Source organism: Microbacterium sp. NRRL B-14842 (assembly GCF_050470785.1).
In genome coordinates this window covers 499699-613417 of record NZ_JBFLUM010000001.1, presented here as the reverse complement: position 1 = coordinate 613417, position 113719 = coordinate 499699, and the positions used below count along the sequence as shown (strand labels likewise).

The 113719-nt window shown below is 70.7% G+C and carries 107 protein-coding genes, 5 tRNA genes, 1 other RNA gene and 1 pseudogene (2 of these 114 running past the window's edge); 24 read left to right on the top strand and 90 right to left on the bottom strand.

Annotated features, from left to right (window positions below; genetic code table 11):
• Positions 1-271, bottom strand: partial view of an ECF RNA polymerase sigma factor SigK gene (gene sigK / locus AB1285_RS03105; RefSeq protein ID WP_187662098.1) — the beginning only. It extends 332 nt beyond the left edge of the window; the window shows 271 of its 603 coding nt (coding positions 1-271); its start codon is at positions 269-271; its stop codon lies beyond the left edge, outside the window.
• A 31-nt stretch (positions 272-302) separates the two neighbouring features.
• Positions 303-2015 carry a cytochrome c biogenesis protein DipZ gene (locus AB1285_RS03100; protein WP_370429107.1) on the bottom strand — a complete coding sequence of 571 codons (1713 nt, stop codon included), beginning with the start codon at positions 2013-2015 and terminating at the stop codon, positions 303-305.
• 167 nt (positions 2016-2182) lie between these two features.
• Between AB1285_RS03100 and AB1285_RS03095 the strand changes: the two genes are divergently transcribed.
• Together AB1285_RS03095 and AB1285_RS03090 are read left to right on the top strand one after the other, a co-directional pair.
• Positions 2183-2842: a fasciclin domain-containing protein gene (locus AB1285_RS03095; RefSeq protein ID WP_187662100.1), complete on the top strand. Its 660-nt coding sequence runs from the start codon at positions 2183-2185 to the stop codon at positions 2840-2842.
• Between the two features lie 135 nt (positions 2843-2977).
• A tRNA-Lys gene (locus AB1285_RS03090) sits at positions 2978-3050 on the top strand.
• Between the two features lie 8 nt (positions 3051-3058).
• On the opposite strand, the gene AB1285_RS03085 is transcribed toward AB1285_RS03090, so the two are convergent.
• A complete protein-coding gene (locus AB1285_RS03085; RefSeq protein WP_268776736.1) occupies positions 3059-3523 on the bottom strand; it encodes a hypothetical protein in 465 nt (154 codons plus the stop codon).
• Positions 3524-3680: 157 nt separating this feature from the next.
• On the opposite strand from AB1285_RS03085, the gene AB1285_RS03080 reads away from it, so the two are divergent.
• The gene (locus AB1285_RS03080; RefSeq protein WP_025104283.1) at positions 3681-4226 is read left to right on the top strand and encodes a type 1 glutamine amidotransferase domain-containing protein; all 546 of its coding nucleotides are present in this window, start codon (positions 3681-3683) and stop codon (positions 4224-4226) included.
• Positions 4227-4229: 3 nt separating this feature from the next.
• Here the strand turns inward: AB1285_RS03080 and AB1285_RS03075 are convergent, their stop codons facing one another.
• Positions 4230-4748, bottom strand: coding sequence for a CGNR zinc finger domain-containing protein (locus AB1285_RS03075; RefSeq protein ID WP_292794911.1), 519 nt, complete (start codon positions 4746-4748; stop codon positions 4230-4232).
• Between the two features lie 25 nt (positions 4749-4773).
• On the opposite strand from AB1285_RS03075, the gene AB1285_RS03070 reads away from it, so the two are divergent.
• On the top strand, positions 4774-4992 hold the full coding sequence (locus AB1285_RS03070; RefSeq protein WP_268776733.1) for a hypothetical protein: 219 nt from the start codon (positions 4774-4776) through the stop codon (positions 4990-4992).
• Here AB1285_RS03070 and AB1285_RS03065 read toward each other — a convergent pair.
• The 12 genes from AB1285_RS03065 to AB1285_RS03010 all read right to left on the bottom strand — a co-directional run bounded on the left by AB1285_RS03065 (position 4973) and on the right by AB1285_RS03010 (position 15504).
• Entirely contained in the window at positions 4973-5506 is a 534-nt protein-coding gene (locus AB1285_RS03065) for a DUF1697 domain-containing protein (RefSeq protein WP_259951396.1), read from the bottom strand. The two genes, AB1285_RS03070 and AB1285_RS03065, sit on opposite strands and share 20 nt — an antisense overlap.
• Positions 5503-6084 carry an isochorismatase family protein gene (locus tag AB1285_RS03060; protein WP_187662105.1) on the bottom strand — a complete coding sequence of 194 codons (582 nt, stop codon included), beginning with the start codon at positions 6082-6084 and terminating at the stop codon, positions 5503-5505. Before AB1285_RS03060 ends, AB1285_RS03065 begins: the two co-directional genes overlap by 4 nt.
• 78 nt (positions 6085-6162) lie before the next feature.
• Positions 6163-6235: transfer RNA gene (locus AB1285_RS03055), tRNA-Thr, on the bottom strand.
• A gap of 69 nt (positions 6236-6304) precedes the next feature.
• Complete coding sequence (locus AB1285_RS03050; RefSeq protein WP_292794914.1) at positions 6305-7858, bottom strand: alpha/beta hydrolase; 1554 nt, start codon at positions 7856-7858, stop codon at positions 6305-6307.
• Positions 7855-9012 carry a DNA polymerase III subunit delta' gene (locus tag AB1285_RS03045; protein WP_187662107.1) on the bottom strand — a complete coding sequence of 386 codons (1158 nt, stop codon included), beginning with the start codon at positions 9010-9012 and terminating at the stop codon, positions 7855-7857. Before AB1285_RS03045 ends, AB1285_RS03050 begins: the two co-directional genes overlap by 4 nt.
• 86 nt (positions 9013-9098) lie before the next feature.
• Positions 9099-9728 (bottom strand): dTMP kinase, encoded by a 630-nt coding sequence (gene tmk / locus AB1285_RS03040; protein WP_292794916.1) that lies wholly within the window; start codon positions 9726-9728, stop codon positions 9099-9101.
• A complete protein-coding gene (topA, locus tag AB1285_RS03035) occupies positions 9725-12604 on the bottom strand; it encodes a type I DNA topoisomerase (RefSeq protein WP_363447206.1) in 2880 nt (959 codons plus the stop codon). Before topA ends, tmk begins: the two co-directional genes overlap by 4 nt.
• 78 nt (positions 12605-12682) lie before the next feature.
• On the bottom strand, positions 12683-13012 hold the full coding sequence (locus tag AB1285_RS03030) for a helicase (RefSeq protein ID WP_268776728.1): 330 nt from the start codon (positions 13010-13012) through the stop codon (positions 12683-12685).
• Complete coding sequence (locus AB1285_RS03025) at positions 13012-13305, bottom strand: TadE family type IV pilus minor pilin (protein WP_268776727.1); 294 nt, start codon at positions 13303-13305, stop codon at positions 13012-13014. The genes AB1285_RS03030 and AB1285_RS03025 overlap by 1 nt, the downstream gene beginning before the upstream one ends.
• A gap of 62 nt (positions 13306-13367) precedes the next feature.
• Positions 13368-13568, bottom strand: coding sequence for a DUF4244 domain-containing protein (locus AB1285_RS03020; protein ID WP_259951391.1), 201 nt, complete (start codon positions 13566-13568; stop codon positions 13368-13370).
• A 38-nt stretch (positions 13569-13606) separates the two neighbouring features.
• Positions 13607-14506 (bottom strand): type II secretion system F family protein, encoded by a 900-nt coding sequence (locus tag AB1285_RS03015; protein WP_292798099.1) that lies wholly within the window; start codon positions 14504-14506, stop codon positions 13607-13609.
• Positions 14500-15504, bottom strand: a complete 1005-nt coding sequence (locus AB1285_RS03010; protein ID WP_280568348.1) for a TadA family conjugal transfer-associated ATPase — start codon at positions 15502-15504, stop codon at positions 14500-14502. Before AB1285_RS03010 ends, AB1285_RS03015 begins: the two co-directional genes overlap by 7 nt.
• A gap of 398 nt (positions 15505-15902) precedes the next feature.
• Between AB1285_RS03010 and acs the strand changes: the two genes are divergently transcribed.
• Positions 15903-17870 carry an acetate--CoA ligase gene (gene acs, locus AB1285_RS03005; protein WP_187662152.1) on the top strand — a complete coding sequence of 656 codons (1968 nt, stop codon included), beginning with the start codon at positions 15903-15905 and terminating at the stop codon, positions 17868-17870.
• 98 nt (positions 17871-17968) lie between these two features.
• Here acs and AB1285_RS03000 read toward each other — a convergent pair whose 3' ends face one another.
• Both AB1285_RS03000 and AB1285_RS02995 read right to left on the bottom strand, forming a co-directional pair.
• A complete protein-coding gene (locus AB1285_RS03000) occupies positions 17969-18427 on the bottom strand; it encodes a RidA family protein (protein WP_187662153.1) in 459 nt (152 codons plus the stop codon).
• Positions 18424-18648, bottom strand: a complete 225-nt coding sequence (locus AB1285_RS02995) for a hypothetical protein (RefSeq protein ID WP_060921874.1) — start codon at positions 18646-18648, stop codon at positions 18424-18426. Before AB1285_RS02995 ends, AB1285_RS03000 begins: the two co-directional genes overlap by 4 nt.
• A gap of 89 nt (positions 18649-18737) precedes the next feature.
• On the opposite strand from AB1285_RS02995, the gene AB1285_RS02990 reads away from it, so the two are divergent.
• The 5 genes from AB1285_RS02990 (at position 18738) to AB1285_RS02970 (ending at position 23701) form a co-directional block, all read left to right on the top strand.
• Complete coding sequence (locus AB1285_RS02990; RefSeq protein WP_370429106.1) at positions 18738-21299, top strand: transglycosylase domain-containing protein; 2562 nt, start codon at positions 18738-18740, stop codon at positions 21297-21299.
• On the top strand, positions 21290-22231 hold the full coding sequence (locus AB1285_RS02985; RefSeq protein ID WP_370429105.1) for a metallophosphoesterase: 942 nt from the start codon (positions 21290-21292) through the stop codon (positions 22229-22231). The genes AB1285_RS02990 and AB1285_RS02985 overlap by 10 nt, the downstream gene beginning before the upstream one ends.
• 84 nt (positions 22232-22315) lie before the next feature.
• Positions 22316-22392 (top strand) — tRNA-Pro (locus tag AB1285_RS02980).
• A gap of 68 nt (positions 22393-22460) precedes the next feature.
• The gene (locus tag AB1285_RS02975; RefSeq protein ID WP_370429104.1) at positions 22461-22937 is read left to right on the top strand and encodes a VanZ family protein; all 477 of its coding nucleotides are present in this window, start codon (positions 22461-22463) and stop codon (positions 22935-22937) included.
• Positions 22934-23701, top strand: coding sequence for an HAD-IIB family hydrolase (locus AB1285_RS02970; protein ID WP_370429103.1), 768 nt, complete (start codon positions 22934-22936; stop codon positions 23699-23701). Before AB1285_RS02975 ends, AB1285_RS02970 begins: the two co-directional genes overlap by 4 nt.
• 85 nt (positions 23702-23786) lie before the next feature.
• On the opposite strand, the gene AB1285_RS02965 is transcribed toward AB1285_RS02970, so the two are convergent.
• From AB1285_RS02965 to ffs, 16 genes are all read right to left on the bottom strand, one after another.
• Complete coding sequence (locus tag AB1285_RS02965; protein ID WP_268776719.1) at positions 23787-25064, bottom strand: alpha-hydroxy acid oxidase; 1278 nt, start codon at positions 25062-25064, stop codon at positions 23787-23789.
• Positions 25065-25074: 10 nt separating this feature from the next.
• Entirely contained in the window at positions 25075-25797 is a 723-nt protein-coding gene (locus AB1285_RS02960) for a FadR/GntR family transcriptional regulator (protein WP_268776718.1), read from the bottom strand.
• A 158-nt stretch (positions 25798-25955) separates the two neighbouring features.
• Entirely contained in the window at positions 25956-26609 is a 654-nt protein-coding gene (locus AB1285_RS02955; RefSeq protein ID WP_366237562.1) for a thymidine kinase, read from the bottom strand.
• 9 nt (positions 26610-26618) lie between these two features.
• Entirely contained in the window at positions 26619-28091 is a 1473-nt protein-coding gene (locus AB1285_RS02950; protein ID WP_187662160.1) for a malate:quinone oxidoreductase, read from the bottom strand.
• A gap of 46 nt (positions 28092-28137) precedes the next feature.
• Positions 28138-29208: an aspartate-semialdehyde dehydrogenase gene (locus AB1285_RS02945; RefSeq protein WP_370429102.1), complete on the bottom strand. Its 1071-nt coding sequence runs from the start codon at positions 29206-29208 to the stop codon at positions 28138-28140.
• Between the two features lie 346 nt (positions 29209-29554).
• Complete coding sequence (locus tag AB1285_RS02940) at positions 29555-30835, bottom strand: aspartate kinase (protein ID WP_025104257.1); 1281 nt, start codon at positions 30833-30835, stop codon at positions 29555-29557.
• A gap of 81 nt (positions 30836-30916) precedes the next feature.
• Entirely contained in the window at positions 30917-31831 is a 915-nt protein-coding gene (locus AB1285_RS02935; RefSeq protein WP_187662162.1) for a DMT family transporter, read from the bottom strand.
• Positions 31828-32421 (bottom strand): recombination mediator RecR, encoded by a 594-nt coding sequence (gene recR, locus AB1285_RS02930; protein WP_025104255.1) that lies wholly within the window; start codon positions 32419-32421, stop codon positions 31828-31830. Before recR ends, AB1285_RS02935 begins: the two co-directional genes overlap by 4 nt.
• Positions 32421-34703 carry a DNA polymerase III subunit gamma and tau gene (locus AB1285_RS02925; RefSeq protein WP_370429101.1) on the bottom strand — a complete coding sequence of 761 codons (2283 nt, stop codon included), beginning with the start codon at positions 34701-34703 and terminating at the stop codon, positions 32421-32423. Before AB1285_RS02925 ends, recR begins: the two co-directional genes overlap by 1 nt.
• Positions 34704-34829: 126 nt before the next feature.
• Positions 34830-37337, bottom strand: coding sequence for a glycoside hydrolase family 65 protein (locus AB1285_RS02920; protein ID WP_187662164.1), 2508 nt, complete (start codon positions 37335-37337; stop codon positions 34830-34832).
• Positions 37334-38092: a beta-phosphoglucomutase family hydrolase gene (locus tag AB1285_RS02915; RefSeq protein ID WP_187662165.1), complete on the bottom strand. Its 759-nt coding sequence runs from the start codon at positions 38090-38092 to the stop codon at positions 37334-37336. Before AB1285_RS02915 ends, AB1285_RS02920 begins: the two co-directional genes overlap by 4 nt.
• 99 nt (positions 38093-38191) lie before the next feature.
• Positions 38192-39412, bottom strand: a complete 1221-nt coding sequence (locus AB1285_RS02910; protein WP_187662166.1) for an acetate/propionate family kinase — start codon at positions 39410-39412, stop codon at positions 38192-38194.
• The gene (gene pta, locus AB1285_RS02905) at positions 39409-41538 is read right to left on the bottom strand and encodes a phosphate acetyltransferase (RefSeq protein ID WP_370429100.1); all 2130 of its coding nucleotides are present in this window, start codon (positions 41536-41538) and stop codon (positions 39409-39411) included. The genes AB1285_RS02910 and pta overlap by 4 nt, the downstream gene beginning before the upstream one ends.
• A 62-nt stretch (positions 41539-41600) precedes the next feature.
• Positions 41601-42299, bottom strand: a complete 699-nt coding sequence (locus AB1285_RS02900) for a hypothetical protein (RefSeq protein ID WP_370429099.1) — start codon at positions 42297-42299, stop codon at positions 41601-41603.
• Entirely contained in the window at positions 42296-42904 is a 609-nt protein-coding gene (locus tag AB1285_RS02895; RefSeq protein WP_280568572.1) for a rhomboid family intramembrane serine protease, read from the bottom strand. The genes AB1285_RS02900 and AB1285_RS02895 overlap by 4 nt, the downstream gene beginning before the upstream one ends.
• A gap of 48 nt (positions 42905-42952) precedes the next feature.
• Positions 42953-43049, bottom strand: an RNA gene (gene ffs / locus AB1285_RS02890) — signal recognition particle sRNA small type.
• Positions 43050-43114: 65 nt separating this feature from the next.
• Between ffs and AB1285_RS02885 the strand changes: the two genes are divergently transcribed.
• Positions 43115-46048: a DEAD/DEAH box helicase family protein gene (locus AB1285_RS02885; protein WP_370429098.1), complete on the top strand. Its 2934-nt coding sequence runs from the start codon at positions 43115-43117 to the stop codon at positions 46046-46048.
• 109 nt (positions 46049-46157) lie between these two features.
• Positions 46158-47147 (top strand): AAA family ATPase, encoded by a 990-nt coding sequence (locus AB1285_RS02880; RefSeq protein ID WP_187662170.1) that lies wholly within the window; start codon positions 46158-46160, stop codon positions 47145-47147.
• A 29-nt stretch (positions 47148-47176) separates the two neighbouring features.
• On the opposite strand, the gene AB1285_RS02875 is transcribed toward AB1285_RS02880, so the two are convergent.
• Complete coding sequence (locus tag AB1285_RS02875) at positions 47177-47698, bottom strand: hypothetical protein (RefSeq protein WP_429977500.1); 522 nt, start codon at positions 47696-47698, stop codon at positions 47177-47179.
• Between the two features lie 56 nt (positions 47699-47754).
• On the opposite strand from AB1285_RS02875, the pseudogene AB1285_RS02870 reads away from it, so the two are divergent.
• Together AB1285_RS02870 and AB1285_RS02865 are read left to right on the top strand one after the other, a co-directional pair.
• Positions 47755-48348 (top strand): annotated as a pseudogene (locus AB1285_RS02870) (DUF58 domain-containing protein); the annotation flags it as partial.
• Positions 48335-50602: a transglutaminaseTgpA domain-containing protein gene (locus AB1285_RS02865; protein ID WP_370429097.1), complete on the top strand. Its 2268-nt coding sequence runs from the start codon at positions 48335-48337 to the stop codon at positions 50600-50602. The pseudogene AB1285_RS02870 and the gene AB1285_RS02865, both read left to right, overlap by 14 nt.
• A 15-nt stretch (positions 50603-50617) precedes the next feature.
• On the opposite strand, the gene AB1285_RS02860 is transcribed toward AB1285_RS02865, so the two are convergent.
• From AB1285_RS02860 to mpaB, 12 genes are all read right to left on the bottom strand, one after another.
• Positions 50618-51526 (bottom strand): rhodanese-related sulfurtransferase, encoded by a 909-nt coding sequence (locus tag AB1285_RS02860; protein WP_370429096.1) that lies wholly within the window; start codon positions 51524-51526, stop codon positions 50618-50620.
• Positions 51527-51555: 29 nt separating this feature from the next.
• Complete coding sequence (locus AB1285_RS02855; protein ID WP_187662174.1) at positions 51556-52287, bottom strand: hypothetical protein; 732 nt, start codon at positions 52285-52287, stop codon at positions 51556-51558.
• Positions 52284-53012: an ABC transporter permease gene (locus AB1285_RS02850; RefSeq protein WP_187662175.1), complete on the bottom strand. Its 729-nt coding sequence runs from the start codon at positions 53010-53012 to the stop codon at positions 52284-52286. The genes AB1285_RS02855 and AB1285_RS02850 overlap by 4 nt, the downstream gene beginning before the upstream one ends.
• Positions 53009-53725 carry an ATP-binding cassette domain-containing protein gene (locus AB1285_RS02845; protein WP_187664210.1) on the bottom strand — a complete coding sequence of 239 codons (717 nt, stop codon included), beginning with the start codon at positions 53723-53725 and terminating at the stop codon, positions 53009-53011. Before AB1285_RS02845 ends, AB1285_RS02850 begins: the two co-directional genes overlap by 4 nt.
• Positions 53726-53727: 2 nt before the next feature.
• Positions 53728-55413: a daptide biosynthesis intramembrane metalloprotease gene (mpaP, locus tag AB1285_RS02840; RefSeq protein WP_370429095.1), complete on the bottom strand. Its 1686-nt coding sequence runs from the start codon at positions 55411-55413 to the stop codon at positions 53728-53730.
• Positions 55410-56222, bottom strand: a complete 813-nt coding sequence (gene mpaM, locus AB1285_RS02835; protein WP_370429094.1) for a daptide-type RiPP biosynthesis methyltransferase — start codon at positions 56220-56222, stop codon at positions 55410-55412. The genes mpaP and mpaM overlap by 4 nt, the downstream gene beginning before the upstream one ends.
• Positions 56223-56290: 68 nt before the next feature.
• Entirely contained in the window at positions 56291-56410 is a 120-nt protein-coding gene (mpaA3, locus tag AB1285_RS02830) for an MpaA3 family daptide-type RiPP (protein WP_292788270.1), read from the bottom strand.
• Between the two features lie 10 nt (positions 56411-56420).
• Positions 56421-56546: an MpaA2 family daptide-type RiPP gene (gene mpaA2 / locus AB1285_RS02825; RefSeq protein WP_257721411.1), complete on the bottom strand. Its 126-nt coding sequence runs from the start codon at positions 56544-56546 to the stop codon at positions 56421-56423.
• A 44-nt stretch (positions 56547-56590) separates the two neighbouring features.
• The gene (gene mpaA1, locus AB1285_RS02820; protein ID WP_259951368.1) at positions 56591-56725 is read right to left on the bottom strand and encodes an MpaA1 family daptide-type RiPP; all 135 of its coding nucleotides are present in this window, start codon (positions 56723-56725) and stop codon (positions 56591-56593) included.
• A 5-nt stretch (positions 56726-56730) separates the two neighbouring features.
• Positions 56731-57903, bottom strand: a complete 1173-nt coding sequence (mpaC, locus tag AB1285_RS02815) for a daptide-type RiPP biosynthesis dehydogenase (protein ID WP_370429093.1) — start codon at positions 57901-57903, stop codon at positions 56731-56733.
• Complete coding sequence (gene mpaD, locus AB1285_RS02810) at positions 57900-59159, bottom strand: daptide-type RiPP biosynthesis aminotransferase (protein ID WP_370429092.1); 1260 nt, start codon at positions 59157-59159, stop codon at positions 57900-57902. The genes mpaC and mpaD overlap by 4 nt, the downstream gene beginning before the upstream one ends.
• Positions 59156-60223, bottom strand: a complete 1068-nt coding sequence (gene mpaB, locus AB1285_RS02805; protein ID WP_370429091.1) for a daptide biosynthesis RiPP recognition protein — start codon at positions 60221-60223, stop codon at positions 59156-59158. Before mpaB ends, mpaD begins: the two co-directional genes overlap by 4 nt.
• Before the next feature lie 165 nt (positions 60224-60388).
• Between mpaB and AB1285_RS02800 the strand changes: the two genes are divergently transcribed.
• Positions 60389-60476, top strand: a tRNA-Ser gene (locus AB1285_RS02800).
• 52 nt (positions 60477-60528) lie between these two features.
• Here the strand turns inward: AB1285_RS02800 and AB1285_RS02795 are convergent.
• From AB1285_RS02795 to AB1285_RS02765, 7 genes are all read right to left on the bottom strand, one after another.
• Positions 60529-61131 carry a GNAT family N-acetyltransferase gene (locus AB1285_RS02795; RefSeq protein ID WP_370429090.1) on the bottom strand — a complete coding sequence of 201 codons (603 nt, stop codon included), beginning with the start codon at positions 61129-61131 and terminating at the stop codon, positions 60529-60531.
• Between the two features lie 18 nt (positions 61132-61149).
• Complete coding sequence (locus tag AB1285_RS02790) at positions 61150-61791, bottom strand: phosphatase PAP2 family protein (protein WP_370429089.1); 642 nt, start codon at positions 61789-61791, stop codon at positions 61150-61152.
• 47 nt (positions 61792-61838) lie between these two features.
• Complete coding sequence (locus AB1285_RS02785; RefSeq protein ID WP_370429088.1) at positions 61839-62999, bottom strand: cystathionine gamma-synthase; 1161 nt, start codon at positions 62997-62999, stop codon at positions 61839-61841.
• 54 nt (positions 63000-63053) lie between these two features.
• Positions 63054-64424 (bottom strand): cystathionine beta-synthase, encoded by a 1371-nt coding sequence (locus tag AB1285_RS02780; RefSeq protein WP_187662182.1) that lies wholly within the window; start codon positions 64422-64424, stop codon positions 63054-63056.
• 191 nt (positions 64425-64615) lie between these two features.
• On the bottom strand, positions 64616-65584 hold the full coding sequence (locus tag AB1285_RS02775; protein ID WP_187662183.1) for a carbohydrate ABC transporter permease: 969 nt from the start codon (positions 65582-65584) through the stop codon (positions 64616-64618).
• Positions 65584-66921 carry a carbohydrate ABC transporter permease gene (locus tag AB1285_RS02770; protein ID WP_187662184.1) on the bottom strand — a complete coding sequence of 446 codons (1338 nt, stop codon included), beginning with the start codon at positions 66919-66921 and terminating at the stop codon, positions 65584-65586. Before AB1285_RS02770 ends, AB1285_RS02775 begins: the two co-directional genes overlap by 1 nt.
• 110 nt (positions 66922-67031) lie before the next feature.
• Positions 67032-68354 carry an ABC transporter substrate-binding protein gene (locus AB1285_RS02765; protein WP_187662185.1) on the bottom strand — a complete coding sequence of 441 codons (1323 nt, stop codon included), beginning with the start codon at positions 68352-68354 and terminating at the stop codon, positions 67032-67034.
• 283 nt (positions 68355-68637) lie between these two features.
• Between AB1285_RS02765 and AB1285_RS02760 the strand changes: the two genes are divergently transcribed.
• On the top strand, positions 68638-69642 hold the full coding sequence (locus tag AB1285_RS02760) for a LacI family DNA-binding transcriptional regulator (protein ID WP_259951361.1): 1005 nt from the start codon (positions 68638-68640) through the stop codon (positions 69640-69642).
• Positions 69643-69709: 67 nt separating this feature from the next.
• Here the strand turns inward: AB1285_RS02760 and rplL are convergent, their stop codons facing one another.
• From rplL to AB1285_RS02745, 3 genes are all read right to left on the bottom strand, one after another.
• A complete protein-coding gene (rplL, locus tag AB1285_RS02755; RefSeq protein ID WP_025104227.1) occupies positions 69710-70093 on the bottom strand; it encodes a 50S ribosomal protein L7/L12 in 384 nt (127 codons plus the stop codon).
• A 48-nt stretch (positions 70094-70141) separates the two neighbouring features.
• Entirely contained in the window at positions 70142-70630 is a 489-nt protein-coding gene (gene rplJ, locus AB1285_RS02750; protein WP_025104226.1) for a 50S ribosomal protein L10, read from the bottom strand.
• A gap of 324 nt (positions 70631-70954) precedes the next feature.
• Complete coding sequence (locus AB1285_RS02745; RefSeq protein ID WP_370429087.1) at positions 70955-71929, bottom strand: hypothetical protein; 975 nt, start codon at positions 71927-71929, stop codon at positions 70955-70957.
• 248 nt (positions 71930-72177) lie between these two features.
• On the opposite strand from AB1285_RS02745, the gene AB1285_RS02740 reads away from it, so the two are divergent.
• Positions 72178-72858 (top strand): YqaJ viral recombinase family protein, encoded by a 681-nt coding sequence (locus AB1285_RS02740; RefSeq protein ID WP_187662188.1) that lies wholly within the window; start codon positions 72178-72180, stop codon positions 72856-72858.
• A gap of 34 nt (positions 72859-72892) precedes the next feature.
• On the opposite strand, the gene AB1285_RS02735 is transcribed toward AB1285_RS02740, so the two are convergent.
• Positions 72893-73777 (bottom strand): LysR family transcriptional regulator ArgP, encoded by an 885-nt coding sequence (locus AB1285_RS02735; RefSeq protein ID WP_187664212.1) that lies wholly within the window; start codon positions 73775-73777, stop codon positions 72893-72895.
• A gap of 69 nt (positions 73778-73846) precedes the next feature.
• On the opposite strand from AB1285_RS02735, the gene lysE reads away from it, so the two are divergent.
• Entirely contained in the window at positions 73847-74500 is a 654-nt protein-coding gene (gene lysE / locus AB1285_RS02730; RefSeq protein ID WP_268776694.1) for an L-lysine exporter, read from the top strand.
• Between the two features lie 4 nt (positions 74501-74504).
• Here the strand turns inward: lysE and AB1285_RS02725 are convergent, their stop codons facing one another.
• The 9 genes from AB1285_RS02725 to AB1285_RS02685 all read right to left on the bottom strand — a co-directional run bounded on the left by AB1285_RS02725 (position 74505) and on the right by AB1285_RS02685 (position 80266).
• Positions 74505-74870 carry an iron chaperone gene (locus tag AB1285_RS02725; RefSeq protein ID WP_327036718.1) on the bottom strand — a complete coding sequence of 122 codons (366 nt, stop codon included), beginning with the start codon at positions 74868-74870 and terminating at the stop codon, positions 74505-74507.
• A 31-nt stretch (positions 74871-74901) separates the two neighbouring features.
• Positions 74902-75705 carry an amino acid ABC transporter ATP-binding protein gene (locus AB1285_RS02720; RefSeq protein ID WP_311198674.1) on the bottom strand — a complete coding sequence of 268 codons (804 nt, stop codon included), beginning with the start codon at positions 75703-75705 and terminating at the stop codon, positions 74902-74904.
• A complete protein-coding gene (locus tag AB1285_RS02715; RefSeq protein ID WP_187662191.1) occupies positions 75692-76357 on the bottom strand; it encodes an amino acid ABC transporter permease in 666 nt (221 codons plus the stop codon). Before AB1285_RS02715 ends, AB1285_RS02720 begins: the two co-directional genes overlap by 14 nt.
• Before the next feature lie 3 nt (positions 76358-76360).
• Entirely contained in the window at positions 76361-77176 is an 816-nt protein-coding gene (locus AB1285_RS02710) for an amino acid ABC transporter substrate-binding protein (RefSeq protein ID WP_187662192.1), read from the bottom strand.
• Positions 77177-77366: 190 nt separating this feature from the next.
• Positions 77367-78056 carry a 50S ribosomal protein L1 gene (gene rplA / locus AB1285_RS02705; protein ID WP_025102336.1) on the bottom strand — a complete coding sequence of 230 codons (690 nt, stop codon included), beginning with the start codon at positions 78054-78056 and terminating at the stop codon, positions 77367-77369.
• Between the two features lie 11 nt (positions 78057-78067).
• On the bottom strand, positions 78068-78499 hold the full coding sequence (gene rplK / locus AB1285_RS02700) for a 50S ribosomal protein L11 (protein ID WP_025102337.1): 432 nt from the start codon (positions 78497-78499) through the stop codon (positions 78068-78070).
• Positions 78500-78804: 305 nt separating this feature from the next.
• Complete coding sequence (gene nusG, locus AB1285_RS02695) at positions 78805-79839, bottom strand: transcription termination/antitermination protein NusG (protein WP_025102338.1); 1035 nt, start codon at positions 79837-79839, stop codon at positions 78805-78807.
• 42 nt (positions 79840-79881) lie between these two features.
• Positions 79882-80154: a preprotein translocase subunit SecE gene (gene secE / locus AB1285_RS02690; protein ID WP_025102339.1), complete on the bottom strand. Its 273-nt coding sequence runs from the start codon at positions 80152-80154 to the stop codon at positions 79882-79884.
• 39 nt (positions 80155-80193) lie between these two features.
• Positions 80194-80266, bottom strand: a tRNA-Trp gene (locus AB1285_RS02685).
• Between the two features lie 192 nt (positions 80267-80458).
• Here AB1285_RS02685 and AB1285_RS02680 point away from each other — a divergent pair.
• Both AB1285_RS02680 and AB1285_RS02675 read left to right on the top strand, forming a co-directional pair.
• Positions 80459-82279, top strand: a complete 1821-nt coding sequence (locus AB1285_RS02680; protein WP_268776692.1) for an HSP90 family protein — start codon at positions 80459-80461, stop codon at positions 82277-82279.
• Between the two features lie 27 nt (positions 82280-82306).
• Positions 82307-85099, top strand: coding sequence for a hypothetical protein (locus AB1285_RS02675; protein WP_370429040.1), 2793 nt, complete (start codon positions 82307-82309; stop codon positions 85097-85099).
• A gap of 61 nt (positions 85100-85160) precedes the next feature.
• Here the strand turns inward: AB1285_RS02675 and poxB are convergent, their stop codons facing one another.
• From poxB to gabT, 8 genes are all read right to left on the bottom strand, one after another.
• Entirely contained in the window at positions 85161-86885 is a 1725-nt protein-coding gene (gene poxB, locus AB1285_RS02670) for a ubiquinone-dependent pyruvate dehydrogenase (RefSeq protein ID WP_370429041.1), read from the bottom strand.
• 40 nt (positions 86886-86925) lie between these two features.
• Entirely contained in the window at positions 86926-87363 is a 438-nt protein-coding gene (locus tag AB1285_RS02665) for a pyridoxamine 5'-phosphate oxidase family protein (protein ID WP_315637815.1), read from the bottom strand.
• Positions 87364-87486: 123 nt separating this feature from the next.
• Entirely contained in the window at positions 87487-88851 is a 1365-nt protein-coding gene (locus AB1285_RS02660; RefSeq protein WP_280564703.1) for an NAD-dependent succinate-semialdehyde dehydrogenase, read from the bottom strand.
• A 25-nt stretch (positions 88852-88876) separates the two neighbouring features.
• Complete coding sequence (locus AB1285_RS02655; RefSeq protein WP_187662198.1) at positions 88877-90343, bottom strand: NAD-dependent succinate-semialdehyde dehydrogenase; 1467 nt, start codon at positions 90341-90343, stop codon at positions 88877-88879.
• A gap of 14 nt (positions 90344-90357) precedes the next feature.
• Positions 90358-91914, bottom strand: a complete 1557-nt coding sequence (locus tag AB1285_RS02650) for an APC family permease (protein ID WP_370429042.1) — start codon at positions 91912-91914, stop codon at positions 90358-90360.
• The gene (locus tag AB1285_RS02645) at positions 91914-92798 is read right to left on the bottom strand and encodes a universal stress protein (protein WP_315637813.1); all 885 of its coding nucleotides are present in this window, start codon (positions 92796-92798) and stop codon (positions 91914-91916) included. Before AB1285_RS02645 ends, AB1285_RS02650 begins: the two co-directional genes overlap by 1 nt.
• On the bottom strand, positions 92798-94180 hold the full coding sequence (locus AB1285_RS02640) for a flavin monoamine oxidase family protein (RefSeq protein WP_101848465.1): 1383 nt from the start codon (positions 94178-94180) through the stop codon (positions 92798-92800). Before AB1285_RS02640 ends, AB1285_RS02645 begins: the two co-directional genes overlap by 1 nt.
• A 91-nt stretch (positions 94181-94271) precedes the next feature.
• Positions 94272-95633 (bottom strand): 4-aminobutyrate--2-oxoglutarate transaminase, encoded by a 1362-nt coding sequence (gene gabT / locus AB1285_RS02635; RefSeq protein ID WP_268776686.1) that lies wholly within the window; start codon positions 95631-95633, stop codon positions 94272-94274.
• A 93-nt stretch (positions 95634-95726) separates the two neighbouring features.
• Between gabT and AB1285_RS02630 the strand changes: the two genes are divergently transcribed.
• The gene (locus tag AB1285_RS02630) at positions 95727-97235 is read left to right on the top strand and encodes a PucR family transcriptional regulator (RefSeq protein ID WP_268776685.1); all 1509 of its coding nucleotides are present in this window, start codon (positions 95727-95729) and stop codon (positions 97233-97235) included.
• Between the two features lie 123 nt (positions 97236-97358).
• Here the strand turns inward: AB1285_RS02630 and AB1285_RS02625 are convergent, their stop codons facing one another.
• Genes AB1285_RS02625 through AB1285_RS02600 form a run of 6 tightly spaced genes read right to left on the bottom strand, consistent with a single transcriptional unit; the run spans position 97359 to position 102343 of the window.
• A complete protein-coding gene (locus AB1285_RS02625) occupies positions 97359-98213 on the bottom strand; it encodes a MurR/RpiR family transcriptional regulator (RefSeq protein WP_363446779.1) in 855 nt (284 codons plus the stop codon).
• Positions 98200-99015: a phosphonate ABC transporter, permease protein PhnE gene (phnE, locus tag AB1285_RS02620; RefSeq protein ID WP_268776683.1), complete on the bottom strand. Its 816-nt coding sequence runs from the start codon at positions 99013-99015 to the stop codon at positions 98200-98202. Before phnE (AB1285_RS02620) ends, AB1285_RS02625 begins: the two co-directional genes overlap by 14 nt.
• The gene (phnE, locus tag AB1285_RS02615; protein WP_363590150.1) at positions 99012-99806 is read right to left on the bottom strand and encodes a phosphonate ABC transporter, permease protein PhnE; all 795 of its coding nucleotides are present in this window, start codon (positions 99804-99806) and stop codon (positions 99012-99014) included. The genes phnE (AB1285_RS02620) and phnE (AB1285_RS02615) overlap by 4 nt, the downstream gene beginning before the upstream one ends.
• Before the next feature lie 26 nt (positions 99807-99832).
• Entirely contained in the window at positions 99833-100636 is an 804-nt protein-coding gene (gene phnC, locus AB1285_RS02610) for a phosphonate ABC transporter ATP-binding protein (RefSeq protein ID WP_370429043.1), read from the bottom strand.
• Positions 100637-100658: 22 nt separating this feature from the next.
• A complete protein-coding gene (gene phnD / locus AB1285_RS02605) occupies positions 100659-101648 on the bottom strand; it encodes a phosphate/phosphite/phosphonate ABC transporter substrate-binding protein (protein WP_280564663.1) in 990 nt (329 codons plus the stop codon).
• Positions 101649-101650: 2 nt separating this feature from the next.
• A complete protein-coding gene (locus AB1285_RS02600) occupies positions 101651-102343 on the bottom strand; it encodes an HAD family hydrolase (RefSeq protein WP_187662206.1) in 693 nt (230 codons plus the stop codon).
• Between the two features lie 118 nt (positions 102344-102461).
• Here AB1285_RS02600 and AB1285_RS02595 point away from each other — a divergent pair, with 118 nt between their 5' ends.
• A complete protein-coding gene (locus tag AB1285_RS02595; protein ID WP_370429044.1) occupies positions 102462-103112 on the top strand; it encodes an amino acid deaminase in 651 nt (216 codons plus the stop codon).
• On the opposite strand, the gene AB1285_RS02590 is transcribed toward AB1285_RS02595, so the two are convergent.
• Both AB1285_RS02590 and AB1285_RS02585 read right to left on the bottom strand, forming a co-directional pair.
• Entirely contained in the window at positions 103113-103526 is a 414-nt protein-coding gene (locus tag AB1285_RS02590) for a riboflavin kinase (protein WP_370429045.1), read from the bottom strand.
• The gene (locus AB1285_RS02585) at positions 103523-104032 is read right to left on the bottom strand and encodes a flavin reductase family protein (RefSeq protein WP_187662209.1); all 510 of its coding nucleotides are present in this window, start codon (positions 104030-104032) and stop codon (positions 103523-103525) included. The genes AB1285_RS02590 and AB1285_RS02585 overlap by 4 nt, the downstream gene beginning before the upstream one ends.
• A 103-nt stretch (positions 104033-104135) precedes the next feature.
• Here AB1285_RS02585 and AB1285_RS02580 point away from each other — a divergent pair, with 103 nt between their 5' ends.
• Entirely contained in the window at positions 104136-104723 is a 588-nt protein-coding gene (locus AB1285_RS02580; RefSeq protein WP_187662210.1) for a PadR family transcriptional regulator, read from the top strand.
• 22 nt (positions 104724-104745) lie between these two features.
• Here AB1285_RS02580 and AB1285_RS02575 read toward each other — a convergent pair whose 3' ends face one another.
• The 7 genes from AB1285_RS02575 to AB1285_RS02545 form a co-directional block, all read right to left on the bottom strand.
• On the bottom strand, positions 104746-105630 hold the full coding sequence (locus tag AB1285_RS02575) for a ribokinase (RefSeq protein ID WP_187662211.1): 885 nt from the start codon (positions 105628-105630) through the stop codon (positions 104746-104748).
• Entirely contained in the window at positions 105623-107002 is a 1380-nt protein-coding gene (locus AB1285_RS02570; protein ID WP_370429046.1) for an NtaA/DmoA family FMN-dependent monooxygenase, read from the bottom strand. The genes AB1285_RS02575 and AB1285_RS02570 overlap by 8 nt, the downstream gene beginning before the upstream one ends.
• A gap of 107 nt (positions 107003-107109) precedes the next feature.
• Complete coding sequence (locus tag AB1285_RS02565; protein ID WP_280564651.1) at positions 107110-107958, bottom strand: ABC transporter permease; 849 nt, start codon at positions 107956-107958, stop codon at positions 107110-107112.
• Positions 107951-108748, bottom strand: a complete 798-nt coding sequence (locus AB1285_RS02560) for an ABC transporter ATP-binding protein (RefSeq protein WP_187662214.1) — start codon at positions 108746-108748, stop codon at positions 107951-107953. The genes AB1285_RS02565 and AB1285_RS02560 overlap by 8 nt, the downstream gene beginning before the upstream one ends.
• Positions 108748-109851 (bottom strand): ABC transporter substrate-binding protein, encoded by a 1104-nt coding sequence (locus AB1285_RS02555; protein WP_370429047.1) that lies wholly within the window; start codon positions 109849-109851, stop codon positions 108748-108750. The genes AB1285_RS02560 and AB1285_RS02555 overlap by 1 nt, the downstream gene beginning before the upstream one ends.
• A 218-nt stretch (positions 109852-110069) precedes the next feature.
• The gene (locus tag AB1285_RS02550) at positions 110070-111197 is read right to left on the bottom strand and encodes a DUF6226 family protein (protein WP_370429048.1); all 1128 of its coding nucleotides are present in this window, start codon (positions 111195-111197) and stop codon (positions 110070-110072) included.
• A gap of 22 nt (positions 111198-111219) precedes the next feature.
• Positions 111220-112665, bottom strand: coding sequence for a helix-turn-helix transcriptional regulator (locus AB1285_RS02545; RefSeq protein WP_259954416.1), 1446 nt, complete (start codon positions 112663-112665; stop codon positions 111220-111222).
• A 245-nt stretch (positions 112666-112910) separates the two neighbouring features.
• Here AB1285_RS02545 and aceA point away from each other — a divergent pair, with 245 nt between their 5' ends.
• Positions 112911-113719: the 5' portion of an isocitrate lyase gene (aceA, locus tag AB1285_RS02540; protein ID WP_268776671.1), read on the top strand. Its footprint extends 517 nt past the window's final position; the window shows 809 of its 1326 coding nt (coding positions 1-809); the start codon lies at positions 112911-112913; its stop codon lies beyond the right edge, outside the window.

Genomic DNA, 113719 nt, shown 5'->3' with positions numbered 1-113719 from the left:
AGGTTCGTCCCTGTCCCTTGTTCGGAGCGAACCGGGAAGCGGATTGCCAGATCTCGAGGAACACCTCCTGCAGCACCTCCTCGCTCTGCGCGCGGTTCACGAGCACGCGGAGGATGAGGCCGAACACACGGGAGGAGAGGGAGTCGTACAGCGCGGCGAAGGCAGCCTGATCACCGGAGGCGACGCGGACGAGGAGGTCGGCGACAGCATCCTGCGGCGCCGCCCCGTCCTCGGGGACGTCCATCCCATCGATGACCATCTCCATAAGCATGCCGTATCTCCTCCCTCTTCCCGTGCAGACGTCACCCGAATGTGAACGAATACACCTCGACGCCGGTGGGGACCTCGAGCGTGAACGTGCCCTTCTCGATGTCGCCCTCCTCGAGCAGGCCGTACGAACGCGGCGTTCCGTCGATCCGGATCGCCTGCTCGTTCCCGTCGGAGTCCGTGACCACGACCTCACCCGACCCCGCGACGACCATGCGCACCTCGGCCGCGCGGTACTGCAGCCGGATCCGGCCGTCGTCTCCGGTCGGCGTCACGTACTGGGTGTCCACGGTCCAGTCCCCGTCCAGCGCGAAGCTGTCGTCGGGCTGGTCATCGGGGAAGGTGAAGCTGCCGTCGCCGCGGCGGTACTCGTCGCCACCGCCGTAGTTGACGTCCTTCGAGGAGCCGAGGAAGGTCTCCCGGGTCGTGGCCCCCACCTCGGGGGTCTCGTCCTTCACGTCCGTGGCGGCGGGAAGCTCGACGTCGGGGTCGGCGTCCTGCAGCAGCTCCCTGATCATCTTCTCGGTCGCGGCGTAGTTGCCCTCACCGAAGGAGATGTGGCGCACGGTGCCCTCCGCGTCGATGAGGTAGTGCGCGGGCCAGTACCGATTGCGGTAGTTGGTCCAGGTGGAGAGCGTGTTGTCGAGCGCGACGGGGTACTCGATGCCGAAGTCGCGTGCGCCGGCGGCGACGTTCCCCGGATCCTTCTCGAACGCGTACTCGGGCGAGTGGACGCCGATCACCTGCAGCCCGGCGTCCCGGTAGGTCTCATCCCAGGCCACGACGTGCGGGATGGAGCGCTGGCAGTTGATGCAGGAGTACGCCCAGAAGTCGATGAGGACGACCTGCCCGCGCAGATCCTTCAGATCGATGGCCTCTCCGTCCGGGGTGTTGAGCCACTGCTGGATCCCCTTGATGGACGGCGCCGTGCCGCAGGACTCCAGCTCCGTCGCGCCGTTCGTGCACTCGTCGAGGTCCTTGTTCTCCTCGTTGACGAGGCCGCCGAGGTCGAGGGCGTCCTGCACCTGCTCGGAGTCGGCGATCTGCTCCTGCAGCGGTGCGGTGTAGTCCGGGAGCAGCCGCTGCAGCGCCTGCGGCACGTTGAAGACGAGACCCACGGCGAGGGCGATCATCGCCACCCCGGCGGCGATCCGGAGCACCCGTTCCTTCGTGCGGAAGGCCCGGATGCGCTCGATGACGCTGCGACCGGCGAGCGCGAAGACCAACAGGGGCACGGCGACGCCGATCGCGAAGGAGACGGTGAGCAGCACGGTGCCGACGCCGATCTGCCCGGTGGAGCCCGCGACGATGATGGCCGCGAGGACAGGGCCCGCGCACGGGACGAAGACCGCCCCGAGGGCGAGACCGACGCCGAACCCGTTACCGCGGTTCTTCACCTCTCGCTGCCCGAAGCGCTGGAACGGCCGCTCGAGGATGTGCTGGAACCGCGGCACGATGAGTCCCACCCCGATGATGACCAGCACCGCGATGCCGACCCAGCGGATGATGTCCTGCGGCAGGTTCAGCAGGCCGAGGAGAAGCGATCCGGCGAGCGTCACGAGCGTGAAGCTGAGCACGAGCCCCGCGATGACCAAGTAGGGGCGGCTGCGTTTCGCCGGCACCGCCTCCCCCTCGTACGACGCCGACTGGGCGCCGCCGGTGAGGAAGATCACCGGGAGCACGGGCAGGATGCACGGCGAGATGCCGGTGATGAGCCCGCCGAGCAGGCCGATGATGATCAGGTCCATGAGGTCCTCGTCTCTGTCGGGTGCTGTTCGCGCCGACCCCCCGCAACGGATTGGATCGGATCCGATTTCGGAGAATCTCGAAATTCCTCCCATCCGATCCGCGGAGGCTTCCGAACAGCCCTCGACGCCACGGAGAGGCCGTGGCCGGAGTTTCGAAGGAGCTCGACATGTTCAGCACCAAGAAGAAGGTCACCGCAGCAGTCACCCTGGGTCTGGCGAGCGCATTCCTGCTCTCGGCATGTTCCATGGGCAGCGGGACGAGCACGGAGGAGTCGTCGGAGCCGACGACGCCGGAGTCGTCGGAGTCGACGCCGATGGAGATGGACCCCGCCGCGAACCTCGTCGGTCCCGGCTGCGCGGCGTACGCCGAAGAGGTCCCGGACGGCGCCGGTTCGATCCAGGGCATGTCCCAGGACCCGGTGGCGGTCGCCGCCTCGAACAACCCGATGCTGACGACGCTCGTCTCGGCCGTCAGCGGTGAGCTGAACCCCGACGTGAACCTCGTCGACACGCTCAACGGCGACGAGTTCACCGTGTTCGCACCGGTCGACGACGCCTTCGCGAAGATCGACGCCGCGACGATCGAGACCCTGAAGACCGACAGCGACCTGCTGACCTCGATCCTCACGTACCACGTGGTCCCCGGCCAGATCGAGCCGTCCGACATCGAGGGCATGCACACCACCGTCCAGGGCGCCGACCTCGAGGTGACCGGCAGCGGTGACGAGTGGATGGTCAACGACGCCAACGTCATCTGCGGCGGCGTGCAGACCGCGAACGCGACCGTGTACCTCATCGACTCGGTCCTGATGCCCCCGGCTGAGTAAGCCAGGGACGGTGCCGGTGACCCGACCGGCACACGGCCTCCCCGGTTGTCAGGAGGGACACGGGGCAGGTGAAGGGGCCGTCGGCGGCTGTGGCGCCGACGGCCCCTCGTCGTGCGCCCCCTAGACTGGGAACACGGGCCTCTAGCTCAGTTGGCAGAGCATCGGACTTTTAATCCGCGGGTCGTGGGTTCGAGCCCCACGGGGCCCACCGCATCCTCAGTCGTCGCCGCCGGCGTTCCCGGCGAGCAGGTCGTCGCGGATCCCGGCGACGCCGTCCGGCAGCGTCTCGCCGTGCATCACGAAGTCGGGAGCGTCGGGGCTCCCCCCGATGCCGCAGACGGCGACGTTGTCCTGACCGCCGATCGTCTCCGGGACGGCCACGAACCACACCGCCGACTGTTCCAGCCACTCGGTGGTCGCCATGTCGGCGAAGAACGTGGCGTTCGGCGAGATCGTGCGGATCTTGTCGGTGCAGAGGGAGACGAGCTGCACCTTCGTGAAGGCACCGGCGGCCGGCGGCGACGACGTCTCCGCGGGCGTCGGGGTCGGCGTGGGGGCGGGCGAGGACGACGGCGTCGCCGTGTCGCTGGAGGTCGCGGTCGGCGTCGGTTCCGGGGCCGGCGTGCAGCCGGCGAGGACGACCAGCACCGGCAGGAGGAGGAGAGCGGGACGGAGGCGCATGTCTGGATCGTATCGAGTCGCCGATGCCCTTCCCTCCAGCGCGGCCGCTCTGTATCACCGTCGTCTCCGGCTGGCCACCCCCTGGCGACGCCCGGAGCCCTGCGAGAGGGTCGAGGAGTCCCCGGAACAGGGCGACTTCCCACCGAAAGGACGGACCATGACTCTCACCGGAAACCGCGTGGCATTCCTGGCGACGGACGGCTTCGAGGACAGCGAGCTCACGAGCCCCTGGGAGGCGGTGACGACGGAGGGCGCGAGCGCCACTCTCATCGCGCCGGACGGTGCCGCGATCACCGGCAAGAACGGACACGAACAGGCTGTCGACCTGAAGGCCGCCGACGCCTCCGCCGACCAGTTCGACGCGCTCGTGCTGCCGGGCGGCGTGGTGAACGCCGACCACCTCCGCATGGATCAGGCCTCCATCGACCTGGCCCGTGCGTTCTTTGAGCAGCACAAGCCCGTCGGCGTGATCTGCCACGGCGCCTGGATCCTCATCGAGGCCGGTGTCGTCGACGGTCGGACGATCACGAGCTACCCCAGCCTGAAGACCGACCTCCGCAACGCCGGCGCGAGCTGGGTGGACGAGGAGGTCGTGGTCGACGAGGGTCTCGTGTCGAGTCGCACGCCCGATGACCTCCCGGCGTTCAACGCCAAGCTCGTCGAGGAGATCGGCGAGGGCAAGCACGCGGGGCAGACCGCCTGACGCTCAGCTGACGCGCGCCCGATGGCGCCGCACGGCCGCCCGGTTCGCGCACCTCACGGAGCAGAACCGCTGGCGGCCGTTGCGCGTCACATCCGCGACGACGTTCGTGCACGGCGGAGCATCGCAGCGTCCGAGACGGTTCATCCCTCTCGTCACGAGGTGCAGCGCGGTGCCGAGGTTGATGATCGCGCGCAGCACGAAGGGCAGCGAGCGCACGTCGTCGCGATAGTGCAGATGCCACCCCTCGTCATCGTGGTTGGTGAGCCGCGGATAGGCCCCAGCGGAGGCGAGCTGATCGTTGAGCAGAGCGGCCCGCGCATCGGCGTCCGGTTCGTCGACGATGGCCAGCCAGTCGTCGATCACGGCGCGCACCTCAGCGTGGTCGTCCGAGGCCGGCGGAAACGTCTGCGTCATCCCCAACGCGAGCGTGCGCTCCTCGATCCCCGCGCGGTCCTCCGGCCAGTCGTTCGCGAGGGAGGCGGCGAGGAGCACTGCATACTCGCCGTAAGGGTTGAGATGCATAAGACCATTACATCACGCTGGTCCCATGACCTCCTCCGACACCCTCCCGATCCCCCGGCTCGCCTCCCCCGCCGACGCCCACGAGCACGCCTGGCTCGTGGAGTCGCGCCATCCCACGAGCGAGGGCGTCGTGATGTACGTCCGTTGCGTCGGCTGCGATTCCCGCCGGGTCGACCTGGCCGCGCACGCTCAGGTGCCACCGGCCGCGCTGAGCCGCGCGGTGGTCATGCCGTCAGGGCGATGAGCTTCCGCACGGTGCGCAGGTTACGGGCCGTCCCGGCAGTCCCGAGCGCACGGTCGAGCACCGCCTTCGTGAGTCTGGTCGTGTGCACTCCCCCGGCGGCGTAGTCGATCCACAGATCGTGCCCGACTAGGGCGAGACGCTCTCCCGGCACGAGACGTCCCTGCAGGGCGTCGAGGGCGCCGGCCGCCGGAGCACCCTCGAGGAACATCGCGTGCACCAGCTTCAGATCCCCCTCCGGGAAGGGTTGGGCCGCCTCGGAGTCGGCGAGCTCGGCGTGCGTGCGGTGGATGACCGGGGTGTCGACACCGAACTCGGCTGCGATCAGCGCGCGCACCGTCGCGCAGGACGCCGCCGGGTCTCGCGGGGTCGCGCAGACGATGTTGCCGCTGGCGATGTAGGTGGAGACGTCCTGCAGGTCGGTCTCGGCGTCGAGGACTTCCCGCAGCCGGGCCATGGGTACGCTGCTGCGTCCGCTGACGTTGACCGCGCGGAGGAGGAGGACGCTGCGACTCACGCCTCCGCGCTCTCGAGGAGTTCGGCACCGGCATGCGCGAGTTCGGCGAGGGCCGCGGCGCTCGATTCGGGGGCGACTCCGGCGATCAGGTCCGTGAGGATGCGGACGTGGACGCCGTGGGCGATCGCGTCGAGTCCCGAGGCGCGGACACAGTGGTCTGTGGCGATGCCGACGACGTCCGCCGTGACGACCCCCGCGGCGCTGAGGACCGCGGCGACCGTCGCGCCGTCGTCGGACACGCCCTCGAACATCGAGTACGCCGGGCGCCCCTGACCCTTGCGCACGTGGTGGGTGACGCCGTCCGTCACCAGCAGCGGATCGTAGTCCGCCCCCGCGGTGCCGGCGACGCAGTGCACGGGCCAGGAGTCGGTGTAGTCGGGGGTGGAGGAGAAGTGCCCGCCGTTGTCGCCGTCCGCGTCGTGCCAGTCCCGGGAGGCCACGATGACCTCATAGTCGGCGGCGTGCGACGCGAGGTGGGCGGATATCGCGGCGGCCACCGCGTCACCACCCTGGACGGCCAGGGCGCCGCCCTCGGTGAAGTCGTTCTGCACGTCGACGATGAGAAGCGCTCTGCTCATGCTCCGAGCGTACGCCCCACGGCCGGGCCCGGAGACGAGGAAACCCCCGGGACCACGAGGGTTCCGGGGGTTTTCCTGAGCCGCTTGTCAGAATCGAACTGACGACCTTTTCATTACGAGTGAAATGCTCTGCCGACTGAGCTAAAGCGGCGTGCGACGCGTGAGCGGCGCGATCACCGATATTACCCTGTCTCGCGCTCGCTCGCGAATCGAGGCGCGCTCACTCGCAGCGCAGGCCGTCCTCCGGCACCACGTCTTCGAGCAGGAAGGCCTCCACCGCGTCATCCACGCAGACGTTGCCCTTGTTGTAGCCGGTGTGCCCCTCGCCCACACGGGTGATGAGGACGCCCTCGGAGAGCTGGTCGGCGAGCGACTCCGACCACTCGTACGGGGTCGCGGGATCGTTGGTGGTGCCGACGACGACGATGGGACCCGCGCCTTCCGCGGTGATCTTCTCGCGGGTGCCGGTGGGCGGATACGGCCACACCTCGCACGGGTCGGGTCCCGACCAGTACGGAGCGATGGTCGGCGCCCCCTCCGCGATCTTCTTCTCGGTGGCCGCCTCGGCCGCAGGGTCGTCCTCGACCGGGTAGTCCATGCAGTTGTACGCACGGAAGGCCTCGGTCGAGTTGTCGATGTAGGTGCCGTTCTCCCGACCGTTGTAGAAGTCGGCGAGGCGGAAGGCCGTCGACGGGTCGCCCTGCAGCGCCTCGTCCAGGGCCTGGGTCAGGATCTCCCAGCTGTCCTCCGAGTACAGCGCCGCGATGATCGCCGTCATCAGGGCGTCGGCGCCCATGAGCCGGCCGTCGCCGTTCTTCAACGGCGTGCGGTCCGCGCTCGCGAGCAGGGCGCCGAGATCGGCCATCGCCTCGTCGACCGTCCCGCTGAAGGGGCACGAGCCGGAGTCGAGGCAGTTCTGCATGTAGGCCCGCAGTGCCGACTCGAAGCCGAGTGCCTGCGTGGCGCCGACCTCGAGACCGGGCACGGAGGGGTCGATCGCCCCGTCGAGCACGAGCCGTCCGGCCTTCTCCGGGTAGAGCTTGGCGTAGGTCGCGCCGAGGAACGTGCCGTACGAGTACCCGAGGTAGTTGAGCTCCTTGTCGCCGAGGACGGCGCGGAGGAGGTCCATGTCGCGGGCGGCGTTGACCGTGGTGATGTACGGCAGGATCCCCTGGCTGTTCGCGTCGCACGCCTCTCCGAAGGCGCGGGCGGAGTCGAGCAGCTCGGACTCCCACTCCGGGGTGCCCCGCGGCGCGGCGGGGATGCCGTAGAGGTAGTCGTCCATCTCCTTCGCGTCGTAGCAGGTGACGGCGGTGGAGGCCCCGACACCGCGGGGGTCGAAGCCGATCACGTCGTAGTTCTCGATGAGCGCCGGGCCGACCGCGTAGTCCAAGCTGCCCTGGATGAGGTCGACGCCGCTGGAACCGGGTCCTCCGGGGTTCGTGAGCAGCGAGCCGATCGCCTCGCCCTCGGCGCGATGCCGCACGACGGCGAGCTCGATCTCTCCCGCTCCGGGGTCTTCCCAGTCGAGCGGCGCGGTGACGGTGGTGCAATCGAAGCCCTGACCGCACTCGGTCCAGTCCAGCCCCTGGGAGTAGAAGGGAAGCAGATCCTCCGCGACGCCCTCGGTGTCCGGGGTCTTCTCCACGGCCGGCTTCGAGGACTGCTCCGGGATCATGGCGTAGAGGCACCCGGAGAGCGCGACCGAGGCGGCGGCAAGACCGGCGATGAGCGCCGCGGAGCGACGGAGGCGGGGCAGGGATCGAGTCTTCACGGTTTCCTCCCGCTCGTGACGGTCACGAGCAAACTCTCGAGCGCGAGCAGCGGGGCGACGTTGCGCTCCAGCGCCTCACGGGTCTCGGCCAGGTGGTCGAGCACGACGAGCGTGCGCTCCACGCTCCATGCGGACGCGAGCCCGGCAAGTTCGGCATGCAGCTCGCGGTTGATGAGGTCGTCTCCGCGACCGTACTGCAGCATCACGACGTCGCGGAAGAGTGACTGCAGGTCGGTGAGGACGCGATCGATGCCGTCCCGCAGACTCCGCGTGGCCCGCTTCTTCTGATCGTCCTCCAGCGCCGACACCTGGGCGCGCAACGCCGGAGGCACCGCCTGCCCCTCGGCGACCCCCACGGTGCGCAGCAGGGCGGCGCGTTCCGCCGCGTCCCGCTCGGCGGTGAGGGCCTTGGCGTCTTCCGTCGCCGCTTGGATGATGCGTCCGGCGACCTCGACGGCGTCGTTGACCCCGCGCACCCCCATCACGGCACGGAGCGTCTCGTCGCGGCGCCGCCGCGCGGCATCGTCGGTGGCCAGACGCTGAGCCATGCCGATGTGCCGCTGCGCGTGTCGGGCGGCCTGCTCGGCGACCGCCTCGTCCACACCCGTGCGGAGGCTGATGAGGCGGGACACGTCCGCCACGTCTGGTTCGCGGAGACGGAGCGACCGCACGCGCGACCGGATCGTGGGGAGGAGATCGGCCTCACTCGGCGCGCACAGGATCCAGACGGTCTGCTCCGGCGGCTCCTCCAGCGCCTTGAGCAGCACGTTGGAGGTGCGCTCCACCATCCGATCGGCGTCTTCCACCACGATGACCCGGTAGCGACCGGCGGACGGGGCGAAGTAGGAGCGTTCGACGAGGGCGCGCGCCTCGGCGATGGTGATGATCACCTTGTCGGTGCGCAATGCGGTCACATCGGGGTGCGTCCCGGCGAGGACCTGCCGCATCGTGGCCTCGTCGTCGGGCCCCTCGGCGATGAGCGCGGCCGCGAAGGCATAGGCGAGGGTCGACCGTCCGGACCCCGGAGGGCCGGTGATCAGCCAGGCGTGCGAGAGTGCGGCCGGATCGGATGAGGCGGAGCGCAGCGTCTCGACGGCGGCTTCCTGCCCCCAGACGTCTGCCCATGGAAAAGGCGGGGCGAGGGTCGAGGGCATGCACTCAGCCTAATCGGCACCGCCGACGCTCCCACCACCCGGCGGCGACTCTGCGTGCGTCCGGATGAGGATGTCTCCGGGGAGGATCAGTCGAAGAGTGCGGAGACCCGGGCGCGGATGCGGTCGGCGATGCGCTCGGGTGCGTCCGCGGCATCGATCACGAGGAACCGCCCAGGCTCCGCGCGGGCCAGGTCGAGATAGGCCTCGCGCACGCGGGAGTGGAAGGCCTCCTTCTCGGCCTCCAGCCGGTCGAACGGCTTGTCGGCCGAATCGAGGCGCATGCGCGCGGTGGCCGGATCGAGGTCCAGCAGGACGGTGAGATCCGGAAGAGCCCCTTCGGCGGCCCAGAGCGACAGGTCGCGGATCTCCGTGGCGTTCAGAACACGTCCGGCGCCCTGGTAGGCCACCGAGGAGTCGAGGTAGCGGTCCTGCAGCACGATCTCACCGCGAGCGAGCGCGGGTCGGACGACCGTGGCGACGTGGTGTGCGCGGTCGGCGGCGTAGAGCAGCGCCTCCGCACGCGGGGCGATGTCGCCGCGGTGGTGGAGCACGATGTCGCGGATGAGCTGCCCGACCTCGGAACCTCCCGGCTCCCGGGTGCGCACGACCGTCTGACCGCTCTGCTCCAGCCAGGTGGCCAGGAGGTTCGACTGGGTCGTCTTCCCGGAGCCGTCCCCGCCCTCCAGCGTGATCCAGAGGCCGGAGCCTGCGGTCACGAGTCCGCCTTCTCTGCCGCCTTCGCCGCCGCGTTCGCCGCCCGGGTCGCCGCCGCCTTCTTCGCCGCCGCCGAGCGGGCCGCGGAGGTGGTCGACGTCTTCGCCGTGGACTTCTTCGCGGTGGAGGCGGCCGTCTTCGCCGGAGCCTTCTTGGCTGGAGCCTTCTTCGCGGGGGCCTTCTTGGCCGGTGCCTTCTTGGCCGCTCCACGCTTGGGCGCCGGACCCTTGGCGCGCTTGTCCGCGAGCATCTGCACGGCGATCTCGAACGTGATGTCGTCCGGGGTCTGTCCGCGCGGGATCGTGACGTTCGTCTCACCATCGGTGACGTACGGCCCGAACCGGCCGTCGCGCACGCGGATGGGCTTGCCGCTCACCGGGTCGGCGTCGAACTCGGCCAGCGCGCTCGACGCCCGGCGGGCGCCGTACTTGGGCTGCTGGTAGATCTCCAGTGCCTGCTCCAGAGTCACGTCGAAGATCTGCGACTCGCTCTCCAGTGACCGGGAATCGGTGCCCTTCTTCAGATACGGACCGAAGCGCCCGTTCTGCGCGGTGATCTCGTCACCCGTCTCCGGGTCGACGCCGACGACGCGGGGCAGGCTCAGCAACTGCAGTGCGGTGTCGAGGTCGATCGTGTCCACCGACATCGAGCGGAACAGCGAGGCGGTGCGGGGCTTGGGCGCTGCTTCCTTCTTCGCGCCGCGCTTCCCCTTCGCGCTGGGTGCCTGAGCCTGTCGAAGGTCGACGACCTCACCGGTGGCCTCGTCGACGGCGGCATCGTCGGAGACCGGATCGTTCTCCTGCACGTAGGGACCGAAGCGGCCGTCCTTGACGACGACGACCTTGCCGTTCTCCGGGTTCACGCCGAGGACGCGGTCACCGGCGACCGGCGCATCGATGAGCTCCTGGGCCTTCTCCGGCGTGAGCTCGTCGGGCGCGAGGTCTTCGGGGACGTTGACGATCCGCGGCTTGGCCTCCGGATCCTTCGGGTCCGCCACCTCGAGATAGGGACCGTACTTGCCGAAGCGGAGAGTCGCGGTGTCGGTGATCCGCGTCGAGTTCAGCGCCCGGGCGTCGATCTCCCCGAGGTTGTCGACGACCTGTCGGAGCCCCACGTGCGAGTCGGAGCCGAAGTAGAACGACTTGAGCCACTCCACGCGGTTCTGCTCGCCGCGTGCGATGGTGTCGAGATCGTCCTCCAGCGCGGCGGTGAAGTCGTAGTCGACGAGCTCGGCGAAGTGCTCCTCGAGCAGACGCACCACGCTGAACGCGAGCCATGTCGGCACGAGGGCCTGACCGCGCTTGACCGCATACCCGCGATCGAGGATGGTCTCCGGGATCGTGGCGAAGGTCGACGGACGGCCGATGCCCTTCTCCTCGAGCACCTTCACCAGCGAGGCCTCGGTGTAGCGCGGCTTCGGCGTGGTGCGGTGCCCCTTCGCCTCCGCGGCGGACACGGCCAGCTCATCCCCGACGGAGACCGCGGGCAGGGACTGGTTCTCGGCGGCGTCCGCGTCGCTGCGCTTCTCGTCACGCCCCTCTTCGTACGCCTCCAGGAAGCCCTTGAAGGTGTAGACGGTGCCCGAGGCAGTGAACTCGGCGGTCTGGCCGTCCGCCTCGACCGCGATGGTGACGGTCGTCGTCTCGTACTTCGCGTCCGACATCTGGCTGGCGACGGTGCGCTTCCAGATGAGGTCGTAGAGCCGCTGCTCCTCGCGGTCGAGCTCGCCCGACAGCGAGGACGGCGTGCGGAAGTTCTCCCCCGAGGGACGGATCGCCTCGTGCGCCTCCTGGGCGTTCTTGCTCTTCGACTTGTACACGCGCGGCTTCAGGGGCACCGCGCTGTCGCCGTAGAGAGCCACGGCCTGGCTCCGCGCCGCCTGCACCGCCTGGGTGCTCAGCGCCGTGGAGTCGGTACGCATATAGGTGATGTACCCCTTCTCGTAGAGGCGCTGGGCGACGCTCATCGCCTGCTTCGCACTCATCGAGAGCTTGCGGCCCGCCTCCTGCTGCATGGTGGAGGTCGTGAACGGTGCATACGGGCTGCGGGTGCCGGGCTTGGCCTCGACCTTGGTGACGGTTCCCGCCCCCGCGGCGTCGACGGCTCGCGCCAGGGCAGCCGCCTTGGCCTCGTCGAGGACGACGACCGCCTTCTTGAGCTTCCCGGTGTCGTCGAAGTCGGACCCCCGGGCGAGCTGTCCGCCGTCCACGCGCACGAGGCGGATGCGGAAGGAGGTGCCGGTCGCCGCGGCGTCGGCATCCACGTCCCAGTACTCCGCGGACACGAAGGCCATGCGCTCGCGCTCACGGTCGACGATGAGGCGCGTCGCGGCGGACTGCACCCGGCCGGCGGAGATCCCCGTCTTGACCTTGTACCAGAGCACGGGCGAGACGTCCCACCCGTAGAGGCGGTCGAGGATGCGCCGGGTCTCCTGCGCGTCGACGAGGGCATGGTCGAGCTCGCGGGTGTTGCCGACCGCGGCCTGGATCGCGTCCTTGGTGATCTCGTGGAACACCATGCGCTTGACCGGCACCTTCGGCTTCAGCGTCTCCAGCAGGTGCCAGGCGATCGCCTCGCCCTCGCGATCCTCATCAGTCGCGAGCAGGACCTCGTCGGCGTGCTTGAGCGCGCGCTTGAGTTCGGCGACCGTCTTGGTCTTGCGGTCCGACACCACGTAGTAGGGGTCGAAGCCGTTGTCGATGTCGATGGAGTACTTGCCGTACGCCTTCTTGTCCTCGGCCGGGATGTCCTTCTTGTCGGCGAGATCGCGGATGTGGCCGACGGAGCTGAGCACCTCGTAACCGTCGCCGAGGTATCCCTGAATAGACCGCATCTTCGTCGGGGACTCGACGATGACGAGCTTCTTGCCTTCAGCCAAGGGGCGTCCTTTCTTCGAAGCACACCATACACACCGCTATTCGGGGTCGTTCACAGCGGGCGAGGGGTAAGGCCGCCGTCATGATTCCTCGGGTGGCCCGGCGCGGGCTCGGGAGACGGCGGCGAGTCCAGCGTACGCCGCCTCCACAGACACGGTCGCCACATACCCTTCCAGCGAACAGCTCGTCAACGCCGCCCCGCCTGCCGCGGCGACCCTCGCCGCGAGCGCGCACGGCTCATCCACCGTCGCCACGGCACCGCTGGCGGCATCGGCCGCGGCGAGTGCCGCGGCGTCGGCAGCACCCGCCGCGCGCTGTGCCGTGACCGCCGCACCGCCCACCGCCGCGAGCCCGACGGACAAGGTCGCGCTCACGACGAGGAGGGCGGCCGCGAGCGCCGAGCCCGCCATCACCGGCCCCCATCGAGAGCGCAGCTCGAGGCGCGCAAGGGGAAGCTGATGACGGCGCCGACCGAGACCCGGAGCGTCGCCGTGGCGCACACCAGGTCCCCGGTGGAGGCGAACGAGGCCCCGGCGCCGGGGACCGCCGCATGCACGATGCGCGCAGCCGTCGCCGTGTCCTCGCCCCGTCCGAGCAGGCGGGCTGCGTCCGCTGCCGCATCCTGGAGCGCCACCTGCCGGGACGCGGCCGCGAGAGCCCCGGCCCCGAGCAGCAGCACCAGCACGACGGCGGGCAGCGCCATGGCGAGCTCCGCCGCGACGGCGCCTCGTTCGCTCCCGCCCCGCGGTCGCTCGCGAGGGGCCGTCACGACACGGTCAGGGCGCGGCGGACAAGCCCCGTGAGGATGCCCCGCACCTCATCCGAGCGCATGATGGCCACCAGCAGTCCCGCGAACGCGACAGCGGCCATCGTGGTGATGGCGTACTCGGCGGTCGCCGCGCCGGTGTCGTCCCCGAAGAGAGCGAGGGCGCGGCGTCGGTTCAGGGTGGGAAGGGTGTCATTCATCTTCGGTACCTCTTTCTTCATCGGTGTGGAGGGGGTCGTCAGGTCGGCAGCGGCGTGGCGGCGAACACGCTGAGCAGCAGCGGTGCCACGCCGAGCAGGAGGAATGCCGGCAGTGTGCAGACGCCGAGCGGAAGCAGCAGGCGCGTGGAGAGCCGAGCAGCGCGAAGACGACCGTGGACCCGTGCCCGGTGCCGGTCCTGCGCCGCGGTCGCGCGGAGGAGCTCGACGGCGGGGACGCCGGCCGCGCGGGAGAGATCGAGCACCTCTTGCACACGGTCGCGTCCGGCCGCATCGACCACCCTCGTCTCTGCCACCAGTTCGACAGCGCGGTCGATCGGTGCGCCTCCCGCCAACGCCACCCCCACGAGCTCCGCAGCCATCCCCGGGGTCCCCGGCTGCGGCCACGCGCGGCGCAGCAGAGCCTGCGTCCAGAGCCGGGCGAGGACGACGAACAGCAGACCGGTGACGACGCAGGCGGCCCCCAGAGGGTTCCCGACGATGACGCCCCAGGCGTCGAATCCCAGCGCGACGCCGAGCAGCAGACCGGCCAACGGCATCCAGAGCAGCAGGCGCGCCGTGCCCGCAGGCTCGGCGAGCGCGACCCGCACGTCGTCAGCCGCGGATGCGGCGTCGCGCAGAGCCTCGGCGATCGAGCGCAGCACATCGGCCAGTGGGGCCCCGACGGTGGTGGCGATCTCCCACGCCGCCGCCAACTCCGTCCACATCCCGCCCTGCTCCTCGATCGCGGAGACCAACGGCACACCCTTTTCCGTTCGTGCCAGCACCGCCACGGCCACCGGGTCTCCGGTGCTCGCCAGGTGACGCCAGGCGACGAGCGGGACCGCGCCGGCCTGGAGCAGCACCGCGAGCGTCTGCACGGAATCGGCGACGTCGGATCCCTGCTCCGCCGACGGTGCGTGCGCGACGAGCCTCACCACGGCTGCACCTCCTCGATCGCGAGACGATCCGCCGCCATCACGAGCCGGCCGGCCTTCGCGAGTCGCCGCGTCCCGCCCGGCGCCCGCTCGAGATGGAGCACCATGGTGAACGCGCTCACCGCCTGACGCCCGAGGGCCACCGCGTCCATACCGGCGAGCGCTCCCAGCGCCTCCAGCCGCGCCGGCACGTCGGCCAGGCCGCTCGCGTGCAGTGTGCCGGCCCCGCCGTCGTGTCCGGTGTTGAGAGCAGTGAGGAGTTCTCGTACCTCCTCGCCCCGGCACTCCCCCACCACGAGCCGATCCGGTCGCATCCGCAGGGACTCCCGCACCAGCCGCGCGAGATCGATCCCACCCGCTCCTTCCAGGTTGGCCTGACGCGCCTCCAGCGCCACGTGGTGCGGATGCCGGGGTCTGAGCTCCGCCACGTCTTCGATGGTGACGATCCGCTCACCGGGTGGGGCGGCGGAAAGGAGCGCCGACAGCAGCGTCGTCTTTCCGGTTCCGGTCCCCCCGGTGAGGAGGAGGTTCGCCCGGTCGCGCACGAGTCCGCCGAGCCATCGCTGCTGCCGGGCGTCGAAGGCACCGCGTTCCGCCAGGGCGTCGAGGTCAGCCACGTGTACGCGAGGAACCCGGATAGAGATGGCGGTGCCCTGCGCCGCGATAGGGGCCAATGCGGTATGCACGCGCACCCCGGAACCGAGCCGCACATCGACGCACGGCGTCTGGTCATCGAGATGGCGGCCGCCGAGGGCCACGAGGGCGACGGCGAGGTCACGGACTTCGCGCTCAGTGGCGCGCCAGGACGGCACGCGCTCCGCGCCGCTTCCCCGGTCCACGAACAGCGTGTCCGCGCCGTTCACGAACAGGTCCGTGACGTCCTCGTCGAGGAAGGCGGCGAGCGGAGCGAACGCCGGCTCGTTCCGGAGCGCCTCCTGCGGGGCGCGCACCGGATCCGTGGGCCCTGAGGGCCGCGGGTGGATGACGAATCGATCGGGCATACGGCGACGCTAGGCGGCCTGCGGACCTCAGCCAGCGGACGTGCGTGGGCGCTCACAGAGGATGTGCACAACCCCACGGACCGATCCGCAGTGGAGGAGCGGGCGGAGGGCATCGAACCGGAGAGAGCGCTCCCATGAGAAAGGGCGGCACCTCACGGGGGGAATGAGATGCCGCCCACGGCGGCTCTCGATCGGGGGAATCGGGCGCGCCAGGGCCGGAATGAGATTTCGGCTGTCGTCGAGTGTACGCAAGGCGACCGTCCTGACAAAACCCATCCGAGTACCGACTTTCGGCAGTATTCGGCGGTCAGGGGCGGGGATAGATTCGCCCTGACCTGGTCGCACTCCCCCTGCGGCCATGCCTGCATGACCCGAACGCCGCAAAGGAGCGCCTGCCGATGAGCAGTCAGATCGATCACCTTCTCGACGAGACCCGGCGCTTCGCGCCGTCGGAGGAGTTCGCCGCCCAATCCGTCGCCTCGCAGGAGCTCTACGAGCGCGCAGCCGCGGACCGCGAGGGCTTCTGGGCCGACCAGTCACGCGAGCTCGTGCACTGGCACAAGCCCTTCACGCAGGTCCTCGACTGGAGCAACCCGCCCTTCGCCAAGTGGTTCGACGACGGCGAGCTCAACGTCGCGTACAACTGCCTCGACCGTCACGTCGAGGCCGGCAACGGCGACCGCGTCGCGCTGTACTGGGAGGGCGAGCCCGGGGACAGCCGTCGCATCACCTACGCCGAGCTGACCGATGAGGTCAAGCGCGTCGCGAACGTGCTCGAGGGGCTCGGCATCGGTCAGGGCGACCGGGTCGCGATCTACCTGCCGATGATCCCGGAGGCGATCGCCGCGATGCTCGCCGTGGCCCGCGTCGGCGCGATCCACTCGGTCGTCTTCGGCGGCTTCAGCGCGGACAGCCTGCGCTCCCGGATCGACGACGCCGGCGCCAAGCTCGTCATCACCGCGGACGGCGGCTACCGCAAGGGCCGCGTCTCGGCGCTGAAGCCTGCGGTCGACCAGGCCCTGGCCGACCGCGGCGAGGGCGAGCAGCAGACCGTCGAGCACGTGCTCGTGGTCAAGCGCGGCGAGAACGACGTGGAGTGGACGGACGGTCGCGACCTGTGGTGGCACGACGTCGTTCCCGCGGCCTCGGCCGACCACACCGCCCAGGCCTTCCCGTCCGAGAACCCGCTCTTCATCCTCTACACCTCGGGCACGACGGGGAAGCCGAAGGGCATTCTGCACACCTCCGGCGGCTACCTCACCCAGGCGGCGTACTCGCACAAGAACGTCTTCGACCTGAAGCCGGAGACCGACGTCTACTGGTGCACCGCCGACATCGGCTGGATCACCGGACACAGCTACGTCACCTACGGACCCCTCGCCAACGGCGCGACCCAGGTGCTGTACGAAGGCACCCCGGACACCCCGCACCCGGGCCGCTGGTGGGAGCTCATCGAGAAGTACAAGGTCTCGATCTTCTACACGGCCCCGACCGCGATCCGCTCCTTCATGAAGATCGGCCGGAGCGTCCCGCAGAAGTTCGACCTGTCGTCGCTGCGTCTGCTCGGCTCGGTCGGAGAGCCCATCAACCCCGAGGCGTGGATGTGGTACCGCGAGGTCATCGGCGCCGGCACTGCCCCCATCGTCGACACCTGGTGGCAGACCGAGACCGGCGCGATCATGGTGTCCGCCCTCCCCGGCGTGACCGCCACGAAGCCGGGCTCCGCGCAGGTGCCGCTGCCGGGCATCTCGATCGACGTGGTGGACGAGCAGGGCGTCGAGGTCGGTAACGGCAACGGCGGTCTCCTCGTGGTCACGGAGCCCTGGCCGAGCATGCTGCGCGGCATCTGGGGCGACCCCGAGCGCTTCCGCGAGACGTACTGGGAGAAGTTCGAGGACAAGGGCTACTACTTCGCCGGCGACGGCGCCCGCCTCGACGAGGACGGCGACCTCTGGCTGCTCGGCCGGGTCGACGACGTGATGAACGTCTCCGGCCACCGGTTGTCGACCGCGGAGATCGAGTCCTCCCTCGTGGCACACGAGGCCACCGCCGAGGCGGCCGTCGTCGGCGCATCGGACGAGACCACCGGTCAGGCGGTCGTGGCGTTCGTCATCATCAAGGAGAGCTACCTCTCCGCCCACGACCCGGCCGGACTCGCGCAGCAGCTGCGGCTCTGGGTGGGCGAGCAGATCGGCGCGATCGCGCGTCCCCGCGACGTGTACATCGTGGGCGAGCTGCCGAAGACCCGCTCCGGGAAGATCATGCGACGCCTGCTGCGCGACGTCGCCGAGGGCCGCGAGGTCGGTGACACCACGACGCTCGCCGACACCGCCGTGATGAGCATCATCTCCGCCCAGGTCAAGTAACGCGAGACCCCGGGTTCACGTCGAGACCCCCTGCTGCAGATGTCTGCAGCAGGGGGTCTCGACGTTTGCGCGGGGTCTCGGCGGGCCGGGCGCGGGGACTACGCGAGGCGGAACGTGACCTCGACCTCGACGGGGCTGCCGAGCGGAAGCTCCGCGACACCGACAGCAGCGCGAGCGTGCCGTCCCTCCTCGCCGAAGATCTCGCCGAGCACCTCGCTCGCGCCGTTGATGACGGCGGGCTGTCCGGTGAAGCCCTCCGCAGAGCCGACGAAGCCGCCGACGCGGACCACACCGGCGATCCGATCCACACCGCCCGCGACATCGGCGGCCGCGGCGAGCGCGTTCAGGGCGCACGTCCTGGCGTACGCCTTCGCGTCCTCTGCGGAGACCTCCGCGCCGACCTTGCCGGTCGCGGGGAGGGCGCCGTCGACGAACGGGAGCTGGCCCGACGTGTAGACGAGTCCGCCGTGCACGACCGCCGGCACGTAGGCGGCGACCGGAGCGGCGACGGCGGGCAGCTCGATGCCGAGCTCGGAGAGACGGGCGGCGACGCTCATGCCTGGCCTCCCTCGAACTGGCGCGAGGCCTCGGCGGCAGCGGCGAGACCGGCGTTGGCCGAGCCGTCCGTCGTCACGGGGCGCTTGAAGTAGGCGACCAGACCGCCTTCGGGGCCCTGCACCACCTGGACGAGCTCCCAGCCCTGCTTGCCCCAGTTGTTGAGGATGGCCGCGGTGTTGTGGATCAGCAGCGGCGTGGTGAGGTACTCCCAGGTGGTCATGGCACTCCTGTCGATCAGGGCGCGTCCAGGGCAGACCGGGCCGCGCTCATCAAAGCCGGTATTCAGGGAACTCCCCTACGATCAAGCGTATGCCCCAAAAGAACCGCACGGTGAAGGGCGTGCTCGGCGGTCTCGTCGGGCTCGTCGGACTGAGCGCCATCGCCGGTCTGCTGGTCACCGCCAGCGTCACCCCCGTCCTCGCGATGACCGGCGTCGCCGGCTCCACGGCACTGACGATCTTCGATGAGCTGCCCGAGGTGCTCAAGGTCGACACCCCGATGGAGCAGTCGACGATCTACGCGACCAACCCCGAGGGCAAGCCGGTCGTGCTGGCGTCGTTCTACGAGCAGAACCGCGTGCCGGTCACCCACGAGCAGGTCGCACCGGTCCTCTACGACGCGATCCTCTCCAGTGAGGACAAGAACTTCTACACCCACGGCGGCGTCAACCTCGGCGCGACCGTGAAGGCCCTCGTCGACAACGTGCGGGGCACCTCCAGCCGCGGCGCCTCGACGATCAGCCAGCAGTTCGTGAAGAACGTCCGCATCCAGCAGTGCGAGCAGAACGTCAACACGGCTTCCGAGACGTATGCGGACGAGCTGCAGCAGTGCTGGCAGGACGCCACCAACGCCTCCGGTGTGGACGGCATCGAGCGCAAGCTCCAGGAGATGCGCTACGCCATCCAGATCGAGAAGGACTACTCGAAGAACGACATCCTCCTCGGGTACCTCAACATCGCGAACTTCGGCGGCACGGTCTACGGGATCGAGGCCGCCGCGCGCTACTACTTCTCGACGTCGGCGGCGAAGCTCACCGTCGGCCAGGCGGCGACGCTCGCCGGCATCGTGCAGAACCCGAACACGTACCGCATCGACAAGCCCGGCGGAACGTACACGACCGACGACGGCGTCGCGCACAACTCCGCTGAGGACGGCTATAAGGACGCCAAGGATCGCCGCGACTACGTGCTCGGCCGCATGCTCACCGACGGCAAGATCACCCAGGCCCAGCATGACGAGGCGAAGGCCGCGGCGATCGAGCCCGCCATCAAGGTCCCCACCCAGGGGTGCGCGGCCGCCGGCCGCAACGCGTACTTCTGCCAGTACGTGAAGTCGATCGTCGAGAACGACGAGGCGTTCGGTGCGGACATCCAGGAGCGCCGTGACCTCCTGCGCCGCGGTGGCCTGAAGATCTACACCACGCTGGACTTCCGCGTGCAGGACCCGGCGGCCGAGGAGATGGCCAACGTCGTCCCCGCGAACTTCGACAACAAGTACTTCGGCGCTGCCGGCGTCTCGATCGAGGTCGGCACGGGCCGCATCCTCTCCATCACGCAGAACACGAAGTTCTCGGAGACCCCGACCACCGACCAGCAGTACTCGTCGCTCGTCTTCGCCGGTGACCAGAAGTACGGCAAATCCGGCGGCTTCCAGGTCGGGTCGACCTACAAGCTCTTCACGCTCATCGACTGGCTCGAGAAGGGCCACTCCGTGCGGGAGAACCTGAACGGAACCGTGCAGACCAATCTGCAGATCCCGGTCTGCGGCAGCCCGCAGTCGACGGACACCGCGAAGATCGGCAACTTCGGCCGCAGCCGCGGCTATCCGGGGACGCCGATGACGTTCACCGCGCAGTCGCTCAACAGCGGGTACTTCGCGATGGCCTCCAAGCTCGACGTCTGCGACATCAACAAGGTCGCCGACAAGATGGGCGTCACCCTGGCCAGCGGCGAGAAGGTCACGGAGGAGAACGTCCCCTACGACGTCCTCGGCCCGAAGAACATCTCCCCCATCGCGATGGCCAACGCCTACGCGACGGTCGCCAGCGGCGGCACGTACTGCACGCCCCGCGCCATCGACAAGGTGATCGACGCCGAGGGCAAGGAGCGTCCGCTTCCCAAGGCGTCCTGCACCGAGGGCGTGCTCTCGAAGGAGGTCGCGGCGACCGCGGCCTATGCACTGCAGGGCGTCATGGCCGGCGGCGGCACCGGCGCGCGAGCCAACCCGTTCGACGGCACCCCGCTGATCGGCAAGACCGGGACACACGACCTGTGGTCGACCATGATGATCGAGTCCAGCACCAAGGTCGCGACCGCGGTCTGGGCCGGCCGCTCGAACGGCAACCACGACAACGTGTTCAACGTCTGGACCGGCAGTCACCTGCTCAACGAGGTGCGGTACCCCCTCGCGAGGGCCGCGCAGCATGCCGCGAACCAGGCGTACGGCGGCGACCGGTTCCCGGAGCCGGACGGCAACCTCATCCGACAGATCCGGGTCGACGTGCCGGATGTCGTCGGGCAGACCGTGGAGGAGGCGACCGCGACCCTCGAACGTGCCGGTTTCGATGTCTCCGTGGGCGCCCCCGTGGACAGCGACAAGGCGACGAACATCGTCGTCGAGCAGAACCCGTCCGGTCAGGCGGCTGCCGGAGCCACGATCACGATCTCGCCCAGCAACGGCAAGGGCGCGACCGTCCCCGACGTGACGGGGCAGAGTCCGACCGAGGCGAACGCCGCCCTCGTCGCCGCCGGCTTCACGACGGTCGAGCGAGAAGGATCCTGCAACGCGGAAGGGGCGACCGTGACGGCGACGACCCCCGCTGCGAACTCCGCGGCCACGAAGGCCACGCCGATCCGAGTGTCGTGCAAGTAGGCGCGTCCCGCGCGGCGCACCCGGCCCTCATCGCGCTCGGCGCGGTGGGGGCCGTCGGTGCGGCCGCGGCGATCTGGGGTATCGGCATCGAGCGGTATCTGTTCACGGTGCGGGAGGTCTCGGCAGAGGCGCTTCCGACGGGCGCGGCGCCGCTGCGCATCCTGCATCTCTCCGATGCGCACATGGCGCCCTGGCAGCACCGGAAGCAGGACTGGCTCGCGTCCCTGGCCGACCTGAAGCCCGACCTCATCGTCAACACGGGCGACAACCTCGGGCACGAAGAGGGCTTGCAGGGCATCCGCCGGGCGTTCGCTCCCTTCGCCGGTATTCCCGGGGTGTTCGTGCACGGCTCCAACGACGTCAACGGCCCCTCCCCCCGGAATCCGCTGCGGTACTTCGCCGGGCCGTCGCAGAAGCACCGCGAGCCGACGCTGCTCGACACGGCAGCGATGGACCACTACTTCACGGACGAGCTCGGCTGGGCCGACCTGAACAACACGGCGACGCGCCTCACGGTGCGGGGCGCCGCCGTCGACCTGTTCGGCGTCGACGACGCCCACCGCGACTGGGAGCGGCTGGACGTGCTGCCTGCGGCCCTCGAGGCGCTGGGCCCCCGAACGGATGCGACGCCGGTGCTCGGAGTCACGCACGCGCCGTATCAGCGCGTGCTCAACGGTTTCGTCGACCTCGGCGCGGACGCCATCCTCGGCGGGCACACGCACGGCGGGCAGGTCTGCCTCCCCGGCTTCGGGGCCATCGTGGCCAACTGCGACGTCCCACTGAAGCAGGCCAAGGGGCTCAGCACCTGGACGCACGGCGACCGTTCCGTACCCCTGAACGTCAGCGCCGGCTGCGGACACTCGATCTACGCTCCGGTCCGCTTCGCGTGCCGTCCCGAGGCGACACTGCTCACCCTGACCCCGCGCGCCTGACCCGCGAGACGGATCCGCCACGCGGGTGGGAGCGCTCGATTCGGTGCTGGAGGCATTTCACTGTAGACTCGGAGGGTTGCAAAACGGGGTGTGGCGCAGCTTGGTAGCGCGCTTCGTTCGGGACGAAGAGGTCGCAGGTTCAAATCCTGTCACCCCGACCAGTGACACGAGAAGGCCGCCCGCAGGGGCGGCCTTCTCTGTATCGGGATGTCGTGCGAGAGGGGAACGCATGGGGAGGCTCCTGCCACCGCCGCGACGTTCGACGCGCCTGTGGGCCGTCGCCCTCGGACTCCCCTTCCTCGTCGGGGTGGCCCTCCTCACCCTCACGCCTGCCCGCGTGGAGCAGACGATGCCCAATCTGCTCGATCTCCTCCTTCGCGCTGTCCAGCGGCTCGGCTGGACGAGCCTGGACTTCACGCGCCTCGAGGTGCTGGCGAACATCGGCGTCTTCATCCCCGTCGGCGTCCTCGCCTTCCTGCTCGTCCCCCGTCGTGCGTGGCCGCTGACGCTGCTCGTCGGCCCCGCGCTCTCCCTCGCCATCGAGACCGCGCAGTATGTCGCCCTCCCCCATCGCGCCGCGACCGTGAGCGACGTCGTGGCCAACTCCACCGGCGCGACCATCGGCGTCGTCCTCGCGATATTCTGCACGCTGCTCGCCGCCACACCGTCCTCCCGGCCGCGAACACCTACAGTGGAGGCATCATGACATCGCCCTCTCTCGTCGCCTTCGACCTCGATGACACGCTCGCGCCGTCCAAGGGCACGATCGACCCGCAGATCGCCGCGCTTCTGGGTGAGCTGCTGCGGTCGGTGGAGGTCGCGATCATCTCCGGCGGCAACGAGGCGCAGTTCCGCTCGCAGGTCGTCGCTCAGCTCGCGGATGCCGATCCGGAGGCGCTCGCCCGCCTGCACCTGCTGCCGACCTGCGGCACGCGCTACCTGCGGCATGACGGCACCGACTTCGTCGCGGTGTACGCGCATGACCTGAGCGACGACGAGAAGACCGCCGCCCTCACCGCCCTGCGCGAGGAGGCGGAGCGCCTCGGACTGTGGGAGGCGGAGCCCTGGGGGGAGATCCTGGAAGACCGCGGCTCGCAGATCACGTTCTCCGCGCTCGGTCAGCAGGCGCCGCGCGACGCGAAGCACGAGTGGGATCCGACGGGCTCGAAGCGCGGAGCCCTCCGCGATGCCGTGGCCGCACGGCTCCCGAGCCTCGAGGTGCGTTCGGGCGGCTCGACCTCGATCGACATCACCCGCGCCGGGATCGACAAGGCGTTCGGCATGCGGCAGCTCGCCACCCACACCGGCATCGATCTGACCGCGATGCTCTTCTACGGCGACCGCCTCGACGAGGGTGGCAACGACTACCCCGTCCTCGCGCTCGGAGTGCCGTCGGTGGCCGTCGAGGGCTGGGAGGACACGGCCGCCCGTCTGCAGGAGCTGCTGCCGACCCTCTCCACCCGGGTCTGACACGCTCGCCCGCACGACTTCGGCACGCCTGCACGACGGGAGGGCGGAGTCCGTCGTGCAGGCGTGACCTGGCCGTGCAGGTGGGTCAGTGCACCTCGACGCCGGCGGCGCGGGAGACGGGCACCAGGCGCGTGAGCTGGGTCACGTGGGCCGGCTCGAGCTCCGCGAGCGACGCGACGCCGAGCAGCCGCATCGTGCGCTCGATCTCGCTGCGCAGGATGGCGATCGTGCGGTCGACGCCCTGGCGTCCGCCCGCCATCAGGCCGTAGAGGTACGCGCGGCCGATCAGCGTGAAGTCGGCGCCCAGCGCGACGGACGCCACGATGTCGGCGCCGTTCATGATCCCGGTGTCGATCATGACCGTGAAGTCGTCGCCGACCGCACGACGGACCTCGGGCAGGAGGTGGAACGGGATGGGCGCGCGGTCGAGCTGACGGCCGCCGTGGTTCGACAGGACGATGCCGTCCACGCCCGCATCCCGCAGGCGCACGGAGTCCTCGACGTTCTGCACGCCCTTGATGACGATCTTGCCGGGCCAGATGTCGCGGATGACGGCGAGGTCGTCGTAGCTGATGGTCGGATCCATCGCCGCGTCGAGGAGCTCGCCCACGGTGCCGCCGGTCGTGCTCAGCGACGCGAACTCCAGCTTCGGGGTGGTCAGGAAGTCGAACCACCACCACGGCCGCGGGATCGCGTTGATGATCGTGCCGAGCGTGAGCTGCGGCGGGATGCTGAAGCCGTTGCGCTTGTCACGGAGACGGGCACCGGCGACCGGGGTGTCGACGGTGAACTGCAGGGTGTCGAAGCCGGCGGCCGCGGCACGACGGGCGAGCTCGTAGGAGATCTCGCGGTCACGCATCACGTAGAGCTGGAACCAGTTCCGACCGGGCACGGGCCCCTGCGGCTCCCGGATCGTCGCTGCCTTGACGTCCTCGATCGACGTCGTCCCGAGGGTGGACAGTGTGAACGGGATGCCCGCGGCGGCCGCGGCTCCGGCGCCCGCGACCTCGCCCTCCGTCTGCATGAGACGGGTGAAGCCGGTCGGCGCGATGCCGAACGGGAGCGCGGAGGGACCGCCGAGGATGTCGACGGCCGTGTCGACGTCCGGGGCCGGCTTGAGGATCCCGGGGTGGAACTCGACGTCCTGGAACGCCTGGCGGGCCCTGCTCAGCGACAGCTCGCCCTCGGCGGCACCGTCGGTGTAGTCGAAGGCGGCCTTCGGCGTGCGGCGCTTGGCGATCTTCCGCAGGTCGTCGATGGTGAGCGCGGCGTCGAGGCGCCGCTTGCGCCCGTCGAGCTCCGGCTTCTTGAACTTCATGAGCTCCAACAGCTCGGCGGGGTTGGGGAGCTGGCGCTGGACCATGTTCTGCCTCTCAGTTCTGCGGTGTGATGGCACGGGTGAGACCCGCGGCGGTGTAGTAGCCGGTGATATGGGTGCGGACGAGACGGCGGGCGGTGTCGGCGTCGCCGTCGTCGATCGCCGCGACCAGAGCGCGGTGCTCGGAGCGCAGGCGGGCGGCCATCCGATCCCAGTCGTCGACGGTCGCGGCCCCGGCGAGCACGTAGGACTCGATGGAGGAACGGAGCCCCGCCATCATCGCCGCGATGACCGTGTTGCCGCTGCCCTCGGCGAGGGAGAGATGCAGCTGCGCATCGAGGGCCAGGAACTCGGCCGGCGTGAGGGCACCGTCATCCATCGCGGTGAGCAGGTCGTGCGCCCGGGAGGTGTCGCGGTTTGAGGCGGCGGCCATGGCCTCGACGACCGCGTCCTCCAGCACGAGACGCGTGCGGACCACGTCGTCGAGCGGGAAGCCCTGCGCGGCCACCTGGAGGCGCAGGAGCGCGGACATGCCGCCGGTGGGGGTGGCGATGACGATGGCGCCCGACTGGGGGCCGGAGCCGGTCGCGGTGCGGATGAGCCCGAGCACCTCGAGCACCCGGAAGGCCTCCCGCACGCTCGATCGCCCGACGCCGAGGTCGCTGGCGAGGTCGCGCTCGGACGGCAGCCGGTCGCCCGGGCCGAGGCGACCGTCGAGCAGATCACGCTCGATGTGCTCGAGCACGAGTCGCCATGCACGCGCCGGCTGCTCGGTCATCCCGCCTCCTGTGGTCAGACCACAGGTTAGCGCGTGTGGTCAGACCACGCAATGCGGGACCGCTGCACCGCCGACCCACCCCTTTTCGTGCGTCCCGGCCGCTTGCGTACGCGCGCAGAGGGGTGGGTCGACCGGAAGGGGGTGGGTCGGAGGTGGGATCAGCCGAGACGGCCGCCGGACTCCTCCAGGTAGCAGGTGCCGCACAGCGACTCGTAGGTCGTGAGTTCGGGCGAGGAAGAGCCGTCGGCGCCCTCGTCGATCGCGACCTGGTCGCCGTCGAACACGAACCGGCCGCCGACCACCCGCCCGTTGAACACCGCCTTGCGCCCGCAGCGACAGATCGTCTTCAGTTCCTCGAGCGAGTGCGCGATGGCGAGGAGCCGGGCCGATCCGGGGAAGGCGTGCGTGCGGAAGTCGTTGCGGATCCCGTAGGCCATCACCGGGATGCCGTCCTCCACCGCGATCCGGAAGAGGTCGTCGACCTGGGGCGGCGTCAGGAACTGCGCCTCGTCGACGAGCAGGCAGGCCACGTCGACGGGCCCCGTCGGGATGAGCTCCTCCTCCGTCGACCGACGCATGCGCTCCCGATGGATCGCGAAGAGCGCGCGGGCGTCGTCTTCCGGTCCGATGAGGACGTCGACCGGACGCGTGACCCCGAGGCGGCTCTCGATCTCCCCCGCACCCTTGGTGTCGATCGCGGGCTTGGCGAGCAGCACGTGCTGGCCGCGCTCCTCATAGTTGTAGGCAGCCTGCAGGAGGGCGGTCGACTTGCCCGAGTTCATCGCGCCGTAGCGGAAGTAGAGCTTCGCCACGGTCCCGGGTCAGGCGTTGATGCCGAGGACGGCGGCAGTGGCGGTGGTGGACTCCTCCGCGAGCTCCGCGTCACCGTTGAGCTTCCGGCCGAAGGTGGGGATGAGTTCGCGCAGCTGCGACTCCCAGCCCGGGTACTCGCCGGGGAAGCACTTCTTCAGCAGGTCGAGCATGATCGGCACGGCCGTGGAGGCGCCGGGCGACGCACCGAGGAGGCCCGCGATCGACCCGTCACCGGCGGCGACGACCTCGGTTCCGAACTGGAGCACGCCGCCCTTCTTCGGGTCCTTCTTCATGACCTGGGCGCGCTGACCGGCGTCGATGAGCGTCCAGTCCTCGTCCTTCGCGGTGGGCATGAAGGTGCGGAGGCTGTCGACCTTCTTGCGGTGATTCTTCATCAGCTCGCTGATGAGGTACGTGATGAGGTCGGGGTTCGCGAAAGCCACCCGCAGCATCGGCCAGAGGTTGTGCGGACGGACCTGCGTGACGATGTCGAGCATCGACCCGTTCTTGAGGAACTTGGGGCTGAACGTCGCGAACGGGCCGAACATGAGCGAGGCCTCGCCGTCGACGACACGCGTGTCGAGGTGCGGGACCGACATCGGCGGGGCGCCGACCGAGGCCTGCGAGTAGACCTTGGCCTTGTGCTGCGCGACGATCTTCGGGTTGGTCGTCTTGAGGAACTGTCCACCGATCGGGAAGACGCCGTAGCCCTTGATCTCGGGGATGCCGGAATTTTGCAGGAGCTTGAGCGCCCACCCGCCCGCGCCGACGAACACGAACTTCGCCTTGATCTCGTTCGGAGTGCGGCCGATCGTCGTGCGGTACTTGATGAGCCAGGTGCCGTCCTTCTGACGCGTGAGGGACTTGACCTCGTGGTTCGTGCGGACCGAGACGCCCGAGTCGCGGAGGTGGCCGAAGAGCTGGTGCGTGAGCGCACCGAAGTCGACGTCCGTGCCGGCGGGCACCCGGGTGGCCGCGAACGGCTCACCCTTGCGGCGCTTCTGCATGAGCAGCGGCGCCCACTGGTTGATGACGCGGGAGTCCTCGCTGTACTCGATACCCGCGAACAGCGGCTGCTCCTTGAGCACCTCGTAACGCTTCTTGAGGTACGCCACGTCCTTCTCGCCGCGCACGAACGTCATGTGCGGTGTCGCGTTGATGAAGGTCGACGGCTCGTCCAGCACACCCTTCTCGACGAGGGAGGACCAGAACTGGCGGCTCTGCTGGAACTGCTCGTTGATCGAGATCGCCTTGGCGGGGTCGAGCGGAGCATCGCCCTGCTGCGGCATGTAGTTCAGCTCGCACAGCGCGGCGTGCCCGGTCCCGGCGTTGTTCCAGGGATTCGAGCTCTCCTGCGCCACGTCCGACAGCCGCTCGAAGGCGACGATCTTCCAGTCCGGCTGCAGCTCGTGCAGCAGGGTACCCAGGGTGGCGCTCATGATGCCACCGCCGATCAGGACGACATCGACGTTTTCAGTCACTCGAACAGTCTAGTTCGCGGGCAGGACACCGCAGACCATGCGGCCGTCAGGAGACCGGGGCGAGACGCTCCGCGAGCACCTCGGCGATCTGCACCGCGTTCAGCGCCGCCCCCTTGCGGAGGTTGTCGTTGCTGATGAAGAGCACGAGGCCCTTGCCCTCCGGAGCCGACTGGTCGGCGCGGATGCGGCCCACGAAGCTCGGGTCCTTGCCCGCGGCCTGCAGCGGGGTCGGCACCTCGTCGAGCACGACACCGGGCGCCGCGCTCAGCACTTCCCTGGCGCGGTCGGGCGTCAGATCGCGGGAGAACTCGGCATGGATCGAGAGCGAGTGGCCCGTGAACACCGGCACCCGGACGCACGTGCCGGCGACGCGGAGGTCGGGCAGCTCGAGGATCTTCCGGCTCTCGTTGCGGAGCTTCTTCTCCTCGTCGGTCTCGTTGTCCCCGTCGTCCACGAGGTTGCCGGCGAGCGGGATCACGTCGAAGGCGATCGGGGCGACGTACTTCTCGGGCTCGGGGAAGTCGACTGCGGAGCCGTCGTGGACCAGGCGGAGGGTGTCACCCTGCGCGAGCACGCCCTCGACCTGACCGAGCAGCTCCTGCGCGCCGGCGAGTCCGGAGCCGGACACCGCCTGGTAGGTCGACACGATCAGGCGCTCGAGGCCGGCCTCGGCGTCGAGGACCTTCAGCACCGGCATCGCGGCCATCGTGGTGCAGTTCGGGTTGGCGATGATGCCCTTGGGGCGGTCGTCGATCGCGTGCGGGTTGACCTCGCTGACGACGAGCGGGACCTCGGGGTCCATGCGCCAGGCGCTGGAGTTGTCGACGACCACGGCGCCGGCCTCGGCGAAGCGCGGCGCGTATGCCCGGCTGGCGGTGGCACCGGCGGAGAACAGGGCGATGTCGATGCCCGACGGGTCGGCCGCCTCGACGTCTTCCACGAGCACCGTCTGCCCGCCGAACTCGATCGCCGTGCCGGCGGAACGCGCCGACGAGAACAGCCGCAGCTCGCGGATCGGGAACGAACGCTCCGCGAGAATCTCGCGCATCACGGTGCCCACCTGGCCGGTGGCGCCGACGATGGCGACGGAGAGTCCTGATTCGGAGATGCGGGTCATGATGTTCCTTGGCTTCGTGCGGTACGGCGTACGAGGCTTCGGGCGCGGCGTCGGGATGCTGAGGCTGCGCCTGGCGCCGGTGTCAGGGTTTCCGCGAGTCTATCGCGCCACGCTCCCCTCGGCTCTCCTCCGTACGCCGCTCGCGAGAGCACGCTGACACGCGGGCGCAGGCGAGCGTGGGCGACAGAGCCTGCGTCGGCGCGAAAGCCTGCGGTGGCGCGAGCGCGCGAGAACAGGCAGACCCGCGGAAACAGGAGAGCCCGCGGGCGCAGGCGAGCGTGGGCAGCACGGCCTGAACAGGCGCGGAAGCCTGCGGTGGCGGGAGAAGAGGGAGCTCGTGAGGGGGTCAGCGACCGGTGCCGGCGTGGACCGTGGCCTCCGCGTCGCCGTCGAGGCCGTAGGCGGTGTGCACCGTGCGGGCGGCCTCGGTGAGGTCGGTGTCGCGGAGCACGACCGAGATGCGGATCTCCGAGGTGGAGATCATCTCGATGTTGATGCCGCCGGCGGACAGGGCCTCGAACAGGGTCGCCGAGACGCCGGAGTGCGTGCGCATCCCCGCGCCGACCACGGACAGCTTGCCGATCTGGTCGTCGTGGATGAGGTTCTGGAAGCCGACCTCGGTCTGCTCGCCGGCGAGGGCCTTGAGCGCCGCAGCGGCGTCGGCCTTGGGAACCGTGAAGGAGATGTCGGTGCGTCCCGTCGCCGACACGTTCTGGACGATCATGTCGACGTTGGCGCCGGACTTCGCGACGATCTTGAAGATCTCGGCGGCCTTGCCCGGGACGTCCGGCACCCCGGCGACGGTGATCTTGGCCTGGCTGAAGTCGGTGGCGACGCCGGCGACGATCGGTTCTTCCATGACTGCTCCCTCGGCTTCGCGAGGGTTCTTCATGCCCTCGCCCAGAACGTATGTGCCCTCGGCCGACGAGAACGTCGACCGGGCGTGGATGAGGACGCCGTGCCGGCGGGCGTACTCCACGGCACGGATGTAGAGGACCTTGGCACCGTTGGCGGCGAGCTCCAGCATCTCCTCGCTGGAGACGTGGTCGAGCTTCTGCGCCTTCGGGATCACGCGCGGGTCGGCCGTGAAGATGCCGTCGACGTCGCTGTAGATCTCGCAGACATCGGCGGACAGCGCGGCCGCCAGCGCGACGGCCGTCGTGTCGGAGCCACCGCGGCCGAGCGTGGTGATGTCGCGGGTATCGCGGTTGAAGCCCTGGAAGCCCGCGACGATGACGATCGCGCCCTCGTCGAGCGCCTCGCGGAGCCGGACGGGCGTGACGTCGACGATGCGCGCCGCGCCGTGCTGCGAGTCGGTGATCATGCCGGCCTGGCTGCCGGTGAACGACCGCGCCTCGAAGCCCATGGAGTGGATCGCCATCGCCAGCAGCGCCATCGAGATCCGCTCGCCGCTGGACAGGAGCATGTCGAGCTCGCGCGGAGCCGGGATCGGCGCGACCTCGTTCGCGAGGTCCAGCAGCTCATCGGTCGTGTCGCCCATCGCGCTCACGGCGACGACGACGTCGTGACCGGCGCGACGGGTGTCGACGATGCGCTTGGCGACGCGCTTGATGCTCTCTGCGTCGGCGACGGACGAGCCGCCGTACTTCTGCACGATGAGGGCCACGTTCACTCCCTGGGATGTCGGGCGGATCCGCCCACGGTCATTCTACGATCGGCGCGCATGCCGCCCCGCGCATGTGACGGCTCAGGCCGGCGCGGGCGGAACGGGCGTCACCGGACGCAGGCGTCCTCCGGTGGCGGCGAACCAGCACCCGATGATGATCAGCGGGAATCCCAGGAGGAGTCCAGGAGTGAGGGGTTCGGCGAGCACGATCGCGCCGAGCACGATCGCCACGACGGGGTTCACGTAGGTGAACAGCGGCGCCCTGACCGGCCCGACCTCGCGGATCAGCGCGAAGAAGGCCAGGAAGGCCAGCGCCGTGCAGATCACGGCGAGGGCGAGCAGGGCACCGATCGACGGGAGCGTCGGCACCTCATGCTGCGTGAGCAGACCGATCGGGAGGTAGAAGAGGCCGATCATGAGCAGCGACAGCGTGATCGTGCCGAGTGAGGGGACGTCGTTCAGCTTGCGCGCCACGATGAACGGCGCGATCGCGTAGAGCACCGCGACGAGCAGCACCTCCCCGGCCGCGAGCAGGCTCACCTCTCCCCCGAAGAGCCCGGGACCCGCCACGACGATGGCGACCCCGATGAAGCCGACCAGAAGACCGATGCCACGGGCGGGACGCAGCACGCCGCGGTCGCCGCCGCCCAGCGCGATGAGGGCGGCGAACAGCGGCACCGTGGCCACGAGGAGTCCGGTCATGCCGGAGGGCAGTGTCATCTCGGCGTGTCCGAGGAGGAGGAACGGTCCGGCCATCTCCACGGCCCCGAACGCCAGCACCCACGGCCAGTGCCGGAGCGCCGCACGGAGGGCGCCGCTGCGCAGGGCGAACGGCAGCAGGAGGAGCGCGGCGATCAGCGTCCGTCCGGCGACGATCGCCGGCGGGGAGATCGAGTCCACCGCCACGCTGATGAAGAGGTAGGGCACGCCCCACAGCAGGGCCATGGCCCCGAAGAGCAGCCAGCCCCGGCGGGAGAAGCCGGACTGCGGGGTCACAGCACGCGCCGGCCCTCGAAGGCCCGGCCCAGCGTCACCTCGTCCGCGTACTCGAGGTCGCCGCCGACCGGGAGGCCCGAGGCGAGCCGTGAGACCGTGATCTGCATCGTCGTGAGGAGCCGGCTCAGATAGCTCGCCGTCGCCTCCCCCTCCAGGTTGGGGTTCGTGGCGATGATGACCTCCTGCACGGTGCCGTCGGCGAGTCGCGTCATGAGCTGGGCGATCCGGAGGTCGTCCGGCCCGATGCCCGCGATGGGGCTGATCGCGCCGCCGAGCACGTGGTACAGGCCGCGGAACTCCCGCGTGCGCTCGATCGCCGCGACGTCCTTCGCGTCCTCGACCACGCAGATCAGCGCCTGGTTGCGGCGGGGGTCGCGGCAGATCGCGCACCGCTCCTGCTCCGCGACGTTGCCGCAGATCTCGCAGAACCGGACGCGGATGCGGATCTCGGTCAGCAGCTCCGCGAGACGGGCGACGTCGAACGTCGGCGTCTGCAGGATATGGAACGCGATGCGCTGCGCCGACTTCGGGCCGATACCGGGAAGGCGGCCGAACTCGTCGATCAGCTCTTGGACGATGCCGTCGTACATCAGGAGAACCTCGTGGGGGGCTCGTAGGGCTCTTCGCGAAGGAACGTCGCGCCGAGCACCTGGCGGATCACGGCCTCACCGTAGCGCTGCACGCCGCCCGCGGCGGGGGTGCGCTCGATGACGACCGGCGGAGCAGCCGCGGGGGCCGTGCGCGCGGCAGCCTGCGGGGCCGCCGTCGGTGTCGTCCGCGGGGAGGGAGGGCGGTCGTACGGAGCCGGGGGCTCGTAGGCCGGATCGTACGGCGGCTCCTCGTCGAACGCGGGAGCGTCGTCATCGCCCGGCAGCGGCGGCTCGTCGCGGTCGACCCTGCCGTCGGCCGGCGGGGTCGGGGCGGCGGAGGCGGCCTCGACCTCCTCCGGCTCGTCGTCGACGGCGAGGGGCGCCGCGGGGGCGGCGGCCGGTGTCGCGGCGTCAGCGGTCGGGATGGAGGCGACCGCCCACTCCGTCACGGGAGCGGTGGCGGCGCGCGTCTGCGGGCGGGAGGGCCGTGCTGACGCAGGCTCCGATGCGGGAGCGGCGTCGGCCGGCGCGGTGGATCCGGACGAGGCCGGCTGCCGCGGCGCACCGCCGGGTGGCATCGGTGCCGGGAGGTACTTGACACGTACCCCGACCTCCTGCTCGATGGCTGTGCGGAGGTGGTCGGAGGGGCCGGATCCCGGCGTGGTCCCCTTGAACTTCGCGACGTCGTGCTGGCTCGTGAACCCGAGGGTCAGCACCTCGGAATCGCCGTCGTAGGCGAGGGGCTGCACGGCGGTCGCGAGCAGCCAGGACGTGCGGCTGATGCCTTCCAGACGCTTCAGCACGGCCGGCCAGGCGTCGCGGACGCGCTCGAACGTGACGGGAGCGGACGGCGCGGAGGACGACTGCGGGGTCGGAGCGGGCTGGGGCTCCGGAGCGTGGCTGGGCTCGGGAGTACTCTCGGGCTCCGGGGTGCGCTCGGGCTCCGGAGCGGGCGCAGGCTCGGGCGCGTCTGCAGGGGCGGTCGGAGCAGATGGAGCCGACGCCGCGGGCGTCGAGGGCGCCGCCGGAGCGGGCGTCCTCCCCGTGTCGGATGCGACGGTCGGAGACGGCGTCGCGGTCGCCGGCGGGACCACCGGCGGGTGCGTGGTGGCCGGCGGGTGCAGCGCGCCCGACGCGGCGGTGCCGGACGCCGCCGAGCCTCCGGGTGCGGCGGCGAGGACACGAGCGACCATGAGCTCGAGGTGGAGCCGCGGCGATGTGGCTCCGGACATGTCGTCCAGTGCCGCGCTGACCACGTCGGCGGTACGCGAGAGGCGCGCGGCGCCGAACGACTCGGCCTGCCGGCGCATCCGGTCGAGCTCGTCCTCCGCGATGCCGCGGAGGACGGCGGAGGCACCGGAGCCGACGGCGGCGATCACGATGAGATCGCGCAGGCGCTCCAGCAGGTCGTCGACGAAGCGCCGCGGGTCCTGGCCGGTCTGCACGACGCGGTCGATGGCGGGGAAGGCGGTCGCGGCGTCGCCCGCCGCCAGCGCATCGACGATCTCGTCGAGGAGGGCCCCGTGGGTGTACCCGAGCAGCGCCACCGCGCGCGCGTAGCCGACGGTGACGGTCTCCGAGCCGGCCGGGGCGTCCGAGCCCGCGATGAGCTGGTCCAGCAGCGACAGCGTGTCGCGGGGCGAGCCTCCTCCGGCGCGGACGACGAGCGGCAGCACACCCTGCTCGACGATCACGCCCTCTTCCGCACACAGCTTCTCGACGTACTCGAGCATCGCAGCGGGCGGGACCAGTCGGAACGGATAGTGGTGGGTGCGCGAGCGGATCGTGCCCAGCACCTTCTCGGGCTCCGTCGTGGCGAAGATGAACTTGACGTGCGGCGGGGGCTCCTCCACCAGCTTCAGCAGCGCGTTGAAGCCCTGCGGGGTGACCATGTGCGCCTCGTCGAGGATGAAGATCTTGAAGCGGTCGCGGCTCGGAGCGAAGGTGGCCCGTTCCCGCAGGTCGCGGGCGTCATCGACGCCGTTGTGGCTCGCCGCGTCGATCTCGACGACGTCGAGCGATCCCCCGCCCGCCCTGGACAGCTCGACGCAGCTCGGGCACGTCCCGCAGGGGGTGTCGGTCGGCCCTTCCGCGCAGTTCAGGCAACGGGCGAGGATGCGCGCCGAGGTGGTCTTGCCGCAGCCACGCGGACCGGAGAACAGATAGGCGTGACCCACACGGTCGCCGCGCAGCGCGGTCATGAGCGGATCGGTCACCTGCGACTGCCCGATCATCTCGCCGAACGTCTCGGGTCGGTAGCGGCGGTAGAGGGCTGTGGTCACCCCTCCAGCCTACGGCGTGCCACCGACGTTGCTCCCCTCTCGCTCGACCCGGCCTCTTTAACGCGAACCACCCCGTTGCGGACGTCCGCAACGGGGTGGGACGCACGCAACGGGGTGGGTCGGCGGTCAGTCGATCGGCTCGATGACGGGGATGGCGCTCGTGATCACCGGGACCGAGGCGGAGAGCCGGGTGCCGTCGTCGCGGCGGGCGTCGGCGAACTCCTGCAGCGTCGGGCGACCGGGGATCACGGGCCCCTGGTTCGCGAGGGGGACGATGACGTCGTCCTCCAGGGTCGCGATGTAGGCGTTGTCGCGCACGCTGAACGGCACCGGAGGACCGCTGCGCACCTGCACCCGCAGCTCGTGCCGCGTGACGGTCACCTGCATCGCCGTGCCCTGCCACTGCAGCGGGAACGACAGCGAGGGCCAGGACTCCGGGAGCCGCGGGTCGAAGCTGAGGTCGCCGCCGTAGTCGCGCATGCCGCCGAAGCCGCACACGAGCGCCGTCCAGACCCCACCCGCCGAGGCGACGTGCACGCCGTCGGCCGCGTTGTGGTGCAGGTCGTGCAGATCGACGAACAGCGACTGCTCGAAGTACTTCTGCGCGAGGTCCTGGTAGCCCACCTCCGCCGCGAGGATCGACTGCACGACCGCCGACAGGGTCGAATCGCCCGTCGTCAGCGGGTCGTAGTAGTCGAAGTCGGCCTTCTTCTCCTCGGGCGAGAAGTGGTTGCCCTGCAGGAACAGCGCCAACACCACGTCGGCCTGCTTGAGCACCTGGAAGCGGTAGATCACGAGCGGGTGGAAGTGCAGCAGCAGCGGACGCTGGTCAGCAGGGGTGTTCGCGAGGTCCCAGACCTCCCGCTCCAGGAACAGCGAGTCCTGCGGGTGGATGCCGAGGCTCTCGCTGTACGGGATGTACATCGCCTCCGCCGCCCGCTCCCAGGACTCCGCCTCACCGGATCCGAGACCCGTCCGCTCGACGAGGGCCGCGTAGTCCTCCGGGTAGCTGTCGCGGATCTCCCGCACGACCTTGGCCGCGTAACGGAGGTTGTACCGCGCCATGACGTTCGTGTACAGGTTGTCGTTCACGACGGTCGTGTACTCGTCCGGGCCCGTGACGCCGTGGATGTGGAACGTCTGGAGGCCATCGCCGGCACCGGACTGCTCCACGAGCCGCGACCCCCGCCAGAAGCCGAGGGTGGCCCAGAGCCGCGCGGTCTCGATCGCGACGTCGGCACCCTCGCGACGCAAGAACGCCTCGTCCCCGGTCGCCCGCACGTACTTGCCCAGCGCGAAGCTGATGTCGGCGTTGATGTGGTACTGCGCCGTGCCGGCGGCGTAGTACGCCGAGGCCTCCTCGCCGTTGATCGTGCGCCACGGGAACAGTGCGCCGGCCTCGTTGAGCTGGGCGGCCCGGCGACGCGCGGCGGGGAGCATCTTCACCCGGGCCCGCAGCGCGTTGTAGGCCCACCGCGGCGTCGTGTAGGTGAGGAAGGGGAGCACGTAGATCTCGGTGTCCCAGAAGTAGTGGCCGCTGTAGCCGGAGCCGGTCAGCCCCTTGGCGGGGACGCCGGCGCCGTCGGCCCTGGCCGATGCCTGCGCGAGCTGGAACAGGCACCAGCGGGTGGCCTGCTGCAGGTCGTCGCGCCCGCCGATCTGCACGTCGCTGCGCTCCCAGAACGCGTCGAGCCACTCGCGCTGACGCCGGAACACCGTCTCCACGCCCTCGTCCGCGGCCCGGTCGAGGGACCGACGGCAGCGGTCGACGAGCTCCCGCGGGGGCACGCCGCGGGAGGAGTGATAGCTGACGAGCTTGGTGATCGTGATGGGCACGCCGGCCTTCGCCTGCACACGGAAGACGTTCTTGGCGATGTCCGGCTCGATGAGCGTCCGGACGTTGTAGTCGTTCTCCGTCTCGATGATGTGATCGGCGACGACGGCGACGGTCATCCCGGACGCGGCGACCCGATACGACAGGGCGGAGCGCAGGCCGTCCTGCCAGTGCTCGGCCGGCTGCAGCACACGGTCCGCGATGCGCTCGGCCTTGCGCGGGTCGAAGGCGGCGCCCTTGGTCGTCATCGGAGAGCCGGCATACACGCCCGCCCCGTCCTGACGGTTGAGGAGCTGGCAGCTGATCGTGACCGGGGCGTTGGCGTTCTCGACGACGACCTCGAGCCGCAGCACCGCGAGGTGGCGCTCCTCGAAGCTCACGAGACGCTGATCCCGCATGCGCACCCGCTTGCCGGAGGGCGTCTCCCAGACCACGCGCCGTTCGAGCACCCCCGTGCGCATGTCGAGCGTGCGGGCGTACTCGCGCACGTCCGCGTCGTCGAGGGAGATCGGCTCGTCGTCGACGTAGAGCCGCATCACCTTGGCGTCGGGGGCGTTGACGATGGTCTGGCCGACCTCGGCGAAGCCGTAGGCCTGCTCGGCGTGCCGGATGGGCCAGGTCTCGTGCAGACCGTTGATGAAGGTGCCGTGCTCCTGCGCGCCACGCCCCTCGATGTGGTTGCCCCGGAGCCCGAGGTAGCCGTTGCCGACCGAGAACAGCGTCTCGCCGACGCCCTCCTCCGAGTAGCGCGTCTCGATGAGACGCCACGGGTCGACGGGGAAGCGGTCGCGGTCGATCATGCGGTCTCCGGGGTGTCGGTACGGGTGGCGGGAAGCAGGACGCCGAGGTCGTCGACGACGTGGGTGGCCCCGGCGGCCCGGAGCGCGTCGGCGCCCGCTCCGCGGTCGACGCCGATGACCACGGCATACCCCGCCGCGGCGGCGGAGGCGGCACCGGAGGTGGCGTCCTCGACGGCGATGCTGCGGGCCGGGTCGACGCCGAGGGCCGTGGCGCCGGCGGCGAACATGTCGGCAGCGGGCTTGGAGGCGAGGTGCTCGCGCTCGGCGACGACGCCGTCGATCACGACGCGGAAGAAGGAGCGGATGCCGGCGGCCGCCAGCACCTCCTCGGCGTTCTTCGAGCTGGAGACGACGCCGAGCGGGATCCCGGCGGCGTGCAGCGCCTCGACCACGGCGAGGGAGCCGGGGAACGGAGCGATGCCCTGGCTGCGGAGGGAGGTCGCGAACGCGGCGTTCTTGCGGTTGCCGATCCCGCAGATGGTCTCGGCCGACGGGTCGTCGTCCACCGAGCCCCACGGCACCTCGACGTTGCGGCTGCGCAGCAGACTCGCGACGCCGTCGTAGCGCTTCTTGCCGTCGACGTAGGCGAAGTAGTCCTCGTCGGTGTACGGCGGAGTGATGTCCCAGCGGGCGAAGACGTCGTCGAAGACCGCCTTCCAGGCGCGCATGTGCACCTCGGCGGTCGGCGTGAGGACGCCGTCGAGGTCGAACAGCACACCGTCGGCGTGGAACAGGTCGGGCAGCGCGTGTGGCACAGAGCCTCCAGGAGAAGGACGAGGGTCGGGTCGGCACCTCTCCGTGCCACTGTGCAAGCGTAATGGCGGTGACGCGCGCGGGGTAACCCCGGACCGGGATCAGAGCATCTCGGCGGTCTGCCTGGCGATCTGCAGCTCCTCGTCGGTGGGGACGACGAGGACCGTCACGGCGGACGCATCCGTGGAGATGACACGGATGCCGCGCTCCTTCGCCTCGTTGCGGGCGGGATCGATCTCGATCCCCGCGAAGCCGAGCGTCGCCATCGCCGCTGCCCGCACAGGGGCCGCGTTCTCGCCCACGCCGGCGGTGAAGGACACGACGTCGACCCCGCCCAGCTGGGCGATGTAGGCGCCGGCGTAGGCCCGGAGACGGTGGACGTACACGTCGAAAGCGAGTGTCGCGGCCTCTTCGCCCGCAGCGACCCCGGCGAGGATGTCGCGCATGTCGCTGCGACCGGCGAGGCCGGCCAGCCCGCTGCGGGTGTTCAGGAGCGCGTCGAGGTCGTCGATCGTGTAGCCGGCACGGCGCGACAGGTGCACGAGGGCGGCCGGATCGAGGTCGCCCGAGCGCGTCCCCATGACGAGCCCCTCGAGCGGGGTGAGTCCCATCGACGTCTCCACCGAGCGGCCGCCCTCGATCGCGGTGACCGAGGCGCCGTTGCCGAGGTGGAACACGAGCTGCCGCAGGGAGCTGAGATCGCGCCCGAGGAAACGCGCGGCGGCCGCGCTGACGTACTGGTGGCTCGTGCCGTGGAAGCCGTATCGACGGACCCGGTGCGCGGCGGCGAGCTGCGCGTCGATCGCGTAGGTGTAGGCCGCCGGCGGGAGCGTCTGATGGAACGCCGTGTCGAACACCGCGACGTGCGGGACGTCGGCGAATACGGCGCGGGCCGCCCGGATGCCGGCGAGGTTCGCGGGGTTGTGCAGCGGTGCCAGCACGGCGAGCTCGTCGATCTGCCGCTCGACGTCGGCGTCGATCAGGGTCGGCGCGTAGAAGCGCGCCCCACCGTGCACGACCCGATGCCCCACCGCGACCGGCGGATGGGCATCGAGCGAAGGACCGTGCGCGGCGAACTGCGCGCGCATGACCTCGAAGGCCGCAGCGTGGTCGGGGATGGGCTGCTCGTCGCGGTAGGTGGCGTCGAGCATCGTGGCCGACGGTCCGTCACCCGGCTCCGGGCGCACGGTGTGGGCGACAGGGCTGGACTCCTGTCCGATGCGCTCGATGAGCCCGCTGGCGAGTTCGTCCTCGTGCGCGGTGTCGATGAGGCTGTACTTCAGCGAGGACGACCCGCTGTTGATGACGAGGATCGCGCTCACGCCCCCTCCCCCGATCGCTCGTCGCCCTGGGCCTGGATCGCCGTGATGGCCACCGTGTTCACGATGTCGTCGACGAGCGCACCGCGGGACAGGTCGTTGATGGGCTTGTTGAGCCCCTGGAGCACTGGACCGATGGCCACGGCGCCGGCGGAGCGCTGCACCGCCTTGTAGGTGTTGTTGCCGGTGTTGAGGTCGGGGAAGACGAACACGGTCGCCCGCCCCGCCACCGCCGAGTCCGGCAGCTTGGCCTTGGCGACCGCCGCGTCGGCGGCGGCGTCGTACTGGATGGGGCCCTCCACCAGGAGTTCGGGAGCGCGCTCGCGCACGAGTGCCGTCGCCGCCCTGACCTTGTCGACGTCGGCTCCCGACCCGGACTCACCAGTGGAGTACGACAGCATCGCCACGCGGGGGTCGATGCCGAACTGCCGGGCGGTGGTGGCGGACGAGATCGCGATGTCGGCGAGCTGTTCGGCCGTGGGATCGGGGATGACCGCGCAGTCGCCGTACACGAGCACGCGGTCGGCGAGGGCCATGAGGAACACGCTGGAGACGACGTTCACACCCGGCTTCGTCTTGATGATCTCGAAGGACGGACGGATCGTGTGCGCCGTGGTGTGCGCGGCACCGGAGACCATGCCGTCGGCGAGTCCGAGGTGCACCATCATCGTCCCGAAGTAGGAGACGTCCGTGACGGTGTCGGCGGCCTGCGCGAGCGTGATCCCCTTGTGGGCGCGCAACCGAGCGTACTCGGCGGCGAAGCGCTCCACGAGAGCCGGGTCGGTGGGGCTCACCACGTGCGCACCGGCGATGTCGAGGCCGAGCTCCGCCGCCCGCGCACGGATCGCGCCGTCGTCGCCGAGGATGGTCAGCTCCGCCACCTCACGGGACAGCAGCGCCGCCGCCGCGCGGAGGATGCGGTCGTCGTCGCCCTCGGGGAGGACGATATGGCGACGGTCGGACCGCGCGCGCTCCATCAGTCCGTACTGGAACATGAGCGGTGTGACGACGTGCGACTCGGCGAGCCCGAGCTGCTCGGTGAGCTCGGCCACGTCGACATGCGCCTGGAAGAGTCCGAGTGCCCGGTCGTAGCGACCGCGCGAGTCGGCGGAGATGCGACCGCGGGCGCCCATCACCCGTACCGCCGTGTCGTAGGTGCCGAGGTCGGTCGTGATGATCGGCACCGAGGAGGCGAAGCCGTCGAGCAGCTGGAGGATCGGTTCGGGCAGGGGGAAGGGACCGTTGAGGATGATCCCGGCGATCCGCGGGAACGTGCCGGAGGAGTCGGCGAGGAGGGCGGCGAGCAGCACCTCGGTGCGGTCGGCGGGGATCACGACGACGGCCTCGTCGGTGAGACGCGGCAGGACGTTCACCATCGACATCCCGGCCACGACGATGGACAGCGCGACCGCGGTCAGGCGATCCTCGTCGCCCTTGAGCAGCGTCCCGTCGACGGCGGAGACGATGCCGCGGATGGACGGTGCGACGAGCGCGCGGTCCTCGGGCAGCGCCCAGACCGGGGTGCCGGCGGGGAGGACGGCGCGCACCGCGTCGACGATGGCATCGAGCCCGTCCGGGTCGGCCCTGTTCACGGCCACCGCGAACAGCTCCGCGCGCTCCTCGGCGAGTTCCGGCAGCGCGAGGGCGGCGATCTGGCCGACGGCGGCGGGCACCCGCGCGGTCGTGGTGCCGAGCTGCTCGGCCTGCCGCTGCTGGTCGCGCCCGCTCAGCACGAGCAGGACGGGGGCGCCGAGGTTCGCCGCGATCCGGGCGTTGAAGCCGAGCTCCGCGGGGCTCGCGACGTCGGTGTAGTCGCTGCCGACGATCACCACCGCGTCGCACTGCGCCTCGACGGCCTTGAAGCGGGCGACGATGGTCGACAGCGCGCCCTCCGGATCGGCGCGCACATCGTCGTAGGTGACGCCGATGCAGTCCTCGTAGTCGAGCTGGACGCCGTCATGGGCGAGCAGCAGCTCGAGGATCTCGTCGCGCTCCGCGACCGCCCGGGCGATCGGGCGGAAGACCCCGACGCGCGGTGACACGCGCATCAGCGCGTCGAGCGCCCCCAGGGCGATCGTCGACTTCCCGGTGTGGCCTTCGGCCGAGGTGATGTAGATGCTCCGCGACACGGCTCCAGCTTAGGCGGGCGCCCCGACACCGCACCCCACAGCTGCCGTGACAATCGCGGCGGTCACTCGCACGGGCCGGAGAGCACGTCGACGACCGCCGTCGCGTCCTCCTGATACCGCGTGTAGTAGTCCCGATCGGTGTTCACCTGCACCCGGTGGATGGCATGCGAGGGCGCCATCGACGGCCAGTCGGGCACGCGTCCGAGGCGCTCGAAGAACAACCGGGCGGCGGTGGCCGGATCCATCCGCTGCTCCACGCTCCCCCACCAGTCCTGCTGCTGGAAGAGGCCGATGCTCGTCGTGCGCGATCCATCCGGATTGGTCCAGCCGCGCGTCTCCCAGTCCCCGTAGTCGATGTTGCGCAGACTGCTCTCGCCCATCGCGGTCATGACGCCGAGGATCTGGCCGTCCCGCGCGAACCCGAGCTCGTCGGCGGTGCGGATGATGGTCGCAGCGTTCTCGAGCTGTTCACCGCTCCATCCGGCCACCCCTGCCTGGGGGAAGGTCGACGGACGGTCGAGGCAGACCGGCGCCGGATCCCTCGCCAGCCCCAGCGGGATGAGCACGAGCAGCGCCGCCCCCGCGGCCACCACGGCGGCGGACACGGCGACGCGCCGCAGGGTCCGCTTCCGCTGTGCGCGCCGGGCGGCTCGACGGCGGGCCTCGCGGCGTCGGCGGTTGGCGGCCTCGCGCGACGCGGCGGGCCGCCGGGTCGACGTGGTCCGCGTCCCCGTCGTCCTCCTCGTGCGCGGAGCCGTCATCGTCCGATGGCGCGGCGCTGGTCGGGACGCCGTCCGGCGAGCGCGGCCGCACCGCCTCCGATGGCGCCGAAGAGGTGCCCCTGCCAGGACACGCCGTCCGCCACTCCGAACACCCCGGCCAGCATGGTGCCGCCGTAGAGGCCGATCACGACGACGGCGATCACCGCGTAGAGGATGCGATGCGCCACCCGGCCGGGGGCGAACACCCGCATCACCACGTAGCCGAAGTAGCCGAACACGAGTCCGGAGGCGCCGACCGTCAGCGTGCCGGGCGCGTTCACGAGCCAGGTCCCGAGCCCGCCGACGACCGCGACGATCACGGTGACCGCCCAGAATCGGCGCGTGCCCTCGACGGCCACCAGGCAGCCCAGCACGAGGAACGGGACGGAGTTCGCGATCAGATGCGCCCAGCTCGCGTGCAGCAGCGGCGCGAACACGATCCCGAGCAGCCCGGCGGGATCCCACGAGCGGATGCCGAGGCCGCTGAACGAGCCCGGCAGCACGGCGTCCGCGAACTGCACCGCCCACATCGCCGCGAGCAGCAGCACGGGCGACGCGAATCGCCGCAGCGGATGCTCGGGTCTGGCCGGCGGAGGAACGGTCACCGCTCGATTGTCGCAGGAGCACCCTGGGGCCGGCTGGACGCGGGCAAAAGAAAAGACCCTCCGCGCACCCAGCAGAGCCCGGTTACCCTTGCTGCGTTTCCGCCCTGGGGGAATTGGCCTGGATGCCGCCACGCGGAGAGCCGTCGTCCACTCTACCCGACGCCGACCGGCGCGATGACACACCGCACTCTTTGAGAGACTGTGCAGGTCATGGATCCGCTCGCCCACCCGCTCTCGTCGTGGCGGTTCCGCGGACCGCTGCGCACGTACCAGGCCGAGGTGCTGGAGCGCATCGAGGTCGGCTCCGACGAGAAGATGCACGTCGTCGCACCGCCGGGTTCCGGCAAGACCCTGCTCGGACTGCTGCTCGCCGCGCGGGAGGGACACCGCACGCTCGTCCTGACTCCGACGCTCACCATCCGCCAGCAATGGCTCCGGGAGGCGCGGAAGCTCGCCCCCGAGGACGACGCTGTCTCGGACGATCCGCGGCGGCTCGGAGACCTCACCGTGCTGACCTACCAACTCCTCAGCGTCACCGGCGACGGTTCGCCGTTCGAGGAGCTGGCGCGTCATCGGTGGATCGCCGAGCTCGCCGAGACCGATCGGTCCGAGGCCGATGCGGCGACCTGGCTCGCCACACTCGAGGTCGACAATCCCGATCGCTACCGCTCAGGACTGCGGCGGCGGGTACGCCGGGTGCGCCGCTCGTTCTCGCAGCAGCGCCCGGAGGAGCTGGCCCGGGTGCTGCACCCCAACGCCGTGGAGGTCATCGACGCGATCGTCGGCTCCGGAGTGCGCACGATCGTCCTGGACGAGTGCCATCACCTGCTCGACCACTGGGCGCTGGTCGTCGCCTACCTGGCGGCGCGCATCCGGGCCGCGGGATCGCCCCCGGTCCTGATCGGCCTGACGGCGACGCTCCCCTCCCCCGACGACGGTGTCGAGTACGAGAACTACACGCGCCTGCTCGGAGACGTGGACTACGAGGTGCCCGCCCCCGCGGTGGTGAAGGAGGGCCACCTCGCGCCCTATCGGGACTCGATCTGGTTCACCCAGCCGGACCCGACCGAGGCCGCCTTCATCCGCCGGCACGAAGCCCTGCTCGCGGATCTCGTCGGGCAGGTGCTGTCCTCGCCGGATGGCGTGGCGTATCTGGAGGCGACGTTGCAGCCGGAGCCGGCGGCGGGCTCCGTGCCACCGACGGGGACGGATGACCCCGACATCGCGCGGCGGGCACGGCTGGAGCACGCGCTCTCCACGGACTTCACGCTCACCCGGGCCGCCGGCGTCGTCCTCCGAGCCGCGGCGCCGGGGCATCCGCTCGGCGCGCTCCTGCCGCCGGTGCTGTTCGGCCGCTGCACGACCGACGACCTCCTCACCGTCCTCACCCGTTTCGCGCAGACGCGCCTACTCACCGACCCCACCGCCCTGCGCCAATGGGAGCACGTGCGCGGAGCTCTCGCGGATTTCGGCCTGCACCTCACCGATCGGGGGCTGCGACGCGGCCGGGACCCGGTGGAGACCACACTGACGTCTTCGGTGGCGAAGGACCGCGCGGCCGTGGACATCCTGCGCCGCGAGCTGAGCGGAGACGCCGGCGCCCAGATGCGGGCGGTGATCGTGACCGACTTCGTCGAGCACGGGAGCCGCCGCGGGCTCACCGGGCAGCCCGCCGGCGCGCTCCGCGTCTTCGACCTCCTGGCCGCCGACGAGGTGACAGGGACGCTGCGTCCGGTGCTGCTGACCGCCCATCATCTGCGGGTGCGGGCCGTCGATGCCGCCGACCTCGCGGAGCAGCTGTCCGCGGTGCTCGGGGACGAGGTGACGGTCGTCGACGGAGCAGGAGGCACGCGGGATCTCCGCGTCGCCGAGGCCGGACGGGGCCAGGTCGTCGCGGCCGTCTCGGAGCTGATCCGACGCGGCACCGTGCGGGTGCTCGTCGGCACCCGAGGACTCCTCGGCGAGGGGTGGGACTGCCCGTCGGTGAACACGCTGATCGATCTGACCGCGGTGGCGACGAGCACCGGCACCCAGCAGCTCCGGGGGCGCACCCTGCGTCTCGACCCCGCATGGCCGGAGAAGGTGGCGCACAACTGGTCGGTGGCGTGCGTCATCCCCGCGTCCGTCGACCTGGACAGCCCCGCCGAGACGCAGCGCCTGCGACGACGACACGGACACCTCTGGGGGCTCAGCGCCGACGACGGCACCCGGATCGTCTCGGGACTGGACCACGCGCTCCCCTCCGCCGCGATCGCCGCACTCGACGACGTCCTCGAGAAGGTCCCCGGCGCCACGATCGAGAGGATCAACGAGGAGACGCTCTCGCGGCTCCCCACCCGCGCCCAGACCAGAGCGGACTGGCGGATCGGCGAGCCTCACGACTCCCGGGAGCGCGACGTGGTCTCCGTCCGCACGACGCCGGAGGCCCGCCTGCTGCGGACGGGACCGACCCTCGCCGCTGCCGTGCCCCTGACATTCGGATTCAGCGCGACCGGCATCGCCCTCGGAACGGCGGCGTTGGGGGCGATCGGCGCAGTCTCCCTCCCGCTGGAGGCGGGCGTCACCGTCGCGGCGCTCGGCGGCGTGCTGGCGACCGCTGTGGTGTGCGGGTCCAGCGTGCTGCGCGCGTTGCACCGCCTCCGTGACCCCGCTGCTCTGTACGGCGGCGCCGCGCTGGCCATCGCCCGGTCCCTCCACGACGCCGGACGGGTGGGGCCCTTCGATGCCTCGACCGTCCGGGTGCGCAACCGCTCCGCCGCCGACTTCTGGATCGAGATCGCCGGACCGCGGAGCGACCGCGCACTGATCGCCGACGCCCTGCAGGAGCTGTTCGCCGTGGCCGAGAGCCCGCGCTTCCTCCTGCGGGTCGACCAGGGGATCTTCGGCCGGCCCGGTCCCGTGCTCGACCGCATCCGCTCGATCGTCGACCGCGCCGTCCCCGGTCGTCGTCTGCTGCCGGTTCCCGCAGCGCTCTCCCGCCGCCGAGCCGACGCCGAGGCTTTCGCCGCGCGGTGGCGGGAGACGGTCGGGCAGTGCGAGCTCCACGAACTCCGGGGGACGACGGGTCTCGCGCTGCTCCAGGTCGCCCGCCTCACCCCTGCGCTGCTCGACCCCGCGGAGCCGCGGTACCGGATCTGGGGCTGACGGCCGACCCTGCCGTCCCCGCAGACCGGCCAGCCCGACGTGGTCCCGCAGGCCGTGCGGAGCGTACGATCGATGCACGCGCATCGTTGCGCCGGACGAGAGGGAACGCATGCCAGAGAACGCCCCCCTGAGCCCGGTCGCGATCGACGCCGACGGATTCGCCGCACAGACGGCGGCCATCCTCGGCTCGATCAGCCAGGTGATCGACGGGAAGCCCGAGGCCGTGCGCAGCGCCCTCGTCTGCCTGCTCGCCGAAGGCCATCTGCTCATCGAGGACGTGCCCGGGGTCGGGAAGACCATGCTGGCGCGCGCCCTCGCCGCCACCGTCGATGCCACCGTCCGGCGCATCCAGTTCACCCCGGATCTCCTTCCCGGCGACGTGACGGGCGTGTCCGTCTACAACCCCGTCGACCGCGAGTTCGAGTTCAAACGCGGCGCCATCTTCGCGCACATCGTCATCGCCGACGAGATCAACCGCTCCTCCCCCAAGACCCAGTCGGCGCTGCTGGAGGCCATGGAGGAGGGGCAGGTCACGGTCGACGGCTCCACCCACCGGCTGCCCGATCCGTTCCTCGTGGTCGCCACGCAGAACCCGCTGGAGATGGAGGGCACGTACGCGCTCCCCGAGGCGCAGCGCGACCGCTTCATGATGCGCATCTCGATGGGCTACCCCGACCCCGCGGCCGAGGCCCTCATGCTCCGGCAGCGCGACGTCGTGAATCCGCTGGCGACCGTCACCCCCGTCGCGGACGCCGCCGCGATCTCCCAGCTCATCGCGTGGGCGCGCGCCGTGCACGTGGCGCCCGCCCTCGAGGAGTACGCCGTCTCCCTCGCCCAGGCGACGCGGAACGACCCCAGCCTGCACCTCGGCGCCAGCCCGCGGGCCACGCTGCAGCTCGTCCGCGCCGCGAAGGTCTGGGCCGCGCTGGACGGCCGCGACTACGTCATCCCGGACGACATCACCGACCTGCTGATCCCCGTGTTCGCGCACCGGCTGCTCCCCGCCCGCGGGGCCCACCGTGCCGGCGCGCAGCCGGTCGAGGCCGCACTCACCCAGATCGCCGAGCGCGTCCGCGTCCCCGTCGCGACCCGCTCCTGAGGACGCGATCATGCGCCGACGTCGACTGCTCACAGCCGCGCGGCACCGGTGCGCTCGTCGCCGCGCTCGCGTGCGTGATCGCGGCCAACGTCCTCGGCGCCAGGATCCTCCTGTACCTCGGGATCCTGCTGGCTGCGCTCACGCTGTTCGCCGCCCTCGCCGTGCGTCTCCCGCGACGCTCCGGAACGGTCAGCCGACAGATCTCGACCGACCTGCTCACGGTCTCGGAGACCTCGCGGGTGACGGTCCGCTTCACGCTGCGCGCCCTCCGGGTCCCGCACGGGCTCTGGCACGACGTCCTCCCCACCGCGGTCGCCGGCGACTCGGGGGGCGAGTATCCCGGGGACACACCCCAGCTGAACTACCTCATCACCGGCGTCCGCCGGGGTGTCTGGCCGCTGGGCCCCCTCCTGCTGCGCACCGTCGACCCGTTCGGTCTCGCCCAGCGCGAGCAGGCCTTCGGCGACACGCGCACCATCACGGTCGTGCCGGAGGTCTTCGCGCTCACCCCGCTCGCCGTGCGGATCGGCGCCGCGGGCGGGACCGCGCACACCTCCTCCACCCGCCTGGGCCAGGGCAGCGACAACCTCTCCCCCGCGGCTACGCACCGGGTGACTCGATGCGACGCATCCACTGGAGGGCAACGGCGCACCGCGGCGAACTCATGGTCCGGCAGGAGGAGGAGGAGTCGAGCCCCGACGCGGTCGTCGTGCTCGACCGCGCCGCCGGCGGCTGGGCCACGGGGACCGATACGGTCGATCCGGCGTTCGAAGCCGCCGTCTCCCTGTGCGCGTCCGCCGCCGTGCACCTCGCTGCGGAGGGGTACAGCGTCGACGTGCTGGACAGCGCCGGCACGCTCCTCGGCGTGCTCCGCGGACACGAGGACGACAGGGACGGCCTGCTGGTCGCCCTGGCGATGGTGACGCCGCGCGGCGAGAGGCGCGACCTCGCCGCGCTCCTGGGCGGGACACCGCCGGGGCCGCTCGTCTACGTGACCGGTCGGCTGGACGAGGAGGACGCCGCGCTCCTGCGTCCGGCGGGGGCCGCAGCGCCGCTGCTGTTCAGTACCGATCCGCTCCCGGGAACGGAGGACGCCGCCCGCCAGCACGGCTGGACCGTGACCCGGCTCGGCGTCGACGTCGCGGATGCCTGGGACGACGCGCTGTCGGCGCGGACGGGAGCCGCCGATGTTCCGCGCTGAGCGCACGCGACCCGCCCCCGTGCCCGCCGACACCCGCGCACGCTGGCACCGTGACCGGGAGGAGCCGCCGTCCGGTGTCCTCGCTCCGGCGGCCCTCGCCGGCCTCGCGGCCCTCACGGCGCTGTGGCCGTTCACCGCCGTCATCGCTCCGGGGACCTGGTCGTTCGTCGCGACCGTCGTCATCATCGCGGTCGTGGGGGTCGGCGCGCTCGTGCGTCATCTCCTACGCGGGCGTTCGGAGGGTATCGCCGGGCTGCTCGCCCTTGTGGCGCAGGTCATCGTGGCGGTCGGCGTCCTCACGCTGCTCCTCGCCGGAGACACCGCGATCGCGGGGGTCGTGCCGACGCCCCGCACCTTCGGCCTGTTCCAGGCCCTCGCCTCCGCCGCGGCGGAGGAGATCGTCTTCGGTTCGGCCCCGCTGGAGGCCTCCCCGGGGCTTGCGGCCGCCCTCGGAGCAGGCTTCGCGGTCGTCGCGATCCTGCTCGATCTCCTGATCGCGAGTCGCTCCGCCGTGCTCACGACCGTTCTGCTGGGCGTCACCGGTGCGGTGCCCATGATCATCACCCTGGGTGCCCCGAATGTGGCCTGGTTCGCCCTCGCGGCGGTCGTGGCGCTCCTCGTGTTCCGCTTCACTGCACGTCGGCATCCGGAGTCACCGCGCCGCGCGTCGGCCGGCGTCGCGGTCGCCGTCGGTGCCGCCGCCGTCGCGACCACCCTCGTCGTGACGCCGCTGCTCCCGGTCGGCTCGACCATCACCGGCACCGGGGTCGGCGTGACCGTCGATGCCTCGCTACGGCTGGGCGACGATCTGCGGCAGCCGAGTCCGGTCGAGGTGCTGACGGTGGCCGCGAAGACCGACACCGCCCCGTATCTCCGCCTCACGACGCTCTCCCGGTTCGACGGCCGCGTCTGGCAGCCGGATCGCGGGGACCTGCAGTCTCAGGTCGACGGCTTCGGGGATCCGGAGTGGGGGGACGACATCACCACCGCGGAGCAGACGACCTCGATCCGGGTGCTGCGCATGTCGAGCTCCTGGCTCCCGCTGCCGTATCCGGCCACGGAAGTGCAGGGTCTGAGCGCCGCGTGGCGCGTGTCGCCCGAGAACCGCACCCTCTTCTCCCGCCGCGCCGATGCGGTCGGCAACGACTACACGGTCACCTCGCTCCGCGTGACGCCGACCCTGGAGCAGATCCGCGCCGCGGAGGCCGCTCCGCCCCTCGCGGACGCGGAGGACGAGGACGTCGAGCTTCCGGACATCATCTCCCGGCTGGCGACGGAGGTCACCGCGGACGAGGAGACCGACTACGACCGCCTCGTCGCCCTGCAGAACTGGTTCCGGTCGCAGTTCGAGTACTCGCTGGAGACGCCGGTCGACGAGGGGTTCGACGGGACCGGCGCGGACGCGGTGGCACGATTCCTCGAAGAGCGGTCCGGATACTGCGTGCACTTCGCCGGCGCCTTCGCCCTCATGGCCGAGAGCCTCGGCATGCAGGTGCGCATCGTAGTGGGCTACCTCCCCGGGTCCCTCACGGACGAGAAGCGCGGAGACGAGTCGATCTTCTCGGTGTCGAGCGATCAGCTGCATTCCTGGCCCGAGGTGCTGTTCCCCGGGATCGGCTGGGTGCCGTTCGAGCCGACCGCCTCGCTCGGCGTCCCCACGGCCTTCCGTGCGGGCACGACCGCAGGCGGGACCGGCGGAGGCCCCGCCACTCCTGCGCCGACGACCGCACCCCAGACGGAGGAGACCTCCGGCCCCGAGGTCGATCGGCGGGATGCCGATGCCGGCTCGACGGACTCCGGAGAGCTGCGCCGGCTGGACCCGACGCCGGTGGTCCTCACCGTGCTCGGCATCGTGGCGCTCCTCCTCCTTCCCGCGCTCGTCCGGCTCGTCGAGCGGCGCCTCCGGATGCGCCGTGCCGCTCGCGGAGACGCCGCCGCGGCCTGGGCGGAACTGCGCGACACCCTGATCGATCTCCGGATCGCGGTCTCGGATGCGGACAGTCCGCGGATGCGGGCCGCCGGGCTCGTCAGGGATGCGGGAGCCGACGAGGCTGCGCTGGGGCGGCTCATCGCGGCGGTGGAGCGCGCCAACTACGCCCGCGCGTCCGCGGCGGAGGACGACCTCGGCGCGCCCTTGCAGTCCGTGCTCGCCAGTCTCCGCGCGCATGTCGACGGGTCGACGCGGGCACGCGCACTGCTGCTGCCGCGGTCGCTCTACGCTTCGCGCGGATCAGACGCCCGGCTCCTGGTGTGACCGTCGTCGCGCCGCTCAGGCCCGCGTCGGCACGGTGGCCGCATGCGCGGGGCACGCGACGGCCTCGCAGTCCGCGCAGACGACGGACTGCACGCGGCACGACGGGTCAGGGCAGTTGGCGGTGCGCTTGGTCGCCGCGCCGCATCCCACGCACATACCGATGACTCGCGCGTGGTCCGAGAAGTCGACGGATCCACGCCCGTCGAAGACGTAGAGCGATCCGTCCCAGAGGCCGTCGTCGCCGAAGGTCTCCCCGTAGCGGACGATGCCGCCCTCCAGCTGATACACCTCGCCGAAGCCGCGGGCGACCATGAGACTCGACAGCACCTCGCAGCGGATGCCGCCGGTGCAGTACGTGACGACGGGCTTGCCCTTCAGGTCGTCGTAGGTGCCGGAGTCGAGCAGGCGCACGAAGTCCCTGGTGGTCTCCGTATCCGGCACGACGGCGCCACGGAAGCGTCCGATCTCGGCCTCCAGCGCGTTCCGTCCGTCGAAGAACACGACCTCGTCCCCGCGCTCGGCGACCAGGGCGTGCAGCTGTTCGGGGGTGAGCCGCGCGCCCCCGCCGACGACGCCGTCCGCGTCGACCCGCAGCTCATCCGGGGCGCCGAACGACACGATCTCGTCGCGCACCTTCACACTCAACTTCGGGAAGTCGAGGCTGCGACCCGACGCGTCGAGCCCGGTGCCCTCGCTCCACTTGATGTCGGCGTCGCGGAAGGGCGCATAGGAGCGGAATGACCGCACCCATTTCTTCAGCACCGGGAGGTCGCCGCCGAGAGTGCCGTTGATGCCCTGCGACGAGATCAGCAGCCGACCGCGCAGCCCCAGCGCCTCGCCGAGATCGCGCTGCCAGACGCGGATGGCCTCCGGGTCGGCGAGCGGGGTGAACGCGTAGAAGAGGAGGATCTTGGGGGTGGCCACCCAGGAATCCTACGTCGCCTCCCGCGGGCCTAGGTCACGTCCCGCCGCAGGAACACGGCCGATCCCGCCCCCACCGCGAGGAGGATCCAGCCCGCCGCGATCGGCGCCGCCAACAGCCCGAGTCCTCCGCCCGCCGGGATCCCGATGGCGGACCCGTCGAACCGGAAGGCGTCGAGCAGGGCAGGAAGAGGCAGGTAGACGGCGCCGGCGCTCCAGAACATCGCCACGAGCAGCCCGACCCCCATCGAGAACGCGGTGACGAACAGCGCCGCGAGATGCGCCTGCACGACGATGCCGACCCCCAGGCCCCAGAGGGCGGCGGCCGCGCCGAGGGCGAGGGCGGCCATGACGGCGGACGGATGCACGGGGATCCCGCCCATCGTGACGAACAGCGCCGCGCGGCCGCCGAGGACGGCCGCGACCGCGACGACCGCGCCGCCCAGCGCCGAGGCAGGCATACGGACGACGAGCATCGCCCACCGGGACTCCAGCATCAGTCGCTGCGCGACGACACCGTCCCGCCGGTCGATCGTGTAGCGGAAGGAGCCGTAGACGGCGGCGAGGATGCCGGCGTAGGTCGCGAGCACGGCGTCGAACGGGGCCACCAGTCCTTCCCGCGCCTCCCGTGGCGCATCGCCGAGCTCCGCCGGGATGCTGGTCGCCAGGGACAGGGACAGCACGAAGGCCGCCAGTGCCATCCCGAGGAGGACGACATCCCCGGCCGCGCCGCGCGCCTGCGCCCGCAGCGCCCGACCGATCACGCGACGCTCCGGCGTCCTCGGACGGCGGCGAGCGCGACGAGACCGATCGCCCACGCCACCCCGATGCCGAGGGCAGGCACGAAGGCGAGCAGTCGTCCCTGGTACTCCGGCACGCTCAGCGCGGCGATGGCCATCCCGGGTGAGAACCGCGCGATCTCCGGTGCCGTCCGCAGCAGCGCGAACTCCAGCGCCATCGGGAAGACGAGGACGATGATCGCCGTCGCGTAGTAGTTCCGGGTGATCCAGCCGATCGCCCCGCCGATGAGAGCACCGAGGACGACCCCGGCCACGGCCCCGGCGATGATCCGCCATGCCTCGGCGGTGAAGACGAGCGCGAGCCCGTGGCGAGCGAGCAGGAGGGAGATCGCGAGCGTCCACAGCAGGAAGACGACGCCGGCCAGCGCCAGGGCGATGAGGACGCCGGCGACCAGTTTCCCTCGGAAGGCGCGACGGAACCCGACCGCCGTGAGCGTGCGGTCCATGGAGCCGTAGTAGTACTCCCGCGTCACCGGGTAGGCACCGACGAACGCCGCCGAGATGACCGACCACGCGAGCGGCTCCAGCAGTCGAGCCGTCGCCGCGCCGGGGTCGAGGCCGTCCAGAGCGAAGCGCGAGCCGTCGGAGAAGAGCACGAACGTCGGCATGAGGACGGCGACGAGGTACACGGCGAGGATCGACAGCCCGCTCACCGCGCGCAGCAGCTCGCTGCGGATCACGCCGCTCACGCCGGGGCTCCCTCGACGAGGTCGAAGTACCGACTCTCGAGCGAGTCGGCCCCGCCGGTGACCAGATCGTCCAGCCGTCCGGCGAAGAGCGCCCGACGCTTGATCACGACGACCTCGTCCACGACCTGCTCGAGTTCGGGGAGCTGATGACTGGAGACGAGGACCGTGCCGCCGCGTTCGGCGAAACCGCGGAGGAACCGGCGCAGCCAGCGGATGCCGTCGGGATCCAGCCCGTTGGCCGGTTCGTCGAGGATGAGCGTCCGCGGCGCGCCGATCAATGCGGCGGCCAGCCCGAGCCGCTGGGCCATGCCCGTCGAGTACGTCTTCACGCGCCGACGCGCATCGGCGGCCAGGCCGACCTCGGTGAGGACCTCGTCGACGCGGTCGCGGGGCGCCCCGGCGGCGAGTCGGCAGATCTCCAGATGCCGTCGCCCCGAGATGCCCGGCTCGAAGCCGAACCCGTCCATGTGGACGCCGACGTGCGTAGCGGGGTTGTCGAGCGCACCGAACGGCGCCCCGTCGATGAGGGTCTCTCCGCCGGTCGGGCGCACGAGGCCGACGATCGCGCGCAGCGTCGTCGACTTCCCCGCGCCGTTCGGTCCGAGGAGCCCGACGATCGCTCCGCGGGGCACGGCGAACGACAGGTCCTCGACGGCGGTGCGGTGTCCGAACCTCTTGGTCAGGCCGCGCACCTCGATGGCGTGCTGATTCATGCTCATCCTCTCTCCTCCTCGCTCGTGGGGGTCGCCAGCGGCGACACGGCCGCCGCCCAGAGCGCATGCCACAGCGGGGTCGTGCCCAGCTCGACCCGCGCCTGTCCGGCTGCCGGCAGGGCGCTCCTCTCCCCGGTCACCTCGACCTCCGCAACGGCCGTCGCCGCGACAGTCACCCCGGGCACCCTGACCGGGTACAGCGCCTCGATCGGAACCTCGGCCTCCGCCGCAGGGCGGACCGCGGTCCTCCCCTCGCCCCGGTACTCGTTCGCGAGGATCCCCCGCGTCGACAGGATGACGCGTGCACCGTCCGGGATGTCTGCACCGGCGTCCGCTCCTCCGCGGACCAGGACCACGCGGTCGTCGTCCACCCAGAACCCGAGTGTCGCGGCCGTCGGGACCGGGATGAGGATGCCGGCGGCCACCGTGCCGACGGCGAGCGCGGCGGTCACCGCGACGAGACGAGTCCGGGAGACACCGGATCGCCGCACACGGATCAGCGCGCGCACCAGGAGGGCGAGACCCACCACGACCACGACGCTCTCCAGGGCGAGCACGACGAGGCTCGCCCCCGCCCCGCCTCCGACGAGCAGCTGTGCGGTCCGCACGACCGCGAACAGCACCATCACGACCGGCGCCATCAGACAGCACAGGCCGAACGGCACGCTCCACCACCGCTCCAGCGCCCGAGGCTGCCGCGGGCCGCCGAACAGGACGCGGGCGAGGAAGCCCGCGCCGTCGCGGACCGTCCTCCCCCGGAGATTCGGTTCGTCCAGCGCACTCATCAACGCGATGTACCCGTCGAACCGCACGAACGGGATCAGGTTCACGAGGACGACGACAGTGCAGGAGATCGCGAGGAGCAGCAGCGTCTCGCGGGCCGTCGACGCCGGCAGGCCGAGAGCCGCGAGCATCGCCACCGCCGCCGCGGTGGCGTGGACGGCCGGACCGGCGAGCGCGATCGCCACACGATGCCGACGGTCGGCGAGCCGCCATCCGTCCGTCACATCGACGAAGAACGCGGGCGTGAGGTAGAAGAGCATGAATCCGGCGCGTCGGGGCCGGCCGCCCAGCCGGGTGAGGGTGAGCCCGTGCGCGGCCTCGTGGAACAGCGTCGCGAGTCCCAGCGCCACGACGACGACGATGAAGCCGGTGAGCGGTAGGGGGCGCGTGAGCACGTTCCTGAGATCGCCGGTCTGCAGGATCGCGGCGACGGCCCCGGCGACGAGCACCGCGGCGACGGCCGCGAGGGCTGCTCGGCGCGGGACGGGGACGACCAGCCGGTCCAGGCGCGCGAAGAGGGCCGGCGCACGGAGCGTCGCGAACTGCAGGGTGAACGGCGGTCGGTAGGCGACGCGGCCGGGTGGGCGGGACGCGCCCCCGTCCAGGAGACCGTTGTCGCGGAAGCGCTCCACCAGTCGCAGCACGCTCTCGTCGGTCGCCTCCGGCGCGAAGCGTACCCGCAGCGCGGAGACCGGGGTCCGGCCGTCCATCGCCGTCAGCAGGTCGACCACCGCCCGAGACAGCCGCGCGGACGGGACACCCTGCACCGTGGCGAGCCACACGGAGCCCTCGCCGGTGGGCTCAAAATCCACGCCGGTCGCCAGAGCGGGACACGTCTCCGCGGTGAGGGGGTCCCGCCCTCGTCCGCGCTGTCGCCACAGGGACCGGGAATCCGCGGCGGTCATCGCGCACCCCCTCGATCCCCGGAGAGAGACGTCGTGAGGAGCAGGATCTCCCCGGGGACCGGAGTCCGCACCGGAGAGATCCGGGGCGCCGTGAAGCCGGCCGCGACGAGTTCGTCGGCCAGGATCTCGGGGCTCAGCACGTGCAGCCGGCTCGTGAGCACCGGCACCTCCGCGCCCGGGGCGATATCGGCGAGACGGACCCAGTTGACCACCCGTACGGCGCCGTCGTCCTCGATCTGCTGCGCGAACAGGTAGGGCTCGTCTCCGGCGCTTCCGGGAACCACGATCTCGCGGTCGGCCGTCACCGCGAGGCGGTCCGCCGACGCTCTGCCCGCGACGGTGAGGGCGAAGACACCGGTGGAGTCGAGATGACGTCGGACACCCGCGTAGAGACGCGCCCGGCCCTCCCGGTCGAGCACCGTGATGGAGGTCGCCCCGAGGATGACCAGACCGTACCGCCCGTCGAGCGCGAGGTCGCGCATGTCCGCGACAACGCACTCGACCGTCGCGCCGTGCGGAACGGCTCCGCGGAGGCGCGCGAGCATGTCCGCCGAGAGATCGACCGCCGTGACGTGGTGCCCGGAGCGCACGAGCGGCACCGTCAGCCGTCCGCTCCCGGCCGCGAGGTCGAGGACGGGACCGGGGACCGCGCGCGCGAGCGCCAGGACCTCCCGGACCTCCGCCCGGTCCGGGCCGACGAGCCGGTCGTAGAAGTCTGTGCCGGCCCCGGCGTACAGATCCTGCCCGCGGGCGGTCGCGCCGACCAGGTCGAGCCGTGCCGCCACGGTCTCGGTGATCAGGGATGTCATCCGTGCATCGCCTCTCCTCGCAGGGATGGTCGGGGGGTGCGGGCGGACGATCCCGCCCGCACCCTCTGTCAGGTCGCGATGGCGGCGGCTCCGCCGATGATCGCGATGATGTAGCTCGCGTGCTCCCACCACTCGAGCGGGGTGTCGATCTGTTCGAGTTCCAGGAACTCCAGCGACGTGGTCTGCAACGTGCACCTCCTAGGTCAGAGCGAGAATTCCGATGATCACGCCCACGGCGAAGCCGCGGATGTAGTCGTCGGCATCGCCCGGCGCATCCATGGCCTCGAGTTCGGTGAACTCGAGCGCCGGCAGTGCTGCGGTCATGCGTCCCTCCTTCCTCTGTCTGATCCGGATGCGGCCAGGCGGCATCAGGTGGCGGCTGCCGCGCCGATCCCGATGAGGACCAGCGCGCCGATCACGCCCTGGTAGAAGCTGTCCCAGCTGGGCGCCTCCATCGGGTCGAGCTCCTGGAACCGGATGCTCATCTCCGTGCTGTCGTTCATTCACATCACCTCCTCTCAGCGGTTCGGGGCCGGCGATCGCCGACCGGGGGCGTGCTCCACCGGGAGTCGTGGAGCACGGCGCGGATGTCCGTGGCACGGATTCCGCGCAGCATGGGTCGGTGGTCTCCCCAGGCGGTCTCGACCGCAGCGGCGACCCGATCGATCTCCCGTGCGCTCGGGCGCGGCGGTGACGGGAGGTCTGCCTGATCGACGAGCGCGGCGATGCCGGCGGCCGGCTCGCGGGGTAGCCCGGTCGCGCCCACGACGCCCGTCCAGAACGCGTCGAGGCTGACGCGATCACCCCAGCGGAGATCGCCCGCGCCGATCCGACGCCAGACCGCGGCGATGACCGCCACGGTGGCCGTCATCTTGCGGACGCCGAGATGGAAGGCGACCTCGTTCGCGAGGTACCAGTGTCGGGCGCTGTACGGATCGGGTCCGCGGAGCGCTGCCGTGCGCTGGGTGGCGGCGCTCAGGCGCGCGAGACGCAGGCGCCCCGCCGCCGATATCGCTTCGCCGGCTGCGACCTCGAGGAGAGCGCGGCCGAGCAGCCTCGCGTCGCGCTCCGCTCGCTCCGTCCGCGGGCTCGTCGACGCTCCGGCCACCCGGAGGAAGGCCTCCAGCGCCCCTTCCCGCACGGCAGCGGGGCTGAGCGTGGCGAGCCGTTCGGGATCGAGGACGGCGTGACGCGGGCGCAGCGGTCGACCGATGAGGAGCCGGGACCCGTACCTGTTCCGGAGGATGGCGACGCTGTTCGTCTCCGAGGACGTGCCGAGTGTCGACGGCATCGCGATGATGTCGACGGGCGGAGGCGCGTCGGGCAGGACCGTGAGCGCTGCCGTCGCCGCGTGCCGGAGGGCGAAGTCGAAGAGGCGTCCGGGGCTGAGCGCCAGGGCCGCGATCTTGCTCGCATCGAGGACGCTTCCGCCTCCGACGGCCACGATGACCTCGGGCGGGCGCCGGATGATCTCGTCGGCGATCAGGAGGACCCCGACCTCGTCCACCGCGGAGGCGTCCACCGTCATCCTCCGCACCTGCTGTGCGGTCGGAAAGGTGTGCGCGACGGCCGCGTCGGCGATCACGAGCGTGTCCCGCCCCGCCGTCAGACGCCCCGTCGTCTCTCGGGCGCGGGGTCCGTGCCACAGCGTGGGGACGCGGCCGGCGAAGGGCACGCTCATGCCGCCGCCTCCCGCACGCGCGCCAGACCGGCCCGCACGGCACGATCGGTCTCGGCCAGTTCCGCCAACGAGAAGCCGTAGGCGGGGATGAGCTGGAAGGAGCTCGGACCGGGGTGGACCACGACGCCGCTGTCGGAGATGGCGGACACCACCTCCAGGACCTCGGTGCCGGAGAGCGGGGAGTCGTCGGGCCGACGGAGCCCCAGGCCGACGAAGCAGCCGGAGCCGGTGACATCGGTGACGATCCCCTCGTCCTGCCAGCTCCGGGCGAGGCGGTGCAGCGCGGTCGCCAGTGCCTGGGCGGTCGCCTCGACGTCGATACGGCGGAGCTCGTCGATCACGGCGAGGATCGCCGCGGCGCAGGCCGGCGTGCCCGCCTGCGTCTCCCCGTGGACGAAGGTCCACCCGCCGCGCGCGTAGGCCATCGCGATGCGGTGTCCGACGAGGAGCACGGCGGCCCCCATCGCGCCGTTCGTCAGCGCCTTCGACAGGATGAGGACGTCCGGAGCGGACGCCCAGCGGTCGGTGGCGAACAGCGAGCCGGTGCGGCCGAAGCCGGTCGCGACCTCGTCCGCGACCAGCAGGAACCCGTGCCGCTCGCGCAGCTCCAGGAGACGGTGGACGAAGGCGTCGGACAGGGCGTGGGCGCCGCTGCCCAGGACCGGCTCCACCACGACCGAGGCGACGCGGGACCCCTCGCGCTCCAGCAGCGCCGCGAGTTCCTCCCCGTCGTCGGAGTGCGACACGTGCCGCACCGTCCGCCGGTCGACGCCGTAGACGGACTGCAGCAGGTCGTCGCCGCTCAGCACGTGACTGCCGTACATCGTGCCGTGATAGCTGCCGCGGAGACCGACGACGAGGGATCGAGAGCCCGCGCCCTGCTGCGCCCAGTACTGCCGCGCGAGCTTCATCGCGGCATCGTTGGCCGCCCCGCCCGATGTGGAGAAGATCACGCGGCGGTAGCGCTCGGAACCCGCGAGGGCGATGAGGGCGTCGGCGGCATCCTCGGCGTACCGGTGCGGTGCGCGGAACAGCGACAGATACGAGGCGTCGCGCGCGGCCCTGTTCACCGCTTCGGCGACCCGGGGGTTGCCGAAGCCGAGGGGGACGTTCCACAGCCCGCTCGTCGCGCACAGACGGTGGGAGCCGTCGGCGTAGAAGATCCGATGCCCGGAGGCGCCCACCGCCACGCGATCCGGAGGGAAGGCGGTGTCGGCGGGGAGCATGGATGTCCACAGCGCGTGCGGCACGCTCATCGGGTGCCGCCGCTCTGGCCGCTCTCGACCGGACGGCCGAGACGGAGGCCGAGCACCTCCAGCGCCTCGAGGGAGAGTCGCCGCGCATGCGCGTCGGGCACTCCGCACGCCCGTGCGACGCGAGCCGCCGCCAGCCCGCGCGTCCGCGAGGTCTGGATCGCGTCGACCACGGTGGCGGTCAGCGGGGACAGCAGGTGCCGGCGCCGCGTCCCGACATCGGCGAGCAGGAGCCCCTCGGCGGTGTCGAGCAGGAACGGATCGGTGGCCTCGGGCTCCGCATCCGCCAGGCCGTCGTCGAGGAGCGTCCACCCGAAGCCCGCGATCCGGCCGGTGCCGTTCGGCAGGCGGAGCATCTTCCGGAGATCGGCCGCATCGAGGTACCGGCCGATCCACAGCCGGGCGTCGAGTTCGGTGATGAGGTCGGCCGAGCCGGGCACGCCGCCCAGCGCCGATGCCTCGGGCAGGGCCTGCCCGAGGACGGCGGGGAGGTCGCGCACGTGACCGATCTCCTGCCCTTGCAGCCCGAGGTGCACGCCACCGTCCGCGTCGATGCGCAGGGCGCTCGGAGTCTCCACCTCGTGTGGCCGCGCGAGAACGTGGCGACCCGCGAGCAACACCCGGGGGTCGAGCATCGCGGCGGCGAAGACCCCGGTGCTGCGGGCGAGATCGGCGTCGCCGAGGAAGGCGCGCCAGCTCGCCTCGTCGAAGAAGCGCACGGCCGTCGGTCCGATGATCTGGACGAACGAGGCCGCGATGTAGTCCTGGAGCTCGACGCCGCGCTCCCCCAGGAAGAGCTCGTCGCCGAGGTCGGCGAGCGTTCCGCTGTAACCGACGATCCTCGCCGTCCCCGGCCGCGACGTCGATTCGAGGGGCTGGAAGATCACATCCTCTGGCCCTGCCGCCGCAGCGACAGCCTCCGCCCCCGCCTCGGTCTCCAGCAGGAACACGCGGGTGCGGGCCTCCCGCGCTCCCGTGACCCACGCCCGCAGGGCGTGCGGGCCGAGGAGCGGGTCTTCGCCCGTCGGTCCCTCGTCGCGTCGTGCCGTCGTCGCACTCGTCCCCATGATCCCCCCAGAGAACCGGATCCGCCTGACGCCTTTGCGTCTTCATATGAAGATATCCAGACCTCTGATGACGTGCAATATAACAGCTTTCACCGCCGCGCCCGGTGATCGCCGGCATGTCACGAGGTCGGCGGGACATCGGATAGGATGGACAGGTTGTTCCCTGGTGACGTGTCCGAGCGGCCGAAGGAGCACGCTTGGAAAGCGTGTGTTGTGCAAGCAACCGCGGGTTCGAATCCCGCCGTCACCGCCACAGACGAAGAAGACCTCCGCATCGCGGAGGTCTTCTCTCGTTTCGGGTGCCGTCAGCCGTCGAAGCGCACCCCGTACGTCAGACCACCCGGTCCGGACGGCAGCCGGGTCATGCCGAGCCGCTCGTAGAAGGCGGCCGCGCCGCTGTTCGCGGGGTCCATCCCCAGATGCAGGGCCGGGACACCGCGTCGGCGCAACTCGGCGAAGAGCGTCTCGATGAGACCGCGCCCCAGCCCCTGCCCCTGGGTCTCCGGCAGCAGGTCGATGTGCAGATGCGCCGGATACTCCGCCGCGTTCGGCTCGACGCCCGGCTCCCTCGTGTACCCGTACTCGATCAGCTTCTGCTCGCGTGTCTGCGGGTCGGCCGACCGCGGATAGCGCGCGTGAAGGGTGGGCCACCACTCATCACGGAACCAGGCGTAGAACGCGTAGGTGTCGTCGGTGGCGACGATGTAGCCGATGGTGCGCCCGTCCTCCGCCTCCACGACCCAGGCGAGGTCCGGGTGCCGCTCGACGTACGGCACCGCGAAGAGGTTCCCCCAGAGCTCGTGATCGGACAGCACCCCGGTGGCGTCTCCCCCGGCGTCGGCCGTCCGCAGGCAGATCTCGAACATCGCCGCGCGATCGGTCGGACGGTAGGGACGGATACGCGACACGGAGGCTCCTCGGGCAGGTCAGGTTCCGCTCAGCCTATCGGCGCGTGCGGTCGCCTCGACGTCGCGTCGCGCCCACGGCACCAGCCAGGCCGCCAGCACGAGGACGACCCCGGCCCCGACGAACGCACCCCCGAGCGTGTCCGTCGCCCAGTGCACCGACAGGAAGGTGCGCGACAGAGCCATGAGCACGATCCATGCGGCCCCCACGATCGCCACCCACACCCGCGGGAAGAGCACCCACAGCACGAGGGCGATGGTCGCCGCGTTCGCGGTGTGGCCGGACGGGAACGAGCCGTAATCGCTCACGACGAGCATGTCATGCGGTCGGGCACGGCCGAAGATGTTCTTCAGGAGCTGCACGGCGCCCGCGCTGACGAGGAAGCAGAGCGCGGCGAACAGCGCACCCCGCCATCGCCGCAGGAGCAGCAGGACGAGGATCGTCCCCAGCGGCACGGCGAGGATGGCGACCCAGCCGCCGCCGATCCAGTTCAGCGCGAGGGCGAAGCTCAGCATCCAGTCCGCGCGGACCGCGGCGATCGTGTCGTTCCACCACTGGTCGAGGCCCGGCGTCTGCGGATACACGAAGACGACGAGAGCGCCGAGGGCAGTGGCCAGGAGGAGGCAGGCGACGCCCCACCACAGCAGCATCCGTCGATTCATCGTCCCATTGTGACGGACGCCCCCGCGATCGCGGGTCGGCGTGCCGGTCAGCGGGCGATGCGGGCGAGCCCCTCCTCGAGATCCGCGATGAGGTCGGCCACGTCCTCGATGCCGACGGAGAGACGCACGACGTTCTCCGGGACGGCGAGCTCGGTTCCGCGGACCGACGCGTGCGTCATCTCCGGCGGGTAGCCGATGAGCGACTCCACGCCGCCGAGGGACTCGGCGAGCTGGAACACGGTCGTGCTCTCGGCGAAGGCCCGGGCAGCGTCCGCACCCGCGGCGAGGCCCAGCGACAGCATTCCGCCGAAGCCGCTCATCTGCCGCGCGGCGATCTCGTGACCGGGGTGCGAGGCGAGGCCCGGGTAGAAGATCTGCGCGAACTCCGGCCGCGCCTGCGCCCACTCGGCGATCGCCTGGGCGTTCTCGGAGTGCTGCCGCATCCGCACGGCGAGGGTCTTGATGCCCCGGGTCGTCAGCCAGGCGTCCAGCGGCGCCGAGACCGCGCCCACCGCGAACTGCTGGAACTTCACGGCCTCGACGAAGCGGTCGTCGCCGAAGACGACGGCGCCGCCGAGCACGTCGGAGTGCCCGCCGAGGTACTTCGTCGTCGAGTGCACGACGAGGTCGGCGCCGAGCGCGAGCGGCTGCTGCAGAGCCGGCGAGGCGAACGTGTTGTCGACCACGACGAGCACCCCGGCCGCGTGCGCCACCTCGGCGATGAGTGCGATGTCGATGACCTTCAGCAGCGGGTTGCTCGGCGTCTCCAGCCACACGATGCGGGTCTCGGGACGGATGGCCGCCCGGATCACGTCGACGTCGGAGAGCTCGACCGTGGTCGTGTCGATCCCCCACGGCGCGAGCACCTTCGTGAGCAGGCGGTAGGTGCCGCCGTACACGTCGTTGCCGAGGAGCACGTGGTCGCCGGGCTTGAGGATGCCGCGGAGCAGACCGTCCTCCGCCGCGAGACCCGAGGCGAACGACAGGGCCCCGACCCCGCCCTCGAGAGCGGCGAGCTGCGTTTCCAAGGAGGAGCGCGTCGGGTTGCCCGCGCGGTTGTACTCGTAGCCCTCGCGGAACCCTCCGATGCCGTCCTGCACGTGCGTCGACGCCTGATAGATCGGCGGGATGATCGCCCCGGTGATCGGGTCGGGCGCCTGTCCGGCGTGGATGGCTCGTGTGGCGAAGGCGTGGGCGTGGTCGGACATGCTCTCAGCCTACGTCCGGGTCCTCCGACGGGTCCCGGCCTGTTACGTCCCGCGTCACCGCGAGAGGTAGCCGAGCAGATCCTGCCGGGTCAGCACCGTGTGCGGCTTGCCGTCCTCGGTGACGAGGAGGGCGTCGGCGTCGGCGAGCGCGGCCCGTGCCTGCGCGACCGGCGCATGGATGCCGATCAGCGGCAGCCGCTCCCCCACGTGCGCGCCGACGGCGTCGCTCGGCTCGGCGTCGCCACGGAAGAGCAGGTCGAGCAGGCCCTTCTCGTCGACGGTGCCGACGACCTCGCCCATCATCACCGGCGGCTCGGCGCTGAGGACGACGAGCTGCGACACCTCGTACTCCGTCATCATGCCGATCGCCTCGAGCACCGTGTCGGTGGGGTGTGCGTGCACGAGGTCGGGAAGGCCGTGGCGGGAGGACCGGGCCGCGAGCACGTCGGCGACCGTCTCCCCCTCCTCCACCTCGCTGAAACCGTAGGAACGCATCCACCCGTCGTTGAAGATCTTGCCCAGGTAGCCGCGCCCGCCGTCCGGGAGGAGCACGACCATGACCGCGTCCGCCGGGAGGTCCTTCGCCACCCGCAGCGCGCCGACCACGGCCATGCCGCTGGAGCCGCCGACGAGGATGCCCTCCTCGCGGGCGAGGCGCCGCGTCATCGCGAAGGACTCCGCGTCGCCGACCGCGACGATCTCGTGCGGGACCGCGGGGTCGTACGCCCCCGGCCAGATGTCCTCGCCCACGCCCTCGACGAGGTAGGGCCGGCCGGTGCCGCCGCTGTACACGCTGCCTTCGGGGTCGACACCGACGATCCGCACGGCATCGTCTGACACCTCGCGCAGATAGCGGCCGGTGCCGGTGATCGTGCCGCCCGTCCCCACGCCGGCGACGAAATGGGTGACCCGGCCGTCGGTGTCCCGCCAGATCTCCGGTCCCGTCGTCTCGTAGTGGCTGCGCGGCCCGTTCGGGTTCTCGTACTGGTTCGGCTTGAACGCCCCGGGGATCTCCCGTGCCAGCCGGTCACTCACGCTGTAGTACGACTCCGGGCTGTCAGCCGGGACCGAGGTCGGGGTCACGACGACCTCCGCGCCGTACGCGCGGAGCACGTCGATCTTGTCCTCGCCCACCTTGTCCGGGAGCACGAAGACGCAGCGGTAGCCGCGCTGCTGGGCGACGAGGGCGAGCCCGACGCCGGTGTTGCCGCTCGTGGGCTCGACGATCGTCCCGCCGGGCTGCAGGTCCCCCGCGGCCTCGGCGGCGTCGATGATCCGGGCCGCGATCCGATCCTTCGCCGACCCGCCCGGGTTCAGGTACTCGAGCTTCACGAGCACCGTGCACGCGATGCCCTCGGTGACGTGCTGGAGCTTCACCAGGGGCGTGTCGCCGACGAGGTCGACGATCGAGTCTGCGTACTTCATCTGTTCAGGGTACGGCGCGGGCTCCCGCCGCCGGGGCTGTGTTTCACCGCCGCTTCGACAGGCTCAGCGACCCAGAACCTGGGTCCCTGAGCCCGTCGAAGGGCCTGGGCCCGTCGAAGGGCCTGGGCCCCTGAGCCTGTCGAAGGGCCTGGGCCCCTGAGCCTGTCGAAGGGCATGAGCCCGTCGAAGGGTCAGCCCTTCGTCGCGCCGGCCAGCAGGCCGCGGACGAAGAAGCGCTGCAGGGCGAAGAACACGATCAGCGGGACGATGATCGAGATGAACGTTCCCGCGGACTGCAGGAACCACTTGTTGCCCCAGGTCCCGGAGAGCGAGTTCAGCGCCTGGGTGATCGGCAGGGCGCCGGGCGAGGCGAAGATCGTCGCGACCAGCAGGTCGTTCCACACCCAGAGGAACTGGAAGATCGCGAAGGACGCGATCGCCGGAGCCGCCAGCGGCAGGATGATCCGGAAGAACACCTGTCCGTGTCCGGCACCGTCGACGCGGGCCGCCTCGATGATCTCGCCCGGGATCTCGGAGATGAAGTTGTGGAGCATGAACGTCGCCAGCGGCAGCGCGAAGATCGCGTGCGCGATCCAGACGCGGGCGAAGCTGTACTGCACCTCGTTCAGCCCGAACCCGGGGAAGATCGGCACGTCGTTGATCGTCAGCCCGTCCGAGAACAGGCTCAGCAGCGGTACGAGGGCCATCTGCAGCGGCACGATCTGCAGCGCGAACACGAAGATGAAGAGCATGTTCCGACCCTTGAAGTCGATCCATGCGAACGCGTACGCGGCCAGCGCCGCCATCACGATCGGGAACACGGTGGCCGGGATCGTGATGGCCAGCGAGTTGATGAACGCGGTCGCGAGGGTCGTCGAGGTCCCGCCCGAGTTCCACGCCTGCACGTAGTTGTCGAACGTGAACTCCGGGTTGGAGAAGACCGTCCACCAGCCGCTGTTCTGCGTGTCGGCGCCCGGGCGGAACGATGTCACGAAGAGGCCGAAGGTCGGGATCGTCCAGAAGAGCGCGATGACCGCGGCCGCGATCGTCGCCCCCTTCGAGGTTAGCTTCTTGTGGGCGGTCGCCTCGTTACGACGCGTGTCGCGCGCCACCTGGCGCTTGGTGCGGTTGTCCACGACGGTGGCCTGGGTTGCACTCATCAGCGGATCTCCCTCTGCTTGGCCATCGATCGGGCGTTGTAGACGATCAGCGGCAACACGAACAGGAACAGCACGACGGCGAGCGCCGACGAGTGCCCGTAGCTCTGGAACCGCTGCTGCTGGTTGACCATCTCGAAACCGAGGACGCTGGTCTCGTCACGACCGCCGGTCATCACGGCGACGATGTCGTACACCTTCAGCGAGGCGATCGTGATGGTCGTGAGGACGACGATCAGCGACGACCGGATGCCGGGCACCGTCACGTTGCGGAAGCGCTGCCAGGCGTTCGTGCCGTCGAGCTCGGCCGCCTCCATCTGCTCGATCGGCACGGCCTTGATCGCGGCGGAGAGGATGACCATCGCGAAGCCGGTCTGGGTCCAGATGAACACGATGAGCAGCATGAGCGTGTTGAGGATGGGCTTGATGGCCAGCCACTGCACCGGGTCGCCGCCGAAAGCGGTGACGATGGCGTTGAGGAGACCGATCTGGTCGCCCTGGCGGGCGTCGTACATGAACTTCCAGATGATGCCCGCGCCGACGAAGGAGATCGCCACCGGCATGAACACGAGCACCTTCAGGAACTTCTCACCGCGCGCACGGTCGATGAAGACGGCGTACGCGAGACCGATGACCACCGAGATCACCGGAGCGAGCAGCGCCCAGATGATGGTGTTGATCACCGACGACGTGCCGACCGGGTTGGTGAAGACCCAGATGTAGTTCTCGAGTCCGACGAACTGGTTGCCCGACTTGTCGAAGAAGGACTTGAAGATCGTCGAGATCGCCGGGTAGATGAGGCCCAGCAGCAGCATGATCGCCGCGGGAGCCATGAACAGCACGAGCTGGAACAGGTAACCGGCTCCCTGTCGGGCGCGGAAGTCGGCGAAGAAGAGGAGCGCACCGACGAGCAGTGCGATCGCGACGACGTACACCACGGCGTTCGCGTAGGGACGAAGCAGCAGCAGGGCGAGCACCGGGATGACGAGGCAGGCGACCAGCCGCATGATGGAGTAGCCGCGACCGGGGCGGGGCGCGAACTCGATCAGCACGAGGATGATCGCCACGACCACGCCGAACACGAGCAGCACGGCGGGGATCTGCACCAACGGATTCAGACCGCCCAGCCACAGGAAGAAGCTGTTGAGCGAGAACCCGATCGTGATCCGCGAGGACTCCTCGGTCGGGGCGGTGAAGACGAGGAGGAGAGCGAGGGCGGCGACGACGACGAAGCCGATCGCGAGGACCGTCCGCGTGGCCTTCCTCCCCTTCTCGTCGGTGCCATGCGTCGTCGGCGGCGCGTCAGCCTCGACGGGTTTCTCGATGGTCGCGTGCGACATGAACGTCCCCTTCTGGATCGTGCTGGGTTCCCGCGCAGTACGGATCGGTGGAGCGGGGCCGGGCTGTGCAGCCCGGCCCCGCTCTGCCTACGAAGATCGCGTCGAGGCGATCAGTTCTCGTAGCCGGCCTGGATGTCGGAGAGCACCGTCTCGGTGTCCTTGCCGTCGATCCAGTCGACCATCCCCTTCCAGAACGAGCCCGAGCCGACGGTCGACGGCATCAGGTCGGAAGCGTCGAACCGGAAGGTCGTCGCGTCGTCCTGCATGATGGTCATCGCCTCCTGGAGGAACTCGCTCGAAGCGAGGCTCGGGTCGGCGTTCTTGTTGGCGGAGATGACGCCGCCGAGCTCGACACGCGCGTCGGCGAACTCGGGCGATGCCATGAACTCGAGCACCTTCTGGGTGGCCTCGTCGTCCGAGAACGCCGCGACGAACTCGCCGCCGCCCTCGACCTGGAGCTCGCCCGCGGTCTCGCCCGGCATGATGAACGCGTAGACGTCGCCGTCCGGCGCGACCTCGGGGACGTTGCCGTCCGCGGTCTCCGTGTCGAGGAAGTTCGCCGACAGGAACGAGGCCTGGTGGGTCAGTGCGCAGTCGCCCTTGGCCACCGCGTTGGCGACGTCACCGAAGGCGGTCGAGTTGATGCTCTTGACGTCGCCGTAGCCGGCGTTGACGTACTCCGGGTTGAGCAGGATCTCACCGACGGCGTCGAAGGCCTGCTTGATCTCGGGGTCGGTGAACTTCACGTCGCCGGCCACCCAGTCGTCATAGACCTCGGGGCCCGACTGGCGCAGGACGAGGTCCTCGATCCAGTCCGTTCCCGGCCAGCCGGATGCCGCCTCGGAGGAGAAGCCCGCGCACCAGGCCGGACCGCCGGTCTTCTCGACGATCGTGTCGGTGAGGGCGATCATGTCGTCCCAGGTCTCCGGGACCTCGACGCCCCACTCGGCGAACTGCTTCGGCGAGTACCAGACGTAGCCCTTGAGGTTCGCCAGCATCGGCGCCGCGTAGAAGGTGTCGTCGAACGTGCCGTACTTCTTCCAGTCCTCGGACCAGTTCTCGTCGACGGCGGACTCGACGGCCTCGGGGGCCGGCATGACCTTGCCCGTGTCGACGAGGGTCTTGAGCAGACCGGGCTGCGGGACGATCGCGATGTCCGGGGCGTCTCCACCCGTCACCTTGGTGACGATGTTGCCCTCGAAGCCCTTGTCGCCGGTGTACTCGACCTTGATACCGGTGTCCTTCGTGAACTGCTCGAAGGACGCGTTCAGGTCGTCGGCCTCGACGCCCGTGATGCCGCCGGAGATCCGGACGGTGTCCTTGGTCTCTCCGCCCTCGTCGCCCCCGCCCTCGGCGCAGCCGGCGAGCGCGAGAGACGCGACGCCGACGAGTGCGATGGGGGCGAGCAGGCGGTATCGCTGTGACAAAGCCATGTACTTCTCCTCTTCAGGTGGATCTTCAGTCCGCCCAAGGAGAGCAATCGCCGCAACCATTGGGGAACCGATTCCAGGCCAACCTACTCGGGTTCCTTCGCGCCGTACAACTGGGGAAGGTTACAAGATCACAACCCTTTGACATCCGAGCGGACGACAAGGTGGGAGCGCTCCCAGTCCGGCGCGCCTGGAACCGGTTCCTCCCCCGGTGCGGAACGGCTACGATGGCTCCCGGCGAGTGCCCGATCGCTCGCCGTCGTGGAACCGGGTCGAGGAGGACACGATGAGCACGATCGCCGACGTCGCGATGCGCGCCGGTGTCTCCAAAGCGACCGCGAGCCGTGCGCTCAGCGGCCGCGGCTATGTCTCGGAGGAGACCAGGCAGCGGGTGGAGGAGGCGGCGCAGGACCTCGCGTACGTCGCGCACTCCTCCGCCACGAGCCTGGCCACGGGGCGTACCGGCACCATCGGCCTGGTGATGCCGCCGGTCGATCGGTGGTTCTTCGCCGAGCTGCTGGCGGGCGTGCAGGAATCGCTGCTCGCGCTCGACTACGACCTCTCGCTCTACGGCGTCCCCGAGCGCTCGGAGACCAGGGAGCGGCTGTTCGAGAGCGTGCTGCCCGGCCGGAGGTTCGACGGCATCATCGCCGTCGGCATCCAGCCCAGCGCCCGCGAGCTGGAACGGCTGCACCATACGGGGCGACCGCTCGTGAGCGTGGGCCCCTACAGCGCGGGAGCGAGCGCCGTGTCGATCGACGACGCGGCCGCCGCCCGGATCGCCACCGAACACCTCATCGACCTCGGGCACACCGACATCGCGTTCGTGGGCGGTGCCACGGATGACACCGACCTCAGCTACGGTGACGCCCGCCGCCTGGCCGGCTACCGGGAGGCGCTGCACGCGGCGGGACTCACGCCGCGGGCGCGGGTCGCCGGTTCGGCTCCCACGATGCCGGGCGGCTACGCGGCGGCGGCGGGACTCCTCGGCGACCGGCGGCACCGTCCGACGGCCATCGTCGGCGTGTGCGACGAAGCGGCCATCGGCGCCGTCATCGCGGCTCGCCGCCTGGGCATCGCGGTGCCGACCGAACTCAGCGTCGTGGGGATCGACGACCACGAGCATGCGGAGATGTTCGCCCTCACCACGATCGGACAGTCGCCGCGGGATCAGGGACGGGAAGCCGTGCGCCTGCTGATGCGGCGGATGAGCGAGCCGGATGCTCCGGTCGAGCGCGTCGAAGCCGCCTCGGCGCTCGTCGTCCGCAGCTCGACCGCGGCGCCGCGCTGACCCCCGCGGACGCACGAAGGCCCCGGGCGGAACCCGGGGCCTTCGCAGAAGCGCTGGTGCGCTGGAATTACTTGAGGGTGACGGTCGCGCCAGCCTCTTCCAGAGCAGCCTTGGCCTTCTCGGCCGTCTCCTTGTTGGCGCCCTCGAGGACGGCCTTCGGAGCACCGTCGACGACGGCCTTGGCCTCGCCGAGGCCGAGCGAGGTGAGCTCGCGGACAGCCTTGATGACCTGGATCTTCTTGTCGCCAGCAGCCTCGAGGATGACGTCGAAGGAGTCCTTCTCCTCCTCGGCCGCGGCCTCGCCTGCGCCGCCAGCGGCACCGGCGACGGCGACGGGGGCAGCAGCGGTGACCTCGAACTTCTCCTCGAACGCCTTCACGAACTCGTTGAGCTCGATGAGGGTCAGGCCGGCGAACTGCTCGAGCAGCTCCTCGGTGGAAAGCTTCGCCATGATGTATCTCCTAGATAGATGGGGTTTGTAGACGAGATCGCCGGTCGCTTACGCGGCCTCGGCGGTCTCCAGCTTTTCGCGAAGCGCGTCGATGGTGGCCGCAGCCTTGCCCATCGTCGCCTTCATCATGCCCGCGGCCTTCGCCAGCAGAACCTCGCGGCTCTCGAGCGAGGCGTACGTGTTGACCTCGTCGGCGGTGAGGGCCTTGCCCTCGAAGATGCCCGACTTGATCACGAGAAGCGGGTTGGCCTTGGCGAAGTCACGCAGAGCCTTGGCGGTGGCGACGAAGTCACCGTGCACGAACGCGACAGCCGACGGCCCCTTGAGGTCGTCGTCCAGCGCGGAGATGCCGGCCTTGTTGGCGGCGATCTTGGTCAGCGTGTTCTTCACCACGGCGTACTCAGCGTCCTGACGGATGCTGTTGCGCAGCTGCTTGAGCTGGGCAACCGTCAGACCGCGGTACTCGGTCAGCAGGACGGCGTTCGAGTTCTCGAATGACTTCGTGAGCTCGTTGACCGATGCATCCTTCTGCGCCATGGTCACTCCTTGGTGTGTACGAGGCGCCGCACGGTGGTGGGGCGCCGGCCTCCGACCCCCTGCAAAAGAGAAGAGCTCCGGCGCAAGCGCACGGAGCTCGGAAGTTCGTGACACCTGCGCGGGCCCCTGCGATGCAGAGCTTCGATCCTGTGCACTCACGCGCACACGATGACCAGCGGTCTTCGGTTATGACCACTGTACCCCACGCTCCCTCTCCCCCCAAATCCCCCTCCTCCTCCGTCGACCCACCCCTTTCGGTGCACCCCGGCCCCTTACGCCTGCACGCAACGGGCCGGAGCGCACGGAAGGGGGTGGGTCAGCGACTCAGCGGGCGAAGAGGCCGAGGGCACGGAAGTGCGCGTCGGCCGCGGCGAGCGAGGCGACGTCCGCGCTCGTCACCCGGACCACCCGCCAGCCGGTGGTCCCGCGCACCCAGTCCTCGCGGATCTTCTCGTCGAGCACGACCTGTGACACGGGCCGGCCGCCGCGGAGGCCCTCGTCCAGGTACTTGTCCCGGCCGTCGCACTCCACGAAGGTGCGGGACTGGTCGACGGCGATGTCCATCCAGAACCGACCGCCGCGCGGTCCGTCCACCGGCACCTGCAGACGCGGCCTGCCGAAGCCGAGCTGATGGAGCCGGTACCGCGTCACGCTCTCCAGCGGAAGCTGCGCGCGCCCGTCGGCCAGGACCACGATCCGACGGGCCTGCACGATGCCGCGGAGCCGGGGACGACGCACTCGATCCGCGAGGTCCGTCAGGAGAGCCTGCGCCGCGGTGTCGTCGAACTCCCACGGGTCGCCGCCGACCAGAGCGAGGGCGGCATCCGCGACGGCGAGAGCCGCCTCCGGAGCGGCCGTGCGGGCGAGGTCGACGACCGTCCGGGCGAGGGAGGTGCAGCGGATGCCGTCGCGCTCCACGATGTCGCCGGCGGCAACCGCGCCCTCGTGCCGCAGGATCCCCGAGGTGCTGTGGCGACGGTCGGGGGGCGCCGTCACATGGACCCTCGTCGGCCGCACCCGGTACAGCGGCAGACCCCACAGCACCGCAGCCGAGGCGTGCGAGAACACGGGCCGCGTCCCCGAGGCCGCGAGGTCGGCGGCCACCACCTCCGCACGGTGCCGGGACTCCGGGGCGAGATCGCTCCAGTCCCGTTGCGCGAGGTACCACCCGCGACGCACATGATGCAGCTGCCGCCCTTCCACCGCGGCGTGGAGCGTCCGAGACCCCCACCCCTCCTCCTCCAGCCGCCGACGACCGAGGAGCATCGCCCGGATCTCGTCCACACTCACCTGTCTCATCCCCCCGACTCTCCCCTCTCCTCTCGCCGATCCCCCGCCTTCCCGCAGTTCCCCACACCCTTTCTCTCCCTCCCGCGCCCTGTGCAGGAAGACACCCCTCGTCCTCGACCCACCCCTTTGCGTTCGAGCCACCCCCTTACGCCTGCACGCAGGGGGCCGGGACGCACGCAAGGGGGTGGCTCGGCGGGAGGGCGGGAGGGGCGGCGTGTACGGCGGGAACGGGGGTGGGGGAGAGTTAGAGTCTTCTGGTGACCCCGGAACTCCAAGCTCGCATCGTCGCGGACTCGCGCGACCGCGTGGCGTGGATGAGGGCACGGTCCCGGGGCATCACGGCCACCGACGTCGCCGGACTCACCAGCGAACGCTCGATCGCCCGTGCCGCCGACGCCAAGCTCGGCGGGGGGCCGCGGTTCGGCGGCAACGCCTACACGGACCACGGTCGACGCCGCGAGCCCGAGATCGCCGCCTGGGTCGCCGCGACGCACGGCATCTTCCCCTCCTCCGCGTTGTTCCGCGCCGAGGTCGAGCACCGCCACCTGGCCACCCCCGATGGCATCTCGGTGGACGCGGACGGTCGCGTCAGCCTCGCGGAGATCAAGACCACCAACAAGGCCTTCCGCGGCATCCCGCGCACGTACCTGCGCCAGGTCTGGTGGCAGCAGCACGTGCTGGGCGCCGAGCGCACCCTGTTCGTCTGGGAGGAGCACGTCGACTTCTCCCCCATCCACGACGAGCCCCGCTGCGTGTGGATCGACCGGGACGACCGCGAGATCGCCAAACTCGTCGGTCTCGCGACCGACCTCATCGACGAGCTGTACCGTCGCACAACGGGACGCGCGGTGCCGACGCGCTCCGTCGCCCCGGTCGACAGTCGCCGCGAGCAGCTCCGCGAGCGCGACGCCTTCCGCGCCCTCGCCCTCGCCGACTGAGCGAACGCCGAGGGCCTCGGGACGACCCGCCCCGTCAGGGGTCGCGAGCGAGTACGCGACGTGCTTCTCCCGCGACCTCGGCCGCGATCGTGTCCAGCAGCGCGGAGCGCAGGTTCCACTGCTGCCAGTACAGGGCAACGCGCAGGGTCGGACCGCCGAGCGCGACGAGCCCGGGGACCTCCTGCAGTCGCGGCACCATCCCCCAGCCCAGGCCGAGGCCGACCGCGAGCGCGTAGTCGTGCGACGCCGGGACGTAGTGTCGCGGAACGCCCGCCGCCGGCACTCCCCGCGCCGCCAGCCACTCATGCTGCAGGGTGTCCCGGCGGTCGAAGTCGACGAACGGCGCGTGCGCCAGCGCGGCGGGCGTCACGCCGTCAGGGAACCATCGACGGGCATAGGCAGGCTCGGCCATGGCGCGGTACTCGAGCACGCCGAGGGGCGTGACCGTGCACCCCGCGACCGCCGTGGCCTCGCTCGTCACCGCGGCCATGACCGTTCCCGATTCGAGCAGTCGGGCGGTGAAGTTCTGATCGTCGCGGTGCAGGTCCAGGTCGATGTCGTGCGCGGCCGAGAGGCGCGCCATCGGCGGGAGGAACCAGGTCGCCAGGGAATCCGCGTTGACGGCGAGAGGCACCGTGATGCGGTGTCCCCCACCGCCCTCCTCGATGCCGACCCCGGCGAGCGCATCCTGCTCCAGGAGCGCGATCTGCCGCGCGAGGCGCACGACGGACTCCCCGGCCTCGGTGAGGCGGACCGGCTTGCTGCGCACGAGGAGGATCCGCCCGAGCTGCTCCTCGAGCGCCTTGAGCCGCTGACTGACCGCGGACGGGGTGACGCGCAGGCGGCGGGAGGCGGCGTCGAGGGTCCCCTCGTCCGCGACGGCGGCGAGCGTGGCGGCGAGCTCCGGGTCGATCCTCACATCAGCCATGCTAATGGTGAGAAAGGAATCTTCGCTGCACCTCATGGCCAGCATCCCTAGGCTCGATGCATGCTCACCGTTCTCGCCGGCCTCGGCCTCGGCCTGTCGCTCATCGTCGCGATCGGCGCGCAGAACGTGTTCGTGCTGCGACAGGGCATCCGGCGCGAGCACGTCCTCGCCGTCGTGATCGTCTGCGCCCTCTCCGACGCCGTGCTGATCATCGCCGGCGTCGCCGGGCTCGGCTTCGTGCTGTCCGCCGCTCCCTGGCTCGTCGTCGTTGCCCGCTGGGCAGGGGCGCTGTTCCTCCTCGGCTACGGGCTGCTCGCGGCGCGACGGGCCTGGCGTGGCGGCGAGGAGCTGGTGGTCGACGGGGGCGACGCTCCGGTCCTCGAGGCGTCCGGTGGCACCGGGACCCTCACCCGCACCCGCCTCGCCCCGGTGATCCTCACGACACTGGCGTTGACCTGGCTGAACCCGCACGTGTACCTCGACACGGTGCTGATGCTCGGCTCGATCGCCGCGACGCACGGCGACGAGCGATGGCTGTTCGCGGCAGGGGCGGTCATCGCGAGCCTCCTCTGGTTCACCGCCCTCGGCTTCGGTGCCCGCTACCTCGGACGGTGGCTGCGCACCCCGCGCTCCTGGCGTTTCCTCGACGCGGTGATCGCGGTCGTGATGATCACGTTGGCGGTGAGCCTGGTGCTCCCGGTGCTGGACGCCTAGCCACTCACGCCGCGTCGATCTGCGCCACCCGCGCCCGGACGAGGGCCCGGACAGCATCCTCCGGCAGCGGGTGCTCCGGCTGGAACCGGATCGTCCCCTTGTCGACGCTGATATCGGGATGACCGTCGAGGAGGCCCGCCACGGCAGCGACCGCCTCGGGGCTGAACGGGTAGACGCCGATGTGCTTCTTCGCACGCATCACCGAGAGCAGAGGCTTTCCGGCGAGCACGAGCGCCGGCATCCCATACCCCTTGCCCTGCTCCGCATCCGGCACCTCCTCCGTGGCGATCGCGTACACGCGATCGATCACTGCGCGGTCCGCCGCGTCGAGGTCGGTCAGGTAGTCGTCGATGGTGCCCACGCACCGCATCCTGCCACCGATCGCCCTCGGGGTCGAGGGCTCAGGCGCCGTCGAGCGGACGGAGGATGCGCGTGAGGAACCGTTGCGTGCGCTCATGCTGCGGGGCGCTGAACAGCTGAGCAGGCGGCCCCTGCTCCACGACGACGCCGCCGTCCAGGAAGAGCACGTGATCTGCGGCTTCGCGGGCGAAGCTCAGCTCGTGGGTGACGACGGCCATCGTCCATCCCTCATCGGCGAGCTCCTTGATGACGAGCAGCACCTCGCCGACCAGCTCCGGATCGAGGGCGCTCGTCGGCTCGTCGAACAGCAGCAGGTCCGGTTGCAGGGCCAGCGCCCGCACGATGCCGACCCGCTGCTGCTGCCCTCCGGAGAGCTGATGCGGCCGCGCGTCCGCCTTGTCGGCGAGGCCGATCCGGGCGAGCAGCGCCTGGGCCTCGGCGACGACCTCGGTCTTCGGACGGCCCTGCACCCGCCACGGCCCTTCGATGACGTTCTCCAGCACGGTCAGGTGCGGGAACAGGTTGTGGTGCTGGAACACCATCGCCGACCGGTCACGCAGCGCCAGCCGCTGCTGCTTCTCCACGCGCGGTTTCGGGCGCACCTCCGGTGCGAAGTCGATCTCCGGCCCCCCGGCCATCACGATGGTCCCCGCGTCCGGCGTCTCCAACCCGTTCAGGGCGCGCAGGACGGTCGACTTGCCCGAGCCGCTGGGCCCGATGAGCACCACGACCTCGCCCCGATGCAATGTGAGGTCGAAGCCGCGGAGCACCTCGGTGGTGCCGAAACTCTTGTGCAGCCCGCGTGCGGTGAGCAGCGGTTCGGCCGTGGGGTCAGTGCGCGACACGACTGTCGAGCCTCCTCTCCAGGGCGCTCTGCCCGAAGGAGAGCACCAGGCAGATCACCCAGTAGACCAGCGCTGCGGCCAGGTACAGCACCATGAACTCGAGCGTGGTGGAGGCGATCTGCTGCGCCACCTTGAACAGCTCCGTCACGAGGATCAGCGAGGTGAGGGAGGTGTCCTTCACGAGCGAGATGAACGTGTTGGACAACGGCGGCACCGAGACCCGGGCGGCCTGCGGCAGGATGATGCGGGTCAGCGTGCGGGTGCGGTTCATGCCGACCGTGTACGCGGCCTCCCACTGCCCCTTCGGCACCGAGAGGATCGCCGCCCGCACGACCTCGGCGCCGTAGCCGCCGACGTTGAGCGAGAGCGCGATGATGGCGCTCGGCCACGGATCGAGGGTCACCCCGACGGACGGCAGGCCGTAGAAGATCACGAAGAGCTGCACGAGCATCGGCGTGCCGCGGATCACCGAGATGTAGAACCGCGCGATGCCGGACACCACCGGGTGCACCGAGATCCGCATCAGCGCCATGCCGATCGCGATCACGAGCCCCAGGACGAACGACACCAGGGCGAGCGGGATCGTCGCCGTCAGCCCCGCCCAGGCGATCGGCCCGAGCGAGGAAAAGAAGAGCTCCCAGGGATTCTGCATCGCCTACTGCGAGACGTCCTCGCCGAAGTACTTCTCGCTGATCTCGGCCAGTGTGCCGTCGGCACGGAGCGTGTCGAGCGCCTCGTCGACCGCATCGACGAGCGCCTCCTTGTCCTTCGTGAACACGAAGGCCTGCTCGCCGGCGTCGTCGGTCTCCGCGGCGATCTTCAGGCCGGTCGGGCTGTTGGTCGTCTCGTAGTCGAGGAAGGTCAGCTTGTCGTTGACGGTGGCGTCCACCCGGCCCTGGCGGAGGAGCTCCACGGCCTGCGCCCAGCCCTCGACGCCCTCGACCTTGGCGCCGGACTCGGTGGCCAGCTCGTACCAGTTGCTCGTGAGGGACTGCGCCGTGGTCTTGCCCTCGAGGTCGTCGAACGACGAGATGGAATCGTCGTCCTCCTTGACCACGATCACGCCGGGCGACACCGTGTACGGGGTGCTGAAGAGGTACTTGGCCTCGCGTTCGTCGTTGATCGACACCTGGTTCGCGATCACGTCGAAGCGGCCCGCGTCGAGCCCCGCGAAGATCGCGTCCCACTGGGTCTCCTGGAACTCGACCTTCAGACCGAGCTCGTCGGCGACGGCCTGGATGATCTCGACGTCGTAGCCGGTGAGGTCGCCGGAGCCGCCGTCGCCGTGGAAGCTGAACGGACGGTAGGTGCCCTCGGTCGCGACCGTCAGCGTGCCGTCCTTCACCAGGCCGAAGTCGGAGCCCGCGGCGCTCTCGCCGTCCGTGCTCGCGGGCGTGCTCGAACCGCTGCACGCGGTCAGGGCGGCGGCGGCGACGACGAGTGCGGTGACGGCGATGAGACGACGGGACATGGACCCTCCTGGGGTGAGAAGCGCGGGTGCGAGTTTACGCGACGACCGCGGGAACTCCCCCACAGTACGCGTCGCTCCGGGCGTTCCCCGCATCGGATGACGCCGGATGTCGCGGGCGGCCCAGGAACGCGGAACGCCCCCGGGCGGACCCGGGGGCGTTCGGTGCGACAGGTGCGAACCCGTCGACGCGTCAGATGGCGTTGACGTCCAGCGGGATGCCGGGGCCGAACGTGGTCGACACCGCACCCTTCTGGATGTAACGGCCCTTGGCGCTGGACGGCTTGAGGCGGACGATCTCCTCGAGAGCGGCGTCGATGTTCTCGTTCAGCTGCTCGGCCGAGAACGAGGCCTTGCCGATGACGAAGTGCACGTTGGCGTGCTTGTCGACGCGGAACTCGATCTTTCCGCCCTTGATCTCCTCGACGGCCTTGGCCGGGTTCGGGGTCACGGTGCCGGTCTTCGGGTTCGGCATCAGACCACGGGGACCGAGCACCTTGCCGAGACGGCCGACCTGGCCCATGAGCTCCGGGGTCGAGACCGCGGAGTCGAAGTTGGTCCAGCCGTCGGCGACCTTCTGGATGAGCTCGGCGCCGCCGACCTCATCGGCGCCGGCAGCGATCGCCGCCTCGGCCGCGGGGCCGGTGGCGAACACGATGACGCGGGCGGTCTTACCGGTGCCGTGGGGCAGGATGACGGTGCCGCGCACCATCTGGTCCGCCTTGCGCGGGTCGACGGCGAGCTTCAGCGCGACCTCGACGGTCGAGTCGAACTTCGCCGAACCGGTCTCCTTCGCGAGCGCGACGGCCTCGGACGGCGTGTAGAAACGGTCTGCCTCGATCTTCTCGGCGGCAGCCTTGTAAGCCTTGGACTTGGTAGCCATGATTATTCTCCTCAGCCCTCGACCGTGATGCCCATGGAACGGGCGGTGCCGGCGATGATCTTCGAGGCGGCCTCGATGTCGTTCGCGTTCAGGTCGGCCTGCTTCTGCTCGGCGATCTGACGGACCTGATCCTTGGTGATCTTGCCGACCTTGACGGTGTGCGGGGTGGCCGAAGCCTTCTGCACGCCGGCGGCCTTCTTGATGAGCTCCGCCGCGGGCGGGGTCTTCAGGACGAAGGTGAAGCTGCGGTCCTCGTAGACGGTGATCTCGACGGGGATGACGTTGCCACGCTGCGACTCGGTCGCGGCGTTGTACGCCTTGCAGAACTCCATGATGTTGACGCCATGCTGACCGAGCGCGGGGCCGATCGGCGGCGCCGGGTTGGCGGCACCGGCGTTGATCTGAAGCTTGATCAGGCCGGTCACCTTCTTCTTCGGTGCCATTCTCTTTCCTTTCCTCGAGGCGGATGCGAGCATCCGCTTCTCCCACGGCTCCGGCCTTTCCGGCCCGTGGTCGTCTGCGCGCCCTTCGACAAGCTCAGGGACCCCAGCGGGCTTTCGCACAAACCACGTAAGTCTACCTGATCACTCCCCTACTCGCGAGCCGGCCCCTTGCGTGCGAGCCGGCCCCGTGCGTGCGTCCGCAAAGGGGCGGGAGACACGGAACGGGGTGGGTCGGGGAAGAGAAGACGGCCGCCCCGGAAGGGACGGCCGTTCTCGTGCACTTCGGCGGGCTCAGTGACCCGCGGTCAGATCATCTTGGTGACCTGGTCGAACGACAGCTCGACCGGGGTCTCGCGCTCGAAGAGGGAGACGAGGACCGTGAGCTTGCCGCTCTCCGGCTTGATCTCGCTGATCGAACCGGGAAGACCCGCGAACGAGCCCTCCTTGATCGTGATGGTCTCGCCGACCTCGAAGTCGACCTCGGCGGGAAGCGGACGGGCGACGGCGACGCCGCCCTTGGCCGCGATGTTCTTGGCGGTCGGGACGTCCTTGACCTCGACGAGGGACTTCAGCATGTTGAAGGCCTCTTCGAAGCGCAGCGGCGTCGGGTTGTGGGCGTTGCCCACGAAGCCGGTGACGCCGGGGGTGTGCCGCACGACCGACCAGGTGTCCTCCGTGAGCTCCATGCGCACCAGCACGTAGCCGGGGATGCGCACGCGGGTGACCATCTTGCGCTGGCCGTTCTTGATCTCGACGACGTCCTCCATCGGGACCTCGACCTGGTAGATCTCGTCCTCGACCTCGAGCGTCGACTTGCGCTGCTCGATGTTCGCCTTGACCTTGCGCTCGAAGCCGGCGTACGAGTGGATGACGTACCACTTGCCGGGGAGCATGCGCAGGTCCATGCGGAAGGCCTCGTACGGGTCTTCCTCGGAAGCCGACTCGTCCTCGTCGGACTCGGCGGCCGGACGGTCGTCCTCGCCGTTGACGTCGGGCCCCTCGTAGGGGGTGACCTCGTCGGCGGCCTCGGCCTCCTGCTCCGCGACCTCTTCGGCCACGGAATCGTTGAGGACCTCGGCGGCGGCTTCGGACTCCGCGGCTTCGTCCAGGTTCAGAGCGTCGTTCACGATGGCGTCCGCCTCCGGGTCGTCGATGTCGATGTCGATGTCTTCCGTCTCCTGCTCGCCGTCCTCGTCCTCGACGTGGACCGCGACGTGCTCGGCAGAGGTGACCGAGAGCTCCTCGGCGGCGAGCACGTTGCCCTCCTGGGCCTCGTCCTCCTCGCTGGACTGCTCTGCGGCGGTCGCCCAGTCGGCGTCGTCGGAATATCGTTCAGACACGTTGCTTCTTCTCCATAGCTGCGGCCGATGCCGCGGGGGTCATCAGCCAGGGATTCCGAACACGTAGTGCGTCAGGAGCCCGAAGACGTAGTCGAGACCGTAGACGATGCCCATGACGATCAGGACGAAGACGAGCACCACACCCGTGAACTTGAAAAGCTCCTTGCGGGTCGGGGTGACGACCTTGCGCAGTTCGGCGATGACCTGGCGGATGAACAGGGCGATGCCCCCGAAGAACCGGGAGAAGGGGTTGCCCTTCTTCTGGCGCGTGGCGCCGGCCGCGACGACGTCGCCGCGCGGTTCGTCCTGATCCATCCTGAATGTACCTTTCGTGTGTCAGCGTGCGCTGACGCGCAGGGCGGACAGGAATCGAACCTGCAACCTGCGGTTTTGGAGACCGCTGCTCTGCCAATTGAGCTACCGCCCTAGAGACCCGGAGGTCTCGGGGATGCCCTCCCCACCCTGCCACCGGCCGATGTCGAAGACGCCAGGCACGGCGAAAGAATGCAGAGAACAACTGCTCACCAAGCATACGGCATCGATCCCGTGGTGCCGAACAGGAAGCGGAACCCGCGTTGTTGCTAGGCTCGGCGGGCGGACGAAGCAGGAAGGGACGCATGTGAGTGGGGATGTGCAGCAGTTCCAGGTGGATCTGCGCGGAGTCGTCGACCTGCTCAGCAGGCACATCTACTCCAGTCCCCGGGTCTATCTGCGGGAACTGCTCCAGAACGCGCGGGACGCGATCGCGGCGCGCCGCGAGGTCGACGGGGGCGGAGGCCGCATCCGCATCACGCCGCTCACCGCACAGACGGGCGAGTTCGTACTCCGCGATGACGGGGTGGGGCTGACCGCGGCCGAGGTCGCCGATCTCCTCGCGACCGTCGGGCGCAGCTCCAAGCGGGACATCTTCGACCTCCCCCGGAGCGACTTCCTCGGCCAGTTCGGCATCGGGCTGCTGAGCTGCTTCATGGTCGCCGACACCATCGTCATCCGCTCCCGCAGCGCCAGAGGCGGCTCCGCGGTGGAGTGGACGGGCAGCGCCGACGGCACCTTCCGGGTCGCGGAGATCGATGACGACCTGCCGATCGGCACCAGCGTGCACCTCGTGCCGCGCTTCGACGCCGACGAGCTGCTGCGACCGGCCGCCGTGCACGAGCTCGCGACCACGTTCGGCGAGTTCCTGCCCGTGCGGGTGACCATCGATGCGACCGGCGGGGACATCGACGTGACCCGCGAGGCGCCCTTCCTCGACCCCGCCGCCGACGTCGAAGCGGCCGTGCAGTACGGCCGCGACCTGCTCGGTGCGGCGCCGCTGGACGTGATCCCGCTGACCGAGCCGGCGACCGGGACGCAGGGCCTGGCATACGTCCTGCCCTTCGCTCCTCCGCCCGGCGCCCGGCAGGCGACCCGCATGTATCTGGGCCGCATGCTGCTGTCGGAACGCGTCGACGACGTGCTGCCCGACTGGGCGTTCTTCGTGCGCGCCGTCATCGACTCCACCGGCCTCGCACCGACCGCGAGCCGCGAATCCCTCGTCGAGGACACGGCGCTGGAGCACGTCCGCGAACAGCTCGGCGCCGGGATCCGCCGCTGGGTGCTCGAACTCGGACTGCGTGAACCGCATCGCCTCGCCCAGTTCGTCGCCGTGCACGAGGTCGGCCTCAAGTCCCTGGTGCGACACGACGAGGAGCTCGCGCGCTTCATCACCCGCTGGCTCACGGTGGAGACCACGCACGGCACGCTGCGGATCGGCGAGCTCGTGGAGCGGTACCCGCACGTGCGCTACGCCCAGACGGTCGACGAGTTCCGCCAGGTGGCCGGGATCTCGCCGTCCGACGAGGTCCTCGTCAACGGCGGCTACCTCTACGACGCCGACCTGATCCGGCTGCTCCCCGACCTCTACCCGCAGGTCACGGTCGAGAAGGTCGACGTGACCGGGGAGCTCGATCGCCTCGACCCGCCGCCGCTGGACGACCGGGACATCGCGATGGCGCTGGAGTCCCGCGCCGGCGCCGTCCTGCAGTCCTCGGACTGCGCCGTGGTCGTCCGGGCGATCGACCGCCCGGAGCTGACCGGACTGTACGTGGCGGACCCCGAGGTGCTGCGGACGATCGACCGCGGGCGCACCAAGGGCATCGCGAGCACGCTCTGGGGCGGGGTGCTCGACCGCATCGACCAGACGCTCTCCTCGTCGCGGGACGACGACCTCACGGCGCGACTGTGCCTGAACTGGTCGAACCGCGTCGTCCGAGCCCTCGTCCGCGTCGAGGACGACGCCGTCTTCGCACGCACCGTCCAGCTGCTCTACATCCAGGCGCTTCTCGCGGGGCACCACCCCCTCTCGGACGCCGATCGGGCGCTCATGACCAGCGCCCTCTCCGACCTCGTCTCACTCTCCGCCGGTATCGAGGGGGACACTCTCCCCTTCGACGCGCGCTGACACCCCCGACTACCCGAAGGGCCCTCCATGGCACGTCCGAAGAAGCGCTTCCAGCAGCTCATCGAGGAGATCGATCGCACCCCGTGGGGCCCGGCGGAGCAGGCCCTCGTGGCGGAGGCGGTCGCGCTGGCCATCGAGATCGGCGACGAACGGCTGGAATACGAAGCCCGGATGCGGCAGACCGCGTCGGCGAACATGGTCGGCGCCACCGACGTCATGCTGAACTCCTTCGCCTGGTGCCTCGCGCATCACGACGCCGACCCGCAGCGGTTCCCCGCCGACCTCGACAACGGCGGCGCCGACCTGATGTGGCAGTTCAAGTGGATGGCGTCCTCGCTGCGCTCCTCCCCCGCCTTCTCGCAGGAGCAGATCGCCGCGGTGCTCGACGACATGGAGTCGCACTACCGTGCCGCAGGACTCGGCCTCAGCGGCGTGCTGACCGCCCGCTTCGAGGACGCCTGGGACGCCGGCCGGTTCGACGCCGCCGAAGCCCTCCGCGTGCAGCTCGAGGCCACGCCGCGCGACGAGCACAGCCACTGCGACGCGTGCAGCCGCAGCCAGTTCGCGGGATTCTTCGCGGAGACCGATCGCGACGCCGACGCCATCCGGCTCGTCGAGGAGATGATCGAGGGCGGTTTCTCCTGCGGCGAGGAGCCGGAGCACGCGCTCTCCCGCGTCCTCCTCCCGTACCTCCGCGCCGGACGCACGGAAGATGCGAAGACCGCGCACCTGCGCAGCTACCGACTGGCCAAGGACAACCCCGACAACCTGCGCATCGTGGCGAACAACATCGTGTTCGCCGCGATCACCGGCAACGAGGCGCGGGCGCTGGCCCTGATCGAGAAGCACGTCGCGTGGCTCGCCCACGACGGCCTCAACGTCGACGCGCACTTCGCCGCCCTCACGGCGTTCGCGGTCGCTCTCGACCGCGTCACCGCCGCCGGCCACGGCGACACCCCGGTCCGGGGTGCCGACGCCCCTGCACTCGTGCCGCTGCTCGGGGCCCACGACGGCCCGTGGAGCGCCGCCGACCTCGCCGCGGCCGCCTGGTCGACGGCCGAGCGCATCGGGGCGCAGTTCGACGAGCGGGACGGCACCGACGGCCACGCCCGCAGCCTCGCCCGGATGCGCGCTCTCGCCGACGAGCGCTACGACCTCCCGATCCGCTCCGATGCGTTCGTCGCCCCGACCCCGGCCACCACTCCGGCGGATCCGGAGGCCTGGTACGAGCGGGCGATGCAGCTCGCGCAGTTCGGCGCCGAGCAGGAGACCCTCGCCGCGCTCCCGCACGCCCTGGAGGTCGACGACCCCGCCCAGCGCGCGCAGCTCCTGTCGATGCACCTCGGCATCCTCGTCGCGCTCGATCGCGTGGACGAGGCCGAGCGCCTCCTCCCCGAGCGGATCGCCGGCCTGCGGGCCGCAGGGAACGACGCGCAGGCCGACCTCGAGGAGCGTCTGAAGCTCGCGACCTTCGGGCTGCACACCGACGAGACCATGGCGGCGCTCGAAGAGGAGTTGGCCGCGGCCGACCGTCTGCCGGCCTGGTCGCGCGGCGACCTGGCCATCAGCCGCGCGTCGCTGCACCTCAGGGCCGAGGAGCCGGACGCGGCCCTCGACCTCGCCGAGCTCGCGGCCCGCTCGTTCGCGGAGGCGGAGGACACCCGGCTGTCCAACACGACCACCCTCGTGGCGATCGGCGCCGTGCTGAGCAAGGGCGACCTCGACGCCGGCCGCACGCTCCTCGACCGCTTCCTCGCCCAGGACGACCTGTCCGCCGGTCATCGGGCCCACGCGCTGCAGACTCGGGCCCGCGTGCGGGGTGGCACGGGCGCGTACCAGGATGGGGCGACGGACGCCGACGAGGTGTGCCGGCTGCTCGCCGAGCTCGGCGCCACGCGGGCTCTCGCCGACGCCCATGTGCTCGCGGGCGCGCTCTGGGAGGACGCAGAGGAGCCCGAGAAGGCCGTCGCCCGCTACCGTCTGGCTGCTCGGCTGCAGGATGACGGCGATCGCACCGGCGTGGACTTCCGGTTGGCCAGGGCGATGCTCCGCGCGGGAGACGCCGAGGAGGCCGCGGAGCTCTTCGGCGACGTGCTCCAGCGTGAGGAGGACGCCGAGACGCCCGCCGGCTCCCGTGCCATGACCGCCTCTCTCCTCGCCCGGTCTCTCGCCGAGTCCGGAGAGTTCGGCCAGGCGGTCGGCGCACACGGCTACGCCGCCGAGTTGTTCGGACAGGCGGAGGCGCACGCGGACCAGGCCATGGCCATGACGGAGCAGGCGAAGATCCTCGCCCGCTTCGAGGAGCACGACGACGCCGTGCGGCTGCTGGAGGGCGCAGCGGAGATCGCTCGTCGCGCCCCCGAGGCCGTCGGCGCGCTGTCCGAGGTGCTGCACAGCCTCGGCCAGGCCTACGGCGGTCGCGGCGACGAGCGCGCCTTCCCGCTCTTCGACGAGGTCGCCGCGCTCGCCCAGGAGCATGAAGCCGGCTGGCTGCTCGCCGACGTGACCGACTCCCGCGGCCGCGCCCTGGCCCAGCTCGGCCGGATCGACGAGTCCGTCGCCGCCGCCCTCACTGCCGCCGATGGTTTCGCCGCGCTCGGGGATCAGGGCGCCGCCGGGAGCTCGGAACTGTTCGCGGGGCGCGTCCTCGCGGGGAACGACCGTCCGGCCGACGCCGTACCCGTCTACCGGAGCGCCCTGGACCATGCCGAGAGCTTCCCGCCGCTGCGTCAGGTCGCGGCACTGGAGCTCGGCGATGTGCTGGAGGCACTGGGACGGCACGCCGAGGCCGCAGAGGTCAGGGCCCTCGTCGAGAGCTGACACGCCGCCGGCTCGGGATCCACAGGGGTCCCGAGCAGGCGTCGTCGCGGTGGTGAGCGCGTCAGAACAGCTGACGCCAGTTCGCCCGTGCGAGGTCGAGCAGCTCGTCCCCGCGGCCCGACATGACCGTGCGGATCGCGTAGAGCGCGAAGCCCTTGACCTGCGCGGCCTCGATCGCCGGCGGCATGGACAGCTCCTGGCGCTCGGTCACGACGTCGAGCAGCGCGGGACCGTCGTGCGCGAGGACCTCACGGACCGCCTCCGGCAGATCCTCGCTGCGCTCCACCCGACGGGCGAAGATGCCCATGGCCTCGGCGATCGCCGCGAAGCTCGGGTTGTCGAGCCCCGTGCCGTAGGTGACGAAGCCGGCGGCCTTCATCTCCAGCTCCACGAAGTTCAGCGATGAATTGTTCACCACGATCGTCTTGACCGGGAGACCGTTCTGGGTGAGCGTGAGCAGCTCGCCGAGCATCATCGCGAGGCCGCCGTCGCCGGCGAGCGCCACGACCTGACGATCCGGATGGGCGACCTGCGCGCCGATGCCGTGCATCAGGGCGTTCGCCATCGAGCCGTGCGTGAACGACCCGATCAGCCGGCGCCCCTCGGTCATGGACAGGTAGCGCGCGGCCCAGACGGTCGGCGAGCCCACGTCGGCGGTGAAGATCGCGTCGTCGGCGGCATACTCGTCCAGGAGGCGTGCCAGGTACTGCGGGTGGATGGGGCGTGCGCCCTTCGCCGGCACCGCGAGCTCGTCGAGCTTCTTCCGCGTCTTCAGGTAGTGGGCCACGGCGTCGTCGAGGTGGCCGCGGTCGTCCTTCCGGGCGAGTCGGGGCAGCAGGGCCTCGGCGGTCGCCTTCACGTCGCCGACGAGCCCGAGGTCGAGCGGGTGCCGCTTGCCGAGCTGCGAGCCGCGGATGTCGACCTGGATGGTGGTCGCGTGCTCCGGGTAGAACTGCTCGTACGGGAAGTCGCTGCCGAGGACGAGGAGCGTGTCCGCCGCCTCCATCGCCCGATAGCCCGACGCGAATCCGAGCAGCCCCGTCATGCCGACGTCGAACGGGTTGTCGTACTCGATGAACTCCTTGCCGCGCAGCGCGTGGACGATGGGGGCACCGAGTGCGTCGGCGAGCGCGATCACCTCGTCGTGCGCGCCCTCCACGCCGGCCCCGGCGAGGATGGTGACCTTCTTGGCCGCGTTCAGCATGGTCGCGGCCTTCTCCAGCTCCGGACCGCTGGGCTGGATCAGCGGGCGGGTGCGCTCGATCACCACGGCGCGGTCATCCGCGATCTCGGACAGCGCCACATCACCGGGGATCACGAGGACCGCGACGCCGCGCTGCTCGATGGCCGCGCGCATGGCGATCTCCATCAGCCGCGGCATCTGCGACGGGTCCGCGACGTATTCGACGTACACGCTGCACTCGCGGAACAGCTCCTGCGGATGCGTCTCCTGGAAATATCCGGTGCCGATCTCGACGGTCGGGATGTGGGCGGCGATGGCCAGCACCGGTACCCGGGAGCGCTGCGCGTCGTACAGGCCGTTGATGAGGTGCAGGTTGCCGGGGCCGCATGAGCCCGCCACGACGGCGAGGTCCCCGGTGGTGCCGGCGTCGGCGGCGGCGGCGAAGGCGGCGGACTCCTCGTGGCGCACGTGCACCCAGCGGATCCGGCCGTCCTTGCGGAGGGCGTCCGTGAGTCCGTTCAGGGAGTCGCCCGGGATGCCGTAGACCCGGTCGACTCCGTTGGCGTTCAGAGTCTTGACGATGTTCTCAGCGACGTTGGCCATACCCCGACCCTACGCCCGCCGAGGCCTCCCCGGGCCGGGCTCAGTACTCCTGCGGCCCATCCCGGTCGGGCTCCGGATCGCGCCGGAACGCACGGCCGGACACCGATGCCGGAGCGATGCGCACGTACACGCGCTTGTCGGTCGGGATCCACGGGCGCAGACCCGCCGCCTCCGCCCGCTCGATGTCGGCGTCGGTCTCCAGAGCCTCCGCACGTCCGCGCACGATGACACTCCAGGCCGCGGTGTCCGTGTGGTCGTCGACTTCGAAGAGCACGTCGGCGGTGACCGTCAGCTCGAACAGCTTGCTCCCGGGGGCGGTGCGGAACAGCAGGCCTTCGCCGTCCACCGCATAGTTCACGGGGAAGATGTCGATGGTCTCGCCGACCCGGGTCACGAGCCGCCCGAGCTCCTGGCTGCGCAGGTGCTCCCAGCTCTGCTCCGCGGTGAGGGTCTGGACCGGATCCGTGTGCGCGCTCATGCCGCCATTGTGCCTCGTCCGTCCTCGACGCGCACCCCCGTCGACCCGGCCCCTCTCGTGCGAGCGGCCCCCTTGCGTGGGTACGCAAGGGGGCCGCTCGGCCGCAAGGGGGTGGGTCGACGATCAGCCGATGCGGATCAGCTTCTTGTTGACGAACTCGTCGGCGGCGAGGTGGCCCAGCTCGCGTGCCGTGCCGCTGCGCTTGATGCCGCCGAACGGGAGCTCCGGGCTGTCGGCGAGCACGAGGTTCACGTAGACCATGCCCGCCTCGATCCTGTCGGCCACCCGCTCCGCCTGCGCCTCGTCCGTCGTGAAGACGTAGGAGCCGAGGCCGAACGTGGTGTCGTTGGCCAGAGCGACCGCCGCGTCCTCGTCCGCGACGCGGTACACGACCGCCGCGGGACCGAACAGCTCCTCGCGGTAGACGTCCATCTCCGGGGTCACGTCGGCGAGCACCGTCGGTGCGAAGAACGCCCCGTCGCGCGTACCGCCCGTGAGCAGCGTCGCACCCTGGGCGACCGCCGTGTCGATCTGCTTCTGCAGGTTCTCCGCGGCCGCCTCCGACGAGACCGGGCCGAGGACCGTGTCGTCGAGCGTGGGGTCGGTCGCCTCGACGGCCGCCATCGCCGCCGTGAACTTCTCCACGAACGCGTCGTAGAGGTCGTCGACGATGATGAAGCGCTTGGCGCCGTTGCAGGCCTGACCGTTGTTGTCGAGCCGCGCGTCGACACCCGCCTGCACGGTGGCGTCGAGGTCGTCGGTGGAGAGCACGATGAACGGGTCGGACCCGCCCAGCTCCAGCGCGACCTTCTTGAGGTTGCGCCCCGCGACCTCGGCGACCGCGGCGCCGGCGCGCTCGGAGCCGGTCAGCGACACCCCCTGCACCCGCCGGTCCGCGATCATGGCCGCGATCTGGTCGTTCGTCGCGAGCACGTTCTGGTACGCGCCCTTCGGGAAGCCGGCGTCGTGGTAGATCGCCTCGATCGCGCTCGACGACTCCGGGCACTGCGGCGCGGGCTTCAGCAGGATCGTGTTGCCGACGATCAGGTTCGGCGCCGCGAAGCGCACGATCTGGTAGGCCGGGAAGTTCCACGGCATGATGCCCACGAGCGGTCCCAGCGAGGAGCGGCGGATGATCGCCGACCCCTCCCCGAGGATCTTGATGGGCTGGTCGGCCATGATGTCCTCGGCCTGGTCCGCGTAGTACTCGGCGATGTCGGCGGCGAAGTCGACCTCGCCGAGTGCGGCCTCCCGGGGCTTGCCCATCTCGCGCACGAAGATGTCGGCCAGCTCCTCGCGGCGTTCGCGGTGCAGCTCGGCCGCACGGCGCAGAAGCGCTGCACGGTCGGCGACCGTGGTGGAGCGCGACCACTCGCGGTGGGCCTCGTCCGCGGCGGCGACGGCCTCCTCGATCTGCGCGTCGGTGAACGTGTCGTACGACGCCAGGGTCTCGCCGGTGGCGGGGTTGACGACGGCGTAGTCGGTCATGTCTCTCCTCCTTTTGCCGTGCCGGTCAGGAGACCGGGATCAGCGTGTACTTGGTGGACAGGTATTCGTGGATGCCCTCGAAGCCGCCCTCGCGGCCGACGCCGGACTGCTTGACGCCGCCGAAGGGAGCCGCCGCATTCGAGACGACACCCACGTTGAGACCCATCATGCCCGTCTCCAGCGCGTCGATCATCCGCTGACCGCGCTGCAGGTTCTCGGTGAACACGTAGGAGACCAGGCCGTACTCGGTGTCGTTGGCGAGACGCACGGCCTCGTCCTCCGTCTCGAAGGTCGCGATCGCGAGCACCGGGCCGAAGATCTCCTCGCGGAGGATCGCGGAACCGGGGACGACGTCGGTGAGGACCGTGGGCTCGTAGAACGTGCCGGTGCCCTCGAGCGCCTTGCCGCCCGCGAGCAGGGTCGCGCCGCGCTCGACGGCGTCGTCGACGAGCTCGCCGGCCTTGGCCACGGCGTCCTCGTCGATGAGCGGGCCGATCGCCACGCCGTCCTCCGTGCCACGACCGATCTTCATGCCGTTGACGCGCTCGGTGACGCGCTTGGCGAACTCGCCCGCGACGTCCTTGTGCACGATGAAGCGGTTCGCCGCCGTGCAGGCCTGACCGATGTTGCGGAACTTCGCGGCCAGCGCGCCCTCCACGGCCTTGTCCAGGTCCGCGTCGTCGAACACGACGAACGGGGCGTTGCCGCCGAGCTCCATCGACACCCGGAGCACGCCCTCGGCGGCCTGCGCGATGAGCTTGCGGCCGACCTCGGTCGATCCGGTGAAGGAGAGCTTGCGCAGACGCGGGTCGGCGATGATCGGCGCCGACAGGGCGCTCGACTTCGAGGTCTGCACGACGTTGACGACACCCTTGGGCAGACCGGCCTCTTCGAGCAGCGTCGTGAAGAAGATGGTCGTGAGCGGCGTGAGTGCCGGGGGCTTGATCACCACGGTGCAGCCGGCGGCGAGGGCCGGGGCGATCTTGCGCGTGGCCATCGCGAACGGGAAGTTCCACGGCGTGACGAAGAACGACGGACCGACGGGGCGCTGCGACACGATCATGTGACCGGTGCCCTCGGGGTTCAGGCCGTAGCGGCCGCTGATGCGCACGGCCTCCTCGCTGAACCAGCGGAGGAACTCGCCGCCGTAGGCGACCTCGCCGCGGGCCTCGGCCAGGGGTTTGCCCATCTCGAGCGTCATCAGCAGCGCGAGGTCCTCCTTGCGCTCCTGCACGAGGTCGAACGCCCGGCGGAGGATCTCCCCGCGCACGCGCGGCGCGGTCGCGGCCCACTCGTCCTGTGCGGCGACGGCGGCGTCGAGCGCCCGGATGCCGTCCGCGGGGGTGGCGTCGGCGATCGTGCGGATCACCTGGTTGGTCGAGGGGTCCTTGACGTCGAAGGTCGCGCCGGTCTCCCCCTCGATCCACTCCCCGCCGATGAAGAGGCCGGTGGGGATGCTGTCGAGCAGCGCCTGCTCGTTCTGAGTGCTCATGGATTCTCTCTCTTTCAGACGGACGTGGGACGACGACGGCGGCTGGGCGGAGCGTCCATACCCAGCGTCTCACCGCGGAAGAAGGCGGGGCGGCGGATGGCGTTCCAGATCATCACGGCGATCCCGACGACGATGATGAGGATGCCGAGGATGAAGACGATCCCGATGCCGCCGATCTCCGACCCGGAGCCGTAGGCCGGGTCCATGGAGTCGATCAGCGTCGTGAAGAACAGGACCGCCAGGATGATGCCGCCCACCAGCGGGAACAGGAAGGTGAAGAAGACGTTCCGCGCCGAGTCGAACCACTGCTTGCGGAAATACCAGACGCAGGCGAACGCCGTGATCCCGTAGTAGAAGCAGATCATCATGCCGAGCGTGAGGATCGTGTCCCACAGCGTGTCCTCGCTGACCACGCGCATCACGGCGTAGAACGCGGAGGCCACGATGGCCGACACGATGGTGGCGTAGCCCGGGGTGAAGAACCGGGGGCTCACCTTCGCGAACGACTTCGGCAGCGCGCCGTAGTGACCCATCGCGAGCAGGGTGCGTGCCGGGCCGACGAACGTCGACTGCAGCGACGACGCCGAGCTCGTGAGCACCGCGAGCGACACGAGGAACGCGAGCGGCCCGAGGATCGGCCCGGAGAGGTGGAAGAACACGTTCTCCTGGATGTCGCCGTTGCCGAGGCCGAGCTCCCCCGTACCGACGCCCGCGAACATGATCATCGCGACGGCGAGGAGCAGGTAGAGCGAGACGATCGTGAGCACCGTGACGGTGGCCGCGCGACCCGGGGTCTTCTCCGGGTCCTTCGTCTCCTCGTTCATGGTGAGGGTGACGTCCCAGCCCCAGAAGATGAAGATCGACAGCGACAGACCGGCGGCGACCGCGCTGAACGACGAGATCGCGAACGGGTTGAACCAGTTGAGGTCGAACGGCTGGTAGTCGAAGCCGTTGCCGCCCACGGCCTGCACGATCGCGGCGACCGCGAAGAACACGAGCACGAGGATCTGGAATCCGACTAGCCAGTACTGCAGCTTCTGCGTGGTCTGCATGTCCCGGTACGACACCCACGTCGCGCCCAGCATGAAGAGCAGGCACACGCCGATGTTGATCCAGGTGACGCCGGCGAGATCGGCGATCTCGGCGTTGCCCGTGATCTGCGACAGCAGCAGGAACAGGAAGTCGACCGCGACCCCGGCGAGGTTGGACAGCACGAGGATCGTGGCGACCACGAGGCCCCAGCCGGCCATCCAGCCCACCCACGGCCCGAACGCCCTGGCGGCCCAGGTGAAGGAGGTGCCGGAGTCGGGCATGCGGTTGTTGAGCTCGCGATAGCCGAAGGCCACGAGGAGCATCGGGATGAAGCCGACGAGGATGATCGCCGGGATCTGCGCGCCCACCTCGGACGCGGTGGGGCCGACGGCGGCCGTGAACGTGTAGGCGGGGGCGATGCACGAGATGCCGATCACGACGGCGCCGATCAGGCCGACGGTGCCGGCGCTCAGGCCCTTCGTCGAGATTCCGGTCGTGACGCCGGATGCGGGCTCCGTCGCCCGGTTGGTGCTGCTCATCAGCGGTCTCCTGCTTCGATGCGGGTGCGCGGGACGACGATCATGGGGACGGGCAGCTCGTGCAGCATCTTCGCCGCCGTGGAGCCCAGGAAGAGACGGCGTGGCTGCGCCAGACGGCTGGAGCCGACGAGCACGACCTCCCCGGGAAGCCAGGAGAGCCCGGCCACGGCGTCCTCCACCGTCTCACCGGGCGCCTCCTCGACGACGGCGCCGAGGCCGTCCGGCAGGCGCTCGGCCGCCACGGCCAGCACCTGGTGCGCGTGCTCGCTGCCGGCGAGGCGGATCGCCCCGGTGTCGAGTCCCGGCGGCACGTCGAACGGCACGAGCGACACCAGCCGGAGGCTCACCTCGGCGGCGCCGGCGAGGGCGACGGCCTGGTCGAGCACGCCCTCCGCACCGGGACGCGTGCCCACGGCGACCGTGACGCGCGGAAGCACGTGGTCGTCCTGCTGCGCGAGCCCGGAGGGCGCGAGGGCCACCGGGATCGGTGAGGAGTGCAGCAGCTCCGACGCGACACTGCCCAGGCGATGTCGGCCGAAGAGGCCGCCGCCGGCCGTGCCGATCACGATGACGCTGGCGTCGAACTCCTCACCGGCGGCGATGAGCCCCTCGGCGAACGACTCGGAGAAGCGCACATGGCCGCTGCGCACCAGCTCCTGCGGGAGACGCACGACCGCGTCCTGCAGCCAGCTCCGCGCCTGCTTCCGGATGACGTCCTCGTAGGCGCGCTCCGGTGGCACGGCGGCGCTCCGGGTGCCCTCGGTCGGCAGTACGATCACGAGGTGGAGGGTCGCACCGATGCTGCGCGCCAGACGTGCGCCCAGCGCCGCCGCGTCCGCCCCCGCATCCGTCGCCGTGTAGCCGACGACGACCGAGCCGGTCATCAGCCGATGCTCTCGGGAGCGCCGGCCTCGCGGCGGGCGTCGACGATGTTCGCCGCGACGAAGTGGCCCATGCGGATCGCCCCGTCGACGTGCTGGTAACCCGCTCCTGCCATGTCGCTGCAGGCGAAGTGGATCGGTCCGACGGGCGTGCGCAGGTCGGCGCCGTAGCGGTGCAGGCCGCCCAGGTCGAAGCTCGCGGCGTACGCGCCACGCGTCCACTCCTCGCTGCCCCAGTCGCTCTCGTAGTACACGACCGGGTTCTTCGCCTCGGGACCGTAGTAGTGCGACAGCGACTCGAGGATGCGCTCCTTGCGCTCCTCGGCGGACAGCTCGAACACGCCGTCGGCGTTCGCATCGGACACGAAGCCGACCAGAGTGCCGCGCTCGTCGCCGTGGTTGCTGTTGTCGTAGGCCTCGTGCGAGAGCTCGTACGGGCTGAACGCCGTGCCGCTCAGGCCCTGCTCGCGCCAGAACGGGCGGTCGTAGACGGCGTGCACCTTGATGACGAAGCCCATCGAGAGGTGCTGGTGCAGCTGGTGCTGGCGACGCGGCAGCGGCGGGACGAAGGAGATGCGGTTGTAGAGGATGGGGGCGTGCGCGAGGATCGCGTACCGCGCCCGCACCGTGAGGTCGTCGGTGGTCGCCACGACCCCGTCATCCGACCACTCCAGGCTGCGGACGGGCTGGTTCAGCAGCACGTCCTCGCCCAGGCGCTCGGCGAGGCGCAGCGGCACCTGCTGGAGCCCTCCCACGACGCGCTTGTCGAGGATGAAGTCGGCGTCGACGAGGTTCGAGTACGAGCCGGCCGAGGCAGCCATGAGCAGCGACTGCAGCAGCGAGAAGGCGTGGGTCGGCTTGGTCAGCATCGCCGAGCCGGTGGCGAAAGCGAGGTTGCGCACGGCTTCGTCGTCGTCGGTCTGCGAGCGCAGCCAGGCGTCCCAGGAGATCGAGTCCCACTCGGCCGCGTTCGGGTGCTCCCACGGCTTGTCCGGGTCGATCTCGGCGACGAGGGCGTCGAGGATGCCGGTGATGCGCGCGATCACGGCCTCGGTCTCCGCCGACACCGGGAACATCTCGCCCGTGAAGCGGTGGGCCTGCCCGTCGGGGCCGACGTAGACGCTGTCGCCCTCGCGGTACCGGCTGTAGGTCTCGAGGCCCAGCTCCTCGATCGTGTCCTTGAGCGCGTCCTGGTCGGGCGAGACCCACTGGCCGCCGATCTCCAGCATGGCGCCGTCGATCACGTCGGTCCACAGGCGGCCACCCACGCGGTCGCGGGCCTCCAGCACGGCGACCGACAGCCCGGCCTTCCGCAGGTCGTTGGCCGCCGTGAGCCCTGCGGCTCCGGCGCCCACGATCAGCACGTCGCGGGTGATCTCAGCCATCTGCAACTCCTTCGTCGTCGGGGGATGCGGGGGATGAAGTACCGGTCGCGTCCCGAAATCCCCCGATCCGGGGACGCGACCGGACAGGGTGTCAGGCGCCGGCGAGCGCCTCGGCCACGACGTCGAGGCCCTCGTTCAGCAGCTCGTCGCCGATGGACAGCGGCGGGAGGAAGCGGATGACGTTGCCGTACGTGCCGCAGGTGAGGACGATGACGCCCTGGGCGATGCACGCCTTGGCCACAGCAGCCGTGAGCGCGGCGTCCGGAGCGTTGGTCTCCGGGTCGACGAACTCGGCGGCGACCATCGCGCCGTGACCGCGGACGTCGCCGATGCGGGCGTCCTCGGCCTGGAGGGCGGTGAGGCGGCCGAGGAGGATCTCGCCGATCTCGCGGGCACGCTCGATGACGCCGTCGTTCTCGAACACGTCGATGGCCGCGAGCGCCGCGGCGCACGCGATAGGGTTGCCGCCGTAGGTGCCGCCGAGGCCACCGGAGTGCGACGCGTCCATGATCTCGGCGCGGCCGGTCACGGCGGCGAGCGGCAGCCCGCCCGCGATGCCCTTGGCGGTGGTGATGAGGTCGGGCTCGATGCCGAAGATCTCGCTGGCGAACATGTGTCCGGTGCGGGCGAACCCGGTCTGCACCTCGTCGGCGATGAAGACGACGCCGTTCGCGCGGCACCAGTCGACGATCGCGGGGAGGAAGCCATCGGCGGGGACGATGAAGCCCCCCTCGCCCTGGATCGGCTCGATGATGACGGCGGCGAGGTTGTCGGCGCCGATCTGCTTCTCGAGCTGGAGGATCACGCGGGCCGCGGCCTCGCCGCCCTCGAGCCCGTCGCGGAACGGGTACGACATCGGCGCGCGGTACACCTCGGGGGCGAACGGACCGAAGCCGCTCTTGTACGGCATCGACTTCGCGGTCAGCGCCATGGTGAGGTTCGTGCGGCCGTGGTAGCCGTGGTCGAACGCGACGACGGCCTGACGACCGGTGTGCTTGCGGGCGATCTTGATCGCGTTCTCGACAGCCTCGGCGCCGGAGTTGAACAGGGCGCTCTTCTTGGCGAAGTCGCCGGGGGTGACGCGGTTGAGCGCCTCGGCGACGCCGACGTACGACTCGTACGGCGAGATCATGAAGCAGGTGTGCGTGAACTGCGCCGCCTGCGCGGCCACGGCGGCGGCCACCTTCGGGTGCGCGTTGCCGACCGTGGTCACGGCGATGCCGGAGCCGAGGTCGATGAGCGAGTTGCCGTCGGCGTCGACGACCACTCCTCCCCCGGCTGCGACGGCGGCGACCGGCACCGTGTGACCGACACCGGCGGCGACCGCGTCCGCCTTGCGGGCGAGGACCTCGGCCGACCGCGGGCCGGGGAGTTCCGTGACGAGGCGACGCTCCTGCGGGAGGTCGGGGCCGCCGAGGGGGACTGCGGGTGCTGCGGTGTCGAGGAGAGCCATGTCGCGAGCGTACGGCGGCAGCGGAGACGCCCGCATTCGCCGGGTCGTACAATCGGAGAATTGATTTCGCCGTCTCGTACAACCGGAGATCGTATGGCCCCCGCCGATCCCTCCACGCTGTCCGCCCTGCTGCGCCGCCGGGATCTCGACCTGCGCCTCGTCTCCACCGCAGCGGATCTGCCGGACGGCGCGCTCGACCGGCCGCTGCGCTGGGTCCACAGCTCCGACCTCGCGGACCCGACGCCCTTCCTCGCGGAAGACCTCGTCCTCCTCACCACCGGCACGCAGTTCGACGACGCGGAGGCCATCGCCCCCTACGTCGTCCGGCTCGCCGAGCGCGGCGTGCTGGGGCTCGGATTCGGGACCGACGTGCATCGCTCGGGAACACCGGAAGAGTTGATCGCGGCGTGCGCCGACCAGGGCATCCCCCTGTTCGAGGTGCCGTACCGCACGCCGTTCATCGCCGTGGCCCGCGCGCACTCCGAGGCGATCGCGGCGCAGGCCTACGCCCGGCGCACCTGGGCGCTGGACACCCAGCGCGCCCTCGCCCTCGCCGCCCTCCGGCCGCGCGGGCTCGAGGCGATCATCACCGAACTCGGCCGTCGACTCCGCGCCTGGGCGGGCATGTTCGACGCGGCGGGCGACCTGATCGTCGCCCACCCCCGCGACGCCCTCTCGGCGACTGTCCGGGAAGGGCTCGGGACCCGGGTCCAGGAGATCCTCGACCGCGGACTCGAGGCGGGTCAGTCCCTCACCCTCGATGCGCACACCTTCATGCTCTTCACGGTGGGGCGGGGCGGGCACCTGCGCGGCGTCCTCGCCGTGGCGGCCGACGCCCTCGACCAGGAGGCCAGGGCCGTCGTCACCTCGGTCATCGCGATGGCGGGACTGGCGCGGGAGCAGAGCGAGCAGCTCGCCCGCGGCCGACGTCGGCTGCACACGCAGCTGCTGCGCTCGCTCCTGAGCGACGACCCCGGCCTCGCGCGCCGTGTCCTCGGCAGCCTTCCGCCCGCCCCCGTGGTGGTGGCGGTGACCGGGGATGCCCCGGCCGAGCCTCTCCTCGACTGGTGGGAGCGCCGACGGGTCGAGCACGGGACGCCCGCCTTCCTCGCGGACTCCGAGGACGGCGTGGTCATCTGCGTGTCCGCGGCCGACGAGGCTCTTCTCGACGACGCGGCCTCGCGCTTCAGCGCCCGCGTCGGCGTCTCGGCCCCGGAGGGGTACGACGCCTTCTCCCGCGCGCACGCCCAGGCGCTCATCGCTCTCCGACAGCCGGGCACGAGCGGCGCCGTCCGGTACGCCGACACGGTCGGATCCAGCCTGCTCACGGCGCTGGCGACGGATGAGGCCCGGCTCGTCGCGGAGTCGCGGCTCGCTCCGCTCCGGGAACACGACGCCGCCCACGGCACCGCGCTCGAACACGCGCTGCGGACCTGGCTCGACCACGACACGCGGGCCGAGCAGGCCGCGGCCGCCCTCGGCATCCACCGGCACACCCTCCGCTCCCGGGTCTCCCATGCCGGCGCCCTCCTCGGGGCCGACCTCACGACCTTCCCCGCCCGGGCCGAGGTGTGGGCGCTGCTGCAGACCGCCCGCGACTGACCCGGCCCCTTCCGTCCCCGCCTCCCCCCGCGTCACCTGCACGACCGCGCGACACCTGCACGACGGATCGGCCCGCCAGGTCGTGCCCGCGGACCGAGGTCGTGCAGCCGGAACCGCGGTCCCTCAGCCGTCGAGGTTGTCGGAGACCACTTCGAGAGCGTGTGCCCGAGCCTGGACGGCGGCGTCGCCGCGCGCGGAGGTGACCGCGGCCGCGAAGACCTCGGCGAACACGAGGAAGGCGACGCGGGAGGCGTGCTGCAGCTCTTCGCGGAAGCTCACCCCGGCCGGGGTGATGACGAGCGACAGGGAGGCCGCGTCGGTCAGCGCGGAGGACGCGAACGAGGTGAGTGCGATCACCGTCGCACCGCCGCGGGCGGCGGCGGTCGCGACACGCAGGCTCGCCTCATTGGCTCCGGACCCGCTGACGATGACGCACACGTCCTGCTCCGTGAGATGCCGGGCCGCGATCTGCTGGGCGATGGCGTCGGCGATGAACTCCGCCGGTCGCCCTGCCGCCGTGAGCCGCATCGCCAGATCGCTCGCGATCGGCGACGAGAGACCGTTCGCCAGGACCAGCACACGTCGCGCGGAAGCGGTCGCGGCGACTGCCGCGTCGACGGTCGCCGGGTCCAGGAGACTCGCCAGCACGGGGAGGGACGCCGCGACACGGTCGATCTCACCGCGCATCCGCCCCAGCACACCCGGCCCGTGATCGACCGCAGCGTCACCGCTCCCCCCGCCGAGCTCGGCGGCCAGCGCGACCCGGAGCTGCGGATAGCCGCGGTAGCCGAAGCCCTGGCACGCACGGACGACGGTGGCGCGGCCGACACCCGCCCGGTCGGCGAGCTCCTGCGCTGTCCACTCCACGACGGCGTCGGCGGAGTCCAGGATGAGCTCGGCCACCCGCCGCTCCGCGGGCTGCAAGGTGTTGCGGACCGCGGCGATGCGCACGGTCGGCGGAGCACTAGGGGCGAACACGGGCTCGGGCTCCCTCCATGATCCGGCGGCGGATCGCGCCGGATACCGCGTCGATCAGCATCGTCACCGCGACAACCACGATGAGCAGGACACCCACCGTCGACCACTCACGGTACTGGGTGTAGGAGGTGAGCATGTCACCGATGCCGCCGACGCCGATGAGGCCGAGGACGGCCGACGAGCGCACGTTGATCTCGAAGCGGTAGAGCCAGAACGACCAGAACGCCGGTTCCGCCTGTGGCCACACTCCCCATCGCAGCACCTGGAGAGTGCTGCCGCCGGCCGCGTGTGCCGCCTCGATCGGGCCACGGGGCACGGCTTCGACGGCCTCATAGCCCCATTTGCCGAGGGTGCCGATGCCGTTGAGTGCGAGCGCCAGGGCTCCCGTGAAGGGCGTGAGCCCTGTCACCGAGAGGATCACGATCGCGATGATGATCTCCGGGACCGCGCGGATGAGCGAGAACAGCCCGCGAAGCAGATTGCGCAGCCAGACCGGTCCGAAGCCGCGAGCGGCCAGCAGGCTCAGGGGTGTCGCGAGGAGGATGCCGAGCACCGTGCCGACCCAGGCCATCTCGATGCTCCGCCAGGTCTGCCACAGGGCCTCGGGGAGCTTCTCCCAGTTCGGGTCGCCGAACATGAGCACGGTGTAGCGGACGATCTCCGCCGGGAGATCGGCGAGGCGCGCCCAGGAGATGTCGATCGACCAGAAGGCCAGCACGATCACGGCGGTCACGAGGCCCCATCCGACGAGGAGCCAGGGGCGCCGAGGCCGGGCGGGGACGGCGGTGAGGGGCGCGGTCATACGAGCCTCCGCCGGACGGCGTCGGAGACCACGTCGATCACGATCACCACGATGAGGATCTCGAGGATGATGAGCGAGAGCTGGTCGTAGCGGTAGAACGTGCGGACGGCGTCGATGAGCAGCCCCATCCCGCCCGCGCCGACGAGTCCGAGCACGGTCGATGCGCGCACGTTGAGCTCGAAGACGTAGAGGGTCTGGTTCGCGAAGGCGGGCCAGGCGTCCGGAAGGGCGAGCGTCCGGTTGATCTGCATCTGCGTCGCGCCCACGGCCCGGCCGGCCTCGAGGGGCCCGCGGTCGTTCGTGTCGATGGCCTCGGAGACGAGCTTGACGATGATGCCGATGTTGAACAGGACCAGCGCCAGGATCCCGGGAAGGGCGCCGACGCCCACCATCGCCACGAGGATGGCGGCGTACAGCAGGTCGGGAACACTGCGCACGACGTTGAGGACCCCGCGCACGACCAGTCTCGCGCCCGTGTTCGGGTTCGTCGCCCGCGCCGCCCAGAAGCTCAGGGGCAAGGACACGGCGGCGCCCAGGGCGGTGGCGATGACCGCCATCTGCAAGGTCTCGATCAGCGGCGGGACCGTGCGCGGGAAGAACGACCAGTCGGGCACCAGCAGCTTCAGCACCTTGTCGGCGCCGTTCTGCCAGTTGCGCGCGATCGCGTCGAGGTCGACTCCGATGCCGACACCGGGCAGACACATCACGACCGTCACGGCGACCACACCCGCCAGGACAGCGGCTCCCTTCCAGGCACCGGGTGGGCGCGCGGGCACGTCGAGCGGTGCCACCGCGGTGTCCTGGTCGACGACGGGGGTCACGCGTCCAGCCGATCGTCCGAGGTGAGCGACCGGCCGTAGATGCCCTCGAAGTCCGCGTCCGAGGCACCGGCGGCGGGGCCGTCGTAGACGATCTCGCCCGCGCGCATGCCGATCATCCGGGCGCCGTATTCACGGGCGAGGTCGAGCAGGTGGAGGTTGACGAGCACCGTGATGCCGAGATCGCGGTTGATGCGCCGCAGGTCGTTCATCACGCCGTGCGCCGTGGGCGGGTCGAGGCTCGCCACCGGCTCGTCCGCCAGGACGACGCGAGGCTCCTGCGCCAGAGCGCGGGCGATCGCGACGCGCTGCTGCTGGCCGCCGGAGAGATCGGAGGCCCGCGCGTGCAGCTTGGGCAGGATCCCGACCCGGTCGAGCGCGTGGTACGCGCGCTGCCGGTCAACGTCAGGATAGGCACCGAGGAGTGTGCGCCACAGCGGCGTGTGGGCGAGACGCCCGACGAGCACGTTGTGCAGCACGCTGGCGCGACCGGCGAGGTTGAAGCCCTGGAAGACCATGCCGATGTCCCCCCGGAGCCGGCGCAGCGTGCGCGGGGAGGCGCCGCTGACGCGATGCCCGCCGACGTCGAGGGTGCCGGACGTGACCGGCACCAGGCCGTTGATCGTGCGGATGAGAGTCGACTTCCCCGAGCCGGAGAGCCCGACGACGGCGACCATCTCGCCCGCGGCGATCTCCAGTGAGACGCGGTTCAACCCGATCGTGCCGTTCGGATAGCGCACCGTCACATCGTCGAGACGGATGTTCCACGGCGTGGACGCCGCGGCCGGAGCCGCGGCGTCCACCGGGTGATGCGGAGCGGACAATTTACTGCAGCCCCAGGGCCTCGGCGGCCCGGGCGACGACGTCGAGCGACGCGGGGTCGGCCGGTGCGAGCTTGGTGATCGAGTAGATGCTCTCCAGGATCGTCGAGCCCTCCTCCGTGTTCGAGAACTCCTCGAGCGCGGTCGTGATGCGCTCCTGCAGCTCCGGGGACAGGTCGGCAGACAGAGCGACGCCGTCGTTCGGGATCTCCTCGGTCATGGCGAAGACGACGACCTTCTCCCCCACGTCCGGGGTGTCCTTCTGCACGATCGTGCGGGCGTCCCAGAAGCTGAAGCCCACCTCCGCGTCGCCGTTGTAGACGGCCAGCACGGACGCGTCGTTCGCAGTCACCGGGATCTGCTCGATGTCCGCGTCCGTGTCCAGGCCCGCCTCCTGGAGCGCGAGGATCGGGTAGATGTAACCGGCGGGGGACCCCGGGCCGAGGACGGCGACCTTCGCGCCCTCCACCTTGTCGATGCTGTCGAGACCGGCGGGTCCGGTCATGGCGTCGGCGCCGTTGCAGAAGAGCATCCCGTCACGCGCGACCGGCTCGTCCTCGCAGTACTTGTCGGGGTTGTTCGTCATGAACTGCGCCGGGTAGGTGATGTTGCCGTTGCGCTCGGTCTGCAACACGACGGACGCGTCGTACATGTCGTTCGCCTGCCAGAGCTGCAGCGACGGCAGGAAGCCGATCTGCGCCTGCCCCGCGCCCATCGCCTCGACCGCGGCCTGGTAGTCCTTCGAGACGACACCGGTCACCTCGATCCCGAGCTCTTCCGTGAGGTAGTCGGTCAGCGGGGCGGCTGTCTCCACGAGGCCGTCCTGGTCCTGCGACGGGACGAGGGCGAGGACGAGGGAGTCCGGATCCTCGGCGGGGGCGGCGGACGGGTCGGACCCGGCAGTGGTGCCGGAGCACCCGGCGAGCGCGACGGTCAGCAGGGCACCGGCGGCGGCGAGACCGAGAACCGGGCGGCGGAAGGGGGAGGTACGCATGATCATCCTTCGGTGGTGAGGGTGTGTGAAGTGGACGGAACGGAGGAGTCGGTGGCCCGCAGCCAAGCCTCGAGCTGCGGTGCGAGAGTGGCGAAGTCGGCCGCGCGGAAGGTCGGGGTCGCTGCCGGGTCGGCGAAGCCCCCGATCAGCGCGGTGGCGTGGCCGCGGGCGTGTGCGGGAGCGAGATCGTTTCGCCACATGTCGCCGATGCTCAGGATGCGGGCATCGGGCGGCAGCGCATCGAGGACCTTCTCCATCCCGGCGGGCTTGCGGGCATCGGTCACGATGCGGTCGAACAGTCCCGCGAGCCCGAGGTGCTCCAGAGCCTCCGGAAGACGCAGGGCGGGGGCGTTGGTCACCAGCACGCGCTCCGCTACGGGGCCGGCGGTCCGAAGGAACTCGACCAGGCCGCTCGGGACCGTGACCGGAGCCGCAGCCGTGGCGAGCTGGGCGCGGCTCGCCAGGTAGGCCGCGCTGAGCACGGCACCGTCGGCGCCGAAGCTGTCCGCCGCGCGGCGGACGACGTCGTACCCGTCGACGGCGTCGGGGCCCGCGACGGCGAGCGCGACGCGGACGTCGTCGACGAACCGCTCCGACGCGCCCAGCGCGGTGGCCACATGTCGGGCGTAGGCGAGGACAGGGCCGTCGCCGAGCGCGATCGTGCCGTCGAAGTCGAAGAGGAGGATGGTGGTCACGGGGTTCCTTCCGTGCGGACGCTCCGTCCAGCATGGGCAAACGACATGGACGGAACGCCCACAGCGCATGAACGCCGCGTGAACACTCCGTCCACGTCGTTCCCGTATGGTGAACGCCGTGTCCGAACTCGCTGCCCTCATGCACGCCGCCGACCGCGCCGCGACCAGCACCCCGGTCGCCGCGCAGAGCGCGATCGACGCGTTGCCCTGGCTCGATGCCTCACTCCGGGCTGATCGCGATGCGAGGCGCTTCGCCGCGTGGGGCCGGTCGACCGCCGTCGACGAGAACACCGGCACGGGCGTCATCGCGCCCGCCCTGTTCGACGAACTCCACCGGCGCGCGGGCCTGCCGGCGACCTGGCCGGTCGGTAACGCCGGGCTCCTGCACTGCTACGGCTACCTGCTCTCGCGGGAGCCCACCCCCTACGGCCTCAAGAGCGACCGCTGGCTGACCCCGGCGCTGGCTGTCGCCTGCGGACTCCCCGAGGACGCCTTCCTCCCCTGGCTCCCCGGTCCGACACTCCTGGCCCGAGCGACCGCCGCGGCCGCCGCCCTGTCCGCAGGCCTGCACGGATCCACGGTCGCCGTCGCCGGCCGCGAGAGTCGGGTCTTTCTGAGCGCGTCGGAGGGGCCGGCGGCCCTGGCCTACGCGGTCGCACCATCGCCGGGGCTCCCCCCGCTCCCGGTCACGCTCTTCCCCGTGACCGACGCGGCGGCGATCCTCACCGAGTTCCCCACGCTGCCGCGACTCCGCTGGAACGCGGCGTAGTCAGCGCCTCGCGAACGTGCGCCGCTCCGCGGCGAGAAGCCGCCGCGAGGCCGCGACATCCGCGGCGGTCCGGGCGACGAGCTCCTCGACCCCATCGAAACGGAGCGTCGGCCGGAGCAGCGCGACGAGCTCGACCGACAGCAGCTGCCCGTAGAGGTCGCGGTCGATGTCGTGGAGGTGCACCTCGAGACGCCGCGCCCGGTCGCCGCAGAACGTCGGATTGACGCCGACGCTCGCCGTCGCCTCCCACCGCCGGTCGTCGCCGGGCAACAGCGCCCACGCCGCGTAGATCCCATCGTCGGGCAGCAACCGCTCGGACAGGGCGAGATTCGCGGTCGGGAAGCCGAGCAGCCGACCGCGACCGTCGCCGGGGACGACCAGGCCGGAGAGCACCCGGGGCGCCGGTCCGCTCACACGTCTCCGGCGGGCGAGATGGCACGGTAACGGCTCTGGTGGAACACGAGCGGCTCGACGCCGTCGAAGAGCGTCACATCCTGGATCTCGTAGAGCGCGATCTCGTGGTCACCACCGTCGAACGTGCTGTGCAGCCGGCACGTGAGCCAGAGCGCGGCGTCGTCGATCAGCACGGCCCCACCCTCCGAGCGATGCCACGCATGGCCGCCGAACCGGTCGCCTTCGCGCGCGGACAGCGAGCGGCTGAGCGGCTCATGGTGCGCCGCGAGGACACTCATCCCCAGTTCGGGGACGGCGCGCAGCACGGGCCACGTCTTCGAGGTGCGCGCGGCGCTGACGGCGACGAGGGCGGGCTCCAGCGAGATCGAGGTGAAGGAGTTGACCGCCATACCGACGGCGCGGTCCTCGACGTGCGCGGCCAGCGCGACCACACCGGTCGGGTAGACGGAGAAGGCGCGACGGAGAGCGCGGTCCCGCGGCAGGGCGTCGGTCACGGCAGTGGTCATCACGAAGTCCTTTCGATAGTCAACTTTGACTAGTCTGAATTATATGCATTTTTGACCATGCAAACAACAGGTTCCACCGCACCGAACCGTTAGCATGAAGCGCATGTCGACCACCCGCCTCGTCGTCCTCGGTGCCGTCAAGCAGTTCCAACCGGTGCACGGCTACTTCCTGCGCCGCGAGCTCATGACCTGGCACGTCGACGAGTGGGCGCACATCCAGCCCGGTTCGATCTACAACGCCCTCCGCGCGCTCGAAGTCGACGGCTACGTGGCGGAGAGCGGCACCGAGACGGAGGGCAAGCGCCCCGCGCGCACCACCTACCGCATCACCCCGGCCGGCGAGGTGGAGCTGCAGCGCATGCTGCGCGAGAACCTCTGGAACGTCGCGGCCTTCGACACCCAGGCGATCATGACCGTGGCCTCGTTCATGTTCGTCCTCAGCCGGCAGGAGGTCATCGCCGGCCTCGAGCACCGGCTCATCAAGAGCGACGCGATCATCACGCAGAACGGCTTCGACGTGCAGGACACCCTGCGCTCGGAGACGACCCCGGAGTACGTGCGCGAGATCTTCGACCTCTCCACCGCCCGACTCACCGCCGAGAAGGAGTGGCTCCTGACGCTGCTGGAGCGGCTGCGTGCCGGAGCGTACACATTCGCCGGCGAGACGGCGGAGACCACCCCTACGCGCTGATACCGCCGCGCCCAGCGCGGACTCAGCGCCGCGCTACCAGAGCCTCCAGAGCGGTGACGGACAGCGCCGGAGTGGTCGCCCCACGGTGACGGGCGACGATCGCCCCCGCGGCACAGGCGCGGACGAGAGCGTGCTCGATGTCGTGACCCTGAGCGAGCCCCGCAGCGAGGGCGCCGCAGAAGGCATCCCCGGCTCCCGTCGTGTCGACGGCGTCGATGCGGAAGGCCGGCACGTGCACGCCGGGGCGCCCTGGCCGATGCAGCGTCACACCGGCGGCCCCCTCCGTGAGCACGACCGCCCCGGCGCCGGCGCCGAGGAGCCGCTCGACGCCGCCGAGTTCCGCGCACTCCGTCTCGTTCACGACCAGCACGTCCACCTCCGGCAGCAGGTCGACGGCGGCGGGGTGCGCGGGGGCGGCGTTGAGGATCGTGAGGGTCCCGGAGGCATGTGCGGCGGCCAGGGCGGCGGCGACCGCGGCGAAGGGCACCTCGAGCTGAGTGAGCATCACGGCCGCCCCGACGGTCCCGGCCACGGCGTCTTCCGGAGTGAGCTCGCCGTTCGCCCCCGCCGCCACGAGGATGCTGTTGTCGCCGTCGTCGAAGGCCAGCACGTGCGCGACCCCGGTCGGCGCGGACGCGGAGCGGCGGAGCGCGGCGTCCACTCCCGCCTCCGTCAGCGCCGCCTCCAGAACGGCGCCGGCCTCGTCCGCTCCGACGACGCCGCAGAACGTGGTCACGGCTCCCGCGCGGGCCGCGGCGACAGCCTGGTTCAGACCCTTGCCACCGGGGAAGCGGCCTCCGGCCCGGCCGAGCAGCGTCTCACCGACGCGGGGAGGACGCGACACCTCGACCACGAGGTCGAGGTTCGCGCTCCCCACGACGGCGACGCCGGCGAGGCTGTCAGACACGGGCCATCGTCCGCCGGAACGACGACCCGATGTGGGAGTCGGCGAGCGCGGGCGTCGGGGTGCCCATCAGCCGTTCCCGCAGCGACTCCGGCTCGGCTGCGGGGTCGGCGATCGCCCCGCGCTCCTTGAGGATCGGCAAGACGTGCTCGATGAAGTCGGCGGTCGAGGCCGGCGGGATCACCGGAGCGAAGAGGAAGCCGTCGAGGTCGGCGCCGTCGGCGAGCTCCATCATCCGGTCCGCCACCTGCTCCGGCGTGCCCACGATCGGGCGGGCGCCCACGCCGTGCGCGTGCCAGTCGGCCAGGACATCGCCCACCGTCTTGTCGGCGAAGCGCGCGACCTGCGTCTGCGAGAGTTCGGTGCGGAGCTCGGACATCGGCGTGCGCGGGTCGTACGACGACAGGTCGAGACCGGTGAACCAGGCGTAGGAGGCGACGGTGACCTCGGGATTCTGCGCATCGGCGACCTCCGCGTAGGTGCGGCGGGCCTCCTCCTCGGTGCTGCCGACGACCGCGGCGAACGCCGACATGATCTTCACCTCGTGCGCCGCACGGCCGTTCTTCACCGCCTCCTCGCGGATCGCCGAGGAATGCGTGCGGAGCTGCTCGACCGAGCCGCTCCCGACGAAGATCGCCTCGCCGTGCTTGCCGCCGAACTCGCGACCGGCGGGCGACGCCCCGGCCTGGAACAGCACCGGCGTGCCCTGCGGCGAGCGCTGCGTGTTGCCGTAGCCGTGCGAGCGGAAGTAGGGCCCGTCGTGCGCGATGCGGTGGACCTTGGCCGGGTCGGCGAAGCGACCGGACTTGTCGCGCTCCAGCGCCCCTTCCTCCCAGGCCCCCTCCCACAGCTTGTAGACGACCTGCATGAAGTCGTCCGCCATCAGATAGCGCTCGTCGTGTCCCACCATCGGCACGCCGAAGCCCTGCACCGCGGTGTCGGCGGTGCCGGTGGTGACGACGTTCCAGCCGATCCGGCCCCCGGACAGGATGTCGAGAGTGGCCAGGCGTCGGGCGAAGGAGTACGGCGGCTCGAGCAGGGTCGACCCGGTGGCGACCAGGCCCAGGCGGGTGGTCTCCGGGATGAGGGCGGCGAGGATGATCGCCGGGTCGAGCCGCGGCAGATCCAGGCCCTCGACGGAGCAGATCTCCGGCCGCTCACCGGCGACGTCGGCCCAGCCCCACGCGTCGGCGAGGAAGAGGAAGTCGAAGCCCGCGTTCTCGACCAGGCGCGCGGTGTCGCGCCAGTAGTCGAGCTTGTCGAAGAGGTAGCGCCGATTGTCGGGGTGGCGCCAGGTCGCGGTGCCGGAGTCGTTCGCCTGGGCGTTCTCGAAGAGTCCGAGCCGCAGGGTCTTCACGGGGTGCTGAGCGGTCATGGCGGATGCCTTCCTGGGAGTGGGGGATGGAGTCGTTCGGAGTTTCCGGGCACGCCGGGGGAACCCGGGGGCGCGGGGTCGCGCCCCCGGGACCGGGGGTCGTGCGGTCAGCCCTTCGCGGTGACCTCGCCGTCGCTCCACCACAGGACGCGCCGGCGCACGACCGCGAGGAGCACGATGAGGAGCACCCCGAGCAGGCAGAGCAGAGCGATGCTCGCCCAGGTCACGGGCAGGTTCGCCTGTGCCGCCGAGGTGGTGACGAGGGAGCCGAGACCGGCCTGCTGACCGGCCGCGACGAACTCGGCCACGGCGGCGCCGACGACGGCGAGGGGCAGTGCGATCCGCAGACCGGCGAACACGTACGGCATGCTGCCGGGGAACCGCAGCTCGCGGAAGATCTCCCACCGCGAGGCGTGCAGCGTCGTGAACACGTCGAGCGCCTTCTGGTCCACGTCGCGGAGGCCGGCGAGCGAGTTCACGAGCATGGGGAAGAAGACCACGAGTCCTGTGACGATGAACTTCGGCACCATGCCGAACCCGAAGGCGACGACCAGCGCCGGGGCGATCGCGACGATCGGCGTCACCATCACGATGATGACCAGCGGCATGACGGCCCGCTCGATGATCTGGAACTCGGCCATCACGACGGCCAGCAGGAAGCCCGCCAGTATGCCGGCGGAGGCCCCGACGACGACCTCCAGCAGCGTCACGAGGAAGTTCGACCAGTACATGCCCGCGTCCTCGACGAGGCTGGCGCCGATGGCCTCCAGCGTCGGCAGGACGTACGGGTTGGTCCACGCCACGATCTGCCAGAGCAGAGCCGCGATCACGAACGTGATCAGGGTCGGTCCCCACGAGCCCCAGCGGAGCCAGCCGGGGATGCCGCGGCGGGGCTGCGCCTTCAGCCGCGCCGTGGCGAGGGTGGCGGTGGTGTCTCTCATCGTCAGCTCAGACATGGGCCTTCTCCGTCTGCGCGCGCAGCGCACCGCGCACGACTGCCTCCAGGTCGCGGAACTCGTCCGTCGCGTACGCCTCCTCGGTGCGCGGTCGCGGGAGGTTCACATCGATCACCTCGGCGATGCGGCCAGGGTGGGCCGCCATCACCACGATCCGGTCGGAGAGCATGATCGCCTCCGGCACCGAGTGCGTCACGAACATCACGGCCTTGCGGTTCGACTGCCAGAAGTCCAGCAGGGCGATGCGCTGCAGGTCGCGGTTCATCTCGTCGAGGGCCGAGAACGGCTCGTCCATCAGCATGATCGCCGGGTCGAACACGAAGGCCCTGGCGATGGCGGCGCGCTGCTGCATACCGCCGGAGAGCTGCCCCGGGTACTTCTTCAGCGCATGGCCGAGCCCGAAGGTCGACAGCAGCTCGGCGGGGTCGCGGAGGGCGCGGTCGCCGTTGGCCCCGCGGTTGATCCGCACGGGGAGCTCGACGTTCTCGCGCACCGTCTTCCACGGCAGGAGCGCCGGGGACTGCGGGACGAGACCGATCTTCTTGTCGCGGGAGGCCGCCGTGACGCTCTCGCCGTCGATCGTGACGGTGCCGGAGTCGGCGTCGAGGAGTCCGGCGACCACCTTGAGCAGCGTGGACTTGCCGCACCCGCTGGGCCCGATCACCGACACGAATTCGCCCATGCCGATCGTGAGGCTCACATCGTCGAGCACCGTCACCTGGGCTCCGTCGACGCCGAAGGACTTCGAGACGTTCCTGACCTCGACGCCCGCGCCGTGTGCCGCGGTCATCACTTCTCCGCCCAGACGAGGGTGTCGCCGTCGTACAGGTCCGCCACGAGATCCGGGTCCATCATGTCGGCGATGGCGGGGAGGTCCTTGACGTCGCCGTACTCCTGCACGATCTCGTACTCGGGCTGCCACATGTCCTCGGTCTGCACGCCGGGGTTGCCGCCCGCGCTCTCGCGCACCCAGGCCGACTCGACCTCCCACGTACGGGCGAGCTGATCGCGCGGGAACGCCGCACCCTGGCCGTTCTCCTCCGCGAGGGCCGCCAGCATGTCGATGCATTCGTCCGCCTCGTCGAGGCAGAACTGCAGGGCCTTGAGGCTCGCGCGCATGAAGTCGGCGGCGACCTCACGGTGCTCGTCGAGGAAGCGCGAGTTCACCTCCATGACGTTGTACGTGCCCTCGACGCCCAGGTCGGAGGGCAGGAACTCGCTGAACGGGAGGTCCTGTGCCGTGAGGGTCTGCGGCTGGTTGGAGGCGTAGCCGACGATCGCGTCGACCTGCTCGCGCACGACGACGGTCGGGTCGTAGTTGGTCATCTTCACCATCTCGACCTTCGAGACGTCCACCCCGGCCTCATCGAGCATGGCCGAGGCGATGGGCGTGAGGTTGATGAAGTACCCCAGCGAGCCGCCTTCGAGGTCGGTGAGGTCGGCGAGCTTCTCGTTGCCGAAGATCGAGAACGGCGGGGTCGTGCCGTAGGTCGCTACCGCGGTGAGGTTCTTGCTGTTCGCCGCGGCGAGCATCACATCGGAGGCGGAGCCGAGAGCGGTGAACTGCGCCTGCCCGGAGGCGACGAGCTGCTGCCCGTTCGCACCGGACGCGTTGATCTCCACGTCGAGGCAGAGGTCGTCGAAGTAGCCCAGCTCCTTCGCCAGGAACACGTCGAGCTGCCCGGCGCTGGCGGAGTAGCCGTAGCCGGAGATGTAGGTGATGGTGCCGGCATCCTGGTTGCGCTGGCAGGCGTCGCTGCCGCCCGCGCTCGTGGGGGCGGTATCGCCGCCGGGCGCCGGCGAGGAGCATGCTCCGAGCGTCAGCGTGGCGGCGAGAACGCACGTCAGGGTGGCAGTGGTGCGGAATCGGGTTTCCGCAGAGGAAGTAGCCATGAGGGTCCCTTCTCGGCCGTTCGTCATTGATGGCTCGATGAAACTAACATAGTCAATCTTGACTAAGCAAGATCAAACTAACTCCATCCGCACGATCCGGTGACGGATGCACGACTCCCCCGGGCCTCGGCTCGTGCGCGCGCAACACGGTCGTGCATCCGTGGCCCGGGGAGAGAACGAGAAGGAACAGTGTCCAGGACGGGACGGGACGGGCGGATTCAGACCGGGGTCGAGCGGAGCGGCCAGGCGGGCCACCAGCCGTCGTCGAGCCCGCGCAGCAGGGCGGCCGTGCGCTCTCGCGCCTCCGCGGGCATCTCCGGAGCGGGGCCTGAGCTGCTCTCCCGCCGCTCGCCGTCCGGCGACCGGATCTCGGTGTACAGCCACGCGCGGCGGCCGACGGGATACTTCTCCCGGAAGCCACCGGCGGCGACCGACAGCAGGATCCGCTCCAGCTCGTCCGCCGCCGTCTCGGCGGTCTCGTCGCAGGCATCGCAGATGCACGACGGCACGATCGCGTGGAAGTGGGCGCCCGCCTCGACGCTGACGGAGGGAACGGTCGGCGTGATGACGACTCGCGCACCGCGCGCCGGTTCGAGCACGACGCGCTCCGTCCCGTCCTCCCCCGACTCTCGCCGCGCCTCGACCTCGTACTCGCGGGAGAGGTGCTCGACGAGCGCGTCGACCACGAGAAGCAGCGGTGCGAAGCGCTCCGGGTGGCTCTCCCGAGAGTACGACTCCTCCGGCGCGATGCCATCGGGCCAGCGGCGTCCGTAACGGATGACCTCGCCGCGGTCGTCGTGGAAGGTCAGGGGCGGGAGAGCGGGCCGGACATACGCGCGCGCCGGGACGACGACGACCGCGGGAGCGGAATCCTCCGCGGACAGCGCTCTCATCTCCTCGTCATCGATGTCGTCCTGCTCCCACGACGCGAGCATCTGCAGGAACGCATCCCGCTGGTCGGGCTGCTGCACCATCCCCTGCACGAGACCCGCGACCGGGATGGAGAGGGTGTTCGTCCCGATCTCCGGCTCGCTCGTCATCCGCCAGGTCGCGGCCGGGTGCACGACCGCGATGACGTTGCCGACGAAGCGCGCGGCGGCCGCCGCGAGGTCCGGGCGGTCGAGGATCTCCGGACGCGCTGCCACCACATCCCACGTCGCCGCGAGGTCGTCGGCCAGCAGCGCGGGGTCGATCCCGAGGCCCCGCAGGAAGTCTGCGAACGGCTCGAAACCGTCGACGAAGCGGACCGGCCGCGGGGCCTCCGCCGGCGGGGGCATCCACAGGATCGCGGCGGCACCCGCCTCGGGCATCGGGCCGAAGGGGCCGGGGAAGACGGCACTGCTCATCGACCGAGCGTACCGAGCGGGATCACCGGGGCGCGTGGGACTCCAGGAACTCGTACACATCGGTCGTGTCCACGCCGGGGAAGGCACCGGTGGGCAGCGTCGCCAGCAGCGTGCGCGGGGTCTTCACGTTGGGCCAGGAGTTCTCGCGCCACCGCTCCTCCAGCTCGGCGGGAGCCCGACGGCAGCACACCTCGACCGAGTGCTTCGACACACCGCGGTGCGGGGTGTCCCTGCCGACGAACCACTTCGTGTCATCGAACCGCACCCCGACGCTCACCGAGTGCAGACCCTCGCTCGATGCCTCCACACGGGCGGTGCACCAGTAGGTGCCGTTCCCGGTGTCGGTGTACTGGTAGTAGGGGTTGAAGCGGTCGTCCTCGTCGAACACCACCCGGGAGGTCCACCGGCGGCAGCACATCTGCCCCTCGATGGCGCCGAGCCGGTCGGTCGGGAAGTTCACGTCGTCATTTTCATACGCCTTGGTGATGGTGCCCGACTCATGCACCTTGAGGAAGTGCACGGGGATGTCGAGGTGCCGCGTCGCGAGGTTCGTGAACCGGTGCGCCGCCGTCTCATACGACACCGAGTACGCGTCACGGAGGTCTTCGATGGAGATCGCCCTCCGCTGCTTGGCATCCTGCAACGCGGGGACGACGTGCGCCTCCGGGATGAGCAGGGCACCGGTGAGGTAGTTCGTCTCCACCCGCTGCCGGAGGAACTCGGCGTAGCTGCGCGGCTCGGAGTGCCCCAGGATGCGGCTCGACAGCGCCTGCAGCACCGCGGTGCGTGCGTCTCCCTTCGCCGGGACGCTGCTCGACAGGTACAGCCGGCCGTTGGCGAGGTCGGCGACGCTGCGGGTCGTCTGCGGCAGGTCGGGGGCGTAGTGGAGGGTGAAGCCGAGATGGGCCGCGATCTCCGAGGCGGTGCGCTGGGTCAGCGGTCCCCCGGGATGGCCGACGGCCGCGAGGATCTCGGCCGCCTTCGCCTCCAGCTCGGCGAAGTGGTTGTCCTGCCGGCGCATCAGATGCCGCAGTTCGACGTTGGCGCGCCGGGCCTCCTCCGGGGTCGCGGCGCGCTCGTCCTTGAGTCGGTCGATCTCCCCCTGCAGCGCCAGCAGGGCCTTCAGCGCCTCCGTCGGCACACTCTTGGCGATGCGGAACGGCGCAATGCCCAGCGCCTGGAACGTCTGCCCCTTCATCGCGCGCTCCAGGGCGATCTCGATCGCGCTGCGCTCGTCGAGCGGCTCCCCCGTGAGCAGCGCGTCGATGGTCACCCCGAGCGCGCGGGCGATCGCCTGGAGCTGCGTGAGCTTGGGCTCGCGCTTGCCCGTCTCGATCATCGACATCTGGCTCGGCGCCCGCTCGACCGCGGCCGCGAGCTCTTCAAGCGTCAGGCCCCGCGCGGTGCGCAGCTGGCGGATGCGCCGCCCGACAGTGAGGGCGTCGGTCTCTTCCGTGGTGTCGTCCATGTCGGCTCCTCTCAGCCCACCGCCGTCCGCGTCGGTGCGGGATCGGGAACGCTCCTCGCGAGGCCGGGCCGGGGTCTTTCCTGATCCCGCGAGGCCGCGTGAGCGGTGCGTGCGGGCCGAGTCTGTCACGAAAACAGAAATTCAGGCAAACTTCTCCTCGATTCGGCACCGGACAGGCGCAGAACTTCACACAGAGTGGAGGCACGCCATCGGCACCGACGCCGATTCCCATCCGAGGAGACACCATGACGAACACCGCAGCGACCCCCACCCCGCGCCCCGCCGGCCTGCGCGCCGGCGATCAGGTCCAGACGGCGGCGGAGCTCCAGGAGATCTGGGACACCGACCCGCGCTGGGACGGTGTCGAGCGCACGTACTCCGCCGAAGACGTCGTCCGCATCCGCGGCTCGGTCCGCGAGGACGCTACCCTCGCCCACCGCGGTGCGGAGAACCTCTGGAACCTCCTGCACACGGAGGACTACATCCGGGCGCTCGGCGCCTACACCGGCGGCCAGGCCGTGCAGCAGGTGCGCGCCGGCCTGAAGGCCATCTACCTCTCCGGATGGCAGGTCGCCGCCGACGGCAACCTCGCCGGACAGACCTACCCCGACCAGTCGCTCTACCCGGCGAACTCGGTCCCGGCGGTCGTGCGTCGCATCAACAACGCCCTGCTCCGGCAGGACCAGCTCGAGCACGCCGAGGGCGAGATCACGCAGGACTGGCTCGCGCCGATCGTCGCCGACGCCGAGGCCGGCTTCGGCGGACCGCTGAACGCCTACGAACTCGCGCAGTCGCTCATCCAGTCCGGTGCCGCCGGCATCCACTGGGAGGACCAGCTCGCGAGCGAGAAGAAGTGCGGCCACCTCGGCGGCAAGGTGCTCGTGCCCACGCAGCAGCACATCCGCACGCTCAACGCGGCCCGTCTCGCGGCGGACGTCGCCGGCGTTCCGACCGTCATCATCGCCCGCACCGACGCCCTCGCCGCCGATCTGCTCACGAGCGACGTCGACGAGCGCGACCGGGAGTTCACCACCGGCGAGCGCACGTCCGAGGG

Coding starts and splice junctions, on each gene's coding strand:
- AB1285_RS03100 (WP_370429107.1), bottom strand. CDS start 2,015: ATGGACCTGATCATCATCGGCCTGCTCGGCGGGCTCATCACCGGCATC.
- AB1285_RS03095 (WP_187662100.1), top strand. CDS start 2,183: ATGTTCAGCACCAAGAAGAAGGTCACCGCAGCAGTCACCCTGGGTCTG.
- AB1285_RS03085 (WP_268776736.1), bottom strand. CDS start 3,523: ATGCGCCTCCGTCCCGCTCTCCTCCTCCTGCCGGTGCTGGTCGTCCTC.
- AB1285_RS03080 (WP_025104283.1), top strand. CDS start 3,681: ATGACTCTCACCGGAAACCGCGTGGCATTCCTGGCGACGGACGGCTTC.
- AB1285_RS03075 (WP_292794911.1), bottom strand. CDS start 4,748: ATGCATCTCAACCCTTACGGCGAGTATGCAGTGCTCCTCGCCGCCTCC.
- AB1285_RS03070 (WP_268776733.1), top strand. CDS start 4,774: ATGACCTCCTCCGACACCCTCCCGATCCCCCGGCTCGCCTCCCCCGCC.
- AB1285_RS03060 (WP_187662105.1), bottom strand. CDS start 6,084: ATGAGCAGAGCGCTTCTCATCGTCGACGTGCAGAACGACTTCACCGAG.
- AB1285_RS03045 (WP_187662107.1), bottom strand. CDS start 9,012: ATGCCCTCGACCCTCGCCCCGCCTTTTCCATGGGCAGACGTCTGGGGG.
- AB1285_RS03030 (WP_268776728.1), bottom strand. CDS start 13,012: ATGGCGGGCTCGGCGCTCGCGGCCGCCCTCCTCGTCGTGAGCGCGACC.
- AB1285_RS03025 (WP_268776727.1), bottom strand. CDS start 13,305: ATGGCGCTGCCCGCCGTCGTGCTGGTGCTGCTGCTCGGGGCCGGGGCT.
- AB1285_RS03020 (WP_259951391.1), bottom strand. CDS start 13,568: ATGAATGACACCCTTCCCACCCTGAACCGACGCCGCGCCCTCGCTCTC.
- AB1285_RS03010 (WP_280568348.1), bottom strand. CDS start 15,504: ATGCCCGATCGATTCGTCATCCACCCGCGGCCCTCAGGGCCCACGGAT.
- acs (WP_187662152.1), top strand. CDS start 15,903: ATGAGCAGTCAGATCGATCACCTTCTCGACGAGACCCGGCGCTTCGCG.
- AB1285_RS03000 (WP_187662153.1), bottom strand. CDS start 18,427: ATGAGCGTCGCCGCCCGTCTCTCCGAGCTCGGCATCGAGCTGCCCGCC.
- AB1285_RS02995 (WP_060921874.1), bottom strand. CDS start 18,648: ATGACCACCTGGGAGTACCTCACCACGCCGCTGCTGATCCACAACACC.
- AB1285_RS02990 (WP_370429106.1), top strand. CDS start 18,738: ATGCCCCAAAAGAACCGCACGGTGAAGGGCGTGCTCGGCGGTCTCGTC.
- AB1285_RS02975 (WP_370429104.1), top strand. CDS start 22,461: ATGGGGAGGCTCCTGCCACCGCCGCGACGTTCGACGCGCCTGTGGGCC.
- AB1285_RS02970 (WP_370429103.1), top strand. CDS start 22,934: ATGACATCGCCCTCTCTCGTCGCCTTCGACCTCGATGACACGCTCGCG.
- AB1285_RS02965 (WP_268776719.1), bottom strand. CDS start 25,064: ATGGTCCAGCGCCAGCTCCCCAACCCCGCCGAGCTGTTGGAGCTCATG.
- AB1285_RS02960 (WP_268776718.1), bottom strand. CDS start 25,797: ATGACCGAGCAGCCGGCGCGTGCATGGCGACTCGTGCTCGAGCACATC.
- AB1285_RS02945 (WP_370429102.1), bottom strand. CDS start 29,208: ATGACCCGCATCTCCGAATCAGGACTCTCCGTCGCCATCGTCGGCGCC.
- recR (WP_025104255.1), bottom strand. CDS start 32,421: ATGTACGACGGCATCGTCCAAGAGCTGATCGACGAGTTCGGCCGCCTT.
- AB1285_RS02920 (WP_187662164.1), bottom strand. CDS start 37,337: ATGATCGACCGCGACCGCTTCCCCGTCGACCCGTGGCGTCTCATCGAG.
- AB1285_RS02900 (WP_370429099.1), bottom strand. CDS start 42,299: ATGACGGCTCCGCGCACGAGGAGGACGACGGGGACGCGGACCACGTCG.
- AB1285_RS02885 (WP_370429098.1), top strand. CDS start 43,115: ATGGATCCGCTCGCCCACCCGCTCTCGTCGTGGCGGTTCCGCGGACCG.
- AB1285_RS02880 (WP_187662170.1), top strand. CDS start 46,158: ATGCCAGAGAACGCCCCCCTGAGCCCGGTCGCGATCGACGCCGACGGA.
- AB1285_RS02865 (WP_370429097.1), top strand. CDS start 48,335: ATGTTCCGCGCTGAGCGCACGCGACCCGCCCCCGTGCCCGCCGACACC.
- AB1285_RS02845 (WP_187664210.1), bottom strand. CDS start 53,725: ATGAATCAGCACGCCATCGAGGTGCGCGGCCTGACCAAGAGGTTCGGA.
- mpaP (WP_370429095.1), bottom strand. CDS start 55,413: ATGACCGCCGCGGATTCCCGGTCCCTGTGGCGACAGCGCGGACGAGGG.
- mpaM (WP_370429094.1), bottom strand. CDS start 56,222: ATGACATCCCTGATCACCGAGACCGTGGCGGCACGGCTCGACCTGGTC.
- mpaA2 (WP_257721411.1), bottom strand. CDS start 56,546: ATGACCGCAGCACTGCCGGCGCTCGAGTTCACCGAACTCGAGGCCATG.
- mpaA1 (WP_259951368.1), bottom strand. CDS start 56,725: ATGAACGACAGCACGGAGATGAGCATCCGGTTCCAGGAGCTCGACCCG.
- mpaC (WP_370429093.1), bottom strand. CDS start 57,903: ATGAGCGTGCCCTTCGCCGGCCGCGTCCCCACGCTGTGGCACGGACCC.
- mpaD (WP_370429092.1), bottom strand. CDS start 59,159: ATGAGCGTGCCGCACGCGCTGTGGACATCCATGCTCCCCGCCGACACC.
- mpaB (WP_370429091.1), bottom strand. CDS start 60,223: ATGGGGACGAGTGCGACGACGGCACGACGCGACGAGGGACCGACGGGC.
- AB1285_RS02790 (WP_370429089.1), bottom strand. CDS start 61,791: ATGAATCGACGGATGCTGCTGTGGTGGGGCGTCGCCTGCCTCCTCCTG.
- AB1285_RS02785 (WP_370429088.1), bottom strand. CDS start 62,999: ATGTCCGACCACGCCCACGCCTTCGCCACACGAGCCATCCACGCCGGA.
- AB1285_RS02780 (WP_187662182.1), bottom strand. CDS start 64,424: ATGAAGTACGCAGACTCGATCGTCGACCTCGTCGGCGACACGCCCCTG.
- AB1285_RS02775 (WP_187662183.1), bottom strand. CDS start 65,584: ATGAGTGCAACCCAGGCCACCGTCGTGGACAACCGCACCAAGCGCCAG.
- AB1285_RS02770 (WP_187662184.1), bottom strand. CDS start 66,921: ATGTCGCACGCGACCATCGAGAAACCCGTCGAGGCTGACGCGCCGCCG.
- AB1285_RS02765 (WP_187662185.1), bottom strand. CDS start 68,354: ATGGCTTTGTCACAGCGATACCGCCTGCTCGCCCCCATCGCACTCGTC.
- AB1285_RS02760 (WP_259951361.1), top strand. CDS start 68,638: ATGAGCACGATCGCCGACGTCGCGATGCGCGCCGGTGTCTCCAAAGCG.
- rplL (WP_025104227.1), bottom strand. CDS start 70,093: ATGGCGAAGCTTTCCACCGAGGAGCTGCTCGAGCAGTTCGCCGGCCTG.
- rplJ (WP_025104226.1), bottom strand. CDS start 70,630: ATGGCGCAGAAGGATGCATCGGTCAACGAGCTCACGAAGTCATTCGAG.
- AB1285_RS02745 (WP_370429087.1), bottom strand. CDS start 71,929: ATGAGACAGGTGAGTGTGGACGAGATCCGGGCGATGCTCCTCGGTCGT.
- lysE (WP_268776694.1), top strand. CDS start 73,847: ATGCTCACCGTTCTCGCCGGCCTCGGCCTCGGCCTGTCGCTCATCGTC.
- AB1285_RS02725 (WP_327036718.1), bottom strand. CDS start 74,870: ATGCGGTGCGTGGGCACCATCGACGACTACCTGACCGACCTCGACGCG.
- AB1285_RS02715 (WP_187662191.1), bottom strand. CDS start 76,357: ATGCAGAATCCCTGGGAGCTCTTCTTTTCCTCGCTCGGGCCGATCGCC.
- AB1285_RS02710 (WP_187662192.1), bottom strand. CDS start 77,176: ATGTCCCGTCGTCTCATCGCCGTCACCGCACTCGTCGTCGCCGCCGCC.
- rplA (WP_025102336.1), bottom strand. CDS start 78,056: ATGGCTACCAAGTCCAAGGCTTACAAGGCTGCCGCCGAGAAGATCGAG.
- rplK (WP_025102337.1), bottom strand. CDS start 78,499: ATGGCACCGAAGAAGAAGGTGACCGGCCTGATCAAGCTTCAGATCAAC.
- secE (WP_025102339.1), bottom strand. CDS start 80,154: ATGGATCAGGACGAACCGCGCGGCGACGTCGTCGCGGCCGGCGCCACG.
- AB1285_RS02675 (WP_370429040.1), top strand. CDS start 82,307: ATGGCACGTCCGAAGAAGCGCTTCCAGCAGCTCATCGAGGAGATCGAT.
- poxB (WP_370429041.1), bottom strand. CDS start 86,885: ATGGCCAACGTCGCTGAGAACATCGTCAAGACTCTGAACGCCAACGGA.
- AB1285_RS02665 (WP_315637815.1), bottom strand. CDS start 87,363: ATGAGCGCGCACACGGATCCGGTCCAGACCCTCACCGCGGAGCAGAGC.
- AB1285_RS02660 (WP_280564703.1), bottom strand. CDS start 88,851: ATGACCGACTACGCCGTCGTCAACCCCGCCACCGGCGAGACCCTGGCG.
- AB1285_RS02655 (WP_187662198.1), bottom strand. CDS start 90,343: ATGAGCACTCAGAACGAGCAGGCGCTGCTCGACAGCATCCCCACCGGC.
- AB1285_RS02650 (WP_370429042.1), bottom strand. CDS start 91,914: ATGAGCAGCACCAACCGGGCGACGGAGCCCGCATCCGGCGTCACGACC.
- AB1285_RS02645 (WP_315637813.1), bottom strand. CDS start 92,798: ATGACCGGCTCGGTCGTCGTCGGCTACACGGCGACGGATGCGGGGGCG.
- AB1285_RS02640 (WP_101848465.1), bottom strand. CDS start 94,180: ATGGCTGAGATCACCCGCGACGTGCTGATCGTGGGCGCCGGAGCCGCA.
- gabT (WP_268776686.1), bottom strand. CDS start 95,633: ATGGCTCTCCTCGACACCGCAGCACCCGCAGTCCCCCTCGGCGGCCCC.
- AB1285_RS02630 (WP_268776685.1), top strand. CDS start 95,727: ATGGCCCCCGCCGATCCCTCCACGCTGTCCGCCCTGCTGCGCCGCCGG.
- phnE (WP_268776683.1), bottom strand. CDS start 99,015: ATGACCGCGCCCCTCACCGCCGTCCCCGCCCGGCCTCGGCGCCCCTGG.
- phnD (WP_280564663.1), bottom strand. CDS start 101,648: ATGCGTACCTCCCCCTTCCGCCGCCCGGTTCTCGGTCTCGCCGCCGCC.
- AB1285_RS02585 (WP_187662209.1), bottom strand. CDS start 104,032: ATGACCACTGCCGTGACCGACGCCCTGCCGCGGGACCGCGCTCTCCGT.
- AB1285_RS02580 (WP_187662210.1), top strand. CDS start 104,136: ATGTCGACCACCCGCCTCGTCGTCCTCGGTGCCGTCAAGCAGTTCCAA.
- AB1285_RS02570 (WP_370429046.1), bottom strand. CDS start 107,002: ATGACCGCTCAGCACCCCGTGAAGACCCTGCGGCTCGGACTCTTCGAG.
- AB1285_RS02565 (WP_280564651.1), bottom strand. CDS start 107,958: ATGTCTGAGCTGACGATGAGAGACACCACCGCCACCCTCGCCACGGCG.
- AB1285_RS02560 (WP_187662214.1), bottom strand. CDS start 108,748: ATGACCGCGGCACACGGCGCGGGCGTCGAGGTCAGGAACGTCTCGAAG.
- AB1285_RS02555 (WP_370429047.1), bottom strand. CDS start 109,851: ATGGCTACTTCCTCTGCGGAAACCCGATTCCGCACCACTGCCACCCTG.
- AB1285_RS02550 (WP_370429048.1), bottom strand. CDS start 111,197: ATGAGCAGTGCCGTCTTCCCCGGCCCCTTCGGCCCGATGCCCGAGGCG.
- AB1285_RS02545 (WP_259954416.1), bottom strand. CDS start 112,665: ATGGACGACACCACGGAAGAGACCGACGCCCTCACTGTCGGGCGGCGC.